The organism is Pantoea sp. nfd-35 (genome assembly GCF_056892255.1).
In genome coordinates this window covers 1-115,343 of sequence record NZ_CP122404.1, presented here as the reverse complement: position 1 = coordinate 115,343, position 115,343 = coordinate 1, and the positions used below count along the sequence as shown (strand labels likewise).

Genomic DNA, 115,343 nt, shown 5'->3' with positions numbered 1-115,343 from the left:
GCATTATCTTGTCTCAATGGCGGGCGGTAACGAGGCGTTAAAGTCAACCTATAAGCCATGTCGGGATCTTTACGGTGAATAGGCATTTTTAAATAAATAACCTTAATGAATAGGTTTCACGACGCCACAAGATTAATCCGGATCGTGCCGCGATGAAGCGTCGTCACCGTAGTATATTAATGTAAATTATTGTGCCTGTTCGCGAACCGATACCTGCATGTTTGGACAATAACTGATAAGCTATCTTCTACAATCACGACGACGTTGGAGCTGCCCTTTGCTGACCACCATTATTTATCGCAGCCACATTTCGGATGACGTTCCTGTTAAGACGCTTCCAGGAATGGTGGATGATGCCAGCATACTTAATGCTTCCCATGAAGTGACAGGCATTTTGTTGTTTAATGGCACACATTTCTTCCAGTTGCTGGAAGGCCCGGAAGAGGGCGTTCTTGCTATTTACCAACGTATCTGTGCCGATCGCCGACATCACAACGTGGTAGAACTGATGCGTGACTACGCGCCATCCCGTCGCTTCGGTAACGCCGGAATGGAGTTGTTCGATTTGCGTGAACACGATCGTTCAACCGTGCTTCAGGCGGTTCTCGATAAAGGCACCTCCAAATATCAGCTGACCTATGCTGACAGAGCGCTGCAGTTCCTGCGTACCTTCGTAGAAGCGCGTGAAAAAGAAAACTACTACGAGGTATTACCGTCAGAATACTGGGAATTCATTCCTGAAGCGCCTGCCTCAAGCGCGGCAAAATCCTCTCCTTCGGGTATCACCTTCCGACCGGTTGTTGATCCCCTTGCCAGGCAGGTGACGGCTATTGAGGCGATTACGGATACGCGCCACAGCGGCAGCGATCCCAATGGGTCGGATAAAAAGTTACATGATGCCGACCTCGATGCCGTGATTAAAGCTTTCGAGATGGCAGGCAGGGCCTGTCCGGATGAAATGACCCTGTATGTCAGCCTGCTTCCTATGACGCTGGTGGTCGTGCCGGACGCCGTTGCCAGAATTGTTGCAACCATCAACGCCTCAGGTCTGGTGCCGGAGCAGGTGGTCATTGGCGTCAGTGAAACCGAAGTTATTTCACGGCTGGAAGCGTTTTCCGTGGCTGTCAGGGAGCTTAAAGCCGCCGGTATCAGCCTGTCCGTTGATAACTTCGGTGCGGGCTCGGCAGGATTGTCATTGCTGACCCACATTCAGCCCGATCGCATTCGTATTGATTCCAGTATCACCACGGATGTTCATCGAAGCGGCCCGAAACAGGCAGTTGTTCAGGCGATCATCAAATGCTGTTCAGCATTAGAAATCACGGTAATTGCCGCAGGCATCGTGAAAGCGGAAGAGTGGATGTGGCTGGAAGCCGCGGGCGTGATCAACTTTCAGGGCAGTCTGTTTGCGTCGCCAGATTCGGGGCAGTCCGATGCGGTTGCCTGGCCAGAATATCGTGACGCAATGTAAGTATGCTCATGCCGTTATAACGTCATAGTCTGAACGTTTATCGGTAATCTATTCCTGGCAGCACGGAACGCTGCTGTTATTCCACTTATGCTCTACGTACCCGCCCTGTATTATCCTTCTTTACTGCTACGCATTTTGAATTCAGCCTGAATATCGCCATTTTTACCGATCCGCTATCTTCTATCGCGAGTCATTGTTAATCGTCAGGCAGCCAGCAAGAGTGCGGGTGTGCTGTTGCGTAAGGGATGAATAACGATTCCTCGTACTCCGCGACAATATTTAATGTCTCCACTTTTCGTCAGAGAAATTAAAACGATTTTACCTGAACAGTCTGAGCAGGGTGGTCAGGAGGCGGGCGCATAAAGCGGTATTACTCACCAGTGAGCTGAGTTAATCACCTTTCCAGAGATTACCTGGACACAAAAAGCACAGTTTGCGATCATGGCAGCATTACGGAAAATAAAAACCTGTTCAGGTACACATAACATGAAAGAAAACAGTCGCTTAGAATCGATCATGAATTATCTTAAAGGCAACAATCTGGTCACGGTTGAACAGCTTGTTACGGTGACCGGTGCGTCACCTGCGACCATAAGACGCGATCTGATTAAACTCGATCACGAAGGTGTCGTCAGTCGCACGCATGGCGGCGTTACCCTGAACCGGTTTATCCCTTCTCAGCCCACGACGCTGGAAAAGTCGTCGCGCAATCTGGCTGAGAAACACGCGATTGCCCGCGTTGCGGCCAGTTTTATCAAAGCCGGTGATGCGGTGATACTGGACGCCGGTACTACCATGTTTGAGCTGGCGCGACAGATTACCCATATGCCTTTGCGTGTGATCACCAACGATCTCCATATCGCGCTGTTTTTGTCTGAGTTCAAACAGATTGAAGTGACAATTATTGGCGGTCGCATTGATGAAAGCAGCCAGTCGTGCATTGGTGACCACGGGCGAAAACTGCTTAATAATATTCATCCGGACATTGCCTTCCTGAGCGGTAACGGATGGGATGGGGTTAAGGGCGTGACGTCGCCTACAGAAGAAAAGGCCGCGCTCAAACGGGACCTGATCAGGAACGCCCAGCGCCGAATTTTACTGGCAGACAGCTCAAAATACGGCGCATGGTCGCTGTTCAACGTGGTGCATTTGAAGGAGCTTACGGATATTGTCACCGATGCCAACCTGGATAATGAGATCCGGCAAAGGTTGCTGTCAAACCCACTCCCTGCGCTGATGATCGCGGAACCCGTGTAACACGCCGTTGCCTATGGCGGTGTTGCAGACCAATCGGGTGCGGATGAGTGCGTGACGGAACAGCGCGTTAACCGCGTGGCACAGATTATTGCCCGGGCATGGCATCAAGATTTGCCCAGAGGAGCGCGCGGCTGAGAAAGGGTTAAGGGTTTGCGACAGGATAAATGCGTCAGGCAGGTACCAGGGTTGGCGCCAGAACACGACATCGCTGAACCGGCTGATAAAATACGCGCCTGGGTCACGCAACCGTTATCCCGCCAGCGAGCGTTACTCGTCTATCAGGGGTTTGAGATACAAGCGTGTATCGCCGTCTTCACCATGTTTTGGGTGCCAGACCATGGCTGCATTTTCATCGCCGATGTAGGTCATCCCCAAAGGTTCTATGACTGCATAGGGCCGCGCGAAAGCGGCCCGGTAGGCCAGTAACTCTTTTGCCATTGCCACAACCTGATGAGAAACGTCGTCGGGGTGGGTGACAATGTGATTCAACTGTTCTTCAGTCAGCATACTTCCATTCCTGAACACCCAGCCCATAAACGAAGCCATCTGGCAGGGGTTTTAAATCTGTTAATTATAGTCAAACGGGTTACCGTCAGCTTTCGTCATTGCTCAACGCTCAATGGACATGACCCATATTGGCTGTAGGGCGTAGCTTACTACGGGAAGGACAGATTTCGAAGGCCTGTTGACAGCGGTGCAGAAGAAAGGAAAGGGCAGCAGGACAGGCGTTACCTTATGCGTCGATAAATCAGACAGAAAAGACGCGACAGGTGGCCTGCGACATCTTGACTATTTATAGCCATATGATCGCGGTTGGTGTTGTTGGCTTCAGCAACAGGGTAGCGCGCGTTTTACGCTTGTGTATGAGCCGCCATTTTCGCTTCCGCCCCGTCAGGCCCAGAGAAGGAGGCGGTAACGCGTTACACAAAACGATCTGGAGAGATCGCTGACAGAGCGGTAAGCGCAACAGCTGAACGCATTTCATGTTATAGCCTGCGGTTATTCAGGCAGGCAGCTGCGCTTTTGATGAGGTGAATGATAAATATGACCGGAATAATCAGGTCGTTTATTCGATTGCTTCACTTTGGCTTGCAGTCATGTGTGCTATCGACATAGCTGAAAACGCCAGGCGCGAGGCTGACGGCGCGGTTTCTCGTTAAAAATCTTAGAAAAAAGTTCCGGTCATGTTATACAGTCTCGCATAGCCCTTGTTTGCGATAAATCGTCCTTTAACAGGGCGCTAAATATTTAAATTTAGGCTAAATTAGTTTCTGCGTTTTTGCACCCGCACAAGGGGAGGCTATTGTGCACAATAATCAAAGTGGCAATGACGAAAATCGTCTCAAAGCGGTTAAAGCACTTTTGTCACCTGATGTCACCAGGGATGAGGTGCTGGAAAAGTTTGTTCATCTTGCCGCGCAGGTACTGGGCATTTCAGGCAGTTTTATTTCTATTATTGATGATAAAAATCAATATATTAAGGTTTCCCGTAATTTCAATCTTAAAGAATCCGCACGAGAAGTTTCCCTTTGTCGTCACGTGATTGACGGTGACGGACAGCTCGTTGTGCAGGACACATTACAGGATAACCGCTTTACCTTTCATCCACTTGTTGAGGGTGAGCCGCACATTCGGTTTTATGCAGGCGTGTCGTTATCTAATCTGGAAGGGCTGGTTTTAGGCACGCTTTGCGTGACCGACACAAAGCCTCATACGTTTAGTGATGAGCAACTGGACACCTTAAAGTCGCTGGCAAAACTGGTTAGTTCTTTTCTGGATGCCTGGAATCTTGCCAGTTTCACGGACCTGATCACGCTTTTACCCAACCGGCCCCGACTTATTCGCGACATGCAGCAGTTGGCCGTCAATAATCCCGATCGTCGTTTTCGCCTGATCCTCATCGACTGTCTTGATATTCCACAGGCGTATGAGTTATCCCGCACTTTTGGCATTGCGCCGGTAGAAAACCTGCTCAGACAAATTGCCGGACTGGTCGGTGTTCGTCTTCAACTGCAGTCAGATGACATGCTGTATTCATTTGCGCCCGGCCGGTTTGCGTTAATACAACCTTATCTTGGTGGTTATAATGCGCAAAGCACCGTTGAGGTATTAACCAGCCTTAAAGCAGATTTAGCGGATAACATTACGATTGATATTGATGTTTATACGGGTGAGACAGAGTTTGTTTCCCGCGACATCGATGCGAATGAAGTGGTGCGCCAGGCGGTCAGTGCATTACACGAATGTATCCATCAAAACATGGGCGCCATGACGTTCGATCATGCTTATGATTCGCGTCGCACTGAAGATTTTTTGATTATGAACGATCTGGCTCAGGCGCTTAAAAAAGATGAAGGCCTGTACCTCGCTTATCAGCCAAAGGTCTGTTTAAAAACGGGAAAAACCGTAGGGCTTGAGGCTTTGATCCGCTGGCACCACCCGGAGAGAGGCGAACTGTTTCCGGCCGACTTTATACCGCTGGCCATTAAAACCAACCTGATTTCTGTCCTCACTGACTGGGTTATCGATCGCGTCATTATTCAGCTTAAGCAATGGAACAACGAGTTTGAACTTATCCCGGTATCCGTGAACGTCAGCGAGCGTGACTTTTCCAGACCAGAGTTTGCTTCTGGCTTAGCCAGTAAAATGCAGGCGGCAGCCTTGCCGACAGCACTACTGGGCATTGAGTGTCTGGAAAACGAGCTCATTACGGAGAGTGATATCGCCATTAACGGGCTGGAGGCGCTTAAAGCTCAGGGATTTGTTATTTCACTGGACGACTTCGGTACGGGCTACAGTAATATCAGTTATCTGCAGGAAATACCGCTAGATGTCATTAAGGTCGATATGTCTTTAATTGGCCGAATGGATGGCGATCATGCGTCAAGAATCATCGTGCGGAGTATTATCATGATGTTGAAAGAGCTGAACTATACGGTACTGGCAGAAGGCGTTGAAACTGAAGCCACGTTGAGTTTGCTGAAGCAATACGGTTGTGACCAGATACAGGGTTACTTCTTTTCGAAGCCGCTCCCGGCCAGCGATATCGAACACTGGTTGCTGCAGAAGTAAATGCCCTGAAGGCGACAGTCAGTGTCGCCTGAAAAGCAGGACAACCTGCTTCAGGGGGGTTTGCCAGCAGCGCTTCAGTCGGTTAAGAGGCTGAAGCGCGCTGTACGATTAATCCAAATCCCTGCCGTTACTTGCTATCACCTTTTTATACCACCAGAAGGACTTTTTCCGCCGCCGGGCCAGCGTGCCTTCTCCACGATCGTCACGATCCACATAAACGAACCCGTAACGTTTGCTCATTTCGCCGGTTGATGCGGCAATCAGATCGATACAGCCCCATGTGGTATAGCCGATAACAGGAATACCGTCTCCGATCGCATCGGCCATCGCCCGGATATGTTCGCGCAGGTAGCTGATACGATAATCGTCAATAATTTCGCCTTTCTCCGTTAACTCATCGCGTGCGCCCAGGCCATTCTCGACCAGGAAAAGCGGCTTCTGATAACGGTCATACATCATATTCATGGTGATGCGCAGGCCAAGCGGATCGATGCCCCAGCCCCATTCACTCCGCTGAATATACGGGTTGGTGAGGGATTTCACCACGTTTGCCGCGCTGCTATTGTTGTCATTCATCTCGGCCGAAGCACATCGGGATGCATAATAGCTGAACGACACGAAATCGACGGTATGCTTGAGTATATCCGCATCACCGTCTGCCATTTCAATCTGAATCCCTTTTTCGCGGAAAAGGCGCGCAGCGTAGGCGGGATAAGCACCTCGCGCCTGAATATCAATGAAAAACAGGTTTTCACGATCTTTTTGTAGCGCCGCCCAGACGTCGTCAGGTTTGCTCGACCAGGGATAAAAATTGCCACCTGCCAGCATGCATCCCACCTGATTATCAGGGTTGATTTCATGCGCGATTTTTGTCACCAGGGCGCTCGCGACCAGTTCGTGGTGAGCTGCCTGATATTTAACCTGCTCACTGTTTTCACCAGGTTCAAACACCAATCCGGCACCCGAAAATGGGCTGTGCAGCATGATGTTAATTTCGTTAAAGGTCAGCCAGTACTTCACTAACCCATCAAATGCGTCAAAACAGGTGCGGGCATAGCGGGCAAAAAACTCAATCATTTTACGATTACGCCACGAACCGTATTGCGTAACCAAATGCATGGGAACGTCAAAATGGCAGAGCGTCACTAAAGGTTCAATGCCATGTTTACGACACTCGGTGAACATATCACGATAAAAAGCCAGGCCCTGTTCATTCGGCGTGCTTTCATCGCCACGCGGAAAGATACGGCTCCACGCAATTGAGGTGCGAAAGACGGTAAAGCCCATTTCTGCCATCAAGGCAATGTCTTCCCGATAACGATGATAAAAATCGATCGCAGTATGGCTGGGATAGAATTCGTCATCGCGCAACTCAACGCGTTTTTCCTGCCCCAGCTTTACTGGCATACGCGTGGGGCCAATGGGGATCATGTCAACGGTAGTGAGTCCTTTCCCGCCTTCAAGAAAAGCGCCTTCTGACTGATTGGCGGATAAGGCACCGCCCCATAAAAAGCCTTCAGGGAATGTTGCTTCAGACATGAAATCCTCTTTAACAGGGTCATTAATGATCAGCTGGCGTTAGCCGCTTTCGTTTGTTCGGGGGATGCGCCAGGTTGTGATGGCGCCGGAGGGGTGGTTTCTGGAATATCTTCAAAACCCAGAATCAGGGTAAGAATGAACGACAGCACCACGGAAAGTACCATTACCGCGACAACCCAGACAATCGACAGGGGATTGGTCGGGTCAAAAAACTGGACGCTGGTAAATAAACCCGGTGAAGCCATTGAATGGCTGGCCAGACCGCCTATGCCGGCCACGGCACCGCAGATGAATCCACTGATCAAACTGGCAATCAAAGGGCGTTTTAATCGCACTGCCACGCCGTATAGAGCGGGTTCGGAAATGCCAGCCACAATAGCGGAGGCCGCCGCCGCCAGCGCGGTTTGACGTAATTCGCGGTTTTTTGTTTTAAAGGCCACCGCCAGCGACGAGCCGCCAAGCGATAAATTGGCGCCAATCTCAGAAGGCATCACCATGCCTTCTTTACCCGTTTCGGCAATGGTCTGGATGATGGTGGGAGTAAAAACCCGATGCATACCTGTCATGACCAGCAACGGCCACAGCCCACCCATAATGGCCACAGAAAGCCAGCCCAGATAACCGTGAATAGTGTAAACCAGAGCGGAAATCCCGCTGCCGATCCAGATACCAATCGGGCCTATCAATACAATGGCGATCGGCGCGGCGATCAACACGATCAACATAGGCTTAAGGAAGTTTTTTGTCACTGCAGGGGTGATACGATCCACCCCGCGTTCGATGTGAGACAAAATCCAGGTCATCACCAGCGCCGGTATTACCGTATAGGTATACTTCACCGCCGTAACCGGGATAAAAGCAAAGTCGACGTGTTGTCCCTGTGCTGCTTTAGCCATGAGGTCAATAAAGTTGGGATGCACCAGCACGCCAGCAATGGCGATAGCCAGTGACATATTGGTTTTGAATTTCAGCGCGGCAGACGCAGCCACCATAATGGGCAAAAAGAAGAAGGCACCATCACCTATCACGTTAAGTATGATTAGGGTTGATGAGCCTTTCTCAAATACGCCAGCCATATCCAGTATCATGGCCAGTAGCTTGACCATTGAACCGCCGATAATAGCCGGAATCAGCGGTGACATAGTGCCAACCAGCGCATCCAGAATGCCGGCGCCTACGCTTTTAAGCGTCATTTTGAGTTTTACGGGCGCGGCGCCGTCTGACTGCGGTTCGCCTAATGCCAGCACGGCCTGATAAGCCTTTGCTACCTCATTGCCAATAATCACCTGTAACTGAGTATCGGTATGAACAACGCCCATGATGCCGTCAATGGCTTTCAGGCCGGCAAGGTCAACCAGACGGTCGTCCTTCACCACAAAACGCAGGCGGGTCATGCAATGGGTTACCGCACTGATATTAGTCAGGCCACCCAGCTTACTGACGATAGCCTGTGAAATCTCTGCATAATTTCCTGGCATGATTTTATCTCGTAGGGAAGAGGAAAGTGCGCTCGGGTTTCCGCTCTGGCCGTCGTGTTGTTGTTTTACTTCGCCAGTCAGCCTGCCTTACTCTGCATCTGACCCACGGTGCGGCTAAATAGGAAACCGGTTTCACAAAATCATGAAGAGATTTCGCCTTTTAAACAAGAGTGTAAAATAGACTGATGTTATTTTTGTGATGATAATCACTTTGAGTGGCGAAGCACGCGGCACGACATTAAGGCTAAATATTTCAAATAATGAAAGGCTTAGGTAAACTCCATTTACTCTGAAGATTCTGGCAGCGATAACATGACAACCATTTCACAAGTAGCAAAACGCGCCGGCGTCTCAAAAGCGACAGTTTCGCGGGTGTTGTCAGGTAAGGGTTATGTAGGGCAGGAGAAGCGGGAACGGGTTTTGCTGGCCATTGCGGAGACAGGCTATCGACCTAATCTGCTGGCACGTAATCTGGCAAATAAAAGTACCCAAACCATCGGGCTGGTTGTAACCAACACACTGTACAGTGGCAACATTTTCAGTGAGTTAATGTCTCACTCTGCCAGAATTATGGAGCAGCAAAATCGGCAGTTGATCCTGGCCGATGGCAAACATACCGCTGAGCAGGAGCGCGCTGCCATCCAGTTTCTGCTCGATTTACGTTGCGATGGCGTTATCATCTATCCGCGTTTTCTCAGCATCGACGAGCTGGATGCGATTATTTCGCAGCACAAGCAGCCTGTGCTGGTCATTAATCGTCGTCTGCGAATTAATGACAGCTTCTGTATTTACAGCGATCAGCAGGCAACCAGCCAGAGGGCCGTCAGTTACCTGATTGAACAGGGCCATCGCAATATTGCATTTATTACGGGATCACTGGATTCGCCGACCAGTCAGGAGCGACTTGCGGGCTATAAAACCGCGCTTCACACTCAGGGAATCGCAGCGAATCAGCAGCTAATTGTGCAGGGCAAATGGACGGCGCAAAGTGGGATGCTGGCGGTGAAAACATTGCTGGCGAGCGGACAGCCCTTTAGTGCTATCGTCGCCAGCAATGATGAAATGGCTATCGGGGCGATCAAACAGCTTACAGAAAATAATATTGCTGTACCTGGAACCGTCTCGGTCATTGGCTTTGATGACATTCCGCTGGCCCCTTATATAACGCCTGCGCTCTCCAGTGTTAAATTTCCCGTTACCGATATGATCAATGACACCATTAATCGACTGGTCTTTATGCTGGATGGCGGTGAATTAACGCCGTTTACTCCCTATCAGGGCAGCCTCGTTGTGCGTGATTCCATTACCGGCATCACCTGATGCCTTTACTGTGCTGAGTCGATCGCGACCTGTATTAACCCGATACCTTGCGCCGTGAGTCCGGCCACCACGTCCTGAGAAAGCCCCTTTTCCGTAATGACGTGACCGGGCTGAAAACCGGAAGACAGGGGATAAGGATGGATCTGCCCGAATTTAGAACTATCGGTCAGAACGTAGCTTTCTGCACCTTTAGCCAGCACGGCATCCACGACATCACATCGCAGCATATCCCGGCCGGTGAAGCCGGTTTCCGGGTGCCAGCCATCTGCACCAATAAAGGCCTTATGGAAGTGCATTTGCTGTACGCAATACCGGGTTAAGGGCCCCGTCATTGATTCGCTGCGCTTTTGCAACATGCCGCCCAGAATAATGACTTCACAGGCCGCGTCTTTAAGCAGATGGCCGATATAATGGCTTACGGTGATTAACGTCAAATTTTTGCGGCTGGCCAGCATATGTGACAGCAGGGCGTTGGTGCTGCCGCCTTCGATCAATACAGATTCGCCATCGTTAATCCGCCCGGCTGCATAACGGGCGAGCGCCAGTTTTATCCCATAGCGGGTATGCATTCGCACGCCAACGTCGTCGCTGTCTAATGCCTGAGCCGCACCGTGAACCCGACGTAAAACCCGCTTTTCTTCCAGCAGGTTGAGGTCCTGGCGAATGGTAACCTCCGACACACCGGCCAGCTCAGCCAGTTCGCTGACGGCGACGTTGCCTCGGGTATTAACCAGTTCAATAATTTTCTGCTGACGCGTATTCATCATGGTTCTCTGCTCTGACGTTGAGTCTCGCTGGTTTCAGGCTAAACCCAGTCCACGTTTACCCACCGAATTGAGATCGGCGAGGGTAAACCGGTTCTTCCAGCCGGCCTCGTAATGTTCAGGCGGAAAATCAGCAGGGGAATGACCCTGCTCAAGTGCACTCGCCACCTGATGCGCATAAGCGCGGTTTTTATCACACATTGGCGCCGCGGGAATATACATAACGTTTCCCCATCCCTGTTGATTTTCAACCGGTGCGACCGCATGAATCAGGTCACAGTGCCACCATACCGAATCGCCTGCGGTGATCGCCGGCACGGAGCATAATCCTTTTACCAAATGCGGGTGCCATTTTTCACTAATCGGGAGTACGCGCCCCGGTTTAACACCACATAATTCATCGTCAGCGACATCCGATAACAATGGGCGCAGCAGCACATATGCAATGGCCTCCGGTACGGGAACCACGTGCAGTAAGCCCTGATCCGGCATCATATCGGACAGCGCCGTCCATCCCTGAAACGTCCGGAAAGCCGAGCATTTTGTGGTATCCGGAACATCAAACTCATCCACTTCGCTGCGATGTGCGGCATGCCACGGGTCGTAATGCTCAAGATTGCCGTCAAAAATCGATCGAAAAACGCGTTGGTAAGCGGGCAACAGCCAGCGTTCCAGCGCGCCGGAGTCAGTGTGTGCGCCCAACCCTTTCGAGGTCGTTCCTGGCGGTCGCCGACGAATGCGATCCGGATAGATAAGATTCACGTCCGGATCGAACCATTGCTGGCCCCCGGATTCAAACGTCCACAGGCGATTTAAACATGACTGCACCTGGGCCATTTCAGGACTCTGGCGCGCCTCCATTTGTGCGTGAGACCAGTAAATGGGATAGATTTCAGGGCGGGATGCTTCCAGGCTGCCGAAAAAATTATCGCCCGGGCCGCGGTACTGTGTATCAAACTGATTTTCGTCCAGGTAACGCAGCATGGAGGCATCCCATGCCAGCGCCTGTTCCCGTGGGAAATGCTGCTTAACCACCACACAGCCACGGCGCTTGATGCTTTCTCGGGTTTCAGGCGTCAGCCCTTGCGTGATCTCCTCGGGTGAAATAACCGGCCAGGCGCTGCCGTTTAGCCGCTCTTCCGCTTTTGCGTCGCTTATCGCCTGCTCGGTTCTCTGGCAAACCTGCCTGAATAAGCCTTCAACATCGCCAATCTGCTGACGGATCTGCTGTTTAAACTGGCGGATGGCGGCTGAAATATCCGTGGGTAACGCTGTGTGCTGAAGCTTTACATTCATGACTGCGCCCTTAACAGTGTTTTCATTTTACATATGAAGGTTTATTTCATTTCATTCGAAAGTCAGCACTATGTTTAACAGATTGCTGTTGGTGAAAACCGGAACTGGCGCACAATGTGAGCGAACAGAAGGATTTTTGATGACTGGAATTCTCATTATCCCCTTCAACGAGTAAGCTTAAAAATGAGTGAGCCTGTTCAGGCCGGGAAAAAGGGGGATGACAATGGCAGTAAGGATGATTGCAGTGGATATGGATGGGACGTTTCTGGACGAAAACAAGCAGTACAACGTCCAGCGCTTTTCACGCCAGTACGCCCTGCTAAAGCAAAAAGGTATTCACTTTGTTGTCGCCAGTGGCAATCAATATTATCAGCTACAGCGCTACTTTCCTGACATCAAAAACGACATCGCGTTTGTTGCCGAAAATGGTGCTTGGGTATCAGAAGGCGATGATGAAATTTTTTGTGGTGAGCTGGCAAAGGAAAGCGTGCACCGCGTGTTGGATATCCTGGCAAAAGAGCCGGATATCAGCACTGTCGTTTGTGGACGCAAGGGCGCTTATGTCCATTCTTCAATGCCAGACAGCGTTATTCAGATGCTTAACAATCATTATTACCGACTTGAAAAGCGCGATAATCTTTATGATATCGATGACACCATTTTTAAGTTTTCGCTTAACCTGGCCAACGAAGGCATAGACAGCCTGATGGATCGTCTGCATAACCAGCTCGGTGAAATCGATCATATTATGCACCCCGTATCGAGCGGCTATGGCTTTATTGACCTGATTATTCCAGGCTGTCACAAGGCACATGGTATTGCTTTGCTGCAACAAAAATGGGGCATTAGCGATTGTGAGGTGGTGGCCATCGGCGACAGTGCAAACGATATCGAAATGTTGCGCCAGGCCTGTTTCAGTTTTGCAATGGCCAATGCTGTTGAGTCGGTTTCAGCCGTTGCGCGGTTTAAAACGGAAAGCAATCAGGATGAAGGGGCGCTAAACGTCATTGCCAGAGTGCTGGCGCGCGAATTCCCTTTTGATTAACGCCGCAATGGCGGCTTTTCAATCATGAGCGCGGAAGGGGAGCCTCTTCAAAAACAAACTTAACGTGACGCTGTCACTTATTTTGCCTGCTTCTGATCTTTTCGGACTGTATAAGGTGCTGGCAGGGGATGTCAGTGCCGCGCAAAGAAACCGCATGCAAAGACAGGTTAATGGTAATAGTTACAACATACTTTAAATGATTTTCTTAACACCGTTCGGTTAGATCGACGTCGTCTTTGTCTGGGCAAGAAAATCACGAAAAGCCCGGTCCAGGCCGGGCGGGCAGGCATTATTTATCCGCTTTCTTCTCATCCTCAGCGCCTGACGGCTCCGCTTCAGCAACGGACAGCCAGGGCTTGAGGAGTTGAATATCCAGAATGACGTAAACCATCGTGCTAATAAATAACGAAATCACGCTACCGAATACGCCGCTGGTGGTGAAGGTCAGATAGTTATAGATAATCAACCAGGTCAGGCAAATGAACAGGGAAAGGGCAAGCATAATCGATGAGAGTGAATAGTTGCTGGTGCCGGCGCCTTGTTGGTGCGTCAGTTTAAACAGGTTCCCGAGGGTGTATTTTTCCAGCATCAAAATCGTTTTTTGCCAGTTACGGCGTTGGCGTGAACCTGCGCGAACAATAAACAGATACAGTACGGAGATAAAAAAGCCTGAAAAGGCAATCAGTACCGGAACAGCCTCCAGAGCATACTCAATGCTTTTGTGGCTTGCGCCAGCCGGGCTCAGGTCCAGCGTTAATGAGGCACCCAGTGCGGCATACAGAAAAACGAATAGCGCCAAAAAGGTTATCGTGCGCTTCCAGTCCGCCTCTGCTTCGCGGTTCTGTTGCTGGAGGGCGACGGTAAAGGCGCGTTCGATATGTTCAGCCTGAGGTGAGTGCATTTCAATCGCCTCTACCGTTTCATCCAGCAGGGCAGTGATAAAAGGTTTGTGGTCGTTGTGCAGGGGAATTTTCATGACGTCGATTCTCGTTGAAATTTCCGCTTATTTTAGTCTGCCTGAAGGGAAATGATACCTGCTTAACGTGATTAACCTTGTCAGACTGAGCCACTTAACTCGCAGGTAATGCGCTTTGCGAGCACGGCATGATGTACACTGCTTATGAACTCACCACGAGGAAAGCGATTATGAATGACAAGAAAATGATTTCCATCGATCAGTTCAGTGATGAAGAGCGACTCGCCGTTAATGAAGTTCTTCAAAACCTGATGCAGAAGCACCGTCAACGCACCGGCAAAGAACCTGATGCAAAAAAAGAGAAAGAGTTAAATAGCGAAGCTCGTCAGCAGGTCATGGCCGATAAACTTCTTAATGAAAAGTTAAAAGCAGAAAAAGAAAGTAAAAAACCGCTCAGGAAAAAGAAACCCTCTTCGCTAACGGCCAGTGAAGTCGGCGATTTCAACTGGTCCGCCTCAGTGGCTAAAGGCCGCAGAAGATAAAATAACGCCCAGTCGCGCTAAGGCCTGACGATATAACATGGATCGTTGGGCCATGTGGACCCGGGCAAGTCATCGGCATGAGTCATCTTAACGGCAATAACAAATAAAGGGTAAAAGTCTTAAAAATTAAAGCGCAGGGCGTTTTTTGTGGATAAACTGCGCTAAATATATTGTCAATTACGCGTGCGAATGACCTATTACTCACCTGATGATCATCATCTTAAAATGCGATCCACGCGATTTGTCCGTCGCATGTTTGCCATGCGCCAGCTTGGCACGCTTTTATGTTTTTTGCCGATTGCATCCGTTCTCCTGGAACTGGGGAAAGAACCAGCGATATTGGTATTACTGATTAGCAACGTTCTTATCTGGCCTTATCTGGCATACCGCCTTGCCGTAAAATCACGGGACTCCACCGCGCGGGAGCGTTCAAATTTAACGCTGGATGCCGCATTTGGCGGTATCTGGATTGCGCTGATGGCCGTGAGTCCTATGCCGTCCTTTGTCATCATCGCGGTTTTGATGGCCGACCGTTACGCCGCAGGAGGCTGGCCTCAGCTGCTCTCTGCAGCGCAGGCATTTCTGTTTGCCTTTATCCTGGTATGGACGATTGAAGGCGCGCCGGTTTTGATGGAGTTTAGTACGCGCACAGCGTGGCTTACCCTTCCACTGGCCACATTCTATATGTTGGCACTCAGCGTTGTATCACACAATTTGACGTTGAGCCTGCGTCAGAAGAACCGTGAGCTGGAGAGAATTGCGCTGATGGATCCCGGTCTGGAAATCCCTAATCGTCGTTTGTTCGAACGCCGGCTTGAAAGCGAGCTTTTGCGCACCTTGCGGGGTGACACCAGAGCGTATCTGATACTGATAGATGTCGACCATTTTAAAAACGTTAACGATACATTCGGTCACGAAGCCGGGGATTTTTTGCTGGCTGAAATTTCCGGCCTGTTACGTGACAGCGTAGGTATGAAAGACATTCCGGCACGGTTTGGCGGAGATGAACTTGGCGTTATCATTCGTGATTCGAATGACGTTGACATCATCAGACTGGCCGAATCGCTTCAAAGAAATATTGGGCAATTACGCCTGCCTGCTTCTGTAACGTTCAGGTGTTCCGTCAGTATTGGCATTGCCAGTGCTGATAAAGCCGACTCAATACATGAGTGGCTGCGGCGCGCTGATAAAGCGTTATATGAAGTGAAACGATCAGGGCGGGATGGCCTGAAATTATGGCGGGCCTGATCCCCAGCGGAACAACGCATCGCGGGGTTCGGTAACGTCCACCCGTAGTGCATCACCAGACCGTCATCAATGCCGCCTCCTCTGAGGCGGCATAAGTATCAGATAGCCGGATAGTCGCCAGTGCCTTCAGGCCAGGGCGTGAGCAGGTCAAAGCCCGTCTCGGTGACGGCGACGGTATGCTCCCACTGGGCAGACAGCGAGCGATCTTTTGTAACCACCGTCCAGCCATCAGAAAGCACACTGGTCCCTGCTTTTCCAGCATTGATCATGGGTTCGATGGTAAAAATCATCCCTGCCTGTAAAGGCATTCCTTCGCCCGGCGTGCCGTAGTGAAGAATTTGAGGTTCGGTATGATAAATCTCGCCGACGCCATGACCGCAATATTCCCTAACCACGGAAAAACCCGCGCTCTCAGCAAGGCGCTGAATAGCGGCGCCAATATCGCCCAGTGTCGCGCCCGGGCGAACCGTTTTAATGCCTGCAACCATGGACTGATAGGTAATATCCACCAGCCGTTTTGCACGCACGGATGGCGTCCCCACAAAATACATTCGGCTGGTATCGCCATACCAGCCATCTTTAATAATGGCGACATCGATATTCACAATATCACCTTCTTTTAATGTTTTGGCCGCCGGGATCCCGTGGCAAACAACATGGTTAACGGAAGTACAGGTGGTACGGGTGTAACCGTGATAACCGATATTGGCAGGCGTAACGTTGAGTTCATTGACAATAAAATCATGACAGATATCGTCCAGTTGCTCTGTCGTGATCCCCGGGCGTACATGAGGGGTGATCATCGCCAGCACCTGGGCGGCAGCGTGCCCGGCAGCACGGGCTTTTTCAATCTCTTCTGCAGAATGGATCTTAACGTTCCCCATTACACTTCTCCTTGTGGGGTTAAATCGGCATGATGTAGTACCTGGCGAATATCGGCACCGCCGTTCATTTCGATGCGGATTAATGTTTGAGCAAGCTCGTGTTGTGTCAGCTGGGGATACAGCTCGGCCAGCATGCCCAGTTTTAACCAGTGCTCAGCCTGCGCATTTATTGAGCGGCTCATCGCCTGGCTGGCGATGCGTAAGTTTTCATGCATCAGATCGGATATTTTTACAATGCCCATGTGAAGCCTATATGTAATGTATACGTTTTATATATAGGTTACGCTTTTTGCGGTGACAGTGAAAGCTGAATTAACCGGTCATAAAATGCTTAAAGCGCCATTCTTCCGGTAGCGCGATGAATTTCTAACTTAATGACACAGTCTGAGTGCGTATTTAATCTGTTCTGATCTCGCGCCTTTTATTGGCGTGCCGGGCAGAGTTAGTCTTTGATGTGACCGATCAGCAAAGTCAAACACCATTCTCTGACCGGGTTAAACTTCATAAACCTATGCGGTATTACCCAGGTTAACTTTTCATGTTACTTAGCAGATCATGAACCATAATCTACTGTTGAAAATCTGCGATATTGACGCATCACGCCTGTTCCGTCTTGGCCATCGCGCTGAGGTCTGCAATTCATGGATTGGGTACAATCAGACAGAGATTTGTTTTTGTCTGATTGTTGCTCCTGCTTCAGTTACAGGCCGGTTGCGGATGTCCGTTGACAAGACGCGGTGTGGATTGCGCAGAGTGGCGGTAATGTGCGGGAGGTTTAACGCAGGCGGTGGTATTTTATCCGGGGCTTTACGCCTTAAAACGGCATCATAAAAGGATTACGCGTGTTCACGTTGCACTTAACCACCGGGATTAACCTTATGAGAGCACTCTTCGTCACAGGTCTGATCTTTGCGCTAGCCGCATGCTCCAGCTCAGTGGGTCGCAATGTTGATACAGCAACCGTTCAGAAAATCAGGCCAGGCCTGACAACCCGAGCGGATCTGATCGCGATGTTTGGCCCGCCTGACACGGAATCCCCGTATCCCAACGGACAACAGTTACTGATGTGGAAATACAGTAAAGCCCGAGCGCTGGCTACCTCGGCAGGTGAAACGCTCACGGTACAGACAAAAAATGGCAAAGTGTTTAACTACACCTTCAGTAAAAGCTGACGTTTTATCCCGATATCTCTGCGCACAATAAAAAACGTGATTGTATTGCCAGGTTAACACAATCGCGGATCTGTGCAGGGAGTTAACGTATTCCTCTTCGTTCAGGAGGGATGAGATGAATAAGCCCATCGTGGCAACCGGCACCGGAAAACGTATTCTGAGAATTGTCGGTATCGCCGGTGAGCTTGCCGATGCCATGGATAATATTTCGCTGTCCTTATCAATACAGGCAGGACATTTTTCAGGTCAGTATTGCCGTTAGCCAGATGGATGCTGCCACGCAAACGCACGCTGTATTTGTCGAAGAATCCTCTCCAGTCTCGCAATCTTAATCTGAGCAGATGTACGCTATGGTGAAAACCTCCGCTTAGCGCGCCCGCCCCGTCATTAACGTGTTTCCCGTTGTCTCGTCAGCGATGACGGGGCAACGCCATGTTGCGCTTGCTGCACAGCGCCGCGTAAAGCCCGCCCACATCCTTCGGCGTGTTAAGTGCCGGGCAGTGAACACCTCATTCCCCTCTGAAAATCCCAACGGCAATGCCGGCGTGAAGAAAAACGTCTCTCCTGGCGAATGTCACGGGGAAGGGCAGTGTCTCTGCGTAGCGTCGAGGCGTTAACACAGTCATTGCCGTTTTGCATATTTGCCTTGATTCCTTTTCAGAATCAGCGTAGCGACGTCTTTGTGACTCCAGACTTAACAGGTCTGGAGTCACAGTCGGCAGAAAGGTAGAATCTGCAATACGGCTTTATTATCTGGGAAGGGCAGTGGCTGAAATCAGCATAAATACAAGGTCGCCCCATGTCGGCCATCACGTTATGGTATGGCTGGAGCAGATCAGAAAGGCTTCGCTGTCTGAAGTCGATAATTTTGGTGACGAGGGCACGGTCGAGCAGGTCATTAAGGTCTGGGTAAAGCTGTCATTACTCGTTACGCGTCGCCGTCCTGAAATCGCGATTTCCTCCCTTCTCCGGCATGTCTTACCGAATATTGGCTCACTCCCGCTGAAGAATCTGACGCGATTACGACTAAACAGACTATATAACATACTGATTTCAGAGGGTAAAAAGGAAGAGGCGAGGCGCGTATTCGCGTTGACAAAACAGTTTTTATCCTGGGCAGAAATGCAGGGTTATCTTGAGCATTCCCCTGTTGCTTCAATAAAAAAACGTGACATTGCAGGCCGTGCGGCCTCACCGCGCAGTCGACAGTTGTCGGATGCTGAGATTTGGGTGTTCTGGCATGGGCTGGACAACTGGGCGCTTTCTGAACAGGCCCGTTGGGCACTGCGGCTTTGCCTGGTGAGCGCGCGACGACCAGACGAGATCGTTCAGGCTCGTAAAGCAGAATTTAATTTACAGTCAGGGCTGTGGAAACAAGGTACGCGAAACAAATCGCAACGTGAACATACGTTGCCGGTCTCTTCCCTGATGCGCCTGTGTATCGAGTCATTGTTAAAGGCCAGCGATCCTGCTTCGCCCTGGCTGGTACCGGCACCACGCGATGTGATGCAACCGCTGTCAAAAGGTGCGCTTAATCAGGCTCTGCGACGCATGTTGCGCGCACCGCGCGGCCTGGGACTGGAACATTTTACACCACGAGACCTGCGGCGAACGGCACGCTCAAAGTTATCTGCACTGGACACGCCAAACGACGTGGCAAGAAAAATCATGAATCATGCATTAGAAGGGATAGATCGTGTTTACGATACGCACGACTATGTCGTGCAGATGCGCGCTGCACTGGAAAAGTATTCGGAATCATTACAGGTAATTATCAACAGTGATAGTTACCATTTTCTACATCATCGTTATGAAGGTGAAAGGCTGAAATTAGACAGTTCCTCTGTCATGGTCATGAGCCTTTAACGGGACAGTCAGGCTGTTTCCAATAAAAAAGCGGTGTCCTCATCAACACCGCTTAATTATGTCAGATCAGGAAGTCATCGAGAGAACCGCCTGCATCCAGGGCCTTTTTAATAGGCGATGGTGTACGGCCCTGACCTGTCCATGATTTCTTTTCACCGTTTTCGTCGGTATATTGATATTTAGCCGGGCGCGGAGCACGTTTAGCTTTTGTTTTAGTTTCTGTAGGTAAATCCATCAGCTCAGAAATATCGATGCCGTCATTCATCAGCATTTCTTTATATTTAGCCAGCTTGTCTGCTTTTTCACGCAGCAGGGCTTGCTCAGCTTCTTCTTCTTCACGGCGTTCAGCGACAACGACAGAAAGCTTTTCGAGCATCTCATTTAACACATCAAGCTCAATTTCCCGGGCTTGTGCACGTAAAATACGAAGGTTATTTAATGCTTTGAGCGCATCCATTGATTAATCCTTAAATTACAGCGAATATTTTAAACAGAGCCATTCTACGAAAAATATTCCCAGAAGGAAATATCTCTTCAGTCCGAAATGTACAAATTTGTTACTGTAAAGATTATTACTGACTTTCAGAACCTGAGAAACGGCATAAAGTTTAGGAATACATTGATGTTTTAAACATATTTAAACCGCCTCATGCCAATGAAAGGCGAGCAGGTTCTACACAACATGAATTATAGAATCTCTTTTTTAAGTTAAAAAATCAATGAAAATCAAAACCTAATACCTGGCTATCTTGATTTGTCGTCACGTTGTAAACCTGGAATGATGTGATTTGTCTCGTCAGAGAGAAATGATAACGTATAGTTAATAATAGCCACCCTTAAATAAAAGCTGGTCTGAGCGGACGAAATGCCTTACTAAAAAAACCGCTATTGAGGATAACGTTTTGTTATATGTAAACCCTGATTTTGATGCCAGACATCCCTCGAACCTTCCATAACCCGACCGTTGCAGCTGTTGGCTGCTTTGCAAAGATGAGAAACGGCTTTACCCGATCTGAGAAAAATAGCATTCCGGATTTCGCAATTACACAAACTCGATAAAGCAACCTGTAACCTGTGCCAGGCTTCATGCCAGGCTGAACGTTTTCTCTGTCAACCCAACGGCCATAAGTCTGTATTATCTGAACATAAGCGAAGCGTCAATAAGGGCAATAACGTTCACATCACCGTTGTCAATAACAGCCTTTACCCATTTTTTCCATATTGTTTAAACCTGCAGTTCACCTGTCTCAGATAATGACCGCATTATATATAAGGAAAAAAGACATAAGCGAGTGTGAGAAATAATTCTGTTCACACAGGGGTAAAACGGATGGCTCAAAAATATCCAGGCCAGCTAATTTCAGCGTTACGTCACGCGCTCGGGTTCAGAAGTACTGTGCCCGACTTGCGCTAAAACATCTGCATTATCAACAGAATACACACATCGGCTTTTCTGACGCTTTTAAAGATAAATGTTAACAATAACTTGCAATGATAATCTAAATGAGTATATTTCTCATTTGTTTTTACATGTTGTTGTTTTTGTCCTTATTCCTGATGGCCAGCCCGCACGGTAGTTAACTGGGACTGATGCAGGGCAGTGGCAGCTAAAAAAAAGAAAACGAGGCGTTAGAATGTTTCTGAATATCCCCCTCCTGAACAGGGATCGCGTGAAGCCCACTTTTCCTCTGGTTCCCTCACGCTTATCACTTTTGGCAACCCTTGTGGCAGGCGTATCTTCACATAATGCGTTTGCAGAGACGCCATCGGATGTGAATACGAGCAACCCGACGCTTATCGTTACTGCGGCTGAACAGCCGGTTTCCGAAAATACTTCCTCGGACTACAGCGTACCTGTTACCCGCGCGGGCAATAAGTTACTTTCGACCGTGCGCGATATTCCTCAGTCTGTAAGCATCATCAGCGCGCAGCGCATGAAAGACCAACAGCTACAGTCGTTAAATGATGTTCTGGACAACACCACGGCTATTCAGACCAGCACAGCGGATATGGATCGTAAGACCTATTATTCTCGCGGGTTTTTAATCGACAATTACCTGATTGACGGTATTCCTACTGTATTCGAAGAACGCTGGAATTTGGGTGATGCACAGACGGATAGCGCATTATATGAACGCATTGAAGTGGTCAGGGGTGCAAACGGGTTATTGACCGGTGCCGGTAATCCTTCCGCTGCCGTTAATATGGTACGTAAACATGCCGACAGTCATCAGCCAGAAGGCGAGATATCCGCCAGCTATGGCAGCTGGAATAAACAGCGTTACGTTATGGATGTGCAGTCCCCGTTGAATGCTGCAGGAAATGTTCGAGGCAGGGTGATTGCGGGTTATCAGGATAATAATAGCTTTATTGAGCGTTATGGTGCTGAAAAGAAATTTGTTTATGGGGTGATTGATGCCGATCTCAATGACGCCACCACATTATCTGCAGGCTATGAATTTCAGCAGCTGAATACTGACAGCCCAATGTGGGGCGGTTTACCGCGTTGGTACACAGACGGTAGTAAAACCCATTTTCGTCGCGGCTTTAATACCGCCCCTGACTGGACTTACAACGATAAAGAGAGCAGAAAACTTTTTGCCCGGCTCAAACACACTTTTGCAAGTGGATGGCAATGGACCCTTAACGGCACCCATGATCGGTCAACGCTTAACAGCAAAATGATGTATATCGCCGGCTATTTTGACAAAAATACGGGTGCAGGCGTTTCTCCCTATGCGGATTATCCTGTCGTTGCGGGCACGGGATATAATGCAGCCAAACGTCAAGTCGATGCTGTGGATACTTTTGCCAGTGGCCCTTATCAACTCTTCGGGCGCACCCATGAATTAATGGTCGGTGTTAGCTACAGCAAACAAAAAAACACTTACTACGGTACTTTTGCGAATATCTCGCCAGAAGAATTGGGGAATTTTAACCTTTTTGACGGCCAGTTCCCGGAAACGGATTGGGCGGCGCGCACCCTGTCCCAGCAGGATATTACCCGACAAAGCTCGGGCTACCTTGCCACCCGTATTTCACTGGCGGATCCGTTAAATCTGATACTGGGCGCACGTTACACCCGTTGGAGCAAAAATACACTGACCAACGATATGGAAAAAAATAACATCACGCCTTATGCGGGTCTGATTTATGACATTGATGAGAACTGGTCAACGTACGCCAGCTATACTTCCGTGTTTCAACCGCAGTCATATCGTGATCTCTCAGGTGCCTATCTGGCGCCGGTTATTGGTAAGAACTACGAAGCCGGCGTTAAATCTGACTGGTTCGACAGCCGCTTGACCACGTCAGTCTCGGTCTTTCGGGCTGAGCTGGATAATGTGGCACAGACCACCGGTCGCATTATTCCGGGTACCACCGAGTCAGCGTATGAAGGCAAAAATGGCACGGTAAGCCGAGGAATTGAATTCGAAATTAACGGCGCAATCACAGATAACTGGCAGATGACCCTGGGAGGCACGCGTTATATTGCCGAACAGCGTGATGGCACGGCGGTAAAACCCGACTTACCGCGAACGCAGTTAAACGTCTTTACGCGCTACCGTTTACCCATGTTCCCTGATCTGACTGTGGGTGGCGGAGTGAAATGGCAAACGCACGTCTGGAGCGATAATTCGGCACCGGAAGGAAACGGAACGTGGCGTGCTGAGCAGGGCAGCTATGCGTTAGTCAATTTATTTAGCCGCTACCAGGTGACGAAAAATTTTGCTGTTCAGGGGAATATTAATAATCTCTTTGATAAAACCTATGACACGAATGTTGCGGGGGACATCGTTTACGGTGAACCCCGCAACGTCTCTGTGACTGCCAGCTACCGTTTCTGAAGACGCGGACTTTCACCAGTGAGCGCCTCACCCGGGGCGCTTGCTTCCCCTGCTTTTTCCCCTTCGGCCCGGCGCAAATCGCTGATCCATCACGTTTTGACGTAATTGCCAGGCCAGAAAGTCAGGGATTTGCGCTACACTGACCAGCGTTAATCCTCCATTCTGCCGCTATGATAGCGCTGTCTGAGGCAAACTAATTCACCTGGAAGAAGTATGAAAATCAGATTCCTTTCGGCTAATGAGCAAAAACTGGCGGAGGTGCGTGAAATCCTGGAGCCAGTGGGCGTCGAAGTCTTGCCGATCGCTCGTCGTATTGAAGAAATTCAAACAGAGAATGAGCTGGATTTGGTGCGGGACAAACTCACAAAAGCCTTCTCAATTATTGGGCGTCCTCTCTTCGTTGAGCATACCGGACTTTATCTCGATGGGCTGAATGGCCTGCCTGCGGGGCTGACGCGCATATTCTGGAACCGGCTGGATGCCGATCGTTTTGCCTCCCTCGTTAATGGCCTCGATAGCCAGGGCGTCACGGCCAAAACCGTACTGGGCTATTGTGACGGGCGCAAAATGTATCAGTTTTACGGCGAATTACGTGGCACTATTGCCTCAAAACCGGCGGGCCCGCGTGGTTTTCAGTGGGACTGCGTGTTTATTCCTGAAGGCTACGATCAAACCTTCGCTGAGATGGGCGACAAGAAAAATGAAATCTCAAACCGTCGCATTGCACTGGACCGCTTCGCGTCCTTCTTAAAAACAGCACGAGGCGTGGCATGAAACCTGAACTCAAGCGGGCTTATGACTCCGGTAAGCTGATACTCTTTGCCGGTGCAGGCCTGTCCCGCAATCTTGGCCTGCCAGAATGGCATGAGCTCATTGCCCATCTGGCCAACGAGCTGGGGTACGATCCCAAAATTTTTAATACCTATGGTACGCACCTTTCCCTGGCCGAATACTATAAGCAAAAAAAAGGATCGCTAGGGCCGTTGAGAAGCTGGATGGATCGCGAATGGCATCGGCCGGATATTGATGTTCGTAGCTCTGAAATTCACACCATGATCACGCAGGGCAACTTTTCGCGTATCTATACCACCAATTATGACCGCTGGCTGGAAGCGGCACATGAGGCGCACGGTGTGCCTTACTCAAAAGTCGCGAATGCGGCCGATCTGGTGTCATTAACTGAAGACAAGCGCCACATCATTAAACTGCACGGCGACTTTGATGATGATACCTCCATCGTTTTAGATGAAAGCAGTTACTTTGAGCGCCTCTATTTTGATTCGCCGCTGGATATCAAACTGACCCATGATGTCATGGGGAATTCGGTGTTGTTCGTGGGCTACAGCATCAGTGACTTTAATATTCGTCTGCTGTTTTATCGCCTGACCAAAATGTGGGGGCGCACGGGCCTGGCCACTGCGCGCCCCAAGTCGTACCTTTTCACTAACCGCAATAACCCGGTGGCAAAAGAAGTGCTGGGTCAGTGGGGCATTGAAATGATCGTCTCTGAAGAAGACGATCCTCGAAAAGCCCTGGCCGATTTTATGCAAGCGCTTCTGGCGTGATGCGCGGGGCGGGGCTGACCACGTCGTTGTAAAATCTGAACCGCATGTCAGGTTTATCGGGCGTGGTGATTCTTCTCTGGAAAATGCGGATTACTGTGGTATGCTGTATAAATACACAGTACCTGAGGGCAAAACTATGGCTGTTGAGACAAAATTTGTAGTGGTCAGAAAAGGTGAAGAGAAGATGACATTTGCCAACAAAAAAGAGGCTGATGCCTACGACAAAATGCTGGATATGGCGGAAGCGTTCACCGACTGGTTGCTGACTCATCAGGCGGAGATGGATGAATCTCAGGCTGAAACACTCGGCCTGTTGCTGGCAGAACAAAAAGACGCCGTGCAGCACATTCTTCGCACCAGTAAACTGCCTCAGTCAACCTCAGGCGGTAGCGCCCCTGAAGCGACGGATGCTGATCATGCGCCGCAAAGTGACAAGAAAGTCCGCGCCGTCAAAGCCGCCTGACCGGGTTATGCTGGAAGCCTGCTTCCAGCATAACCACTCTCGTTTCCTGTCTTTTATCCGTCAATGACCGACTCAGCGTGGGTCTTTTGATCCTTCTCAGCGAATCAAATGCGTTACGGCAAAAGCATAGTGATGAAGGTATCTGGCCATGCACGTCATGCAAAGTACATAACCATGAAACCAGCCTGATTTGTTTAGCATGAATGGGTTCCCGGTTCAGTTATGCCTGGTTAGAAGAGGGCACAGACTGCCATTTAATCCCCGTCTATATATTGTTTCATATCAATACTATTCAGATCAGTAACGGATTCCTGCGTATTATTATGGCCATGTTCAGGTCAGATCGGTCCGATCGCCTCGGGTCGTCGGATGGGAAATAACTAAAAAAGTGACACTGTCATTTCCGTCGTTACGTGCCTGATGTTTCGCACCCGGTGAGATCTCAATGCCTTGCTGCGCCTGCAGGAGATGCACGATGCCCTCAATTTCCATCGTCAGCTCTCCCTCTAAAACAAAAAAGAACTGGCGAGACTGAACGTGAAAGTGTCGGGTTTCAGCAGTCGCAGGCGGCATATGTTCATGAATAATGCTTAAATCCTGGCGTTTCAGCAGATGCCAACCATCACAGTTATTTCCCCAAACATAATGTTCTGCGTTGTCTTTCGAAATCATAAATCCTCTTTTTGCCCGCAACGGATAATGTGAGCCGATTCTGGCTTTGATTCATCTTATTAAAGTTAAATTCTGGCGCGCCGATAGTTATTCCAGGGACATGAAAGATTGTATCTGACAGGGTGGTCAATTTAGCCGGTGTATTCCAGGGGAATCAATATGACCACTCAACCCATTAAAAAAACCATGAGTACCCGCACGCAGATGCTTCTTGCGGGCGGCCTGACGATTACGCTTGGGTTTACCGTGACGATTGGTGTTCTGAGCTGAAATTCGGATAATGAATTAACTTATTGATTTAATTAATTTTAAATTTCTTCTGCAAAATCCCAGCAAAACTCTTCTGCAAAACTGGCCACTAAATAGCCACAACCTTCCAATCCTTACCGCGATCATTATTGTATTCATCTGTCATTTTGCTGCTCTTGTGGCCCAGCAGTGTTTGCGTATCCACTCCCTGTGCACGATATAACCGTTCTGACAAGGAGCGCTGCTCGTGAAATGTGGGCGGGGTGCCGTCATTCCAGCTTAAATCCGTCCGACTGCGTGCCGTTTTGAAACCCATGGTGATGGTATCAGTGGCGAGCGGTCCTCCACGTTCACTACCTGCTATGCTGTGGTGATGATGTAAAAGCCATGGGCTAAGTATCGAATCCCTGCACTCTGCTATCACATCCCTCAGGGACATTCCCAGCGAAGCGCAATTGAGAGAGAGTGGGATCGCAACCTTGGCGCCAGTTTTTATTTGTTCGATATGTAAGGCGTCATCCCATATATCAGCAAATTTCATTTTCGCGATATCACCCAGCCGCTGACCAGTGACAAGAGCCAGAAGCATTGAACGTGAGTTCCAGGGTTGCATTTTGACGGCCTCGGCATAAATCATTTTCCACTCATCAAATGAAAGCCTCTGGCGAGTGACTTTAGCCCGTGGTTTTTTGGTGGCCAGTGCAGGGTTGAAGCCCGGAGGCACTTCGCCAGCGTGTTGGGCCTCTTTGAAAACATCAACTAAAACCGTTCGCGTCATCTGCGCCATTCGCGGAACGCCGCGCGCGGTGAGTGAGTCGATAATTGCTGCCACGTCACGCGTACCCGTTTCCGCAAGGGGCTTTATACCCAAATGCTCAACCAGTAATTTCAGGGCGGACTCGCGGCCTTTGACCGTGCTTTCCTTGATTTCCCCCGAAGCAATTTTTTCGGCCTGGATCGTTTTATAGCGAGTAACCCAGCTTTGGGTTGTTATGCTCTGATTAACCCCGCGTGCAATTTCCTCCCTGGCACGCAGTAAATTTGCCAATTGATTTTCGGTAAGACGCCTGTTGGCCTCGGCGGCAATCTCCTTTGCCGCCTCCTCATCAGTACCCAGACCGTGAAACTTTCCTGTGACCGGGTGCTTATAGCGCCAGTAAACGCGCTTCGTTCTGGCATCCGTGAAACACGACAGCCCAGGAATAGTTACGTTGTATTTACGTGGACGAGCCATCTTCCAGAATCCTTTTCAGCCTTTTGTCATCTGATTTTTTTACCACTGGTTTGGTGGTGAGTCCGATAAAACGGGCGTTACGCTCGACGCGCCAGCAACGGCCGGCCTTCACTGGCTGCGGCGATATCATGCCATTCTTGGCATATCGCAGGAGAGAGGGCAGGCTCGGCACCGGGTCGTCAAATTCTTCCTTAGCCCAGTCCTGGAGTTTTATTGTCCGGCTCATTTTGCCTCCTTACGGGCGAGAGTTGAACGCGTAATGCCCGCCGCGCTGGGATAACCCTCCGCTATGAATTCTGCCAGCGTCAGGCCAAAACCGGCCGCGCAACGTTCACAGGTTTCCAACTTTGGGGAATTGGTTTTCATCGCATCCTGAAGCGTCGATTTTGAAATGGCAGCCTGTTCTGAAAACTGACTCAGATAGAGCCCGCGGCGGCGGCACAGCTTGCGCACCGCAAGACTTAGTGAAAACTTTGCTTTCATTTCGCACCTTCCTTTAAAAATAAAATCCAGTGAGTTTTGTCACCTTTGCCGGTGCGCTGCCAGATGGTTGGCTTTTGCTCCGTGAGCGCTAATACGTGGCTGACAGGTATCTGCGTTTCGTTCCATTTAAATATCAGTGTGCCGTGTGGCCGCAACACGCGAAACGCTTCGCTGAAACCGGCACGAATGTCCTCGCGCCATGTTTCCTTATTAAGCGCTCCATATTTCTTACGCATCCAACCGTTCTCACCAGCGCGCGCAAGGTGAGGTGGATCAAATACAACCTGCGCAAAACAATCATCAGGGAAAGGCAGTGAGCGGAAATCAGCGATGATATCCGGGGCAATGTGTAAAGCCCTGCTGTCGCACAGCACATGCGATTCCTGACGAATGTCGGCGAAGATGGCGCGGCTGTCGTTTTTATCAAACCAGAACATTTTTGATCCACAGCACATATCAAGGATTGGTTGTTCCATTAATCCCTCCCTCGTCCGGCTTTACGCTCGATTTCTTCCAACAGTATTTTTGCCATGCAGTGCACGATATTTTCACGCGGCCAGAATTCCATGAGGCGCTTAAGGTGCCGAGGATCCCGCGCTAACTGATCGTTGTGTGCGATCATTACTTCGGTGGCGGTGACGTGTCTCATTGCTTTATCTCCGCTTTGGCTAAGGCGCTGTTAAGCACCTGCATAAATTCTTTACGGGGTGACGTACGCCACTCCCAGATTTTTTCGTCACGCTGAATCCAGTTGGCGGGCGAGGCCACAAAGCTGGCCGCCTCAGCCAGCACAGCGCTGCGCTGCTGCTCTTTTTCGAATGCTTCCAACAGGAGTGTCAAAAGCTCCGCCTGTGGCGCTGGCAGACTTTCCAGCAGATTTCGCGCGCTTTGCTTTAGGTGACTTACGTTCGTCATTGGCTTTAACCTCAATCACTTTTACTGGTACCGGACGCGGGGCATTTATGCCGTTACGGATGTTGGCGCGGCGGCGCATTCCCCATACGATCAGCGCAGTGTGATCGCATCCATCGTCGGGCTTAAAACGCCTGGCAAATTTAAGGCCGCTGAATTCGTTGCTCATGTCTGTTTCCTTAACCGGCCCCGAAGGGCCGACGAGTTATGCGGCGTATTCGGGTTTCATGTCGGCCAGGGTGACGCTGTACTGTTCTTCCAGTTCGGCGCCCAGATGGCGCTTGCTGGTTGTGTAAAGGCGTTCCAGCGCGGCGAATGCGTCACTGGCACCATCAGCGCCAGGTTTCGGCAATTCGTTTATTGCCTGATTGAGTTTTTCGATAGCGGTTAACTGGTGGTACCGGGCAACGGCGCGATTTTTTAATTCGACAAACAGCGCGGTACCGAGGCTGGATTTTGCTTTATCGATTTCACCGCGCAGGGTCTGAACGACTGCCGGATCATCTGCGTTGATGATGGCCTGACGAAATTTTTCGGCTATGTCCGCCGTGTTGGTCGTGGGCTGGGTGTCGGCCTGCACTGGCTCTGCTGCGGCATTTTCCGATGATGCTGCCGAAGTAAGCCCGGCCAGATTTACGCGTGATTCCGGCGCGTCGAATACTTCACGCTCCTGTCGTTCTTCCGTTTCGTCAGGCGTGTACACCCCTAAAATCACATCAGGGCAGTAGAGACGCGCCCAGCGCTTAGTTGCGAGGTAGGCCAGTTGCTGGCGTGGATCGCTAGCCCACAATGTTGAGTTGCGCACCTGCGCCTGTGACAGCAATATAGTCAGTTCGCGGGGCTCGTTTTCATTTTTGAGCGTCGCCCAGACCTTTACCCCAATGCCAGCCTCATCTTTCAGACTCCAGGCCGGAGCAATATATTTGTTGCCCTTGGAACTGGTCTTTTCTTCAAAGCGGCCAATGACGTTTTCCCACGGGCCAAACCAATCGAAGTGAAGCCGGTCTTTTGTTGGCGACATGGTATTGATCACAGCGTTGACCAGTTGAGCCTCATAGCCCAGGGTGCCGCTGACAATATGGGTTTTCTGAGCGACGGCGAACGGGTCAAGGCCCCAGCGCGCGGCCTGCATGACAACTGCCATGCACGCTTCTGGTTTGCCCCTGAAATGTGACGGCACAAACTCCCCACTGGCCGCCATGACGGTGGCAAGAGACTGCATGCGGTTAAATAAATCACCGTTGGTCAGAATCGAAATGTTATCGATTTTCTGATTCTTATTTTCTGAGGCTACGATTTCGGTAGTCATAATCTGGTTTCCTTAAACGGGGCGCAGCATTTCAAGACGGCGCAAATCAAAATCATTCAGTTCATCGGTGTAATCGTCGGTAATCGGCGCAGGCCAGATACCGGTGTCATACGCGCGGGCGATAGCTGACATGGTGCGGTGATATTCAAGCGAGCCCAGTTCAAGCAAATCCTGTGACGCCTCAATAACCGCTACCCAGTGGTAGCCAGGGTCTTTGTTGACGAATATCCAGAAGAACTGATCGAAGCCAGCAACCTCGGAATACATCGCCGCGCTGAGGTGGTAATCGCGTTCTGTGATTTCGCGGTGCAGGCGGGCGCGTAGGTAGTCCTGCTTGATCCGGCCCATGCTGGTGGTTTTCAGGTCAGCAGCAATGCGCATACCGTCGATTTCCAGTTCAATATCCGGACGTACGCGCACCTCTAAACCGGTTTCGTCATCCATACCGAAGTAACTCACCTCGTTAACACGTGACGGGTGGTTAAGCAGGTTGGATACGGACGGGTGCGCATAAACGGCGTTGTTTAGTGCCTGTAAGAGCGTGAAATCCGTATCACCGACAATCCATTTCCCCTCAGCGCCTTTGCGCCAGTTCTCGCTAAACTCATCAGCGAAAATTGCGTCAGGCTTGATTTCACGAACCACAGCAGCCAGCGCATCTTTGCTGCCGCTGACGTTGTAGGGCTGCTTTTTGGCGCGTTCTTCTGCGACAAAATCAGGCGCAATGATGGCAAGCTGATCTAACAAGCTATCGCGGCTGCCAGTGGTTTTGAGTGGCTGCGGTAACGTGGCGTTAAACTCCTTGATGCAGGCTTTCATAGCCGCCGCCGTATGCTTTTCCGTTTCCGGGATGCGGCGGAATTCGTCAGGCAGGTTCTGATAAAGCGTTGCCGTTTCTTCTGCGTTGGCGCTCAGTGATAAAGGCGCAGGCAGCTTTTCGTTATGTGCCTCAATCATTTTTTTAATTGCATCGGGATCCACCAGTGCCGGTAACGCGGCGTTGTAATCCTCGATGATTTTTTTCATTTCGCTGGTGGTGGAAATGGCCCCTTCTGGCAGCCCAGGGTAAACAACAAAATCCTCAGCGAATTTTTCTGGCTCCAGCGTCAGGGCGTGCAGTTCGGTACCGAAACGCAGCGGCTTTGTTTCTTCGCGCTGTATGGTTTTTTCAACGTGGCGACCGTGGAAATACATCAGGCTGATCCGCGCATCTTTAACCATGCTGCTGCTGATACCGCTGGCGGCGTGGTAAGCCTCGTTAGGGATGTTTTCATAACGGCCAGGCTCAAACACGGCGGGGAAAGCTTCAGCCACATCAGCGACTTCCGGCACCACTTCCGTTTTTTCACCCTGATTTGAGGCGGTTTCTGCTGGCACTTCTGTTACCGGTTCTGTCACTGGCGCAGGCGTTTCCACCTGCGGCGCGGCGGTTTCACCCAGCAGGGCAGTAACATCGAATATGCCGTTACCCATATTTTTAATAGGCTCGTCAGCCACTGGCGCCGCCGTTGTTGCAGGTACAGACTCTGGCTCGGGTGTACTGGCTTTAGTCGTACTGTGAGCAGCAGCAAGCGTTTGCTGTGAAGGGTTGGCATGGTCTGTTTCAGCCAGAGTTGAATTGATGTAGTACTGCAATTCGCCCGGGATATGGTGAATGTTTTCAGGCGCAGAGCGGATAAGCGCAAAGACAGCCGCACGTGAATTATCAAGGATGCCTGGCGTGTTGCTCAGGGCGCGATTCCATGCCGCCCAGGTCTCATGACGTTCGGCGACCATTTCCTTAGCCCTGCGGAAAATCGGCGTAGGGATTTCGTAAATGTCGAAATCAGACGGGAACAGGGCGCAGGCAATTTCGATACCCAGCGTTTGCAGGGTATGTTCATAGTCCGGATTGCGATCAGTTTTGATACCGCCGCCCGCGGTGGCGCCGCTGGCGGTTTTCTCTGTCACAGTGGTGGTTGCCACGGTTTGAGATTTGCCAGCGATACGGGCAGCCCATTTCGCCGTAACGTCACTGCGGCGACTGTGATTACCCTGGGCGCGGGCCGAGGCATCATTGTGCGCGTCCAGCCATTCGCCAGTGAATTTCAGCAGGTCAGAAACCTGCGGAACGGCGGTACCGGGCATCCACACGGATTTAGCCGCTTCAACCCATTCTGCAACCGTTAACCGGTAGGCGTGCTGCAACTGCATCACTTGGGTATTGCGCGCCACCAGTAGCAGGTTTTGCGGGTAAGATTCGTCGGTATCCATCGCGAGCGCAGTTACCGTGGCTAAATCCTCTCTGGTGTATTCGCGTTGGGTACCAAAAATCCATGCGCCGATAACAGCCTGTTCAACGGTCAAATCTTCAAGGGAAATAATGCCGGCCTGCGTGGTTTCAGTCTCAACGACAGGATCAACCGTTGCTGGTGCAGCGGGTTCAACCGCGGTTGAGCCTTCGACGCCGGGAATTTTTTCCCAGTTCATTTTGTCGCTGGCAAGCTGGTAGCGCTCACACCAGGCGGAATCAAGCACACCCTCTGGCGGCAGATCGTCAACCACATGGAAATTGGTCACGGCAGGAGAAAAGAAATCTTCCTCACTGAGTCCGGCATCTTCCATAGCGTTGGCTGCATCACGAATGACGCGGTTTTCACTGGCGCGCGTCTCCCAGAAAACGTGATCTTTCTGGCCTGCTTTTTTCTTGGCGCGCAGGTATACGAAGAAAGGTTTAAGTGCAGTCATGGCCGGTTCCTCAGTGTCTTACAGCGGCAGAGATAATTGCGGACATAACGACAGCAGCCGGATTTTCATCAGAGGCGATTTGAACTGCGTCAACGTCCAGGTTAGTTCTCCAGGCGAACAGGGTGCGAAGGGCGCAGGTAGGGTAATGCTCATTACTTATACGGCCAGCAGAATTGAAAGCTGTTGCGCTGTCATCGATTTTATTAATGCTGATATAACCAATGATTTCACCGGCAGCAGAAATACAGTCAATACGCTGTTCATCTGAATAAAAAACACAGCTAGGTTTTATTCCGACTGCAAAGTTAAGACACATAATTCATTTTCCTTTTCTGATTTCAGAATGTGGATTTCCCTGACGCATGCGCCACGGGATATATTTGTGCTGAGATTTAGTTAACCTGCGGTTGCCCGCGTTTATTTAAAACGACTTCAATTTTTTCACTGGTAATACGGACACTTTCAAAAACAGACCGTGCATAAAGCCCTTTATCGACGTTGGCAGACGCCAGCCATGATTTACCGTTGTGACGGATCAGCGTGCCCGGAAGCACATCACGGCGGGGCAATAAAGCGGTACCGTACATGGTGATCTCCTTACCCTAACTCGCTTGTTGTGGTGCGATTAAAAATTACAAGATAGTTTGTTTCGTGTAAACAATAAAAATTGTAAAAACAGGCGTTGAAAACCTACTTTCTTGTTTTTGAAAGGTATTTATTTTTGTATTTTCTTGTTGGATGGGCGAAAAAAAACCGACCCATTAGAGTCGGTTTGTTTGTAACTATCAGCGTCTGTGGTTTTTTCTGCTTATTCGGTGCTCAACCATTGTACCAATTATGCTCAACTTGCCTGTTTCTGAACGTAAAGTCGGGAAGTCGTCATTTAAGGGAACTAACTCGTAAATATCGTTTCCGTGCGAGTCCACCCCGGTTGGCCTGAATTTTTTAAAAACTGTCTGGTTCTTTATGCCATCAAGAGCAACGACAAAATCACCGGGTACAGGATAAACCTCTGGATCCACGATAATTTTATCCCCAGCATTGAATTTTGGTGCCATCGAATCACCTTCGATTATCAATGCAAATGCGTTGTTTGATACGTCATCATCAACAAGCAGGTAACTCATTCCGCCGTCATAACTCCGGTATTCCTGGCTTTCTGTCCATAACCCCGCTTGAACGTAGCTGAGGATCGGGATGCGCTTACTTCCTAATTCAGCGGGGGCAACGTTCGTGCCTAATTTGGTACCAGTTATTAACCAATCAATTTCGCAACCTAGCGCTCTCGCCAGTTCAGGCAGGTAGCGCGGTCTTTTAGTTTTCCCGTTCTCCAACTGCTCGATAGCTTGCTGGGACGTACCCACTCTTTCAGCAAGCTCAGCTTGAGTTAGCCCTAACTCGCTTCGCTTAGATTGGACGCGTTTCGCGATAGTTGTCATCAGAACACCTCATTCATGGGAACGGGATGTTTACAAGAAAAGCTGTATTTGACAAACAAGGTAACTTGTAATTAATATACAAGAAAATTTGTCAAGGGAGGCTGTATGCAAACAATCTCGGATCGCCTCAAACAAAGACGAATGGAGCTAAACCTTACCCAAACTGAACTAGCAGTTAAGGCAGGGGTTAAACAGCAGTCTATCCAACAGATTGAAGCTGGTTTAACAAAGCGCCCACGTTTTCTGTTTGAAATAGCAAATGCACTTCAATGTGATGCAAGTTGGCTTCAATACGGCACCAATCAAAATAGTGCGGCGTAGTTATATTTCTGGCCTCACTGAATCATTAATCAATGTCGGCATGCATTCGCATGACGCCCAATTCATAAAGGAATTATCAATCATGGAGTCTGCAAATAAACGCAAAAAAGCAAAGCGTATTGAAAGCCAGTTATTAAGCCGTCTTGCAGTTAATGGACAGGGAAAATTTGCCCGGTTTATTGGCATGGATGACGCGGCAGTAACGCGCATGAAGTATGCGATTGGAAATCAGAAGCACAGTTTTTTTGAATTAATGAGTCTGGCGCTAGTTTTCATGGAAATCCATTTTCCAGAATCACAACTGGAGGAGCGCTTAGAAAGGTTAGAGCGGCTTTTTGGACGAAAAAAATCCCCGGCTGCCACCGAGGATTCTTCTCAAATCACAATTGATTTTTAGTATCAACAAGCAGAGGTGAGTATGCCAGGAATTACTGGTTATGTAAACAGTGAAAGGGGGAAGCCGTGACTACTGCCAAACTCTTTGACTTCAACACCGCGCGCCAGCGCAGGAGCAACCGGATGGAGAACCAGAAACACGGATTCATCCCGTTGTACCGTAGCATTCTCAAAAAGCCGTGGGCCAAAGATGTTTATCTCAGAACGCTATGGGATAACCTGCTTTTTGCTGCCCAGAGACAGCCATACACGGCCCGATTTAAAGGGCGCGAATGGCATCTGAGTGCCGGACAATTGGTGACGACCGCAGCGGATTTAGGGCTGGGATTATGTGATCGCAATGGTCAGCCGGTCAGCAGGGATGCAGTCGTGCGAATGCTCAAAGTTTTCGAGCGTGAAGGCATGATTTCCATGGAAGGCGAGAAGCAAAAAGGCACTGTGATAACCATCACGAATTACGCTGAATATGCTCAAAAAACAGACGATTTACCCGCACATGAAGCCGCACATACAGCCGCACATGACAAAGCCAGTAACGGCGCGGGTTCGGAGGGTATGGCCGCACATGAAGCCGCACAAACACCCGCACAACATGAACAACAATATATAAACAACAATATTAAAAGATCTTCGTTTGAGAATTCTGACGAATCCCCAAACTCACCCTATGAAAATGATTTTCCTGTTAAGCCAGATACAGCGATCAGCTCACCCAAAGGCAACAAGTGGGGCTCACATGACGACCTGTATTGCGCCGAGTGGATCGCGGGCCTTGTCGCGTCAATCCGTCCGGCAGTGCGCAAGCCAAATCTCACAACCTGGGCCAATGACGTTCGCCTGATGCGTGAAATTGACGGGCGCACACACCGCGAGATATGCGAACTGTTCAAATGGGCAAGCCGTGACGCGTTCTGGTGCTCAAACATTCTTTCGCCGGCCAAACTGCGCGCTAAGTGGGACACGCTCAGTCTCCAGCGTGACGCCACGCCACGAAGGGCCGCAGCGCCAGCGCTGGACTACAACAACACCGACTGGATCCACGGGGTGATCGAATGAAAAGCATTGCTGAACAGATGGTTAACCTTGACCGTGAAAATATGAAACGTGTTGCTAACGGTCTGGCGGAAATACAGGACGATGCGCCGCAGCAGGCAGAGCAGGTTGCCGAAATTTTTAACACGCTCTTTGGTCAGTTGCGTGCGGCTTTCCCGGCTGCCATGGCAAATCTGCGCACCCAGGAGGAATTAAACGAATTCCGGCGCCAGTGGCTTTTGTCATTCCGCGAGAACGGGATCACCACAATGGCACAGGTCAACGCTGGCATGCGGGCAGCCCGTAAACAGGAAAAACCCTTCCTGCCGTCGCCTGGTCAGTTCGTCGCGTGGTGCCGTGATGGCAAAGGCGCATTAGGGATCACCGCCGCTGAGGTGCTTAAAGAATTCTGGCACTGGCGCAGGACGGTTTTCCGGTACCCAACCAGCGAACAATATCCGTGGACACAGGCGGTTATGTATCACATCTGCCTGGAATTACGGCGCCGCAGCAATGACCGCCAGCTTACCGAACCTGAACTGCTGGCCGAGGCTAAAAAGCTGATTCAGTACTGGGATGACCGCGTTACTGAGGGCAAGCCAGTGCCACCCGTTCGCAAGGCTTTATCAGCGCCAGCACAGGACAGCGGCCCAACGCCTGCCGAAATCCTCAAGGCTGAGTATCTTCGCCGAAAAGGGATGGTGTGATATGGCTCAAATGCATCTGGTTAAAACCTCTGCCACAACCATGATGGTGGCCAACGCCGAAGCCGCCGAAGTGCTGGCGCGCATCAAAACCGGTGCCTGGCTGAGTTGCGACGTGCGTCAGGCGCGTAATTACAATTTCCACAAACGCTTTTTTGCGCTGCTGAATCTGGGCTTCGAATACTGGACACCCACGGCTGGCGCTGTGTCGGAATCCGAAAAATCGTTACTGCGCCAGTACGTCGATTACCTCAGTACGCTGACCGGCCAGCAAAGCGTGTTAAGTGAAACCCTGGACGAATTCCTGTCGCGCACAGGTGCCGATCGCGCTGAGGGTGTGGCGCTGGTTAAGTCGTTCGAAGCATTCCGTAAATGGGCGGTTATGACAGCCGGATTTTACGACGAATATATTTTGCCCGATGGCACTCAGCGCCGCGAAGCCAAATCAATTTCGTTCGCCAACATGAAAGAGCACGAATTTCAGGAGGTTTACAAAGCGGTTCTTAATGTCCTCTGGTATCAGATCCTGTTTCGTAAATTCGACAGCCAGCAGGCAGCAGAGAACGCCGCCGCGCAGCTACAGGAGTTTGCCGCATGACAAATATCCGCAAGGAAGCGCGTGGCCGCAATTGCATGGTGAGAATTCCTGGCATATGTAATCACAATCCTGAAACCACAGTACTGGCGCATTATCGCCTGTCCGATTCATGCGGTACCGGAATCAAACCGCCAGACACACAAGGCGCTTTCGCATGTAACGCCTGTCACGATGCCATAGACGGCAGAATTAAAACTGATTTTACCCGCGATGAACTCCGCCTGTATCACGCAGAAGGCGTTCTTCGCACACAGCAATTGCTTATCGATGAGCAGTTAATATTTTCATAATAATTATCTGGGGTGAGGCTATGCGTGATATTCAACAGGTTCTTGAGCGCTGGGGGGCGTGGGCAGCGGCTGACAGCAGTGGTGTGGACTGGAAACCTATTGCTGCTGGCTTTAAAGGACTCATACCACAAGGAATAAAATCCAAACCTCAATGTGATGATGATGAAGGGATCAAGGTAGACGGATGCGTAGCAAGATTGCGCAAGTTTAAGACGGAAGAATATGAACTGGTTATTGCACATTTTGTGATAGGAATTTCATTGCGCAAGATAGCAAAAAAAAGAAAGTGTTCGGATGGTACAATAAGAAAGGAGTTGCAAACGGCTATGGGGTTCATCAATGGATGCCTTGCTATGTTATGTGAACCGTAAAGAAACGACATTGAACATGTAGATTTTTCTTATGCTACATGTTCTTAGAAAACTGCTTGAACTCACGCCAAGTGAATATGAAGTTTTTGAATGAAATTAACAAGCAATAAATTCCAACAACAAGGAAAAGTTGAGAGAGTGCTATGTTTTTCTTATTTTCAGAAAAAGGAAGGGTTAATTTAAGAGTGTCAGGAAGGAATAAAATAAATACAAAAATCGCACAAACAAGTAACAACCAGCCCATAGTTGAGTGCATCCTATTCAGCATTAGTGGTAAATACCCCGTTAGAGTCGTATTTCGGACTAAAGTATTTGATTTTGATGATGAAATTAATGTAATGGAAGCCATGACAAAACCAAACATAATCCCTGCAAAAGTGGATATAGCAGATGCGATAGGTTGAATTTGACTATAGGTCAGATTTTCAACAAGTTTCCATGAAAAAACACATATCAGTATTGATACGGGATGGATTATCCAATTATTGTATTTCTTCCACCACAGTTTGATTTTACTCATCTTCCTGCTATCACCTGTTGTCCCGGATTACCAAAGTATGCAGCTAACTCATCTTCTTTACTAGTCTTCGCTTCATCGAGAGCATTCCATATGTCCTCACCTAAAGGATAGCGACCTATCATTTGAAGGTCAGCATGAAAGTTTAATTTTTCTGATACTAAATCAATAGGATGCTCAATTCCTGTGACTGTGTTTTTAGTTTCAAGTTGAAGTTTTTCAACCTCGAAAGTTTCAAGAGTTTCTGTTAATGCTCTTTTTATTGTAGAGCCCAGATAGCGCTCATCTGGTGCTTGAGATCTTGCATCTCCTCTCAGCGTAAGATTTACTTTGGCTGAGTTTGTACCATTCAAAGTAGCTACAATAGCATTGTTAAAATCATGCTGAGTTGGCTGGAAAAGCTGAACATTTCTAGGTCTTGCTATAGCTATTTCTAGTGTTTTAATACGGACTTCGTCCCGCATCAACCATTCTAGGCTAGTTGGTTCAATAATTGGATTGATTGATGTGGTTTGGGAACTATTGGAAAGATATTTACCAAGGTGTAGCCAGTTATAACAATACCTATTCCTCTGTATTACAAGAATGTTATTTGAAACGTAAAATTTGAAATAGGCTTTTTCGAGAAGATTTTCGTTTGCATTTAGAGTTATTTCTCGCTCACCCCCTCCAGCAATAGCGGCATGTGGCAAATCGTTTTCCCTATGCTTGCCAATTATGCCTCTAAAACCCTCTGGTGTTTCTTCGATCAAACGCATTTCCGTAATTTTGTTACCAACACGCTTGACTGTGTCTTGAGGCCGGTTTTGGTATTGGTTGAAAAATTGGGTAAAAACATCTTCCGGTGTGAGTGGGCGGTGTTCATTGCCACTTATGGTGGTGCATTGATAAAAATCGAAATTAAATCTTTTCGTAGCCATGTGCTGATATCCCAGAGAGGAAAGAAATAAAATTTTTAAGTCAATATACAAGATTCTCTAATGCGTACGCAAAAAGTATCGTAATCTGCTAAGGGTGGTCACTACGCCACACAGCTTACAAGCCTCGCCTCTGTGCGGGGTTTTTTTATTTCCTTTCCCGCTACTCACAGCTTCCGTCAACCCACGGAGGTATTCACATGGGCAAAACTATGCCAGACAAAATAGCGTCAACCCTGTCTTACGGTACATCTGGCGGGTTAATTGTAGGCGGCTGGGGCGGCTGGTTTGAATGGTTCCACGGTCTTGACTGGAACTTTATCGGCTTATCCAGCGGCGTGCTGCTGGGTATCGCAACATTCGCAGTCAACGTTTATTACAAACGTCGCGATGATGCCCGCAAAGAGGCGTCTCACCAGTTTGATATTGAGCAGGATCGTTTACGCACAGAGGCAATCCAGAATCTGGCGCAGCGGTCATCGAAATTAACTTCCAGCGATGCGCCAGCAGTAATCGCCGCGCTTAACACAACGATCAAAAGCGTGGACGGTAAAAATGGCGATTTCACCCAGGCTTAAAAAGACCCTGAGCGCGGCAATGGTGGCCCTGATAGCTGGTGGCGCATCCGCTCCTGTACTGATGGATCAGTTTCAGCAGGAGAAAGAGGGCGGCCGTTTAATTGCTTACGCTGACAATGGCGGCATCTGGACGATATGCGGCGGCGTGACGCGCGTAAATGGTAAGCCGGTTGTAAAGGGCATGCGCCTGACCGCTGACCAGTGCCGCGCTATCGACAGAGCAGAACAGGCCAAAGCGTTAGCCTGGGTAGATAAAAACGTACACGTTCCACTGACCGAACCGCAGAAGGTTGGCATAGCGTCATTCTGTCCGTGGAACATCGGCCCCGGTAAATGCCTGCCATCGACGTTCTTCCGGAAACTGAACGCAGGCGATCGCCAGGGAGCATGTGCAGAGATAAAGCGCTGGATATTCGACGGCGGGAAAGACTGCCGCATTCGCTCTAATAGCTGTTACGGGCAAGTTATCCGCCGTGACCAGGAATCAGAGCTCACATGTTGGGGGCTGGATAAATGACGTGGCTTAAAGCGAATGTGAGCCTGGTAATGGCAATTCTGTTGGTGGTGCTAATAGCTGGCCTGATACTCGCCACCAGCCATTATCGAAACAGCGCTGTGAAGTTTAAAGAGCAGCGCGACGGCTGGAAAACACAGGCAGAGCAGCAGCAGGAGACAATTAACGATATGCAGCGTCGCCAGCGTTCAGTTGCTGCGCTTGATGCCCAATACACAAAGGAACTTAACGATGCTAAAGCAACTATCAATCAGCTTAAGCTTGATGTTGATTCTGGCAAGCGCAGGTTGCAACTCAATGCCACCTGTAAGCCAGCCGCGACAGACGCCACCAGCGCCACCAGCATGGCTGATGCTTCCATCCCCAGACTTACAGACTCCGCTCAACGGGATTATTTCACCCTCAGAGATAGAATCGAAACAGCAGGGAAGCAGATAGCAGGATTGCAGCAGTACATCAAAGAGCAGTGCTATCCCTAGAAAAGAAATTAAAATCGTTTATCATGTAAGAGCTACTTATCATTTAAAGGGACTTTATGAAAAACTTACCTGTTGGCAAAATTGGCGTAGGCATAACGGTTTTCTATTTTATTGGCTTAGGTTTCGCAATTCATTACTATGCACTTAATCAGTTTAAATCCTACAACGAGTTAGGCGACTTCTTGGCAGGGGCTTTCTCGCCAGTTGCTTTTTTGTGGTTGGTGCTGGGTTTTTTTCAACAACAAAAAGAATTACAACTGAATACTCAAGCACTCCAGATGCAGGCAACAGAGCTGCAAAACTCAGTAGAGCAATATAAGAAAATGGTAGATATAGCCCAAATCCAATTGGATTCTGAATTGACTAAAAATCAAGCTGAGAAATTAATCCTTGAGAATAAAACTAAGCCATCCATTAAACTGAAAGAATTGAGGTGGAGCCAAAATAAATTTTCATTTTTCACCTATCAACCAGAACTAATGAGTGATGGACGTGAGGCTAAAAATGTATCGATAGAATTTGTAGGGGGTTTTGGTAATTATAAAACAATAAATTATGATAGTGTTAATAAGAATCTTTTGCTTGAGAAGAACGATATATATCCGGACTCCTTACCAAAAGAAGTTGTGGTGATTATAACTCGTACAAGTAGCATTGGAAAAACCTATATAGATCAATATAAGTATTTCGACATGTTATCTGGGGTCTATCAAAGTTGTGAACACACAGAATTAACTAAATAAATATTTCTTTTACAAGTTTTTGAATGAGGTTTTTAATGGTTAGTTTATGGACGGCGATATTGGTAGCTCTGGTTCCTGCGGCTTCTGCTTTGTTAGCCGCTTTTATGACAAATAAAGCTACTGAGAGAAGATTAGAAATTCAAGCTTCAATTGATAAAAGCAAAGAGCTTGGGAAGATAAAGTTAGTCAAGGCTGAGGAGGCTTATTCGCAAATCATATTGTATAGACGTAATATGTTTAACACTCATGTTGATTGGGTGCGTTTCTCAAGAGAAGAGATTAATTCTGAGGGGCTTCTAGAAAATGCGAAAAAGGGAGCTGAAAAGGTCGATACGGTTAAGATTAGTACTATTCTTGGCCTTTATTTTCCAAGCCTATATGAAGAGTTTGAAGAAAGTCGTGACTTACTTTCTCCAGCAAATCAATGTTATTTCAATATGACTTCAGGGCGAGATGTTGACCCTCAAGAAAAGAAAAAATACGCAAATATTATACTCGACACTAACGAAATATTTGAAAAAGCTATTGATAATATTTTGCTGAAAATTAGTAAGCAGGTTAACGAGTTACATACACTTTAGTATGCCCTCACTCAAGATCGCTTTCACTGAATTGATTCAGTGATAGAGTTTGACCCCGCAATCCTTCGCGCGCGTCTTTTAGCGCACGTGCGCGCGGTTAAAGAGGGAAATGCGGTTATCGTTTTTTCTGAAAAAATCACGGCACCATAAATTCAGGAAAACCAAAAAAACGGGCGTTTTGATTTTTTTTGAGGCTATAAGTTTTCAGGAAGGTTTACCGAGCTTTGATGCTCTTGGTGTCATGACTCAAGTTTGCTTACAAATGATATGATGCTTAGAAAGACAAGCGAGGATTAGAAAATGCACTCATTTCCTGAGCTGATAGAAAGATGTACCTTTTTTGCTTTGCATGTCATAGGTGAAGCAGAACAGTTAGCTTCTGATGAACTCGATAAAAGCGGAGCAACGCAGCATGTAGTTAAGCTTAAGATGCTACAACTACAGAAGGTGGTTATTGCAGTTGGTATGTTCTCAATCTTCGAGTCTCATTTGCAGCAAAGCTTGGGGTGTACCGATGGTTTCATAAAAGCTAAAAGTATTTTAAAAAGTACCAATAATAAGGAGCTTTTGCTGAGGTTTGATTATTTTTGCTGCGCAATCAATGTGTTAAAGCATGGTCGTGGAAAATCTTACGATAGGTTATTAGCCAGTAAACATTGTTTGCCGTTTCAAGTGAAGGATCAGGGGGAAAGTTTTTTTGATGAGGGTGATGTGTCAGAGGTCATGACGCTCATCAAAGTGGACGATGTTTTTTTAGATGATTGTGCAAAGATAATTCGTAAAGTAAATGAAGCAGTTTCGTCATTTTTATCCAAAGAATTGGTATAAGCACAGTAATTGTACTCCTTACAAAAGGCTTTTACTTTTAGGAATTAAAATGAAAAAATTAATTGGCGTTTTGTTAGCCATGGCGCTGGCCGGTTGCCAGGCGCATTCAGTAAGCGGCCCACCTGCTCCAACTTATGCATCTACGCATCCAGCAACAACACAGTCTTACTTGCATAGCGCCACCAGTGCTATCCAGTCGCGGTTTTATGATGTGGATACTTACAAAGGGCGTGAATGTAATTTGCGGCTACACCAGTTGAACGGTCAGATGCCAGATTCGGTTAAGTCAGAGGGTGGTGATGAGCAGCTTTGTGAAGCAGCGGTTGCAGCTACAAAGCAAGCCATCAATATGGGGCTTTACCCATACAAGCCAACCGACAAAAAACAAATTATGCCTGACGATATATCCTTCAAATTTCGACCCCAGTAATTACTGTCAACACAGACCCGCTTCGGCGGGTTTTTTTATGTCTGAAAAACGAGGTGAACCGATGGAACAAAACAAACCTAACAGCGGCCGCGGTCGCCCACGTAAAGCAAAGATCGAAACTCCTGGTGCTGATGAGAACAACAGCCTGCCGACAATTCAGGAGCAGGTGAGTCAAATCGTCACTAGCACAGCGCCAGCGCCGCACAGTGAAGCAATGGCAGAGCAGGTAGCGGTTGAAGCTGAAAAGGGGAACGTAGTTAACACGCACCACGCAGCGAAACCAAAGATTGGCGATAAGTGGGCAGGCATGGTTCTGACTAAGCACGGCTGGGCGGTCATCGATTCAGAGGAGTAATCATAATGGCAGCAGGTGGTGTAGGTTCTTCTGTTGGCGGTGCCGCTGGTGATAATGGTAGCAGTGGCGGCGGCGGTCAGTATGGTGGCCGTACCGGTGGTCTTTTTGGCGGTACAGTTTCAGGCGTTGGTCTTGGTGGGGCTGGCTATAACTCATCCGATTTAGCTCGCGCTCAGGCATTCGCAAGAGACTCTGGCGTAGTTGGAACAGTCACGCGAAACGGTGTCACTTACGGTACTGATCGTAACGGCAATATCGTTGCAAACGTATCGTCAGCAAGTGGATCGGCACTCGCCGCCGCCTTACAAGCCGCCGTCAATGGTACATCTTTGAGTGGCAACTATGGGAGTGGGGGCAACAACGGTAATAGCAATGGCGGCAATGGCGGTACGTTCGCCAGCGGATTCGCAGGGTTGACGTATCAGGATGTGCAGAACCGCATTAATCAGATTAACCAGCAGTTGCAGAACCCGCGCTTTACCGGGTTTGATAAAGTTGTAGCGCAGGCCAGTCTCTACGCTTTGCAGAACGAAGCCAAACAGCGCGAACAGGCAGGATTCACATCTGGTCTGGTTGGTCAACGAGCAGCAGGCCAGCAACAAGGCGATAACGGGGCGGCCGCCGCAGAGGCAGCACGACAGGCAGAAGCGGCCCGCGTGGCAGAGCAGCAGCGCCAGCAGCGCATTCAGGCAGAAACAGCACAGCGCCAGAGCCTTCAACAGCAGCTTGGCAGCACTGACAGCATCGAGGCTACCCGCGACCTGGTTAACCAGATTAACGGGCTGGGCTCGGAGGCAGACAACGCAGCAGCGCTAAACAAATCCCTGCTGGATTCTGCGAATGCTCGTTTGTCACTCCAGACTGAGGCACAGAAAAATAACGCTATCGGTTCTGCGCAGTCAGCACAGCAGGCACAGAGCGCCAGCGCTGTAACCGGCCCCAATACCGCGCTTTACAGCAGCAAGATTTCGCAGGCTGTTGGCACACCGATAAGCCTTTCTGACCAGCAGGCGAACGCTGATGAAGCGGCCCGCATGGGTGGTTACAACGACACTTCCAGCTTTGGAAAAATTCGGAGTGTGGCGCGTGCTGCCCTCGGTGGTCTGGGAGTAGGTGGGCCTGTAGGTGGCCTGCTGAGTGGTGCCGCAGCGGTTTACAGCAATTTTATTAGCGACCGTCAAAACGCATCATCCCGCGCACTCACAACCGGCTCAGCGGCATCAAAGGCAGGAATTGGTGACGTGCTGGCGGGCATGGTCAAAGGTGGCCTGACTGGTGCCGCGCTTGGCCCGTTCGGCGCGCTGGCTGGTCTGGTTGCTGGTGGTGCTATGGCATCCGGTACCGCGCCAACGGCAGACGATTTGAAAGGCGTTAATCCGCTTAACAACGGTGTGACGCAGGACAAGAGCAGTTACGGCCCCGGCCAGACGCTGGCGAACGGTCAGCGCATAGGGCAGGGGAATGCCAACGACTACAAGCCCGGCAGCCTCGGTTCAGTTTTCGCGGGCGGCGGCTACAACCCTGCACCCGCTAACCCGGCACCCTCAACCGGCAGCGGCGGCACAACATCCCCTGGCAGCAGTACCGGCACTGGTAACAGCGGCATTGATGACCGTAACAAAGCTGGTCAGTCGGCTTTCAGTTCGTTCATTGATGACCTGCGTAAGCGCCAGATGAACAACCTGCTTTACACAAACGCGGGCTGGAACGGTACCAGCGGCACGTCACTGCTTGGCAGGGTTAGCGGCTCACAGGGCGCAATCGGCGGGCTCAGTGGTCAGGTAATTTCACAATATGGCGGCGGGCGCTCATTGCTGGGCGGTGCCTGGTCGTTCTGATACAGGAATATTTAAATGGCACAGAACGCAGCCGAAATTTTAAAAATCTGGAATCAGGCTAAGGAAAGCCGCACGCCGCTTCAGTCGCACTGGCAGGACGCATACGACTACACCTACCCGCAGTTAGGGCAGGGATTCAGCGGCATTAAGGACAGCGGCACAGCGGATTCCAAAAAAGCGGAATTGCTGGACTCAACCGGCACTGATGCAACGCGCACCCTGGCATCTGCGTTAATCAGCGGCATGACGCCCGCTAACAGTCAGTGGCTGAATCTGCGCATTTCCGGTCAGGACGACATGAGCGCAGCGGGGCATTACCTCAGCCAGTGCGCCGAACTGGTCTGGCGCAATATTCACAGCGCCAACTACGACAGCGAGATTTACGGCTCAATGCTCGATTTCTGTATTGCTGGCAGCTTTGTGCTGTACATCGATATTGATCGCGAGCGTGGCGGCTTTGTGTTTGAGCAATGGCCCATTTCCGAATGCTGGTGGTCGAGCACCACGCGCGCCAGGGTGAATATGATTTTCCGCGAGCACGTTCTGACGGCGGCGCAGGCTTATGGTCAGTTCGGTGAAAAAGCTGGCGAGAAGGTTGTTGCGACATACCAGCGTAACCCGATGGAAAAAGTGCGTTATCTGCATGCGATTGGCCCGCGTCAGGTGTATGCCATGGGCGGTAAGCTGGCCCGTAACAAACCGTTTTACTCGGTATATATATCGCTTGCAGATAACCAGATCGTCAGCGAATCCGGTTTTGACGAATTTCCCTGCATGGTACCACGCAGCACAAAACTACCAGGCTGTGAGTACGCTACGGGCCTCGTTTCTGATGCGCTGCCCGACATCAAGGAACTCAATTACCTCAAGCGCTACGAGAAATCAGCCGCTGAACTGGCGGTTTCTGGCATGTGGATTGCGCAGGATGACGGCGTGCTTAACCCACGTACGGTTAAAGTTGGCCCGCGCAAAGTCATAGTAGCCAGCACCGTGGATGCGATGAAACCGCTTCTGACCGGCAGCGATTTTAAAGTTGCCTTTCAGAATGAACAGACGTTGCAGAACAACATCCGGCGCACCCTCATGGCTGACGTGCTCACTATGGCGAACGGCTCCGGCCAGATGACGGCAACCGAAGTTAACGAGCGCATGAATATCATCCGCCAGCAAATGGCGCCGATGTATGGCCGCCTTCAGGCTGAATTCCTGATCCCGATGGTGGAGCGCTGTTTCATGCTGATGCTGCGCAATAACGTATTGCCGCCGCCGCCAGATGATTTAAACGGGATTGATTTTCATGTGGCGTTCGATAACCCACTTGCCCGCGCTCAGAAGCTGGCGCAGGCCACAGCCATTCAGCAGGCAGTTGGATTTGTGGCGAACTACGCGCAGATGATGCCTGGCATCGCTGACAACCTGGACGTTGATGCGGCCACACGCGATCTGTTCTCAACGCTTGGCGTACCCGCTGACATTATCCGCAGCGACGATGATGTTAAGGCGCTCAGGTCACAGCAGGCGCAGGCAGCGCAGGCACAACAGGCACAGGCAATGCAGGATCAGTTGGGAATGCAGAACGCCAGTGAGCAGATTACAGCAGCTAACCAGCCAGCGGCCTGATTATGACAAAACCTACAGATTTAGATTACGCCACGCTATTTGAGAGTTGCCCTGGCGGGCCTGAGATTCTCGAACAGCTTGTTTCTGTTTTCGGTAATAACCCCTACGTGAAAGGCGGACACGATGCTGATCGTCAGACAGCATTCAACGCTGGGCAATTGCACGTGGTGAATTACATCCTTAACCGCATTAATCGCGGCAATAACCCCCAGATGACACAGGAAAGAGACGATGACTGATACAACCGATAACGCAGGCGCAGTAGATACCTCAACTGCACAACCAGCGCCGGGCGCAGAACAGCAGGGCAGCACAAACCAGACAGGGGCTACGCTGCTGGGTAGCCTGTCGCAGACTCAGGAGCAGGCGAACGGCACCGTTTTAGGCAGCGCTGCAACGGCCACGCCGCCAGCCGCTGAACCGGGCAAGCCAGCGCCTTTCAGCTTTCCCGAAAAATTCCAGGTTAAAAACGGCGATGATCTGGATTTCACCGCCTCGGCACAGAAGCTGTCAGAGGCTTATACCAATCTGGAAAAGCGTTTCGGCGCAGGTGAGGCGCGGCCAGCGGAAATCAGCGGATATAAATTTAGCGATCAGTTCGGTGAAGGGTTTGGTGACCGCTTCATGAATGATCCGGCTACTAAACCATTTCTGGAAAAAGCGCATGAACTGGGCCTGAACAATGCGCAGCTTAATTTTATGGTAGGTGAGCTCATCGCCAGTGCTCCGGCTCAGGCTGAAACCGCAACAGGTTTTTCACAGGAACAGGCAATACAAGATCTTCAACAGGCCTGGAAAGAACCGGCAGAATATAACCGCAATATGCTGGCAGCAGACCGCGCGGCAAAATTTGGATTCGGTGACGATTATCAGCGCTGCATCGCGCGCTATGGAAATGACCCTGCGATTATCCGACTGCTGGCTAAGGTGGGTAGCGAACTCAGCGAAGATTCGATCCGGCTGTCAGCTTTGCCGCAGATGGATGCGGAAAGCGTTGACGACCTGATGAAGTCCGATGCATATCGCGATCCTAAACATCCCGATCACCGCCGCGTATCTCAACAGGTACGAAGCTTTTTCCAGAGAACTGCTGGAAATGAAGAAGTGCATTAACTTTTAGGCCCGCTCTGGCGGGCTTAGTTTTATCATGCCCTTAAGATATATCTTGAGAGCGTAAATCATACCGTGTTATACAGCATGCAATGACCACAGCGACCGACCCCGAAAGGACAAGTCACCCGCTGTCACCTCCGCGCCGGGATTCCCCGATAACGCTTATCAGGTCTGCACGCAAACCCTTTTAACGTTTTTCGAGGATTACACCATGCCACAAGATTTCGCCACTAATGGCGGACGCATCACGTCCGCATTCGTCCAGGAATTTCACCGCGGATTTGAAATTGCCTGTTCGCAGAAAGATTCCCGTCTGCAATCAACAGTAACCGATCGCGGTTCAATCACCGGCGCATCGTTCACCATCAATGATATGGGTATTGTTGAAATGAGCGATCGCGGTTTCGCTGATCGCTTTGGTGATACCGTATGGTCAGTACCTGATGCCGGTACACGCATTGCGATGATGACCGATGCTGATTTGTATATTCCGGTTGAGCCAGTGGATGTGCCTAAACTTCTGGCACAGCCGCAGGGTGAATATCAGCAGCGTATGGTTGAGGCGGCAAACCGCAAAAAAGACCGCACCATCTACAACGCTATCCTGAGCGATATTCAGCGCAAAACTGTTGCCAAAGACGGCACAGCCACAACCGCCGCGCAGACCTTTGCAGCCTCACAGATTTTGTGGGCTCAGGGTGCTGTAGGAACTGGCTCAAGCCCCGCGAAGCCTATTACCAAAAAAGATCTGATCCGCCTGCGTGCTCTTTTCCGTAAAAACGAAGCCGATGATGAAACCATCAATATCACTTACAACAGTGACATGATGACTTCCATTCTCAATGACACCCAACTGACCAGCGCTGATTACCTGTCAGTGAACATGCTTCAGGAAGGTAACGTTGCAGGCAAATGGCTGGGCTTCAACTGGATCCCGTATGAAAAGCTGAACGTTGATGCCAACGGCTCAGTGACGTCAATTGCGTGGACTAAATCCGGTGTGCACTTCGGTACTGGCATTAATCTGACGGTCGATGTTGGCCCGCGCCGCGACAAGCGCAATACCATTCAGATCTCTGCGTTGACCTCCTACGGCGCAGGCCGCGCCAACGAACAGAAGTGCGCTGCACTGAATTTCATGGGCTCTTAATAGCTCTGGCGGTGAGACTGGCGGGCATATGCCCGCCTTTTCTTTTTGTGAGGAAACATGGCGCAAAATATTACCGTTGGCGATGTGAGCCTGTGCAATGAGGTATTGATCGGCCTCGGTGCGCGTCCAATCGCCAGTTTTAACGAAAACACTGATGAGGCGTTAGCCTGTTCAAACCTCTATCCAACGTCACGCGATGACCTGTTAAGCCGTCATGACTGGTCTTGTGCAGTCAAGCGCGTAATACTCTCGCCCGATTCTGAGCCACCAGCATTCGGTTACAGCCAGGCCTTTTCGTTACCGGGCGATTATATCCGCGTTCTGGGCGTTTCAGAAACGGGCCACTTTGCGCGCTGGCTGGATGATTACCGGATCGAAAGCGGCAAAATCCTGTGTAACTGCAATCCGGTGGGCCTGCATTACATCTGGCGAAATGACGTAGTGGCGACATGGCCGGCTGGCCTGATTGACCTGTTTAAATTCCGTCTGCGCTGGGCGCTGGCTTATGCCATTACCCGTGATTCGGGCCTTGAGGCCGCAGCGCAGCAGGTTTTTATGCAGCAGTTAATGCTCTACAAAGGGCAGACCAGCCAGGAGCAGCCAGCGATTGAATTTGGTGGCGATGGATTCTTGCAGGCGAGGTACTGAGCATGGGCGTGCAGGTTCATCACATTCAGACAGATTTCACAGGCGGCGAATTGGATCCGATGCTGCTTGGCCGCGTTAACGCTGACCGTTACGGCGTGGCAGCCAAAGAGCTTACCAACATGTGGGTGCGTGTGTCCGGAGGTGCTGAGGGCCGCGCGGGCCTGCGTTTTGTGAATAAAGCCCGCGACAATACCGGCGATATTCGTTTAATCCCTTGGGTGTACAACCGCGATCAGTCTTACGTGCTGGAATTAACGCATAACAAAATGCGCTTTGTGCAGCAGGGCCAGTTCGTGACAAATGCTGACGGCTCGATATACGAGATTGATACCGGGATTCCCAAAGACGCGTTAGCGACTGTCCGGTTTGCGCAGTCTGCTGACACGATGATTTTTGCGCACCCCACGTTTGCCCCGAAAAAACTGGTACGCAATGATCAACTCGACTGGAAAATGACGGCGGTAACGTTTGAGGTTATTCCCTTTGATGAACTGAGCAATTCCCCTACGGGCTGGGCCGTTGTTGCCAACAATGACTATGTGGCACAGAGCACCACCATCACGCTTAAAGATGGCCCCGATAACAACAATTATTCGGGTACCGGATTTACCAGCGACATGGTTAACAGCTATGTACGTGTGTATGACGGGCTCTACAAAATCACAGGCGTCAGCAGCAATTCAGTCGCACAGGTGCAGATCCGCACGCTGATGACCGTTGCGCCGACGAAGAATGACAGCACAGGAAAAACGTGGCCGCCTGCACCCGTCGATAACTGGAAGGTGTTAAAGGCGATGTGGTCTGACACGCTCGGCTGGCCGTCCTGTGTCTGCTTCCATCAGCAGCGCCTTGTTTTTGCCGGTTCCAATAAGTATCCGCAGTGGATATGGGGCAGCGGGATCCGTCAGTTTTATAACTTCGAATTGGGTTCGCTGGGAACGTCTGCCTGGGCGTTTCAGTTGGACAGTAACCAGATAAACCCAATTCTGCACCTGTTCAGCATGAATGCGCTGATAGCGCTTACCTCGATGAATGAGTTTTTGATTACGTCCTCAACGGGCGTGATCACGCCTACATCGGTCAACGTGCGCTGTCCGTCTGAATACGGTTCAAACCCTGTGTTGCCAGTGCGCCTTGCGTCAGATTTGCTTTATCTCCAGCGTGGTTCCCACAAGCTGTTAACGCTCAATTACGACCCTGACAATCAGACCGGTTACACAGTGAATGAATTAAGCCTGCTGGCAGAGCACATGCTGGAGTCGCCAATCGTGGATATGACGGTGCAGGCACAGCCCCGTAACCGCATCCACATGCTACGTCTTGACGGAAAAATGGTGACGCTCACGGTTAATAAACAGGTTGGCATAGCGGCATGGTCACGGGTGGTCACTGACGGCAGTTTTCTTTCATGCGCCACAATCCCGCGTGAGGACGGCACAGACGATACCTATGTTGCCGTTGTCCGCGATATTGGCGGCAGCCCGCAGGTTTATATCGAACATTTCCAGGAAGGGATTTATTCAGATTCCGCGCTGGTGGGTGCCATTGAAAAAGAAACCGATCCGCCTCAGCAGAAGTGGACGAAGTTAGAGCACCTGGAAGGCAAGACGGTTGCTATCGTTGCTGATGGTGCGGTGCAGACATCGCAGACCGTAAAAGACGGGGCGGTGACTTTGGCCCGCGCCGCCCGGCAGGTGGTTATCGGGCTGCCCTACACGCCGCGCTTAATCCTGCTTCCACCAGAGGCGCAGATGCAAAACGGATCCATGCAGGGCAGCAAGGTTTCACTGTCACGCATGCGTATCCGCATCAATGACACCACAGGGATGATGCTGAACGGCCAGCAGGTACCGTTCCGTAAATTCGGCCTTAACGTGCTAAACGAGCCTTCACCTCTCTACAGCGGTGATCTCGACTGGAATGTGACCGGCTGGAAAAACACAGAAACCATTATCGAACAACCTCAGCCGCTGCCAATACATGTACTGGCCGTGGTGCGCACACTGACGGTGAATAACTGATGAGTCTATTTGGAAGCGTTGCCGACGCGATCGGCTCCGTTTTTGGCGATAAAAGCTGGACGGACATTATCGGTACCGGGCTGAAGGTGGGCGGCTCACTGCTTGGCAGCCATGCACAGAGCCAGGCATCACAGGCGCAGTACCAAAGCCAGTTACAGGCGGCTGACAGTCAGCTTATTCAGTCAAGCGCCCAGCTACGCGCGGCAGCAGCGGAACAACAGGAGGGCGTTTATAAGCAGATTGAATATAACCGGCTGTCACAGGAAGCCAGGGAAAACGCTGCAAGGGCAACGGCAAACGCTGCGCAGAAAGCCTACCTGATTCGGAGACAGGGAAAAGAAACCGCAGAAAATGCCTTGGCAGGTTATGCCGCGTCAGGCGTTGTTTCAGGCGCAGGTACGGCGGCTTACGTTCCGGCGTTCATTGTCGGGCGTGCGGGCGAAGATGCATTTAGCGCATTTCAGGAAGGGCAGGATTCAGCGGATCAGTATACCCGCCAGGCTGACGCCTACATTAACGCCGGTAATCAGGCGCGCAGTGCCAGCGACACAGCCGCAGCGGGCATACGTGAACAGGCTGATGCACTGAGCCAGTTAGCGGCAACGACCCGCAATATTGCCGGGCAAAATTATCAGTCAGCAAAAACCAGCAACTGGGCAAGCCTGTTGGGTAGCGCCGGAAATATTGCGTCACAGTGGTTCAGCTAAGGGAAATATATGCAAATCAATATCGGTGATTTTGGCTATCGCGGCACAAATCTGAATCCTGTGCACACGGACAACCCCGAAGCCCTTGCGGCACCACAAGCTGAAAAGCAGGCTGCGCAGTCAACCATGCAGGCGCAGAACACCGTTCAGGAAGGTTTGCGCGAACAGTCTCAGGCGGCGGCCAGTCAGGCGCAGGCCGGAATGCAGTTGGGTAACACGATTGCCGGCATTGGTTCCAATCTGGTTCAGTATGCGCAGAATCTTGCGCGCCAGAAGGCAGAGCTACAGTTACAGGATTATCAGACATTCAAGCAGGGTGTGCTTGAGGGAATTAGCTCAAAGGTGCAAAGCGGTGAACTGGACAGCACAGGGATCCAGAAAGCCTATCAGGACGGCATGAAGGGCTGGCAGGGTGAGCAGATCCCCGACCTGACCAACAGCGATAACATGCGCTTGCAAAAAGGCATAGCGACCGTTAACCGTCAGGGCGATCACACTGTCAGCACGCTCTATGCCCGTCAGTTGCACATTGAAGGCGTTAACGCTCTGGAGCAGACGGCGGCGAACTACACTCAGCAGATGATGCAGCCGGGCGCTGACGTAACCGCTATCAGTGGTCAGATTGATGAACTCTACAATCGCAGCAGCACCAAAGCCCTGTTGGGTGCGTCATGGGCTAATCAGTATCAGGCGGCAAAAAAAAATCTGGCGACCACGTTTTACAGTTCTCAGATTGAAGCAAACAACACCGATAACGGCGCGCTGGCAACGCTCAAAGAGGATATTAATAACAGCGCGTCAAAAGGGATTCTGGACTTACAGACCCGTACAGCGCTGTTTAACACGATTGATACGAAGCTGGCCCGCAACGATGCAAAAGCGATCGCCGCACAGAATCATGCTGATGCGCTGGCAACCCGGCGTGAAGTGGCCGCCGTTCACGCTGATGATCAGATGCAGCAACGTATTGCACGTGGTGAAATTCCTACCGAAAGCGACTGGCAGATTTTTTCACAGAAAACTGACGGTACCAGCGTTGCCGGGCAGGCACCTGCTTTACAGGCAACCATGAAGGATGTGCAGCAGGTTTTACGCATGCCTACCGCGACGGCACAGCAGCAGCTTGACGCGATGAAAATCGAACTGGATCGCAACGGCGGTACCAAAGACCAGTATCGTTATTTTGACACCCTGCAACGCACCGTGGATCAGCGCCGTGCTGATGTGAAAAACAATCCGCAGGCGGTTGCCGCAGTGGACAGCGGCCAGCCTTTGCAGCCAATTAATTTTGCCACTGCGCAGGATAATCCCGGCACCATTGGTGAAGTGCTGCAACAGCGCTTACAGGCCAGTCAGGCACTGGTGCAAAAGGAAGGGCCAACGGCGGGAAAATCCCTGTTAACGCCGCAGGAAAAATCAGACCTTACGGCGGTTTATCCAAAAATGTCAGCTGATCAGCGTGTGCAGTTCTGGCGCAACATGAATGCCAGCGCAGGCAGTGAAGCCACCACGCGGCTGGCAAAAGACATTGGCGGTGATGCAATCACGCTCCAGGTGGTTTCGTCTCAGGCCAATACACCCAATGGCTACAAAGTTGCAGAGGCTATTGAAAAAGGCACAACGCTGCTGAATCCGCCCGATGGCCAGGCAAAAATGAAAACCATCAAAGCCGAAGATGTAGCCCGCTCAATCAAAGACGCTTACCCCAGCCTGAACCAGACGCAGATACAGCGGCTTGTGCCGGTCATGCAGGCTTATCACATCGGTACCGGAAAACGTGATGATGCCAGCAGCCTGGATACTGATGATATGCACGCGGTGATTGGCAGCCCGGTAAAAGTCTTTGGTGCGCAACTGGTATCGCCCCCGGGTATGGACGGGGAAATATTCATGCGAAGCATGCAGACGGGGATTAATAAACTGCCAGGCGGTGATGCGGCCAACGTTCGTAATCACCTCAATGACGGCAGTTACACGTTTATTCCTGATGCGTCAGGCAACATGCGGCTGATTAACAAGGACACACAGCGCGCCGTGACTGTCAGTGGTAAACCGTTTGTTGTGGAGCTTTCGCGATGAATATTCTTTTTGACCAGTCAGAAAATGACGCGGTAGACAGCAACGGTACCGAACCCCTTTCTAAAGCCTCGCCGGGCTGGTTCCAGGGAACCGGTAATGAACTGGGGCGCGGCGTAAAAAACATTGGCGTTCTGGGCGAAAGGCTGGCAGGTCAGGCCGACAGTTCAGCCGCCGATGCGTTGGGTGTGAATCAGTACCTTACCCGCGATGGGAATGTTGCAAAAATCCACGATATCGATCCTACACCGCCAGAAAAATTACCGCAGTTTGAAAAACCTGATGCTGATAACAGCGGGGCGGCGGCAATCATCCTGGGTGATTTGATGCAGAGCGCGCCGGTAGTTGCTGGTGCGATCGTTAACCCACTGGCAGGTTTCGCCGCTGGCGTTGCGTCAGGCGCTGCACACGCTCAGGACGAAGCGGCAAAAATGAATCTCAGCGATGAGGCGGGCAGGGGCTATGCAGCAATCAGCGCGCTGTCAGAGGGTATCGGTGGCGCGATGCCGGGTATTGGCGGGATAGGTGAGCGTGCATTGCTGAAATACGGCTCGCGTTTCGTCACTGGTGGCGCTGCCAACGTTGCGCTTTCCGAAGCAGAACAGTGGTCACGCGCCGCCGTTCTTGATGCCTACGGATATCAGAAACAGGCTGCGCAGTTGCGCCAGTGGGATACGCAACAAGCCATGGCATCTTTTCTGATGGGCGGTTTTTTTAACCTGGCTGGCGGGCGGGCGCGTGACAGGGATGTTACTCCCTCAGATGTTCTGCCTGAAAAGTTGCCACAACAAATGCCCGATTCTGTTGATGTTACCGCTCCACCAGCGACAGAAAACGTTGCAGATTCAGCGCCGCAGTTTACGATACTCGACGGCTATCGACTGACGCGGGGCGATGTTAAAGAGGCTAAATCAGACATCGCCAACGCGCAGCGTCACCTTGACCGGCTCGACGCGGAACGGGCTGAAATTCTTGCTAACGCACCATCCGGAAGCGGTAAAGCCCTCGCAGATGCCCGCGCTGCTCAACAGGCCCGTCTGGCTGATATCGATAAACAGAGACAGTTTTCACAGCAGGTTTATGACAATGCATCGTCAAAGCTTGATTCACATTATGCCTATGGCAGACAGCGTATTGACGCGCTCAATGCTGATGCAGCCATGCACACCGTTTTGCACGATAACTATGTGACTGAATCAGCGCCAGGGCTTGCCGTCGATACGCAGTCAGAAAGCGCCCACGTTCGCGCCATGGATAGCGCAATGGAATCCATCAACGCGGGGAAAGCCGTCGATATTTCAGATCACTTCGGTGGTGATAACGCTTTTCTGGTTCACGGTGATTTGAATGGCGGCATTCTTGAGCGTCAGCAACTGGCCGGGGATCTGCAACAGCGAACTGACCGCGCGGTTATGGCAGCCGAAAATCAGTCACTACCGGAAAAAGCCATAGCCGAACCCGTTGCTGGTGTTATCAGTTCAGAGGTAGCAGAGCCATTCGCTATGTTGCGCGCCCAGACTGAAGCTTTAAGGGAAACGCACCCAGAGCTTGCGGACGCTATGGTGCCGCACATTGATGCCCTTGAAGCAGAACACACCCTATCAACCGCAGAGGCGCAGCAATATGACATTGCGGCCGCCTGCGCCCTGACTTACGGACAGTGACATGAAACCACAATGCATACAGGCTGTTGAGGCGCATCTCTCTGCTGTTCACGGCAAGCCCGTAAAACTCAGTGATGCGGCCATTGCGCGTATTGATTCACGCATGCATGAGGGAGCAAAGATAATTTCCCGCCGCGATCGTGCGGCATGGCAGGCGATGACCCCTGACGAGCGCACGCTTGCAATCGGGAAATGGGTACGCGAACAGGAAATGATCCAGGCTGACAGCGTGGCCCGCAGCAAACTGCGCCAGCTTTCTGCAATCAGTGATGCAGCGAAGCGCCTTAATACACTGGCTGATAATCGTCCTGACAAAGCCGGTAAATGGGGGAAATCCTTAATCGACCTGCTGGAAGGCGTAGATAACACGCTTCGCGGCGCTGAACAGGTGGCTGTCAGGGGCTTTGGTGATTTGCTGAAAAAAGCAGGCGTGGGAGGTTTTTCGCTGGATTTTGGCAATAAACGCAGCAATGCATTTTTTGATGATGTGGTGCGTGAGATCTACGGCCACAACACAGGACACCCAGAAGCACAGCGATTTGCACAGCAGTGGTCTGACACAATGGAAGGGTATCGTCAGGCCAGAAATCGCGCGGGCGGTACCGTTGGCCGGCTGGATAACTACGCGCCACAGTTTCACGATCCCACAGTGATGCAGCGTGCCGGAAAATCTGCGTGGGTGTCTTTCATGATGAAAAACCTTGATCGCAATCAGTACCTCAGCGACGCGGGTTTTCCCCTGGATGATTTAGCCCTGGAAGGCGTGATCAGCCATATGTATGAATCCATCGTTACCGATGGTGTGAATAAAATTAAGCTGGATGCGCAGGGGCTCGCAGAGGATGCGGCAGCCGGATTTGGTTCGGCAAATGTAGCGCGGATGCTCAATGACAGCCATCGTGAAATTCATTTACGGGATGCCGATGCGGTCATTGCTTATAACCGTCAGTTCAGCGATCGCTCGCTCGGCTCGGCTTTTTTCAGTCACCTTACTGGCTCGGCGCGTGATGTTGCCCTGATTAATGAACTCGGCCCCAACCCCGGCATGACGTTTTCAACGCTGCGTGACAGCGCGCTTAAAAAAGACAGTCAGATCCCTGGCGTCACATTTGACCGACACGGCGAAGTTGAGGCGGGCAAGCGCGGGCTGTTCGGGCCAGAGGCGTATTTCCGGCAGTTGGTCAGGGATAATCAGGACTTTACCCGTATTGACCGTATCAGCAGTGCGCTGACGGCTTATCAGGCGGCGACCAAACTTACCAGTACTGCAATGCGCGCGCCGTTCCAGGACACGCCCGGCATACTGCTGAACATGGCTGACGTGGGCCAGCTTAAAAATATTGGCACCATTCTGCACACCGCTTTTACCCGTAAGGAGGCGGCGCGCTTCGGGATTGGTGCAGAGGTGGCGCTCCAGGCAGCACGTGAAGGCAGTGAGCGGATCATGTCTCAGGGCAGGCTGAATACCGGCAATCTCATGTCACGTTATGCACAGGCCACCATGAAATATACGTTGCTTGATGCATGGACGAACGCCGCGCGCCGGGCAGGGCAAACCACGCATGCTTTAGCGCTGGGCGAATGGTCACAAAAACCGTGGGATAAACTGACTGAAAGCGATCGCGGAATACTGAATAACGCGGGTATTACTGATGCTGACTGGCAATTAATCATGACCCTACCGCGTCAGGAATTGCGCGGCCACGCCATTCACAACATTGATGATGTGGCTACGCTTGGCCTTACCGCTGATGAAACCCTGCGCCTACAGTCACGCATGATGGGCTTCATTCGCATGGGCGGCGACATAGTGACCTCTGAACATAACCTGACGGCGCAAACCCTCATGAGCGCTGGCGGCCGTACAAACGCGCTCACTAAACAGGTGATGTTATTTAAAAACGCCGGTGCCATTCAGACGGCGCACATGCTTGATCGTCTTGGCCGCAAATCAGGCGGCACAAAAACCGGTTACATCGCTGCCACAGCGGCTTTATCAGCGGGGTTTGGTTACATGGCGCTGGTGGCTCAGGCTGTCACTAACGGGCAGAATCCGCCGCCGCCTGATGACTGGCGCACAGTCGGGAAGGCCATGGTCGTGGCTGGTGGTTTTGCGATGGTGCAGGACTTGATCACCAGCATGTATGACGCCGCCAGCGGTGACAACAGCGGGCACAGTTCCAGCGCGGTTCCCATTTTTGGCGATATGGCCACACTCGGAAAAATAGCTTTCACCTCTGAAAGCGATCCCGGTAAAGCGGCTTATATGGCAATCCGGTTTGGACGCCAGCAGATTGCGCCGCTGAATTACTGGTACACCAAAGCCGCGGTAGATCATCTGTTTTTCAACGATGCCGCCGAAGCACTCAATCCGGGCTATCAAAAACGATTACGCAAATATGCTGACCAGAAAGGCCAGCAGTATTTTTACGATCCGTCAGGTTCTGGCGGGGCGTCATTTGGTTTCGGGCAATACACAAAACCTCTCGGAGAATAATCATGTCAAAACCACGCAGCCAGAAAGCAGTAACGCAGGATTTATGCGACCTTGCCGACCGCCTGACCGAAGTCGCAATAACGGAATGTGATGTTACGCAGTGGCCCGGCCATGGAAAAAGTATCACTGAAATGGACAAGCAGACGCGCGGCGATCGTTACTGGGCGAAGCAGAACGCCACAGCCACAATTCTTCTCGTTAAAAATCTGCATAACCTGGTGAGCCAGCGGCAGGCAGGGCAAAAAGACCGGCTGGCAGCCAACCCTACGGCGGCCAGTGACGATGATATTTTGCAGCAGCAGGTTTCACAGGCAGAGCGTGATTCAGCAGAGCAGATACGCAAAGCAATGGCGAAAATGGCGAAACACTGATGAGCGGGAAAGTCGGGTTTGGCGCTTTCTATCTGATGTGGGCGCAGCGTATGAACTGGACAGTTCCCGGCATTCACTGGATTGTTATCAACTGGCTTGAGTCCAGAGGGGATCTGGCAGTTCTGCGCTGTTTTCGTGGTTTTGGAAAATCGACAATCATCGATGTGTATTTTGCCTGGCGGATTTATAAAAAATCCAACTGGCGTTTGCTTCTCCAGTCAGAAGCCGATTCCACCGCTTTAAAAAACAGCCGCGACACACAAAACATATTACGCAATCACCCGCTCACACGTGGACTTCTTGAAGATACCGGCACAGTTGAAAGCTGGTGGACGCATGAGGGCAAAGATTCTGATCCGCGAAACCCTCAGTTTTTAGCAAAAGGCGTTTTATCAAACGTCACCGGTTCGCGCGCTGACGAGATTGTGAATGATGACGTTGAGGTGCCGCGCAATATCACCACGCCGGAACTCAGGGAGAAACTACGGTACCGCCTGGAGGAACAGACTCACATTGCGGTACCGGGCGCAAAGAAACTTTTTATCGGTACTCCACACGCCTTTGATTCGCTCTATGACGATGAAGAAAGTAAGGGCGCTGACTGCCTGACAATTCCTCTTTTCAATAAAGATTTCCGAATTGATGAGCCCAAAGGGCGCAACGCTTTCGGGGTGCCGTTTGAGCCGGTATATGTTTTTAGCGGCATCGGTAAGGGCGCATCGTTGCTGCGACCGGACATCGATTATCGATACAGCAAAGGCATTATCACTTTTGTCACAGCGCCAAAATCAGTTATCGACTGTTACGGTGAATCGGCGTGGCCGGAGCGTTTCAACGATGCCGAACTGCTTAAGCGCCGCCAGCAGACGCGCACGCTAAACGGCTGGGATTCGCAGTATCTGTTGCGCTCTCGTCCTGTTCATAATCTGCGTCTGGATCCGGACAGAATAAGGGAATACAACTGCGAGATTGTTTTCAGGCGTGCCAACAATGTGACGACCGCCTACCTTGGCAGCGTCCAGTTAACTGGCGGTTCCTGTTACTGGGACGTCTCAACAGGGAAAAGAAAGAGTGATGCATCTGCCGTCAGCCTTATTTTGCAGGATACCCGGGGGCATTATTACTGGCATGTCTGCGAAGGGCTGGAGGGCGATCTTGCAGAGTTTGACGACAGCGGCCAGATTTGTGGCGGCCAGGTCTGGCAGTTAAGAAGCCTGGTTATTTCCTTCAACATCCCCCGCGTAACCGTCGAAGTTAACGGGCCTGGTTCATTCGCAGGCAAGTTACTGCGTCAGGCTTTAAAGGGGCTCACATGCGCGGTGGTAGAAATCACCGTTACCACGAATAAACAGCAACGCATTCTGGATGGTCTGGAAGGCCCGCTAACGTCCGGCATTCTCTGGGCGCATACGCGCGTGCTCGACGGGCCGTTATACGAGCAGATGCGGGAATTTAACCCAATGCTGACCACGCAGGAGGATGATTATCTCGACAGCGGTAGCGGGGCAATTATCGAGCAGCCAGTAAAAATCGGCCATGTGCAGCATGAAAATCCGGCGCGCGGCCACGGTGAGACCTGGCGACAGACACACGGCACTTACGAAATAGAAACGGAGTATTAAGCATGAGCGTACCGGCACAAGTACCTATTAGCGGGCCATACATCGCGAACGGGGTTACAACGCAGTTTGCCTATAAATTTTATCTGCTGTTTGCCACTGACATGCAGGTGTTTGTAGGTGGTCTGAAAAAGATACTGAACACTGATTACACTGTGACCGGCGTTGGCAACAGTCAGGGCGGAAACGTGGTATTCACTACCGCACCTGCCAACGGGCTTGAAGTGCTGATCAAGCGCGCCACGCCTTATACCCGCCAGACTGACTATGCGGATAATGGCGACCTGCTGGCTGATGTAGTTAACGATGATTTTGATCGCATCTGGCTGGCGCTACAGGAAATTAACGCCAACTTTTCGAGCTCAATCAGTAAGGCAGTTGGCGGTAACTGGGATGCTCAGTCGTTGCGCATTATGGCTGTTGCAGACGGTACACAGCCGCAGGATGCCGCCACAGTCAATCAATTAAATAACGTCAATGAGTCAGCAGGGCAAAGCGCTCAGGCGGCGGCCAATAGTGCAGCGGCTGCTAAAACCAGTGAAAACAATTCCGCCTCAAGCCAGCAGGCGGCAGCCTCAAGCGCCAGCGCCGCATCTGTATCGGCTGGTAATTCCAGCGACAGCGCTAATCTGGCTCAGAAATGGGCTGCTAACCCTGTCGGAACGGAAGTGACAGCGGGTAAATACTCTGCATTTCACTATGCATCGAAAGCGAGTGATAGCGCTACAGCGGCAGCTACCTCAGCAACGAACGCGGCTACATCAGCCACTAATGCATCTAACTCAGCCGCTGCCGCTGCAAACTCAGCAGCAAGTGCAAAATCCGACGCTGACAGGGCACAGACTGCAAACCCGGATAATCAACTTAAGAAAGCTAACAATCTTAGCGATGTAGCTGATAAGGATATAGCCTGGAAGAACCTGGCTAAGTACGGAGCGGCCGCAAATACCGCTGCGCAAGGCAATGATATTCGTCTGGGAACAGTTGACCAGAAAACAGGGGGAACCATATCGAGCGCGGTCAGTGTGCAAATGACAAGCTCAGATGATTTTTCATTCCCAATGACTCTACGCAGAAGCCAGTTCATTGCTGCTCAAAACGTCTGGTTTGGCGGTGGTATCAAGTTCCAGTTTCGTGCTGATTTAGCTAATGAGGGCGTTGATATGTACGCTCAGCGCAATTCAAATGGTGAGCGGCTTTTCTATCAGCGTACTTTTAACGGTGATGGCAGCGTTGCATCGGTTTATTCGTTCAGCAGTAACGGTAATTACAACGCTTACAATGGTGCATTTATCAACGGATCTGATGAGCGTATTAAATACGATATCAACGTAGTTGATAAACCACTTGAAAAAATGAAACTGCTTAAAGGGGTAACTTACCGGCTTAAGTCTAATAATTCATTTGGTATGGGGTATATCGCCCAGGACGTAGAGGCCGTATGGCCTGACGCCGTTAGTCACTCAGGCTTTGACCAGACAATGCCTGATGGTAGTGTCGTGACGGACGTCAAAGGCATCAGTGCAGGGAACATAGCCGCAGCGCTTCACCATGAGGCTATTCTTGCATTAATGGCTAAGATAGAAGCACTTGAGGAAAAGCTGAACAGCGGAACCTCATCGCATTAAATCATTAAGTTATAAAAATTTCCTTTCCTACCAACGCCTTTACAAATCTCATAGCCGCAGCGGCTTGATCATTTTTCTCAACTGATGATACTGGTTATTTATACAGTATCATCAGGAGAAAATTATGTCGTTTCCCTCGCCAGCAGCAGACTATGCAGAAAGCAGGCCAGACCTTAACAGGTTGTTAGTCAGTCGGCCGCACGCAACATTTTTTATCAAGGCTGATGCTCAGTATCCAGAACAGGGCATTCTCAAAGGTGCAATGCTGGTGGTTGATTCTTCCACAAAGCCCGTACACGGCTCACTGGTGGTAGCATCGCCGGAAGATGAAATGAGGCTATGCCGGGTTCAGTTGGCACCATTTCCGGCACTGATTACAGTGAATAATAGCGAAGTGCTCTGGACTTTTTCAGAGCCTGATTTTGATGAGCGGTCGCAGATATTTGGTGTCGTTACATATGTAGTTAATAAAACAATGATTCTGCAAAACTAAAATCATGTTATTGTTTCCAAAGAAATTTTTATAGGTGGTTTTTTGAGTGTTAGGCCCTAAAAAATTGGATTTATAATCAATAAATTCAATATCTTGCATTGCTATTTTTAGCATGCTGAGCTGGCAGTCGGCAAAAGAACAAAAAACGCTGGCCGAACATTATCTGCAGCAGATCGCTCAAAGTCGCGGGCTGCAAATTCAACAAGAGCTGAGTTATGCCCTTAATATGGCGCACAGCTTAGGCCAAAGTCTGATTGCTCTGCCCAAAGCGGGCATTAACGATCGTAAAGTCGCTGACAGAATCATGGAATATTCACTCAGAGCCAATCCTGATTATCTCTCGATGTCTGTGATTTTTGAACCCAACGCGTTTGATGGTCGTGATGCTGAATTTGCAGGTCAGAGCGGACAGCCGCCACAGGGCCGTTATGCCTGGTTTGTTGACCGCGATCAGGCCGGTAATTACGCCATGCATCCGTTACTGTCCTTTTTAACGCCGGGTCAGGGTGATTATTATCTGGTTCCCCAGCAGACAAGAAAAGATACGCTGATTGAGCCCTACAGTTATGCCTACAATGGTATACCAACGTTATTGACCTCTGTAGCCTCACCCATTATCGATCAGGGTAAACTTTACGGCGTGGTGACTTCCGATATCTCCCTTGCCTCACTACAAAAGAAAGTTAACCAGATAAAACCCTGGCAGGACACCGGTTATGCCCTGTTGCTCTCTAACACAGGCAAAGTCGTTTCCTCGCCAGATAAAGATGAGGCGGGCAAAGCGTGGAAGGGGGAAAAAGACAATTTCACCCAGCAAATTGTGGAACATGACGACCCGGTGCTGGGCGAAAAAGCCATGTATACCTGGTATCCGGTCACGGTAGGCAATAGCGATAAGCCCTGGTACGTTGGAATTGTCGCACCGGTCAGCCAGGTGATGGCTGCGGCGAATCGCCAACTCTACTGGGCTATCGGACTGATGCTGGTAAGCATCCTGTTGGTCGGCGCGGTACTGGGGCTCTTGTTCAATCGCAAAGTCATGCGTCCGCTCGGCGGCGAGCCTGCAGAGGCAGCCAGAATAGCGCTGGCGGTTGCGGAAGGTAAGCTCAGTAACCGCTTTCACGTTGCACCGGGCGACAACAGCAGCCTGTTTTATGCGCTGCATACCATGCAAAGCCAGCTGCAATCTATTGTGGGCCAAATCAAAGATGCCAGCGCGTCGGTGCGAGAAGGGGCTAGCGAGATTGCCAGTGGTAACCTCGATCTGGCATCGCGTACCGAACAGCAGGCGGCTGCGCTGGAGGAGACTGCAGCCAGCATGGAGCAAATCAGCGCAACGGTTCGCCTGAATGCCGATAATGCTCAACAGGCCACGAATCTGACCGAAAATGCCACCTCAATCGCCAGCCGGGGCGAAGCGCTGGTTGGGCAGGTGGTGCAGACCATGTCACAGATTGATGACAGCTCGAAGAAAATTGGTGACATTACTACGATGATCAACAGCATCGCCTTCCAGACGAATATTCTGGCCCTTAACGCTGCGGTTGAGGCGGCGCGCGCTGGCGAGCAGGGACGAGGCTTTGCTGTCGTGGCCTCTGAGGTGCGTAATCTTGCGCAGCGAAGTGCGGGCGCGGTGAAAGATATCGCTGCCCTGATTGAAGAATCGAGCGTTCGGGTTCAAAGCGGCGTGAAACTGGTTAACGAAGCAGGCAAAACGATGCATGAGATGACGCAGGCCGTATCGTCAGTGCAGAGCATCATTGATGAAATCGTCTCTGCCTCTGATGAACAGGCGCGCGGTATCGGTCAGGTCACTGTCGCAGTTAACGAGATGGACGGTACGACACAACAAAACGCCGCACTGGTGCAGCAAATGTCGGCGGCCGCCAGCTCGCTGGAAGATCAGGCGCAGCAGTTGGCGCAAACGGTGGAGCAGTTCCGCTAACGCGCGGTAAACCGCTAAAACACAACCCGCACGGTGCGGGTTGTGTTTTCAGTCATTAACCCGGATAGATACCGCGATCTTTACGTGCCATCAGGATACGTTCGCAGGCCACGATATAGGCTGCGGTACGCAACGAGCACGCTTTCTCTTTGGCTTTTTCCCATACGTGAACCATGGCTTCCGTCATGATCTTGTCTGAGCGTTTATTAATTTCGTCTTCGCTCCAGAAGAAGCTGGCCATATCCTGCACCCATTCGAAGTAACTGACTGTCACACCTCCGGCGTTACAAATCACGTCGGGTACAACAATCACACCGCGGTTTGCCAGAACATCATCAGCATCCGGATAGGTCGGACCGTTAGCGCCTTCGAGCACCAGCTTACAGCTCAGGATCTCAGCACGCTCCCGCGTGATTTGTCCTTCCAGCGCGGCAGGGATCAGAATATCCATTTCCGTATGCCAGAAACGCTCTTTCTCGATGTTTTGTGCACCAGGGAAGCCTGCGATCTGCTTGTTTTCAGTCTGCCATTGTGTCAACGCATCCATATCCATGCCGTCAGCGTTGAACAGCGTTGCAGTGTGATCCTGAATCGCCACAACGCGCGCGCCCGCCTGACTAAACAATCGGGCGGCTTCACTGCCTACGTTACCAAATCCCTGTACAGCGACACGTGCGCCTTCAATCTGGATGCCGGCTCGGCCAGCAACCTCACGGCCAGTGACGAACACACCACGGCCGGTCGCTTTTTCACGGCCGAGGGAGCCGCCAAGGTGAATAGGTTTACCTGTCACCACACCAGTCACCGTGGTGCCCAGATTCATGGAGTAGGTATCCATCATCCAGGCCATCACTTTGCCATTGGTGCCGACATCGGGGGCCGGGATATCTTTTTGCGGTCCAATGATGATACCGATCTCGCTGGTATAGCGGCGCGTCAGACGTTCGAGTTCGCCTTCAGACAGTTTAAAAGGATCGACCCGAATCCCACCTTTTGCCCCGCCGTAGGGCAGATTGACAGCGGCACACTTGATGGTCATCCAGGCTGAAAGGGCCATGACCTCATTTAAATCGACATCGGGATGATAGCGAATCCCGCCTTTACCCGGACCGCGTGAAAGGTTGTGCTGAACACGATAACCCTCAAAATGACGAATGGAGCCGTCATCCATTTGCAGAGGAATATCAACAATTAATGCACGCTTAGGATGACGTAAAGTATCAATCCAGCGCGTAAGGTCGCCCAGGTAAGGCGCAACGCGATCGATTTGTTGTAGGTAGGTGGACCAGGCTGAAGTACTACTGTCAGACGCGTAAGATAACTTATCCATACAAAACCTTTCTTATCGAAGTTATTTATTGTGTTGAGCCGTGGAATGACGCGCGCTTAAGCGCGCCGACATAATTTATCATTACCAGAGAAAATATGATGTCGACCAGGCGGTCATTATCCCCATGCTATTTCGATTAACGGTGAATAAGAGTGAATAATATTTCGACTTATCTGCCCCGGATGCGGCTGTTTCGTGCATAAATAAGGCATTGTTAGTGCATAAACCAAAAATTTTATGATTTATCAGTTCTTTGAAGGGGGTCAAAAAGTTAATGAATTGTTTCAAAGGATATTGACTTTGTTGCACCGCCAGGGTGCATAAATATAAGTAATGCGAAGGTTACTTTCACTTATGCGAAGAGGCTAATGGACAATATCTCACGCTTTTTTCACCGACGGCAGAGCAGAAAATAAGACGTGCCAGCAAAATGCGTTTATTAAAACGGGATGGAACTCAACCGCTAAATTTTTACCCTGAATAAGGAAGACGGCCGTGAGCGGATGAAAAATGCTGCGAACAGCATTGCATCAGTTTACGCTTTGACCTTCTGAAATCAGCGACAACAGATGGTTAACCGCTTTAGACGCATTATTCCGCCGCCAGGCAAAAGCCACATCGGTAAAAAGCGTATTGTTGGCGATTTCCCGGAAGCAAATCTGCGGATTCTGCACGCAAACCATCGATTCCGGTATAAGGGCTATACCGCAACCTGCGCCGACCATACCTAGGGAAGAACTGATTTGCGGAGCCTGCTGAAAAGACGATGAGGAGAAACCCGCGCGCAAACAGGCACTGACAATAAGCTCATACAGACTGGGTGAAACGTCTCGCGGAAAAATAATTAAGGTTTCCTGCACCAGTTCGCTCAGCGCGATGCTGGATTTTTGTTGCAGAGGATGCGCAGCAGGTAAAGCCAGCAGCATCCGTTCGGTAGAAATGACGCGCAAATTAAACGATTTACTGCTTTCGCAGGGAAGACGAAGAAATGCCGCGTCCAGCAATCCCTCCTGGAGATCCTGAATAAGCAATGACATGTTCTCTTCCCGCGTCATCAGTTCCAGGGCGGGATAGCGATCTTTAAATCGCCGAATAATCTCAAAGACGTTGGGATCAAATGCCACCGAACTGGCAAAGCCCAGCGACATTTTGCCAGAGATCCCCCGGGCAACACCTTTCGCCTTTTCCAGCGCATGATCGGCGAGTTGAATGATTTCAATCGCATCCGCCAGAAATGTTTTTCCTGCATCCGTCAGTTCCACACCGCGCGTCAGTCGTTTTAACAGCGGCGTACCGATTTCATGCTCCAGTCGCTGAATTTGCTGACTGAGTGGCGGCTGCGAAATGCCAAGCAATTCGGCCGCTCGGGTAAAGTGCTGCGTTTGAGCGACAGCAACGAAATAACGTAGATGGCGCAGTTCCATATTAAAAACGTCTCAAAGTTTACAGGTTTTGCTATTGGATTCTGTCCGCAAACAGGGTCACCATTATGTTAACACGGCTTAACAGTTAACCTACGAGGCATCCGATGAGCAATTTTGTAACTGATTGTTCCTGTGAGGATCAACTAAAAGATACCGTCCAAAAGCTGCGAAAAAACATGCCAGAAAGTGTTATGTATCAAACCTCTTTGATGAGTGCGCTGCTGAGTGGTGTTTATGACGGTGAAACCAGGATTGCTGACTTACTGCGCAAAGGTGACTTTGGTCTGGGAACCTTCAATCAGCTGGATGGTGAACTCATTGCGTTCGACAGCAATGTGTATCAGCTACGCGCCGATGGCAGTGCCCGGCCTGCTGATCCTGACCAGAAAACGCCATTTGCGGTAATGACCTTTTTTCAACCCCAGCATAAACACGTTTTTGAACGCGCGGTTCAGCGCGATGCGCTGCACCAGCTTATCGACAGCGAAATCACCTCCGACAACCAGTTTTGTGCACTGCGTGTAAGCGGACATTTTTCATCCGTCCAGACGCGTACCGTTCCGTGCCAGTGCCGGCCTTACCGATCGATGCCTGAAGTTCTGGGAAACCAGCCCATATTTGAATTCACGCATCGCCATGGCGAGCTTATTGGCTTCCGCACGCCGCAGTACATGCAGGGTATCAACGTCGCGGGATATCACGAACATTTCATCACAGACGACAGAACCGGCGGTGGGCATATCCTGGATTATGTGCTGGAGCAGGGCACGCTGACTTTTGGTGCCATCAGCAAGCTGGTGATCGATTTACCTGAAAACGCCGACTTTCTTAATGCCAACCTGACGCCGGAAAATCTGGATGATGCCATCCGTTCTGTCGAAAGCTAATCACGAGGCCTGAAATATGAAAACTCTCTCTGATACGACACTCTGGCACTGCGGTGCAGACCTGGTTGTCGCGCAACTTGAAGCGCAAGGCGTCAGCCATGTGTTTGGCATCCCTGGCGCAAAAATTGATAAGGTATTTGATTCCCTACTGGATTCATCCATTCAGACGATTCCCGTGCGGCATGAGGCGAATGCCGCCTTTATGGCCGCGGCAGTAGGCCGTCTGACGGGTAACGCTGGCGTGGCGCTGGTCACATCCGGCCCGGGCTGCTCAAACCTGGTGACCGGTATGGCTACCGCAACCAGTGAGGGCGACCCGGTGGTGGCTATTGGGGGCGCGGTCAAACGCTCCGACAGCGCCAAGCAGGTTCACCAGAGTCTTGATACCGTATCTATGTTCCGCCCGGTGACAAAATATGCGGTTGAAGTCACCGACTCGTCGGCACTGGCGGAATGTGTATCAAACGCGTTTCGTCACGCTGAACACGGTCGCGGCGGCGGTGCGTTTGTCAGCCTGCCACAGGATATCGTTGATCAGCCGGTCACGGGTAAGGTGCTGAGCCATCACGGCCGCATCACGCTGGGTGCGGCACCGGATGTGATGATTGATGCGGTCAGCCGTGAGATCGCCCACGCAAAAAATCCCGTGATCTTGCTGGGCCTGATGGCAAGCCAGCCTGAGAATAGCGAAGCCATTCACGATCTGTTAAACCGCAGCCATATCCCGGTAACCAGCACGTATCAGGCTGCGGGTGCCGTTCGCCAGGAGCACTTTTCCCGTTTTGCCGGTCGCGTTGGACTTTTCAACAATCAGGCAGGCGACAAGCTGCTGCAACAGGCCGACCTGATTATTACCATCGGCTACAGCCCGGTTGAGTATGAACCTGCCATGTGGAACAGCGGGAATGCCACCTTAATCCACATTGACGTTGTGCCAGCGGAAACGGACAACCGCTATTTGCCAGATGCGGAGCTGGTCGGCAACATCGCCGCCACGCTGCGTAAACTGGCACAAAAGGTCAGCCAGCCGTTACAGCTCAGCAAGGAGGCTGCCAGTATCCTTGAGGACCGTCAGCAGCAGCGGCAGTTACTTGCATTACAGGGCGCGAGCCTGAATCAGTTTGCTCTTCATCCGCTGCGCATCGTGCGTGCGATGCAGGACATTATCAACAGCGACGTCAGCCTCACCGTTGATATGGGCAGCTTCCATATCTGGATTGCCCGCTATCTCTACAGCTTCCGCGCGCGCCAAATCATGATTTCTAACGGGCAGCAAACCATGGGCGTGGCCTTGCCCTGGGCGATTGGTGCCTGGCTGGTCGATCCACAGCGTAAAGTCGTCTCGGTTTCAGGAGATGGCGGCTTCCTGCAGTCAAGCATGGAGCTGGAAACCGCCGTCAGGCTCAACGCCAACATTTTACACATTGTCTGGGTCGATAATGCTTACAACATGGTGGCGATGCAGGAAGAGAAAAAATATCAGCGTGTTTCAGGCGTGAACTTTGGGCCCATTGATTTTAAAGCCTATGCGGAAGCATTCGGCGCGGCGGGATTCGCGGTGAACAGTGCCTCCGAACTGGAACCCACGCTGCGTAAAGCGATGGATGTTCAGGGGCCTGCTGTTGTGGCAGTGCCAGTGGATTACGCCGACAACCACTTGCTGATGGGGCAGCTTCACCTCAGCCAGTTACTTTAATTTCAACGGAATAAGGAAACGATGATGAAAATGCGGGTTGCGCTTGTGACAGGTGCGGGTCAGGGCATTGGTGAGGCGATAGCCTTACGTCTGGCAAAAGACGGATTTGCCGTGGCCGTGGCTGATTATAATATTGAAACCGCGTCGCAGGTTGCGGAAAAGATCAAGAAAGATGGCGGCCGTGCGCTGGCCATCAAGGTGGATGTAACAAAACGGGATCAGGTATTTCATGCCGTAGAAGAAGCGCGCAGCGTATTGGGTGATTTTAACGTCATTGTGAATAACGCAGGTGTCGCGCCCTCAACGCCCATTGATGAAATCACCGAAGAGGTCATCAACAAGGTTTATGACGTTAATGTCAAAGGCGTGATCTGGGGCATGCAGGCCGCAATAAAAGCGTTCGCGTCTGAAGGTCATGGCGGAAAAATTATTAACGCCTGTTCTCAGGCCGGGCATGTCGGCAATCCCGAGCTGGCAGTTTACAGCTCAAGCAAGTTTGCTGTTCGGGGCCTGACACAAACTGCCGCACGGGATCTGGCACCGGCGGGGATCACCGTGAATGGCTTTTGTCCTGGTATTGTTAAAACACCGATGTGGGCGGAGATCGACAGGCAGATTTCCGAAGCGGCAGGCAAACCCGTGGGTTATGGTACTCAGGAGTTTGCGAAAAGAATCACGCTTGGTCGGTTATCAGAACCCGAAGATGTCGCAGCCTGTGTCGCCTTTCTTGCCGGCCCGGATTCTGATTACATCACCGGACAGTCGTTACTGGTAGACGGTGGCATGGTGTTTAGCTAACCGGAAAAATGTCTGGCGCTACGGCGCCAGACTGCCCGGTATTCTGTCACCTCGCATGAGGTAGGCTGAGATCCTGCATGACGTTCTGTGAAAAAATAACGCCGCTTACTTTTTCCCTCATTTCCTGACAATTTTAAGAGCATACCGAGCGTTTCCGGGCTTCCATCGTTCAGTGAAACGGCTAAAATAATGCGTTCATTTGCCAGGGAGTAAGACAGCTATAATGCGTTATCGTAATCTTTTTACCGCACTTGCGGTCGCCACGACATTAGCCGGGTGCGCCCGGCATCCCGCCGCCAATCCCCCCGCTGCGGCAGCGGATGATTTTACGACCGGACAGACCCAGATCGATGTTTCACACGTGATTACGCGTGCGGATGACGGTTCACATATTTATCTGACGGTAGATGGTAAAGATGCAGGCGAACTGCCCAATGGTGAAAGCAAAATCCTTCGTGTTCCCGCGGGTAAACATGAAGTCGGCGGTTACGTGCGCACGTTGTTTGGCCTGGGGCGGGTAACTATTGATCCCCTTGAAGTGACAACGTCACCTGAAGACGTTAAAAAAGTGGCTTATACCGTGACTCGTAATAAGGCGACCTTTGTTGAACAACCTAAACAGAGCGAACCCCAGCCGGCACAGACGCAGGAACAGGGCTAATCTGTCCTGCTAACGCCAGGTCGTGAATTTCACTGCCTGGCGATCGTTCAGATAGCGTTACGACGGCAGCAGGTTATCTCTCTGCTGACGTCGACCTGCCGTGTAGTGCCCGTGACCTCAGTGCTTTATGGCGTTAATCTCGCCCTTGACGACAGCCGTTGTGCTTTTGATGACACATGAGGCACGATGGCAATTTGGATCACCCATAGCGCCTGTTAATGAATGCCTATAGCCCCAGTTCACTGAGAGAGGGATGATCGTCCGGTCGGCGGCCCTGAGGCCAGTGAAACAGTCGCTGACTGTCGGTAATGGCCACGTCGTTAATGCTGGCATGGCGTTTCACCATGTAGCCATTCTCATCAAATTCCCAGTTCTCATTGCCGTAGGAACGGAACCAGTTTGCCTGGCTGTCATGCCACTCATAGGCAAAGCGCACGGCGATACGATTTGAATGAAAACTCCACAACTCTTTGATCAACCGGTACTCTGCTTCCCTTTGCCATTTGTCTCGTAAAAACGCCACAATTTCGGCCCGGCCCGTAATAAACCTATCGCGATTTCGCCATGCGCTGTCGGGAGAATAGGCCAGAGAAACACGTTCGGGATCCCGGCTGTTCCAGGCATCCTCTGCCAGGCGCACTTTCTTTATCGCATCCTGTACATCGTTAAACGGGGGTAAAGGCTGACGTGGTGATTCCATAAGGTCTCCTGAAACGCTGGCAGACTCAGCGACACTTCAGCATTGGAGTGCCGGCTGATGACATTCATAAACGGGCAGGTTTTAGAGCGAAATGGCGTGAACCTGACAAACGGCGCGTGCCGCTTCTTTACCTTTTTTCACAAAATGCTCGGTATAAAAACGCACGAATTCGTCGGCAGGCTGAAAATTATGCGGCGTCAGTGAAACAGAAAACACGGGAACATTGGTAGCCAGCTGAGCCTGCATGAGTCCACTGACCACAGCCTGCGCCACGAAGTCGTGGCGGTAAATGCCACCATCAACGACCAGGGCCGCACAAACAATGGCGTCAAACTGACCTGTTTGCGCCAGGCGCTGCGCCAGTAAAGGCATTTCAAAGGCACCAGGCACGTCCCAGGTTTTAATTTCGTAAGGCGTGCCGCTGTTTTCCATTTCCTGATTAAAGCCAGCCAGGGTTTGAGAAACAATGTCGCTGTGCCAGTTTGCCTTGATAAAGGCGACTCTTAACGGTTGCATAACTTACTCCAGTAAACGTGACATCCGGTGCACGTGAAATCGCAAAACGATCGCATTCTTCCGAATCAAAAAAATAAAGCTGTCTAATGAGCAGCACAGTAAATTCGCTCAGCACTTCTTGAATCACCTGGCTACCTGAGCGCCGGAGCCGGATGACGTCTCTTGCTTATGGCCGACATTATAAACTGATGTCAATAATCCGTGCTTATCTTTAATCCGCTTTTACCGCCATCCACCGTTACGGACGGCACCGATCTTGCGCGGATCATCCGCCAGAGCGCTGTCGTGTTTTATCCGTCTGGCCAATGCTCGCTTTTTGCGTAACGCTTTCCATTAATATATCAGCCTAAAAATAGTACTGGATATTTAAACAGGTAGTTGTATAATTATTCCACTGCCCGTTGGGTGTTGTCTGGAATGATTAGGGGGTAAAGCCCATGATGATATCGACAGAAATCTTCAAAGCAACGGATCATGCCATTACGATGACAAGCCGTGAAATTGCCCAAATGACCGGCAATACGCACGGCGAAGTTAAACGCTTAATTAAAAGTCTTGAAACGGCGCAGCGCCTTTCTCAGCCGCTTTCAGTCAATCTCTATGAGCGCGAAGGCCAGACGCGTGAGGAGTTCTGCCTGAATAAACGCGACTCTCTGCTTGCTGTCGCCCGACTTTCGCCGGGTTTTACGGCCGATGCGCTCGATCGCTGGCAGGCCCTTGAAGAGCGTGTTCATCTGCCTGATTTTACGAATCCTGCTGAAGCCGCTCGTGCCTGGGCTGAACAGTTTGAACAGCGACGCGCAGCAGAGAAACAACTGGCCGAATCGGCACCAAAAGCCGCTTTTTTTGACCACTTTGTCAACGTTGAAACGTCTCTGGGTTTCCGCCAGTTGTGCAAAATGCTGAAAGCCAAAGAGCCAGATTTTCGCCAGTTCCTGCTGGAGCGCAATATTATGTTCCGTGACAAGGGAGCCTTGAGGCCCCAGCATTACCACCTGCAGGCAGGTTACTTTACGCTGCATTCAGGTACGGCGGACAATCAGCATGCTTTCTCGCAGGCTCGCTTTACCGCCAATGGTGTCAGATGGATTGCCAGCCTGTGGGCCGGACATCTCTCTGCTCAACTCAAAGGTGCGGCGGCTTAGCCTCACTTCTAGCGTGGAACAGGCCGCTGACGATGCGGCCTGTTTCAGCCAGCCTTTTACCAGCCTTTGATCGCATCACCTTTGTAAACTTCTTCTGCTTTGGCCGCGACTTCCGGAGACTGTAACGCAGACTTCAGCTTTTGGATTTTATCGCTGTCTTTGTTGTCCTGACGTGATACCAAGGCATTGACGTAAGGCGATGAGGCGCTTTCCATAAACAACCCATCGCGACGCGCCGACAGGCCAGCCTGGGCAGAGAAGTTGGTATTTATGATTGAAAGCGTGACATTTGGATCGTCAAGAGTACGGGTTAACTGCGGCGTATCCACCTCAACAAGCTTCAGATGCTTAGGGTTTTCGATGATATCTAGCGAGGTCGGCAAATAGCCCACGCCGTCTTTGAGCTTAATTAAACCCTGAGCCTGCAACAGCAACAGACTGCGGCCCAGCGTTGTGGCCTCATTAGAAAGGGTAATCGTATCGCCATCTTTGAGTTCGCTGATGTTTTTAATCTTGTGAGAATAGGCAGCGATAGGGAAAACAAAGGTTTTACCGACAACGGCAAATTTGTAGCCACGCTCTTTAGACTGTTCTTCCAAATAGGGGAGGCTCTGAAAGGCGTTGGCATCAACTTCTTTGTTGTTCAGCGCTTCGTTTGGCAGTACGTAATCGTTGAAGTTAAGCACTTCAACATCCAGCTGATACTTGTCTTTGGCAATTTTCTGAACTTCCTGCCAGATAGCTTCGTCGGGACCGGTGTTGATCGCCACTTTAACTTTATGATCGTTATCAGGTGAGCAGGCGGACAACAGTAATACGGAACTGGCGATTAGCGCCGTAAATAAACCTTTCATTAGTAGCGATTCCCATCAGTAAAAGATGTCAAAAGCCTAATACAATTTATCCGCCTTGCGTACTGACGCGGCGATATAAGATATAACCATTACTGCATGATTTGTCTAAAAATTCACCGCATGGTCATCAGGCGCTATCCTGGCGTTTTTAACCGCTGGCAGGGTAATTGACGTCGTCGAACACGATCATAGGCTACGTTTAAACACGTTATTCATTTCAGTATTGCCGACGCGAGTCAGGAGAAACCATGTCAGGGAATCATTCAGATAAATCATCAGAGAAAAAAATCGTTGCCGTACAGGTGTTAAAAAGTAGTGAAGCATGGAACGGTCAACACATTGACGCTTATCCGCAGGGTGAACCCGAACTGACCGTGATGCGCCTGACCATTCCGGCTAATTCTTCGTTACCCTGGCATACGCATCCCATGCCGAATGCGTGTTTTATCCTGTCAGGTACGCTTGTAGTTGAGGATAAAGAAACGGGTGAGCAGCAAACCTTTCAGGCTGGCGAAGCGTTAAATGAAACGGTGAACAGCGCACATCGCGGCTTTACGCTGAACACGCCTGCCGAGTTGGTGATTACCTATGCGGGGGTGAAAGGGATGGAGCTGACCGACCCGCTTCCCGGCGAACCTGAGGAGTTCTAGCGTGAGAATGCCTACCGGTACAGTTTCGGGTTAAACACTCGCTGGAGCCAGTCCTTTGCAGATCGCGTGAACGGGGCAGAAAACCTGATTCAGGGTGCGCATTTGGCATCTGGAATACTGTGTAGGGTCATGGCGCAAAAAAAACCAGCCGGTGAAGGCTGGTTTACGTTTGTATGCAACTCTCATTACGCTTTCAGCGAGGCGCCGCCGCAGATAACCAGTTCCTGGCCCGTAATGGCTGCGGCGGGTTCGCTGAGTAGATAACCCACTAGCGAGGCGACTTCTTCTGGTTGAATGAGCCGGCCAATCGGCGGAACCATAGGGGCCGACGACGTACGTTCAGGTCGGGTGAGCATGGGGGTTTCGGTCGCACCAGGCGCAACAACGTTAACAGTGATGTTACGCGGTGCCAGCTCCATTCCCCACGAGCGAACCATGCCAACCAGCGCCGCTTTGGTTGCAGCGTACTGCGAGCGGTTGGCGGCACCTCGCGACGTGCGGCTACCTATAATGACAATCCTGCTGCCAGGCTGCATCATCGGCACAAAGTGGTTCACCAGGACTTCCGCCGCCTGAACGTGCAACGACCACAGGCGCGCGCCGGCAGCGCTATCAAGTTCGCCTAACGGGGCGGCCACCATCATCCCTGCTGCATGTATCAACGCATCCGGGGTACCGAGTGTGCTGATAACCGACTTAAGCTGTTCCGCATCCGTTAAATCCACGGCAACCCAGTTAAGGTTCGGTGAGGCCATCTCTCCCTGGGTTCTGCTAAGTCCCGTCACTTTCCAGCCGTTATTCAGCAGATGATGGGTGATGGCCTGGCCGATACCGGAACTGTATCCCGTGACGATAGCGTGACGCATCTCAGTCTCCTAACATAGATTTTGGTACTTTAAACACCGCTTTGCGGACCGTCATCGGTTCGTTGACCGCGCACAGCGCCTGATGAGGCTCACCGGGCAGAAATACCGCAAAGTCCCCTTTGCGTAGCGTTATGCTCACGGGCCATTCGCGGGGGCGGGTAATGAACAGATCGGGTTTCTTCTCTTCATCATCCGTCTTCGCGACGGACTGCGTACCGGCGTTGATAATCTCTTCGCCTTCCAGCATCACCTGAATATCCGCCCAAAGATGGTGATATTCGGTGTGCCGTAACGCGGCATCTTCGGTAGTGGCCTGCTGAATATTACAAAACCACGCAACATTTTCTGGCTGCCATTTACCGATATCTTTTGCTGCCAGTGCCTCAAACGTGCATGAGGGTAAACGGAGCAGGGCCAGTAAGGGTTCAGGTAATCCTGCCAGGGCCAGGTTGTTCAGGTTTCCAACAATCATCAGATTACTCCTTCACCCACTCAGGCGTGACGCGCGCGTATTTAATTGCCTGACGAAAATAGGTATAAGCGATATGCAAAGTCCCCCCAGCATCCTGCTTGATGCTGGGATAGGAAAATTCACGGTTGCGTTTTTCCTGAGAGTTATTGGTCATACAGTATCCATCGCCTTCATCGAGGTTTTTCTGCCATGGCCAGGTCTTGCCCCCATCCGCTGAAATAGCCACGGTCATGGGCGCGCGCGGTGCCCCCCAGAATGCGGTACGGCCTGTCGTTTCCGGCTCTTTTCTGCCATCACCGTCATCGATCTCATCATATAGAGAGGCACGACGTTCTGTGGCCCCGGCCGCACTCATATTGTTAAATACCAGCGCCAGCTCGCCGCTGTGCAGCGTCGTCACCTGAATAGAAGAGTTGTTGTTAGGTAAAACAGTGGCCTCGGGCGATGACCAGGTTTCTCCGCCATCGGTGGAGCGGCTCAGATAGATATGATCCGCCCAGCGGCTGCGGTAAAGGGCAACCAGCGAACCATCCTGCAAGGCGGTGATATTCATGTGTACACACCCCAGGCTGTCTGGCACGACCACATCTCGCCAGCTTTTGCCCTGATCAGACGAAATTTTCACCGCGCTGATATCATCATTACCTACCCATTTTTCACCTGGCTGGGTACGGCAGTAGAACACGGGCAGTAACCAGTTACCGTTATCCAGAACGGTAATGGGCTGACGGATAAAGGTGCCTGGCTTATCTAACAGCGTATCGATCGGGCCCCAGGTTTGGCCAAGATCGCTGGACTGGCGGTATCGGACAATCGCCGTATCCTGATTGCCGGAGATCTGCGCCGTCCACAATAGCCAGAGAACATTATTGGGCGCGAGAAACAGCACAGGGTTTTGCTCAGACCGCGTGGGATCGTCAGACAGTTTGACGGCTTCGCTCCAGGTGTCAGCGCCTGCCGGCAAGCGAGAGCACCAGACGGAGATATCGGCAATCCCTTCCTGTGTTCCGCCAAACCAGACGCAGAGCAGGGAACCGTCCTGCAGTGGCAAAATATTGGCGGCGTGGTTTTGCGGGCATGACGAAGGCAACATTGCCGTCATTACTCGGCCATCTTTTTCCCATGGCTTCAGATGGCCATCACGAATTACGGTTACGGTCATTTTATTCTCCTTTGCTTGCTGCATTTTTTGCCTCTTCAGCGGCCTGGGTCCGGGCTTTACTTGGGATCATATGGTCAATAGCCATAATCAATGCTGGTGTCAGTAGCGCGATATACATGTTGTTGATACCAAAAGGATCGCCTAACAGATACCAGATGGAGGTCACCACACAGGCGCCCACCAGGCCCGCATTTGCCCCACGCGTACTTCTGTAGAACGGCGCGTAGAAGGCAATCACCGCAACAACGGTAATAGACAGACGAATAGCACGTGTAAAGAAAGAGAGTTTTAAGACTTCAGGCACGAACAGAACAAAAATCAACGGCAGGAAACCAATCAACAGTGATAACCAGCGCGTTGTTTTAAATTCCTGATCGGGCGTCGGTTTGAAATAAGGCACATAGAAATCTTTCACCACCAGTGAGGCGATCGCCAGAGCGACGGTACTGACGCTGACAAAGATGGAGGCCACCAGCGAGGTCGTTACCAGACCCGCCAGCCAGGGGTTCATGTCCTGCAAAAACACCGGCATGGCGTACAGGCTGTTAATCTCTGGATGCAGGTACTTTGCGGCCACACCGATCACCGCAATCGCCAGTGCAATCGGCATACAGAACAGGAAAGCAATCCACGTGGAGCGCTGTGCAGATTTCACGTCTTTAGTTGAGGAGATAGCCTGAATAACAAACTGTGTGCAGAAAATCGAACCAATAGTACCGATGAGCCAGGCAACGATGGTTGATACGCCGATATTACCATCCCAGGTCCAGTAATAGGCGGGCATTTCGTCGATCATAGGTTTGAAGCCGCCCGTTTGCGACAGTGCAAACCACAAAATAGCCAGAATACCAAAATACTTCAGCGCGCTGTGCAGCATGGTGACCCAGGCGATTCCCTTTAAACCACCAAACGCAAAGTAGAAGGTACTGACGATAGCGGTGATAAACGCAGCAATGGGCAGGGTAACGTGTAAGACCGTCGCGATAGCGGCGGCACCACTCACATAATTACCCACGTTTACCAGCAGCAGGGCATAAATCATAATCAGTGAAATGATATTCTTGGTACTGCTACCGTATTTTTCAGCGATGGCGCCCGAAATGGTAATTTTGCCGGTGTTATAAATACGTTTAACCAGAATCATACCAAATAACGGAAAACCGATTGCCGCACCAATAACAGACCATGACGCGGCAATACCGCCTTCAAAAGCGGCCTGCGCGGTGCCGATGGTCGACTTTGCCCCTATATATTCTGACATCAGCAGAATACCAACAATAAAGGCGGGCATGGCGCGGGAGCCTTCCATAAAATCGCCAGAGTTTTTACTGCGTAAGCGAAACGTTAGCCAGGTGGTAAATAAAATATAAGCCACCACGATGCCAATAATTATCAGGGTGTCCTGAGCGTTGAAAGTTTTCATTATAGCCTCAGATATAACAAGATAAATTCGGGGAGCACAGCGACTCCCTGTCTTTACGTTTTATTACTTCTTATTATCATTTCAGGTACAGGTTGATGATTCTGCGGATTTCATCTTCCTGTGCGGTATCAAAGTGAACGGCATAACGGCTTTCGCCCACGTTATAACCTAAAATCTGCAACGCTTTTTTAACTGCTGCGGGTGAAAATGCCACTTTATAAAGGTCTGTGCGTAAGCCCGTGACCTGCTCTTGCGCCAGCCGCGATCCTTCACGATCTCCGGCATGGAAGCGAGACCAGATAGCATTGATTTGACGCGGCGCGACGTTAGCCAGGCCTGAAATACAGGCTGAGCATCCCTCGACATAGCCCTGGTGAATCAGTGAGTCCGGACCGTTCAGAACATCGAAGTCTTTACTGTCCTTAACGGCATCCAGATAACCTTTCAGGCTTTCATAGCTTCCGGCGCTGTCTTTCACGCCAATAATATTCGGGTGTTCAGCAAGTGTGCGGGCCGTTTGTGGCTCGATCGTATTACCCGTCCTGGCCGGAATGTTATACAAAAACACCGGAACGGAAAGGGCATCCGCAATGGCCGTGTAATGATGAATGAGTTCGCGCTGATTAAGCGGCACAAAATAAGGCGTAATCACCGAAACTGCGTCCACGCCCAGTTTTTCGATTTGTTTGCCCAGCCGAATGGTTTCGCGGGTGGAAATCTCACCAATATGCGCCACAACGTTTCCGCGCCCCGATACTTCATTAACACAGGTTTCAGTAACAGTGAGTTTCTCTTTCTCATTAAGGACAAAAAACTCACCGTTAGTGCCGCCACAGAAAATACCGTTGCCCGCATTAAGTTGGCGAATAACCTGACGCTTAAGTTCATCAAGGTTAAGTCCGCCTTCTTTATCAAAAGGGGTAACAATAGCTGTTAACACACCTTCAATTTTCTTACGCATTACCCACTCCTTTTTTAAATTAAATCCTGGGGAAAAGTGTCCGGTAAATTGCAGCCACATCCTGATGGCTGACTACGCAAGGCGAATTGTTCATCAATCGCTTCACGTTCAGAGCCGCTTCACTGAGGGAATCGATATCATCGGATGGCACACCCAGGGCTTCCAGGTTATCAGGCAGGTTGAGGCGTTTGACTAATTTGGCCAGATAGTCAACCAGCGCATGTGATTTCTCTTCCTGACTCAGCGTGGTATCGGCTTCCGGGATCAGATCCCAGACGTTGGCAAATTTCTCCACCGCAAAGGGCCGCACTACTTTCATGCAGGGCGCCAGCAGAATGGCGTTAGCGACACCGTGAGGCAGATGCCAGGTACCGCCTAAGGGATAGGACAGGGCATGAACAAGATGGGTACCGGCATGGGCAATGGCTGCACCGCCATAATAAGAGGCCCACAGCATTTCCAGCTTGGCTGTCAGGTTATGCGGTTCATTAACGGAGGTTTCCAGATGACGGAATAATTTATACAACCCCATGAGTGCAACATTGTCACCGACAGGATTCGAAATCGTCGCGGTGTAGCACTCAAGTAAATGGCACAGCGCATCAATTCCCGTTGAGGAGGCGATATGCGCGGGCATGCTGGTTGTCAGCTCAGGTATCAGGGCAACATAATCTGGCAGCATGACAGGCGAAATAATACCGACTTTGGTATTTTGCTCGGGAATGGCCAGAATGGCATTTGGGGTCGATTCCGATCCTGTGCCCGCAGTAGAAGGAATGAGCAGCGATGGCAAGCGTGCTTCAATTTTCTGACCGTCCAGCAGAGCCTTGAGCGAAGGACGGGACGCATGGCATAAAACCGAGAGGAGCTTCGCCACATCCAACACGCTTCCGCCACCAACACCCACGACCAAATCATAGGCCTTACCTGCCGTGCGCGTCAGCACTGTTTCAACGTCAGTATGCGTCGGCTCTGCCGGAACATCGTCAATGAGCTCTACCTGACGAGCATCCTGCCCCAGTAGCGTGAGGATCTGCGCTGTTGCCGGCAAATTCACAATGTTTTTATCTGTTAAAACCAGCAGTCGTTTTCTGCCCGCCACGACGGGCGCCAGTGCGTTTATCGCATGAGAACCGCTTAATATCGTGCTGTTAATTATGGCCACATTCTTCTCCCCGTTTATGACTGAAATTCATCATGCTGCTGTAGCGCAATCACTCAGCGACTAAATTTATAAATAAAATGGCGCTTTATTAAATTGATCTTGCTCACATATAATCGATTGTGATTGAATATAATCAAATGATCGAGCGGGTGCTTTGCACACCTGGTCGCTGTATGTAAATGCGCCTTTAGCTGAAGCCGTCAGTGAGCAGCACGCGATTTGCTGCCTGGTGCGTGTTCCGTTGGTGATGCGCAGCGCACCGTCAAATGCGGTATTACTCAGGTGTGGAGATTGCGACGGCATCGTGCGCGACGGGATTCAGAATTGAGGGCCGGGCGGGTGATTGTGCGCCATACAGATACTTTCCCGGTCGCGGCCGGAGTCTGACTGTATTGATTAAAGTCGGTGTTTTCGGAGATGAAACCACCCTTTCAGAAATATTGAGCTTCGTTGAGGAGAAAACAGGTGACGAATACTGTTGCTATAACAATGGGAGATCCTGCCGGGATCGGTCCTGAAATCATTATTAAAGCGTTAGCCGAAGGTGCATTGAATGGTTCACCCGCGGTTGTTATCGGCTGCGCTGAGACTTTCCGCCGCATACTGGCCATGAACATCACACCTCAGGTTGAACTCCGGGTGATCGACCAGGTTTCTGAGGCACGGTTCACGCCCGGCATCCTTCATATTATTGATGAGAAGGTGGCGCATCCCGAAGCGTTGCAATGTGGTGTGGTTCAGCCAGAAGCCGGTGACGTGGCCTACCGTTGCATCAAGCGCGCGACCGAAATGGCGCTGCGTGGTGAGGTAAAGGCGATTGCGACTGCGCCGCTGAATAAAGAAGCGCTGCATCTGGCAGGGCATCATTATCCGGGCCATACCGAATTACTCGCGAAGCTAACGGACACCAAAGATTATTCGATGGTGCTCTATACCGATAAACTGAAAGTCATTCATGTCACCACACATATTTCCCTGCGCAAGTTTCTGGATACGCTGAGTCAGGCGCGGGTGGAAACGGTGGTCAGGATTGCCGATACCTTTTTACGCCGGGTCGGTTTCACCCAACCGCGTATTGCGGTGGCAGGAGTAAACCCACATGCGGGTGAAAATGGTCTGTTTGGCGATGAAGAGATCCGTATTCTGACGCCCGCTGTCGAAGCGATGAAAGCGCAGGGCATGGATGTGTACGGCCCCTGTCCACCGGACACCGTTTTCATGCAGTGTAACGAAGGCATGTACGACATTGTTGTCGCCATGTATCACGATCAGGGGCATATTCCGCTTAAGCTGCTTGGCTTTTACGACGGGGTGAACATCACGGCAGGATTGCCTTTCCTGCGTACTTCAGCCGATCACGGTACGGCATTTAACATCGCCTGGACAGGTAAGGCTAATCCGGAGAGTATGGCGATATCAATTGATATGGCCATGAAGATTACCCGGGAGTAATAATTTATCGAAAGCTAATGCTTTCTGGTCACTCAGGCGATGGCAAGACATCGCCTTTTCTTCACCGGGCTGAAGCGTCATCGCTGTCCACAACCCATCCACCTCAACACGTTACCTCCACTTCGCTTGCAAATGACTACGAGCAGATAGTCATGCTCTATTACATAAGTTCTCTTTATTTAAGTTTTGATCGGCAGCGACCTGCCTCAGTGGGATAATATGAATGGATTGTCTCAGTGCTGTAGCGACTTTCTTATTTCAACGTAATTAACATTCGCTGCTCAGTTAATAACTCGGCGATGTACATTGAAGTTTACGGATTTTAAGCAACCGCTGTGATTATTCATTTTTTAGGTGATCGCTGCCTCATATTATCTGGTTAAAAATGTCACATTTATTACCAATAAAGAAAATGGAAAGATAAGTTTTCATTGTTATCAACCTTAACCGACTTTTCTGTTTCTGTATGACCGACGGCCGTTACGCTAACGCTATGAATATTCAGCATACATGGCCGATCTTTTTTTGATGTTTAATCATTTTTACGTTTTATACATTGTCAGAAAGGCGCGCATAGTGACGCGGCTATTTTCATCGCATGATAAATCCCGCATGATGGTGTCGTATTATTTCCACCTCAATTCTGAGGTTATTGTTATATCTTCCTGTGCATTTCATCTATGCACCAGACTTATTCGACGCGCATTTTTCTGCGTATGAAAATGGATAACTGGAGAAATAAACATGAATTATCCTGCCGAGCCTTTCCGCATTAAAAGTGTTGAAACCGTATCAATGATCTCACGCGATGAGCGTGTTAAAAAAATGCAACAAGCGGGCTATAACACGTTTTTACTGAATTCAAAGGATATCTACATCGATCTGCTCACAGACAGCGGTACAAATGCCATGAGTGACAAGCAGTGGGCAGGGATGATGATTGGTGATGAAGCCTACGCAGGCAGTGAAAACTTCTACCATCTCGAAAAAACGGTGAAAGAGTTGTTTGGTTTCAAACACATCGTTCCAACCCACCAGGGACGCGGGGCGGAAAACCTGCTCTCGCAGCTGGCCATTAAGCCCGGTCAATATGTCGCAGGAAATATGTACTTTACAACAACCCGCTTCCATCAGGAAAAAAATGGCGCAACCTTTGTGGATATTGTCCGCGATGAAGCACATGACGCCAGCCTGAATCTCCCCTTTAAAGGTGATATTGACCTGAATAAATTAGCGACGCTCATTAAAGAAAAAGGCGCCGAGAACATCGCCTATATCTGCCTTGCGGTCACCGTGAATCTGGCGGGTGGGCAGCCTGTTTCAATGGCAAATATGCGCGCCGTACATGAAATGGCCAGCACGTATGGCATTAAGATCTTTTACGATGCCACCCGTTGCGTTGAAAATGCCTATTTTATCAAAGAGCAGGAAGCGGGCTACGAGAACGTCAGTATCAAAGATATCGTGCATGAAATGTTCAGCTATGCCGACGGGTGCACCATGAGCGGTAAAAAAGATTGTCTGGTGAATATCGGCGGCTTCTTGTGTATGAACGATGAGGAGATGTTCTCAGCGGCAAAAGAGTTGGTTGTCGTTTATGAAGGTATGCCGTCATACGGCGGGCTGGCCGGTCGGGATATGGAAGCGATGGCTATTGGGCTACGTGAAGCCATGCAGTATGAATATATTGAACATCGGGTCAAACAGGTGCGCTATCTGGGCGATAAACTCCGTGAAGCCGGCGTACCCATTGTTGAACCGACGGGCGGACATGCGGTATTTCTTGATGCTCGTCGTTTCTGTCCACACCTGACGCAGGATCAGTTCCCTGCGCAGAGCCTGGCAGCCAGCATCTATATGGAAACCGGCGTGCGAAGTATGGAACGTGGAATTGTTTCTGCCGGTCGTAGCAAGGAAACGGGGGAGAACCATCGCCCCAAACTGGAGACGGTACGTCTCACTATTCCACGCCGTGTTTACACTTACGCGCACATGGATGTTGTTGCCGATGGCATCATTAAACTGTACCAGCATAAAGAAGATATTCGTGGTCTGACGTTTGTTTATGAACCTAAACAACTTCGCTTTTTTACTGCGCGTTTTGACTTTATTTAATACAACCCTGGCCCCGCAGGGGCCCTGTTTCTCTCCTATCACCCTTCCTTTATTTCAGACCTGCCGCCATGGCAGGTCTGCAGTAGAACCGTTATTATCCAGCGGATTCAGAATGACGCCAAAATGATAATAAAGAGTCAACAGGAGAATTTCTCATGGTTATTAAGAAAACAACACCCGGTTTAATGAGTGGAACGATGCTTATCATTGCCACCGTCATAGGTGGCGGAATGTTCTCACTGCCGATTGCTATGGCTGGCATATGGTTTCCTGGCGCATCAATTATTTTAACGCTCATTGCCATAATGATGCTGTTAACCGGACTGATGCTGGTTGAAGTCAATCTCCATTATGGCGGTGGTGCGAGTTTTAACACCTTCACACAGGATTTATTAGGTCATAAATGGAATGTTGTGGTGGGTATCGCATTTGGCTTTGTCTTGTATATTTTAACTTATGCTTATATTTCTGGCTCTTCTGCTGTCATCTCTCAGACGGTAGAAAAATACAGCGGATTTTATCTTCCAGCCCGCTTATCTGTGATCATCGTAAGCGTGTTGGTCGGTGGCATCGCATGGTACAGCTCGCTTTTGGTTGGCCGTATTACAACGGTGTTAATTATAGGGAAGTTTGTTGCCTTTTTTGCTACCTTCTCTGGCCTGATATGGCATGTCGAAGGCGCTAAACTTATTGACAGTGACGCCTGGGCGCTGCCTGATACGCAATATCTGCCTTATATTTTAATGACGCTACCTTTCTGCATCATCTCTTACGGTTTCCACGGCAACGTGCCCAGTCTGGTGAAGCTGTATGGCACTCAGGGGGTTAAGAATATCACCCGGTCGATTTTTATTGGCACGGCTTTCGCTCTGCTGCTTTACATATTCTGGTTGGTCGTCACCATGGGCAATATCAGCCGCGCCGATTTTTCGCCCATTATCGCCAAAGGGGGGAATATTGATGTATTTGTCGAGGCAATAGGGGGCTTATTTACCAGCACGTCTATGGATCTGATCCTCACTTTCTTTGGTAATTTTGCGGTAGCCAGTTCATTGCTAGCCGCGACGCTGGGGCTTTTCGATTATATTGCCGATCTGTTTCATTTTTCAGACGACCGTTCTGGCCGGTTTAAGACGGCCCTGGTAACGTATTTGCCACCCGCTGTCGTTTGTTTCATCCTGCCCGGTGGCTTTGTCTATGCAATTGGCTATGCCGGTCTGGCCTTTACGATCTGGAGCGTTATTCTGCCGCCTTTTCTTGTGAAAGCGGCCCGCAAGCGTTTTCCCACTGCAGTCTATACCGCACCCTGTAATAACATGATCCTTAATCTGGTTATCGTGGTGGGGGGATTCGTTTACCTGACGGTGGTACTTGATGTATTCCGGCTGCTGCCTTCGTTTAGCTAAAGTGAAGCGAGCGCGATGTGTGCACCTTATCACCATCACCATCCTGTGCTCTCATGCTGCCTGATTAGACCAGTGTCCCTTGCCGGGGGCTGAGCGACTCACGTCTTCAACACTTCTCAGGCTTCAGCCGCGATGCTCCCACGGACAAGCTGGCTGAAGCTCAGTGTCAGGGCTCAGTGAGCCCCGATCGACAAAGCGTATAACGACCTGTTATTCAAGGTGTGATGACAGGCAGCAGGCTAAAGGGTAATACCCTGCTGCTGCAGTCGCGTTGCGCGGAATCTTACCTGAAGGCAAACCTGCATCTCTTCATGGCAACATCCTGAGATGAGGTCTGAGCAATGTGAATTGGGGTTTTAACAAGAGCGGCCCTCATTAAAACCAGTCAGAGGGCCAGGAGAGATCGGGACAGTGGTATTTATTTTGCTGATTTATTATTGATTTTTACTCGTTCAGTTAACAGACTGGTTTCAAGATCAGAAAAATTCAGGGTTCTCAAGAAGGCAGGATTAATATTCTTACAGGGTAACAGTCGGGTATCACCAAGGTTATTGACAAGAATGAGGTAAGGATTTGTTCCTTGCATATCAATCACAGAGTTCAATTTCCACATAATTTCCTCCTTGGTTCATGGATGTCATGAACACAGCTGGAATTATGCGTGGTAATCCGCCGGAAAAATGAGGAATCAGTGCTACCTAATGCTCTGTTTCCCTCATGGTAAGCATTAAATTATAAATACTTGATGTACATCTATGTCATTAAATTGTCACAATGAAAGCCATCGCGAATCGCGTAAGAAATAACTAACTCAAACTTGATCGGACCGACGATGAAACAGTGTTGTCATAATGGAGCTAGTTATGAAGGGTTCATTTTCCTGCATCACACGTTTTGAATAAATTTGAATTTATTTTACATGACGCCCTGTCAGGCATTACGCCTTTTTCCGGATATAAGCATTTTTCGCCAGAGACGGTGCTGTCTCTGATTACTTATGTCTTAAAATATTAATAACATAAAAACCACCAATTTAACCTCATGGAAACAGGCTTGTGAGGTGTATTCCTTAAATGCGTGTTATTTATTTCGCTATCTCATCCCAGCACATGTCACAATTCAGGTGTTGCTTCTGGTATGGTAGTGGACTTGCATATTTTCATAGCGATAATCTTGGTTTTGACGAAAAAATTGTTCAACGCACAATCTGCAATCCACTAATTGATCATTTTGTCGCGGCGGTCATTTAATTTTAATTACCCCTTTTTTTCATCAATGCTGTTATGTCACGCAAGGACACAGCGAATCATGCCGGAAATAACCAAATAATAACTTTAATTAACAGTGAGATTACAATGCCAAATAAATTACTCAGTGCTAACGCCACCGTTCCACAGTGGGATCGCCATAATCTGGTTCCGAAAATCGTTCATCTCGGATTTGGTGCGTTTCACCGTGCCCATCAGGCTGTCTATGCAGACGTTCTTGCTGCTGAACACAGCAGCAACTGGGGTTATATTGAAGTCAATCTTATCGGCGGTGAGCAACAGATTGCCGATCTCAAGCGTCAGGATTTTCTCTATACCGTGGCAGAAATGTCCGCCAGTGCGTGGTCAGGCAGGGTGGTTGGCGTCGTCAGGCAGGCGCTTCATGCGCAGGTTGATGGCACTGAAGCCGTGCTGGAGGCGCTATGCCAGCCGCAGGTTGCCATTGTGTCGTTAACGATTACCGAAAAGGGCTACTGCCACGCGCCCGCGACAGGCGAACTGATGCGTGACCATCCCCTCATCGTAGCTGACTTAGCACAGCCCCATCAGCCCCATTCCGCCCCAGGCATCATCGTTGAAGCGCTGGCCCGCCGCAGAGCGGCGGGGTTAGCCGCCTTCAGCGTCATGTCCTGCGATAACATTCCTGAAAATGGCCGGGTGATTGCCGGGGTCGTTTGCGCCTATGCGCGGCAATGCGATCGCGAACTGGCAAGCTGGATCGAACAGCACGTCACTTTTCCTTCTACCATGGTGGATCGTATCGTACCCGCCGTTACCCAGGAAAGCCTGAATAAAATTGCACAGGTGACAGGAGTGCAGGATGCTCTGGCGGTGGCCTGTGAACCCTTCAGGCAATGGGTGATAGAGGATAACTTCGTAGCCGGACGTCCTGAGTGGGAAAAGGCCGGCGCAGAACTCGTTAACGATGTTGTCCCGTACGAAGAAATGAAGTTGCGCATGTTAAACGGCAGCCACTCATTTCTGGCCTATCTTGGTTATCTGGCGGGCTATGAACATATTTGTGACTGCATGGAGGATCCCGATTTCAGACGGGCAGCACGAACGTTGATGCTGCAGGAGCAGGCACCGACATTGCAAGTTAAGGGCGTGGATCTGACGCGTTATGCTGACCTGCTGATCGCGCGCTTTGAAAACCATGCGTTAAAGCACCGTGCCTGGCAGATAGCCATGGATGGCAGCCAGAAACTTCCTCAGCGCTGGCTGGACTCGGTTCGTTGGCATCTCAGAAACGAAAGTGATTTTGACCTGCTCGCCCTGGGCATTGCCGGTTGGATGCGCTATGTCTCAGGCGTAGACGAGCAGGGAAATCCGATTGAAGTGATCGACCCGTTATTACCCACTTTGAACGCTGCTGTGGGATCCAGTGCTGATGGCGAGGCGAGGGTGAAAGCATTATTAGGTGTCGATGCCATTTTTGGTGAGGCGCTGGCAAATAATGCGTACTTTGTGGAGCAGGTAACCCGTGCCTATCAGCTTCTGCTTGATAAAGGGGCGAAAGGCGCGGTAGCCGCTGCCGTTGCGCATTAATCTTCAGTGAGGCAAGCCACGGGCAGTGGCTTGCCTGGCGATTACAGGTTATCGTTTGGACGGCCAGATTGGTCGGCAACGACGCCCGTATCTGGTTTGAGTTCGCGCGTAAACCAGCTTACGACTTCCTGGATCACTTCCGGCTGGTACCAGGTGAGGTCGGCATGCTCTGCCCCTTTCACCACAACGTAGTCCACTTTCTCACCGGCTTTCCTGAGTGCATCAAACAGCTGCGCACTTTGATGGGGCGATACCAGAGAATCTTTATCACCGTGCATAATCAGGAAAGGCGGCTTGCTGTTTCGTAAATGTCCCATAGGGCTGGCATGCCGTGCTTTTGCCGTGTCGTCCATGATGCTTGCGCCAGCAAACTCACGAAAGGCTGGACCGTGCACCAGCAATGCCTCGGTTACCGCAGGTGACTGATGAACTTTTTGAATTTCATCGGCATAACCTTCGCCAATGTTAAGGAGGTCGGATATGCCATATAGCGTTGCCACTGCCTGTACATCAGAGGATTTATCGGTGAAATCACCGCGATCAAACGCCGTTTCCCCCTGTGAGGTGCCGAGCATTTGCACAAGCCATCCCCCAGCCGAATCGCCGAGTACACCAATGCGCGCGGGATCAATGCCGTATGTCTCGGCATGTTGTCGCAAATAGCGCACTGCCGCTTTACCATCATTTACCGGAGCCGGGAAGGTATCCGGTACAACGCGATATTCCGCAGCGGCCACAACAAAGCCAGCCTCTGCCAGCGCCATACGCATCTGGATGTACTTATCGTGATTGGCACTGGTAAAACCGCCACCGGGAAAATAAATGATGGCGGGTTTAGGCGCGTCGGTGCGGGGCACTAACAGCGACATATGGAGCGGCCTGGTCTCTCGTGCCGTCGTGATTTGTGAATAAACGATGCCACTAATGGCATCTATCTGATTGCGTGTTGGTTTGACCTGAATAACCTTTGCACCCTCACGATAACCCGTCAGATCGTTATGCTCTGTCGCCATCGCGCTCCCCATTGTCATCATTGCTGCTAACCCACCAATTAAAAAATTGTGGCATAGATTCATAATTTTTCCCCAGACGTTGAGAGAAATGCTCTCAATTGAACAAAAAAAAACTGCATTAAGGCTGTCATTTTCAGCAATCAGACGGTAATGCATAAACGGCAAAGAGAAGTTGAGCGAGATTATGAAAGCCGGATTTTGGGGGAAAGATTGCGGAGTGATGAGGCGCGGGCCAAACCTTGTGGCGGTCTGGCCCGATGAGATTAGCGAATGACGATGGTAAGCAGGATAAAAACGACTGCGATAGCTACCACCTGAATAAAAATCCGATCAAGCGTGAATTTACGCATAGCGTCACCTCACGGCGTCAGTATTTGCCAGATACCCAATCCTGTCAGGATCAGGCCGGTTAAAAGAAAAATGAACGAAATCGCGCTTTCAGATGAAAACTTCATGATGTGCTTCCTTGTCATTATGATGACGGTTAATCGCATCCGATGATGTGAACATTAACGTCACCCGGTGAGACAGCGTCCGGCTTCTGCCTGTCAGAAACCCATGCCGTTATCCCGGCCCGAGTGCGCTGATGTTTCGGCGGCAGAGGCACCTCTTTATTACGCCGCTCGATATCAATGTTGCATCAGGTGATAAGTCTGACGGTTTAACGATAGGCGGTAAGCCTCTTTATCGGCTGATGTTGGCGTCATGTTCCTGTGCGGCTATCCGCATGCATGGCGACAAAAAAGGGATGATCCAGCCTGCTGTTACGCTGCTCGTGTAGGAATAACTGTGGCGACAGCAAGACATCGCGTCGATAAGGCTTACAGCGATTGCACTCGCTTTGCGGGAGGAGGGAATAGCGCGTTTTTAAACAGTAACATGACCACAGTCCTCATTCGTTAACTGCTGGCTGACCAGAATGGCGATTGTCATGCGGGTAATCATGGTCGGCTTTACGAAACAGCCATCCCAACCTTCAATCACGCCGATGCCATGAAGCCTGAATGAATGCGTGCCTAGTATAATCAGGATGCAACGTGAGTAAAGCCAATACCTGTGGGTGAGTGAGGATAGGTTTAAGTTACGCAGACATGAAATTATCGTTGCTGAATTCCGGCCACGGTTATCAGCCCTTACCAGTGCCTCTGATTCAGGGCGCTTTCACGCCATTCGCCATTCGCAGTTGCGAAGGGGTCAAGCCTGTCACCTGTTTGAAGCGGTGGCTGAAATGACTTAGCGAACTAAAGCCAGTATCCAGTGCGATTTGCGTCAACGGCAGCGAGGTTGACTGCACCATCTGCTGTGCTTTTTCCATGCGGCGCTGCATGACGTACTGATGCGGCGCAATACCGAGCGACTGGCGAAACATCCTGGCAAAATGGTACTCACTCAGGTTTGCCTGAGTGGCCAGTGCATCAAGCGTGAGGGGCAATGCCAGGTGCGCATCAATAAAAGCCAGCGTATTGCGTAATACAAAGGGGGCCAGTCCACCCGTTACCGCCGGAGGCCGCCACTGAACGCTGGAATAGTGCTGGATCAGATGAGTTAATAACAGGGTGCTGGCAGTGCTCAACATGAGGTGATTTGCGGGCTGCTGCCAGTCACAGCTGAGTAAGAACTGGCGATACAACGTGGTGATACTGGCATCACTGCAAAATATTTTCTCATCCAGTGCAATCGACAGCGGGCTGCGATCCCATATTTTCTCGCCCACATCGCGTAAATGCTCATCTGTGCAATAGAGATGCACAAAAGAGAGGTTATTACGTACGTCCCATGTGGATTCGCTCTGCTGCGGCATCAGGCAGAATTTATCTGGTCCACCGCCGTTTCGCCAGCCGGAAGCGGTTTTGTGGTAACTCTCATAGCCATCGGCAACATACAGGCTTAGCGTGTGATGGTTACTGTTTACGGTAATCCTGTCTTGCTTGTTGTGCCATGCTGCCAGCCGGATGCCGGAGTTAAGCATGACCGATTCGCGCAACACAGCTTTATTTTGACGCAGTATTTCAAACGTGTCGTAAACGCGAGACATAACTCTTTTCCGCCCGTTCATCAGAGGCTCAGTCTAGGGCGAGAGCCAGCAGGTAGCCAGATCTGTATCGTTAAAATGCGCAAGATTTTGCAAATCAGACGCAGGTTCATAGAAGCGTGCGTCCTCATCAGTTGGGACACTGTGTTCTGCTTCGTTTAAAGGAAAAAGCATGAACGCATTACTCTATGCTGTGGTCGTGGTTATCTGGGGTACAACCTGGATTGCCATCTTTTTGCAACAAGGGCCCGTTGATGTCACGGTGTCCGTTTTCTGGCGCTTCGCCATAGCCAGTATTTTATTGCTGACGCTCCTGCAGATAATGGGGCGCCTGCGCAGATTATCGCCGCGCGATCATCTGTTTTGCGCTTTGCAGGGCTGCTGTGTATTTTGCTTTAATTTTTGGTGCTTTTACACCGCCGCCGGCTATATCAATACCGGTTTAGAGTCCGTGATTTTTTCAATGGCGGTGCTGTATAACGCAGTAAACAGTTATCTGTTTTTTGGGCAGCGCCCCCAGCCGCGTTTCTGGTTTGCGGTCACGCTGGGATTAACGGGCATGATCCTGTTGTTTTGGGACGATCTGCACATCAGCGGCGCAAGCGGTGGACTGTGGCGAGGCATCGGCCTGTCGGCGTTGGGCACGTTTGGCTTTTCTCTGGGCAACATGATCAGCCTGCGGCATCAGCGCAGACAGCTGGAAACCATGACCACTAACGCCTGGGCTATGTTATACGGCGCAATGGTCATGGGCATTATCGCTCTACTTCGTGGCGTGAGTTTCTCACCGCTCTGGACACTGAGCTACCTCAGTGCCTTGCTTTATTTGTCCATATTCGGTTCGGTCATTGCGTTTTGGGCGTATTTCACCCTGGTCAGACGTACGGGCGCCGCTAAAGCCGCATACACAACACTGATGTTTCCGTTGGTTGCCCTCACCTTATCGACGGTTTATGAAGGCTATCACTGGCAAAGCCACAGCGTGGTGGGATTGCTGATGATCCTGGGCGGTAACCTGGTGATGTTCGGACGTCCCTTGCGCTGGCCAAAACCGAAACCCATGCCGGGCACGCTATAAAGCAGTGATCAGATAAGGCGTTATTCACTGGCTTGCGGAATGCTCTGCGGCTGAAGTTGATATATCCATGCGGTGACACTGTCACCGTTTTCCAGGGCCACCTTAACGCTGATCCGGTCATAACCCTCCTCAAATTCATCCAGCATCGGCCAGTGTAGGTACAGATTGTCCGAGGAAAAAAGAAAGCCCTGCACTTGTGGCCCGCGATCGTCCACAACAATACCGGGGAAGCCTGCAGCCGCGCCGCGCCCTTCAGTAAAAAAAACGCCCCGGACAACTCCGGCCTGCCAGGCGCCACCGATGTTCTCCAGAAGAGAGGCGTTACTGCGGCCCGGACACAGGGTGCCATAAACAAACAACCTTTCCATATTCGTCTCTGTCACAAAAAATGCCACCTTACCTGTCTGGAATGTCGTTGTCATCAGGCAGGGGCGATCAGGTCACGAGTCTGTATATCAGGCTGATAAACAACAACCTTATGCAAGGCAACGCGCAAATAGAACAGGGTTTAATCGCTAAAGGCTGAGGCAAGTTATTATTTTTTATTCCCGTCAGCGGTTGAGTGACTTAGTCTTTATTTTCTATTTATCAAGTTTTAGAAATTAAATATATCTCTGATTAACAGGTAAAGCTGGTTTGTACTGTGCCGATAAGAATGCATTGCGATAACCTTTTTTCAATTTCACACTCAGGGGCTTTTATGACTATTACCCAGCGTTTGGTGCTGGCATTTTCATTGCTGGCGTTATCACTTTGTGCGCTCGTTGCTGTTTCATTATCCGTGATATCCGGTTTCCAGTCGCGCTTTGAATATGTTCAGGTGAATGCGATACCCAGCATTAAAGATCTGAACAAATCAATCAGTGCAACTAACCAGCTCGGGCTGGCACTGTATCGTCATCAGTCGATGGCCGACAGCGCGAAACAGTCCGCAGCTGAAGATAAAATCAATGGCATTCTTGATAATATTAAATCGCTGAATGACTACTATATGGCGAATGATATTTCCAGTGATGAAGATAAAGCGATGACGGTACAGGCGCAACGTAACCTTGACGCGGTTCGTAGCACGCTTCCGGCATTTCTTGCAGCTTCGCGCAGTCACGATAATGCCCTGTCGCTAGAACAGCTTCAGGGCGAAAACGGCATTGGCGCCGCTGCCCGCAAAATGGAGTCTGACTTCACCAAACAAATCGATTTGAATATTAAAATTGGTGATGGATTAAGAGCAGAGAATAACCGTATTTATTCACAGACGTTTTGGATGATGACAAGTGCATCCGTGCTGGTTATTGTGTTACTCGGCCTGTTCTCTGTCAGTATTATTCTGGGAATTAAAAGAAGCCTGACCAGCATTAAAGATACGATGTCGACCGTCAGTAATAACCTTGATTTGACCTGTTCAGCGCCTGTCCTCAGAAACGATGAAATAGGCCAGACCGCATCAGCGTTTAATGATTTGTTGAAACGTGTATCCACCACTCTGATGTCTGTGAACCATTCAGCGCAATCTGTCAGTACGGGCGCGACGCAAATCGCAGCGGGCAATGAAGACCTGTCATCGCGTACGGAACAACAGGCGGCTTCACTGGAAGAAACGTCAGTCAGTATGGCGACGCTGAGCGATACCGTGCGTCAGAATGCGGAAGGTGCGGTCCAGGCCAGCAATCTGGCAAGTAATGCCAATACGCTGTCCAAACAAAACGGCTCCGCAGTCAGTCAAATGTTGACGACGATGGGCGACATTCGCGGCAGTTCTGCCAAAATTTCTGAAATCACCGGGCTTATTGAGGGGATTGCTTTCCAGACCAATATCCTGGCGCTTAATGCCGCGGTAGAAGCGGCACGTGCCGGTGAACACGGCAGGGGGTTCGCGGTCGTCGCCTCTGAGGTCCGTAATCTGGCACAGCGCTCTTCGTCCGCAGCCCGGGAGATTAAAGATCTTATCAACGTGTCAGTTTCACAAGTTGAGCAGGGCCTTGAGCAGGCAACAAGCGTGGGCAGCAATTCAGACAACGTCAGCAATGCTATTCAACAGGTCGCTGATTTAGTCAATGAAATTGCGGCCGCTACGGCCGAGCAGAGTAAAGGCATTGAGCAGGTTCATCTGGCCATCGGGCAAATGGATGAAGTGACGCAGCAAAACGCCTCACTGGTTGAAGAAGCGTCTTCGGCGTCTAAATCTCTGCAGGAGCAGGCAGAAACGCTGTCGAGACTGGTTTCAACCTTTAAGGTTAATGACAGTGTCACCCAGGTTGCTTCACCAGCCAGTGTGCCGGTGAGCCCGTCAGTACCCGCATTGAAAAGGCCGGATTTGAAAGCAGTCAACGTCGATAAGGTTAACTGGGAAAGTTTCTGATGCCTTCTTTAGGGATCTAAGCCCGCCGGTGCCTGCTGGCGACAAAAAGCGCTGTGTACGACAGCGCTTTTTTATTGCCCGATGCACGTCTTTTCTGCCAGTAAAGCGGGTGAGCGTGTCGCTTGTTGTCCTGGGTAACAGGCAGGCCTGATCAGGCCCCCTGTTACTGCCGGTTATCACTCACTGATCTTGCACCTGATTCTGACGGCGTCCTTCTCTTTGCATGACCAGGCTGAGCGAGGCCGGTAACAGCGTTAACGTGACCAGCGTTCCGGTGACCAGACCGCCGATAATGGCGTACGCCATTGGCCCCCAGAACACCTGCCGGGAGATGGGCAACATGCCGAATATCGCCGCACAAGCCGTCAGTAATATTGGTCGGGCGCGATGAATAGCCGCGTGATAAATCGCCTCGTTGTGCATCATGCCTGCCTGAGTATTACTGTCCACCTCACTGATCATGATCACCGCGTTACGGATGATCATGCCTGCCAGCGCGATAATCCCTAACAGCGCAACAAATCCCATTGGCGTTCCACTCGGCAACATGGCGATAACGATGCCGGGTAAGCCGAAAGGGGCCATCAGCAGCGCCAGCAACATTCTTGAGAAGCGTTTCAACTGCAGCATCAACAGGATAAGCATCACACTCAGCGTGACCGGCAACACCGCAAACACCGATCGGTTACCTTTATCCGATTCGGCGACGGTACCGCCTTCTTCAATATGATAGCCGGCAGGCAAGGACGCGCGGAATGTATCCAGTTCGGGCTTCAGCTGATCTGAAACGTTTTCAGCACGCGCCGTAGAGGCAATATCGGTTTGCACCGTAATGTAAGGCTGGCGCTGACGTCGCCAGATAACCGGATCCTCAAGCTGCCATTTCAATGTCGCAACCTGACCCAGTGGGATTTTCTGTCCAGAGGCGGTATCCAGCATCAGACCGTTGAGGATATCGGTATTTTGCCGTTCCTCATCGTTTCCCCTGAGCACCACATCAATCAGTCGGTTACGATCACGGATCGTGGTTACCTTACTGCCTGACGTCACAGTATTCAGCATGGAGGCAATGCTTTCAGAAGAGACACCAACCGCACGCGCTGCCGTCTGATTGACATCAAGTCTGATAACCCGCTCGGGTTCACCTGCTGTCATATTCACCTCACGCGTATTTGGCGATCGTGACAGCTGTAAGGCCAGTTTTTCCGCAATTTCACGAACCTGCCTGTAGTCGGGGCCTGTAACGCGGTACTTTAGCGGCCAGCCAATCGGTGGCCCCAGTTCAAGGGGCGAAACGCGCGAGGTGATATCACTAAAGTCACGTGCCAGGATGTGATCCAGCTTGTTGCGTACTCTGTCACGAGCGTCAAGGCTCTTCGCAACCACCACCAGCTGGGCAGTATTTTCATTGTCCAGCAAGACCTCCATCGGCAAATAGAAACGTACCGCGCCAGAGCCGACATAACTGGAGAAATGATCGATGTCGTTATCGCTGCGTATCAGGTTTTCCAGTTGTCCGGTTCGCCGGGTGGTTTCGGTTTGAGAGGCATTCGCGGGCAATGTCAGGTTCACTAACAGCTCAGGGCGGTCTGATGCGGGGAAAAATTCCCCCTGCATCAGCGTTGTGCCGAAGATCCCCATGCCCAGCAGCAGGAGGGCGAGAGTGACCGTCGTCCAGCGATACCTAAGCGTTTGATCGAGCAGACGGCGATAAAATCGGCCCATCAGCCCCGGCTGTTTGTGCGTTGCGTGGGCGCTATCGGTCAGCAGCCAGGTGCCTGTCACGGGTGAAAACAGAATAGCCACCACCCAGGAGCAGAGCAGAGAAATCAAGACAACCGCAAAAAGCGAGTAACAATATTCGCCCGCGCTGGAGGCGGCAAAGCCCACTGGGATAAAACCGGCTATTATCACCAGCGTGCCCGTCAGCATAGGGAAGGCCGTGGTTTTAAACGCAAATGTTGCCGCCTGCCATTTGCTGTCGCCTGCTTCAATGCGTGACACCATGGTTTCCACCGTGATCATCGCATCATCAACCAGCAGCCCGAGTGCAATAATTAAGGCGCCCAGTGAAATACGTTGCAAACCTATCCCTGCAAACGTCATTCCGACAAACGTCATGGCCAGCACCAACGGGATCGCCGCCGCGACCACCAGCCCCGCCCGAAAACCCAGCGAAAAAAAGGATATCGCCAGGACAATGATGACGGCTTCCGCCAGCACCTGAACAAATCCGCTAACCGCCGTTTTGACGACGGTGGATTGATCGGCGACTTTTATCATATTGATACCATGCGGTAACTGGCTGGCGATAATTGCCATCCGCTGATTGAGTGCCTGGCCAAATCTGAGCATGTTGCCAGAAGGGGCCATGGAAACCGCCAGCCCAATGGCGGGCTCACCATTGACACGAAAGGTGGAAGAGGGTGGCTGTGAGGGCTGAAGCGAGATCGTCGCAATATCCGACAGCGGGATAAAGCGCTGACCAATGCGCAGTGTAACCGCCTCCAGGTTTGCCACCGTCGTCAGCGCACCGCTGACACGAAGCGCAATATTCTCTTTATCGGTGCGTATTTCCCCCGCGGGCGCCACGGCATTCTGCGCCGTTAATGCATCGCTGACTTGCTGAAGCGTAAGGCCCATACCATCCAGCTTCCTGGGTGAGAAGGCGATAACAATCTGCTCCTCCTGTTCACCCAACAGGGTAATTTTGCCCGTGTCAGGCACATCCATCAGGTCACGACGAATATTATCGACCTTATCGCGCAGTTCACGTGGGCTGAAGCCATCGGCGGTAAAACCATAAATGGTGCCAAACGTATCACCAAACTCATCATTGACGCCTGGGCCCTGAACGCCTTGCGGCAGGCTTGGGGCGATATCCTGCATTTTTTTCCGGATCTGGTACCAGATGGTTGGAACCTGTGCCGGGGGCGTATCATCGCGCAGATTAACAAATATCACCGTCTTGCCAGCCCGCGTTTCACTTTCAATAAAATCCAGCGAAGGCGTTTCCTGAAGCTTTTTTTCCAACGTATCGGTGACCAACTGCATGGTGTCTTCGACCGTGGCGCCAGGCCACTGTGCCGACACCACCGCCGTTTTAATCGTAAAGGCGGGATCTTCATTACGCGGCAGATCGATGTAGCTGAGAACACCCGTCGTCATCACTAACAGCATAAAGAAGATCACCAGCTGCTGGTGCGCTAGCGCCCAGGCGGACAGGTTAACGCCGTGCAGAGTGCTGTCCGGTTTCATTTGTCGTTCTCCTCAAGCCTGACGCGCTCGCCTGGCAGCAATGTTTTTACGCCTGCGGTGACCACGCGCTCGCCCGGCTGCACGCCAGCGCTGAGATAGATCTGCTGTGCATCAAACCGCGTCAGTTGGATGGGCCTGACCTGAATCTGCTGGGTTTTGCTGTTAACGACGAAGACGGCAGGCCGCTCCCCGGCTCGCGTGAGTGCACTGGCTGGCAGCGCAATGACCTGGTCCACTTTTCCGGGAAAAGTGCCCAGTACCGTTGAACCCAGTGCCATATCGGCTGGCGGATTGGTCAGCGTCACGCGAAGCCGCCAGGTGCGGGTTTGTGAATCGGCCTGCGGGCTGATATCACGAAACTGCCCGTCCGCCTTCAGCGCAGCATTGGATAACAGCGCGATCCGGATCGGCGTGGTTGTCGCCTTTTCTGTGAGTGTAGGTTCGGCGAGGTCAAACACGGCATCGCGCTTGCCGTCGGCTGCCAGCGTCATGACCGTCTGCGCCGCACTCACCACCTGCCCGGGCTGAACGTTTATCGAGGTGATCACGCCGTCACGCGGTGCGGTGAGCTGTGTCCAGGCCATATTATCGCGCGCATTTTTAAGCGCAGCCTCACTGCTTTGACGGCGGGAAACGGCGACCTGCCAGTCACCTTGCGCGCTATCTAACTGCGCGCGGGAGATGGCACCGCCCGGCATGAGCAGCTTCATACGGTGAAGCGTGAGAGCGGCAACGCGCTCCGATGCCCGTGCACTGTTGAGATCGGCCGTCGCGCTGCTGAGCTGATTTTGGGCAGCGTTACTCTCTAATGTCGCAAGCACCTGACCTGCGGTAACGTGCTGACCCATATCAGTCGTTCGGGCGGTTACCCGACCCTCCAGTCTGAACGCTAATGCTATTTCTTCGTGCGCCCGGAGCTCACCCGTTTGCGTCATAAGACCGCCACTGGAAAAGGGCGGTACCGTCAGGGTACGGACGGGACGTAGCGTGTCCCGCTGGGCAGGCTTTTCATCTCTACACCCTGCAAGTATCAAGATGCCCACCACGAACAGTGGCGGTACAGCAGCGTTGAAGAGGGTGAGGTGGCGCAGCGCCTGGCGAGCAAAACAAGGAATAAAATCTGTCATAGCCGGATTCCTTAAATGAGACAGCCTCATTTAACGTGGCTTATGTCCAGAATCCTTTTATGAATCATCAAGAAATGGTCAAGGTCAGCAAAAATGCCTGGCGCAGGGCGCGCAGGCTTCACTTTTGCCGGTCCTACTCTGCTGGCAGGCTTTCTATTATGGGCAGCGTAATCATGATGTGTAATCCTCCTTCAGGCGGCAGGCTGGCACGGATAGCACCGCCGTGAGCCTCAACGATGGCTTTCGCAATAGACAATCCCAAACCGCTCCCGCCAGAATGACGGGCCCGGGAGGAGTCTGCCCGGGTGAAACGGTCAAAGATAACGCTTAAGAACTGAGGATCGACACCCGGACCATAATCACGAAACTGCAGAGTGATGGCGGAGTCTGAGGCGTGCGCATCAATGGAAATTCGCTTGCCTTCGGCCGCATAGCGCAATGCATTCTCCATTAAAATCGTGATCACCTGACCGAAGCGGAAAGCATCGCCCGTATAAGGCAGCGATGTTGGTGACTGAACATCTATTTCCACCTGCTCAGCCTCCGCCTGTAGCGCCAGCCAGGAAGCCCTTTCCCGCACCAGGTCAGCAAGATTAAACCGGGACAGATTCAGGCTCAGCTGACCGGCATCGGCTAGCGACAGCAGATGGAGCTCGTCTGTCAGCCGGCTCAGTTGCGTCAGCTGCTTCATAATCATGGAAAACTGCCGAGGTTCGGGTTCAAACACGCCGTCCACAATGCCCTGTAGTCGCCCCATGGCCGCGGTTAAGGGCGAGCGGAGTTCATGGGCAATCGCAACATGTGAGGCTTTAAGTTCACGCTCATAGCGCGCCAGCTGCTGGGTCATCAGGTTAAAGTCATCGGTGAACCGCACTAACTCCTGCGGCGCGCCTTTTACCTGACCGACCGAGGTGCTGAATTTTCCCCGTGCGACATCACGCGCCGCGTGCGCCAACTGGCTGAATTGTTTTGCCAGCGGCAAGGCAAAGCGCAATCCCATCACCACAAAAAAGGGAATAATGAAAGCGACCAGCACGGCTACGGTAATCCAGTCCGAAGACGCAATAGAAGGGTCGGAAAAGCCAACGCCCCACCATTGATCGACGATCTGATGAAAGCGAGCCGGATCCTGCTCCGGATGCAGGCGCAGTTGGGAAAACTCTGCCCAGAGTGCGGCGGGCATACGGTAGTAAACCCAGAGTATTTGCAGGGCAAATCTCAGCCACATGCAAAAGGCGATAAGAATCACGCCGCCTAAGCCGAGAATCAGTATGCGGATACAGATCCAGCGCCACATTGAATCGTTGCTGTCTGGCTTCATGGTTGTCTGAACCTGTAACCCACGCTGCGCACTGCGGGTAAAATCTCTGTCATCCCTGCGGCCTCAAGCTTGCGGCGGAGATTGTAGACGTGCGTATCAACGACGCGTTCAAGCGCATCACTCTCTGGCAGACAGTTCTCGAGCAAAAACAGACGGCTGAACGGGCGAGTGGGTGCGCGCATTAAGGTCACCAGAATGGAAAATTCCGTTGGCGTCAGATCGAGTCGGTGAGTGCCTTGTGCATTGTTAACCACCGCGGTCAGGGAGTCAGGATCGACCTCCAGCCCTGCCCAGCAGAGCTTATCATCCGCCACTTTCGCTTGCCGCGCGCGGCGCAGTACGGCCTGAACACGCGCGACCACCTCGCCGGGATGGTAGGGTTTAACGACATAGTCATCTGCGCCATAGCGCAACGCGCCGATTCTGTCTGGCGCGTCTCCCATCGCGGTTACCATAATAACGGGCGTGTCACCGCTGCGTCTGATCGCGGCCAGCACTTCGGTGCCATTCATCACCGGCAGCATGACGTCCAGCAATATCAGGTCAGGTTGCCAACGCCCGACCTGTTCCAGCCCCGTCATGCCGTTACTGGCGACCATCACGTCATAGCCATCACGTTTCAGATAGGCTTCCAGTACGCTGGCGGCATCAGCGTCATCTTCAATAATCAATACGCGTTTTGTTTTCATTTGGGCCACCTTGACCGTTTCTCCATCGTTTCCTGGGCTTTTGTTGACACGCTGTTTTTATACTCCAGCCTGGTCGCGACAATGTCGCCTTCATGACACCACCTGATGAGATCAAGCAAAGTGATAATAACCGGAAAACATGCGCTTCACATGGTCAGTTTAATGCTGACGCTAAGTGTTCTGAATGCCAGGGCAGATGACAGTTCTGCGCCAGAAAACAGCCTGACAGTGGGTTTGGCGGCAAACAATGCACCACGTTACAGCGGGGCGAAACAGCATCACTGGCAAGCCGTTCCGGTTATTCAGTGGCGCGAGGGGCCGATATTTTTTGATTCTCAGAAAGGGATAGGTTACGACTTACAGGCTGAAAACGGCCTTTACCTGGAGCATACACTGGGATTGAGTCTGGGTCGCTCAGACCGTGATTCGTCGTGGCGAGCAGGGGACGACAGCCTGAAAGGCATGGGGAATATCGATCCGGTTGTCAATACCGCCCTGGCTCTCGGCTGGTCGGTAACGCCCTGGTTTATCGTGGAAGGAAAAGCGACGCTTCCGCTAAGCGACAGCCAGGGTGTTCAGTATCAGACATCGGTCACCCTCATTCCATGGCAGACGAAAAGTGACACTGTAGCATTGCAGATAGCAGGACTGTTTGGGGATGCGCGCTATATCAACACGTTTTACGGGGTAAGCAGGGAGCAGCATGTCCGAAGCGGGTACGCCGATTACACCACCCATGGCGGCTTCTATGGGACGGATGCCAGTGTGACATGGAGCCATCAGTTTGCTTCAGGATGGGGAATCAGTTTAATCGGCGATTACAGCTGGCTGGATAAAAACGCGGCGGACAGTCCAATTGTCTTCCGCCGCGGGGGGGCCTCCGTGACGGCGGCAATCACCTACTCATTCTGACAGGCCAGACCAACAGGATTGTCTGGCGGCTACGGGCGCTGAGTTCCTGTGAGGGTTAAGCCAACCCCCAAAACAGGTCTGTCAGCGCTTAGCCTTTATGGCATGCAATCCGGTCATAGCCTGTTGGCGATTTCTTTGCGGCTGCTTTGCGCTTTTTGCTGTTGATCTTAGGCAGCCAAATCCTGAACTGCTCAGCCAGCAGTCTCGCCTGTTGTTCATCAACCGTCCGGCAAATAAACAGCTTACTCTTGGTCTGATGCGTCACATCAGTGGCATAAATTTCGTAGCTGCTGCCGCGCTGATCGTATTCGATGTCGGTGAAATGCATGTGTGGCCACAGGCCAGTTCTGACCTCAAATTTGCTCAATTCCATGTTTGTTACCGTTAAGTTATTGCTGTGATTAATGTCGTTATCCCTGGTCGGGCCAGTAAATGTAGAACAAATTAGGATTTGTGCCAGTGCGAGGCAAAATTTTTCCGTATTTTTCAAGAGTGATGTGTAAAATCAAGGTATTACCCTCTAATGCAGACTGGTCTTAAGGAGAAAAAATGATTGTCAGGACATGGCACGGATGCGTTCCGCGAGAACATGCCGAAGGGTTTGCCCGCCATCTACAAAAGACGGGTGTTGAGCACGCCCTGGCGACGCCAGGGAATAAAGCCGCTTTCGTGCATCAGGAAACGCAGGGAGAGTGGCAGCATTTTTTTCTGGCGACGTACTGGGAGGATTTAACTGCAGTGAAAAAGTTTGCGGGTGAAAATTACCACGTCGCCGTGACCTGGCCGGATGATAAGGCCTTTGCCTTAGTCTCTGACCCCTATGTTTTCCAGCATCAGGTGAGCGAAATCGTGCCGCTGTAAATGCTCAATATCGGTGCGCCTGCCGGTTGATGAAATCAGCCGACAGGCTGACAAAAGCGGAGAAGATAGCCGTCGGGGTCCTGAACCAGGAACTCTTTTTGACATTCGACGCGTTCCCCCGTGTCGTAACAATTTTCGCGTAGCGGCCGAAAGAGGGGCGTACTCAATCTGAGCAGACGACTGTAGAGCGTCTCGATGTCCGGAACGTCAATCTGTAAGTTTATTCCTCGTCCCAGAGGATAGGCCATTTCAGCGGTGAGCCAACCGCCTTCGTGTACCTGTTCAATCATTAGCTGTACTTGACCATAACAGAGATAGGCAAAGTCAGGATTCTCGCGCCTGATTCTCACCTTAAAACCGATCGCCTCCACGTAAAAAGCCCAGGATGCCGCAAAATCCGTCACGGCAAGTTCAGGCACCATCGGGTTCCAGTATTGAGTGGCTGAGGTTTCATTGGGACGCATGGTTACGGGTAACACCCTGAATTTCAATAAAATTGTGGTTAAGCGAAATTTTCTGTCGAATAAAGCGGGCCAGACGACTAATAAATAACGCGATTCACCTCTGTGACTTTCCCCGATCGTAGCGATTCTGTCAATTTTGTCCTCAGCCTTTTTTGAACGCCAAACTGTCTTTTTAGTACCTTTACGCAACTGTCAAACATATCTGTTTATTTAATGTGATTAGTCTGGTAAAAGTGAGAAATATCATGTCAATTTGTTAATTTCTCAAGGTGTTTAATGTTTGGTTAAGGTTCCGGGCGTATGATTTGAGACCGGTGTGAAATAAATATTTTTCTAATGTTTTATTTCTCTTGCCAGATTTTTGTGATTTTGCCTGTTTTTTGCCGATTTTGACGACGTTTGATGAACGTTCAATTGCATTTTTCTCACTTTTGCATTTCAAAATTCATCTCAGTTTTTAGAAAAACGGCAAAACAGTTTAAGGATATTACTTGATGGCGTTTCTTCCGTTTTCCCGCCCATCTCTGGGTGAAACTGAACTGTCTGCAGTACGTGATGTGTTTGCATCGGGATGGATTACTACCGGGCCAAAATGTGCAGAACTTGAGCGTGCATTCTGCCAGCTGACCGGAAATCAACACGCTATCGCCGTGACTTCCGCCACCGCCGGTATGCACGTCATGTTGATGGCGCTGGGCATTAAGGCAGGGGATGAGGTTATTACCCCTTCACTGACCTGGGTTTCCACACTCAACATCATCACTTTACTGGGTGCCACACCGGTCATGATCGATATTGACGTCGATAACCTGATGGTCACGCCTGAAGCCATTGAGGCGGCAATCACCCCAAATACCAAAGCGATCATCCCTGTCCACTACGCTGGCGCACCCGCCGATATCGATGCCATTTATGCTATTGGCAAACGCCATGGCATTCCGGTCATCGAAGATGCGGCACATGCGGCCGGCACGTATTACAAGGGCAAGCATGTTGGCGGGCATGGAAATGCTATTTTTTCATTCCACGCTATCAAAAATATGACCTGCGCCGAGGGTGGTCTGGTCGTGACCGACGATGCTGCCCTTGCCGATCGCATCCGTAGCCTCAAATTTCATGGCCTTGGCGTCGATGCCTTTGACAGACAAACCCATGGCCGTCAGCCGCAGGCGGAAGTCATCATGCCCGGCTTTAAATACAACCTGCCTGATATCAGCGCGGCCATTGCGCTGGTCCAACTTGAAAAGTTGCCTGAAATCAACCAGCGCCGCGCGGCCATTGCGCAACGCTATCTGGAGGCGCTGAAAGATACGCCCTTCAAGCCGCTGGTTCCGCCCGCCTGGTCGCACCAGCATGCGTGGCATCTCTTCATCATCCGTGTGGATGAGCAGGCATGTGGTTTCTCTCGCGATGCGCTGATGCAGAAGCTTAAAGAGCAGGATATCGGAACCGGCCTGCATTTCCGCGCGGCCCACACACACAAATATTACCGCGAGCACTATCCGCAATTATCGTTGCCCGCGACTGAGTGGAACAGCGAACGCATTTGTTCGATTCCGCTGTTTCCCGACATGACAGATGATGACGTTGAACGCGTTATCAGCGCACTACGTGAACTGACTGGGGTTTAAATGTTCGACGATAAAGAGATTGAAAAAGTATCGGTAGTGATCCCGGTCTATAACGAGCAGGAAAGTTTACCGGCATTAATTCAGCGCACGAATGATGCCTGTAAAAGTCTTAATCTGGACTATGAGATCCTGTTGGTTGACGACGGGAGCCAGGATGCATCAGCCGTAATGATTGCTGACGCCGCCTCGCTGCCGGACAGCCATATTGTGGCTGTGCTACTTAACCGTAATTATGGCCAGCACTCCGCGATCATGGCGGGCTTCAGTCACGTCAGCGGAGATTTGATTATCACGCTGGATGCAGACTTGCAAAATCCACCTGAAGAGATCCCGCGTCTGGTGGCTGCCGCCCAGGAAGGCTATGACGTTGTGGGCACCGTTCGCCAGAATCGCCAGGACAGCTGGTTCCGCCGTCAGGCATCACGCACCATCAACCAGATGATTCAGCGCGTGACCGGAAAATCGATGGGTGATTATGGTTGCATGCTGCGGGCTTACCGTCGCCACATCATTGATGCCATGCTGAACTGCCACGAGCGCAGCACGTTTATTCCTATTCTGGCGAATACCTTTGCACGACGCACGATCGAATTGCCCGTCACTCATGCTGAACGTGAGCACGGCAGTTCAAAATACAGCTTCATGCGCTTAATCAACCTGATGTATGACCTGGTGACCTGCCTTACCACGACCCCGTTACGCATGCTGAGCGTGCTCGGCAGCCTTATTGCGCTGACTGGTTTTGCCTTCTCCGTGGTGTTGATTCTTCTGCGACTGTGTTTCGGAGCAGCCTGGGCCGGTGATGGCGTCTTCGTGTTATTTGCCGTGCTGTTTATTTTCATCGGCGCGCAGTTTATTGGTATGGGGCTGCTTGGCGAGTATATCGGCCGTATTTACAACGATGTTCGTGCCAGACCTCGCTATTTTATTCAACGTGTTATCAATCCTCAGAAAGACCGTTCTGTACAGGAAACCGAGTAATGAAAACTATCGTCTTCGCTTATCACGACATGGGTTGTGCGGGCATCAATGCGCTGTTAAAAGCGGGCTTTACCATCAGCGCGATCTATACCCATGCCGACACGGCGTCAGAAAATCACTTTTTTGGCTCAGTGGCGCGAATCGCGGCTGAAAATTCTATCCCGGTTTATGCTCCGGATGAAGTTAACCATCCTCTGTGGATCGATCGCATCAAATCGGCTGAACCCGATGTGATTTTCTCTTTCTATTACCGTAACCTGCTGTGCGATCAGATTCTGAACAGTGCGAAGCAGGGAGCCTTTAACCTTCACGGCTCACTGCTGCCAAAATATCGCGGACGCGCACCATTAAACTGGGCGCTGGTCAACGGAGAAACCGAAACCGGTGTCACTTTACACCGCATGGTTAAAAAAGCGGACGCGGGCGATATCATTGCTCAGCAGCGTGTCGCCATCGCCGATGAAGATAACGCACTGACGCTGCACCGCAAGCTGGTTGACTGCGCCAGCGCGCTTCTTGAAAGTGCTTTACCTGCCATGAAACAGGGCAACATCGTTGGCACCCCGCAAAATGAAGCGGACGCCACGGTAGTGGGTCGTCGTACGCCAGAAGATGGCCGGATTAACTGGGCGCTGCCTGCCAGCCAAATTAATAATCTGGTGCGTGCGGTAACCGATCCGTGGCCGGGCGCGTTTGCCTTTGCCGGCACCACCAAATTCGTGGTCTGGAAAGCAAAAGTACTCTCCACCCCGCATAACGTCAGGCCCGGCACCGTGCTGTCTGCAGAGCCATTTGTCGTGGCCTGTGGAGAAGGTGCCCTGGAGATTCAGACCGGCCAGACCGCAAACAGCGTGTACATGAACGGTGTTCAGCTGGCTCAGCATCTGGGCATGGTGAATGGCGCACTGCTTTATTCACAGGCCGTTGCAGCCGTAAAACGCCGTACCCGTGTCTTAATCCTGGGTGTGAACGGATTTATCGGTAACCATCTGACCGAACGTTTGCTGCAGGATGACAATTTCGAAGTCTTTGGTCTGGATATTGGTTCTGATGCGATTAGCCGGTTTGTCGGACATCCACGCTTCCAGTTTGTTGAAGGCGACATCAGTATTCACTCTGAGTGGATTGAGTATCACATCAAAAAATGTGATGTGATCCTGCCCCTGGTGGCCATCGCAACACCGATTGAATATACCCGTAATCCGCTGCGCGTTTTCGAACTGGATTTTGAAGAAAACCTCAAAATTGTTCGCGACTGCGTTAAATACGGCAAACGCATTATTTTCCCCTCGACGTCTGAAGTGTACGGCATGTGTACCGATGCGAATTTCGATGAGGATCACTCAAATCTGGTCGTGGGTCCAATTAACAAACAGCGCTGGATTTATTCCGTTTCCAAGCAACTGCTGGATCGCGTTATCTGGGCTTACGGGGAAAAAGAAGGGCTGCGCTTTACCCTGTTCCGTCCTTTCAACTGGATGGGCCCGCGCTTAGACAACCTGAACGCGGCGCGTATTGGGAGTTCACGTGCGATCACTCAGCTGATCTTAAACCTGGTGGAAGGATCGCCCATCAAGCTGTTTGATGGTGGTCGCCAGAAGCGTTGTTTTACCGATATCAGCGACGGTGTCGAAGCGCTGTTTAAAATTATTGAAAACAAAAACAATAATTGCGACGGACAAATCATCAACATCGGTAACCCGGATAACGAAGCCAGTATCAAAGAGCTGGCTGAGCGTCTGCTGGAAAGCTTTGAACGTCATCCGCTGCGTGCCAGCTTCCCACCGTTTGCCGGCTTCCGCGAAGTGGAGAGCAGCAGCTACTACGGCAAGGGCTATCAGGATGTTGAACACCGTAAGCCATCAATCCGTAATGCTAAACGTCTGCTCGGCTGGACGCCTACCGTGGAAATGAACACCACGATTGATAATACGCTCGACTTCTTCCTGCGTACCGTTGAGCTTCAGGACGACAAGGAATGAGAAAGGTTGGTCTGCGTGTTGATGTAGATACCTGGCGCGGGACAAAACTTGGTGTCCCCGCGCTTCTGGATCTGTTCAATAAACATGATCTCCAGGCGTCGTTTTTCTTTAGTGTCGGACCCGACAACATGGGACGCCATTTATGGCGTCTGATGAAACCACGCTTTCTGTGGAAAATGCTGCGCTCACGCGCAGCATCCCTTTATGGCTGGGACATTCTGTTAGCCGGAACGGCCTGGCCAGGAAAGCGGATCGGGGCAGGGATGAGCGATATCATTCGCTCAACCGCCGATCGCCATGAGGTCGGTCTGCATGCCTGGGATCATTTTGCCTGGCAAACCTGGGCGGGCGTCTGGAAAGCGCCGCAGCTCATTCAACAGATAGCGTTAGGGCGCGACGCGCTGGAAGCCATAACCGGACAACCGGTGACCTGCTCAGCGGTGGCCGGATGGCGCGCTGATGGTCGCGTAATCCAGGCAAAAGAAACGTTTGGCTTTCAGTACAACAGCGACTGCCGCGGTACCAGGCCGTTTCGCCCACAGTTAAGAAATGGCGAGCTGGGTACGGTTCAGATCCCTGTCACCTTACCGACATGGGACGAGGTCGTCGGACCCACGCTCAGCGCCGAACGTTTCAACGACTACATTCTGGAAAAAATTCAGGCTGACCAGGGCACGCCGGTTTATACCATCCATGCCGAAGTGGAAGGTATCAGCCAGCTTAGTGCGTTTGATACGTTGTTGCAGCGCGCCCGTGAGCAGGGAATACAGTTTTGCCCGCTGAGCGAACTCTTACCTGCAGACCTCGAAACCTTACCGGTGGGTAAAGTGGTTCGTGGTCATATCGCTGGCCGGGAAGGCTGGTTGGGTTGTGAGAATTTAACAAGGTAAGCACCATGACTGCCACCAAAAAGACCCTATTACTGGTTTCACTTTTTATCCTCTATTATTTAGTCCCTCTGGAGTTCCGTAATCTCTGGCAACCTGACGAAACACGTTATGCCGAAATCAGCCGGGAAATGCTGCAAAACGGTAACTGGATTACGCCGCATTTCTTCGGTCTGCGTTATTTTGAAAAACCGATAGCCGGATACTGGTTCAACACCGTAGGTCAGGCCATTTTTGGCCACAATAACTTTGCGGTCAGGATTGGTTCGGTCTTTTCAACGTTGATGAGCGCAGTGCTGATTTTCTGGCTGGGCTGCCGTATTTTTGCGCAGCGCAGCGTGGCGCTAACGGCCAGCGTGATCTTTTTAACCTCGCTGCTGGTTTACGGCGTTGGAAGTTACGCGGTGCTGGACCCGATGCTGACATTGTGGATGGTGGCCGCCATGTGCAGCTACTGGTATGCCAGTGAGGCACAAACTAACCCGCAAAGGGTCGTGCGTTATCTGCTGTTAGGGCTGGCCTGCGGTATGGGCTTTATGACCAAAGGTTTTCTGGCTCTTGCCGTACCGGTGATAGCGATCCTGCCCTGGGCCATCTGGCACCAGCGTTTCCGCGAACTGGTTATTTTTGGCCCGCTTGCCATCGTCAGCGCGGCATTAATCAGTGCGCCCTGGGCGATCGCGATTCAGCAGCAGCAACCTGACTTCTGGCATTACTTTTTCTGGGTCGAGCATATTCAGCGTTTTGCAGAAGAGAATGCCCAACACAAAGCGCCTTTCTGGTATTACGTGCCCGTACTGATCGCCGGTGCGCTTCCCTGGCTGGCGCTGCTGCCTGGCGCATTGCGGTCGGGCTGGCGCGAACGCAAACAGTCTCCCGGTGCGCTTTATCTCCTGAGCTGGGTGGTCATTCCGCTGCTGTTTTTCAGTATCGCAAAGGGCAAACTGCCAACGTATATCCTGCCCTGCTTTGCGCCGTTGGCCTTGCTGATGGCCAGCTATGCCTGGCAAAAAGCCCGCCAGAACACGCGAGTCTTTACCATCAATGCGTGGATAAATATCGTATTCGGTACGGCCTGTATTATTGCGTTATTAGCCGTATTTGCGCCCTGGGGTTTGAGTCATCGACCGCTCTATGGACCGCATCAGTTGCTGGCGCTGTCTATGGCCGTGTTGTCCTTTGCTGGCTGGGCAATTGCGGGGCTTTTCAGCCTGAAATCGCCACAAAGTCGTTGGCTGGCAGCGGCACTATGCCCGCTGGCTCTGGCACTCTGTGTGGGGTCGGCCATTCCTGAAGGCGTTGAAAACACGAAGCAACCTCAGGTGTTTATTCGCAGCATTGAAAGCAGCCTTGCCAATAGCCGCTACATATTAAGCGATAATTCAGGCGTCTCTTCTGCGATTGCCTGGACGTTGCAGCGTAGCGATATCATTGCATACAGTCAAAAAGGCGAACTGCAATATGGCCTCAGCTTCCCTGATGCGCATTCCTCCTATGTCAGCAGCGAAGATTTCCCGCAGTGGCTTAAGGCACATCGTAAAGCGGGCAATGTCTCATTGATTTTAATGCTGGATCGTGGAGAAGCGACGCCAACAGACTTACCGCCTGCGGATGCTGTCTACCGTAACGGTCGGATGCTTTTGCTGCAATATAACCAGGCTGATGAGTGATGAGTTTGTTGTTGGTCCTGCTGACCAGTCTGCTTACCTGTGCCGGTCAGCTCTGCCAAAAGCAGGCGGCGCGTCAGACCAACCGGGCACGACTTACAGGCTGGCTGGTTGCCAGCCTGGCGCTGCTGGCGCTGGGGATGGTCGTCTGGCTGTTAGTGCTGCAGCGGTTGCCCGTCAGCCTGGCTTACCCAATGCTGAGTATTAATTTCATCCTGGTCGCGCTGGCCGCGCGCTTTGTCTGGCAGGAAAGAATGACCCGCTGGCAGTGGATGGGCACCGCACTGATAGTGGTGGGCGTGGCCATCATAGGGAGTTACGCATGAGAGGCTACCTGCTGGCACTGTGCAGCGTCTTACTGGTGACGCTGGCCCAGCTGATGCTGCGCTGGGCAATGCACCAGTTGCCCGCGCTGCCGATGTTGATAACGCAATACGCGCTTTACTGGCTACCGCTGCTGGTGCTGTGTGGCGGATTAACGGCGTATGCCTGCTCGATGGTGAGTTGGTTTTTAGCACTGCGCCACCTGCCGCTGAGCCGGGCTTATCCGCTACTGAGCATCAGCTACGTGCTGGTGTGGTTGCTGGCGATCAGCCTGCCGCTGTTTGCAGAGCCTTTCCATGCGGGCGCGATGGCGGGGGTATTTCTGATCCTGGTGGGTTTACTTTGTCTGTGCGTCAAGCCAGGAAAAACGAGCTGAAAGCACGGTTTCCCTCTGAGCCATGTCAGGCAGTTAACGTCTGGCTATGCCGAAAGAGCAGGGGCAGGGTTGGTGAACCGCGTTGATGCGTATCAAACACAAACGCCGGCATTATGCCGGCGTTTTTTATCATCACAGTCAGAACGTTTCCCAGTTACCCTCGGCTGGACTGGGCTGACGTAGAGAGACAGGCGCTTTGGTCACAGATTTTGCTGTGCTGTGGCTAACGGCCATTCCACTCTTGTTCGCGGGCAAACGGAACACGGCGACCGTTTTTTCCAGCTCTTCTGCCTGAGACTCCAGCGAGCTGGCGGCGGCTGAAGACTCTTCAACCAGTGCGGCGTTTTGTTGTGTTGTGGTATCCATTTCTGTCATTGCCTGAGCAATTTGTGATATGCCGCGGTTTTGCTCATCGGAAGCCGCCGCGATTTCGCTCATGATGTCCTTCACCTGCGTGACGGACAAGACTATTTCATCCATCGTCGATCCCGCCTGATCGACCAGCGTGGACCCTTCGTTAACACGATGCAGTGAATCACGGATCAGCGTCTCGATTTCCTTCGCCGCCACAGAACTGCGCTGCGCAAGATTTCTGACTTCGCCGGCGACAACTGCAAAACCCCGACCTTGCTCGCCCGCCCGTGCCGCTTCAACAGCTGCGTTCAGCGCCAGAATATTTGTCTGGAAAGATATTCCATTGATTACGCTGATGATTTCGCCAATTTTACCTGAGCTGGTTGTAATGCCTTGCATGGTGGTGACTACGTTACGAATGATGTCACCGCCCCGTCCGGCATTCGCCGATGCTTCCGTTGCAAGCTGGCTGGCATGGTGCGCGTTTTCAGCATTTTGCTTAACGGTGGAAGTTAACTCTTCCATACTGGCAGCGGTTTGCACCACGGCGGCAGACTGCTGCTCAGTGCGCGATGACAAGTCCATATTACCGGCGGCGATCTCAGAAGAGGCACGCGCCACACTGTTCACTCCGTCGCGCACGTTGGTGATGATGTTTTGCAGACTTTCGTTCATCACGCTGACCGCCTGCATCAACTGGCCCAGTTCGTCGCGCCGCGTGGTTGAAAGCGTGGCGGTAAGGTCGCCTTCAGAGATGCGCTGAGCCACGCTCAACGTTTCTTTCAGCGGTACCGTAATGGCGCGCGTAATACGCCAGGCAACCAACAGGCTGAGCAGGATACACAATGCGGCAACGACGGCGATCTGACGTTCAGCGTTAAGTAGAGCGCTGGTAGATTCAGATGCCTGGTAGTCAAAGAGCTCAGCCACAGATGTATTTAACTTTTCGGCCACTGCACTGAGTTGTGAAGAGGCAGCGGCCTCTGCACCCACGGCAGTCATATAGTCCGTGAAAGCCTGCTTTAATTGCGTCAGATCCGTTTTTTGCGTATTAAGGACCGTCTGGATCTCAGGAATGGCGAGCGCCGAAAGCTGAGTTCGGATCTGCTCAATGGACGTAATATTACCGTAAATTTCGACTTTACTGGCTTCAGTGGGCTTGTCAATAAAGCGCTCGACGTCACCGGCGACCTCCTTCAGTAATGAGGCTAAGCGTAATACCTGCAGCATTGCCTCTGGCTGAGCGGGAATATTCACCCCATCAAGACTTTGCCCAAGCGTGAGCAGATCGTTACCCTGAATAACCGCAGAAGCCGCAAAGGTCTTTTTGGAGGCGAGATAGAATGCCTGGCGCAGGGTTTGATAGCTTTGTAACGCGCTCCCCAGAACGTCAAGCTGTTGTTCACCCTGAGCGTTCCAGTCAAATTTCTTTAACGTGTCAAAATGGGCGCTTAATTCGTTGAGTGCGCGGGCGTTGACCTGAGCATACTGCTCGTCTTTCGTGTACTGATACAGTAAACGGTTCATGCGCGCTTTACTGAGTGTATTGACCATGTTGACGGTAACGTCTTGTTTTGCTGAATTCTCTTTAATGCTCTGGAAACCTTTGAAGGCCAGAAGCGCTATCGCGAGGGTCGCAACGATAAGCACGCCAAAACTCAACCCCAGCTTTTTTCCTATTTTCATATCGGAAAACGTACGTGTAATAAACAT

110 protein-coding genes and 3 pseudogenes are annotated in these 115,343 nt (G+C 51.0%); 68 read left to right on the top strand and 45 right to left on the bottom strand.

Annotated features, from left to right (window positions below; genetic code table 11):
• The first annotated feature begins 277 nt into the window (after positions 1-277).
• Together P9J57_RS20950 and P9J57_RS20945 are read left to right on the top strand one after the other, a co-directional pair.
• Positions 278-1,471: a diguanylate phosphodiesterase gene (locus P9J57_RS20950; RefSeq protein WP_013028050.1), complete on the top strand. Its 1,194-nt coding sequence runs from the start codon at positions 278-280 to the stop codon at positions 1,469-1,471.
• A gap of 486 nt (positions 1,472-1,957) precedes the next feature.
• Complete coding sequence (locus P9J57_RS20945; RefSeq protein WP_112900524.1) at positions 1,958-2,728, top strand: DeoR/GlpR family DNA-binding transcription regulator; 771 nt, start codon at positions 1,958-1,960, stop codon at positions 2,726-2,728.
• 267 nt (positions 2,729-2,995) lie between these two features.
• On the opposite strand, the gene P9J57_RS20940 is transcribed toward P9J57_RS20945, so the two are convergent.
• Complete coding sequence (locus P9J57_RS20940; protein WP_014598192.1) at positions 2,996-3,235, bottom strand: hypothetical protein; 240 nt, start codon at positions 3,233-3,235, stop codon at positions 2,996-2,998.
• A gap of 798 nt (positions 3,236-4,033) precedes the next feature.
• Here P9J57_RS20940 and P9J57_RS20935 point away from each other — a divergent pair.
• Positions 4,034-5,800 (top strand): sensor domain-containing phosphodiesterase, encoded by a 1,767-nt coding sequence (locus P9J57_RS20935; protein WP_013028054.1) that lies wholly within the window; start codon positions 4,034-4,036, stop codon positions 5,798-5,800.
• A gap of 108 nt (positions 5,801-5,908) precedes the next feature.
• Here the strand turns inward: P9J57_RS20935 and P9J57_RS20930 are convergent, their stop codons facing one another.
• Positions 5,909-7,339, bottom strand: a complete 1,431-nt coding sequence (locus tag P9J57_RS20930) for a 6-phospho-beta-glucosidase (RefSeq protein WP_483279549.1) — start codon at positions 7,337-7,339, stop codon at positions 5,909-5,911.
• 29 nt (positions 7,340-7,368) lie between these two features.
• Positions 7,369-8,817: a PTS cellobiose/arbutin/salicin transporter subunit IIBC gene (ascF, locus tag P9J57_RS20925; RefSeq protein ID WP_483279548.1), complete on the bottom strand. Its 1,449-nt coding sequence runs from the start codon at positions 8,815-8,817 to the stop codon at positions 7,369-7,371.
• Between the two features lie 312 nt (positions 8,818-9,129).
• Here ascF and P9J57_RS20920 point away from each other — a divergent pair, with 312 nt between their 5' ends.
• Positions 9,130-10,137 (top strand): LacI family DNA-binding transcriptional regulator, encoded by a 1,008-nt coding sequence (locus tag P9J57_RS20920; RefSeq protein ID WP_013028057.1) that lies wholly within the window; start codon positions 9,130-9,132, stop codon positions 10,135-10,137.
• A gap of 5 nt (positions 10,138-10,142) precedes the next feature.
• Here the strand turns inward: P9J57_RS20920 and P9J57_RS20915 are convergent, their stop codons facing one another.
• Both P9J57_RS20915 and P9J57_RS20910 read right to left on the bottom strand, forming a co-directional pair.
• The gene (locus P9J57_RS20915; protein WP_483279555.1) at positions 10,143-10,901 is read right to left on the bottom strand and encodes a DeoR family transcriptional regulator; all 759 of its coding nucleotides are present in this window, start codon (positions 10,899-10,901) and stop codon (positions 10,143-10,145) included.
• A gap of 36 nt (positions 10,902-10,937) precedes the next feature.
• A complete protein-coding gene (locus tag P9J57_RS20910) occupies positions 10,938-12,197 on the bottom strand; it encodes a DUF1479 domain-containing protein (RefSeq protein ID WP_483279547.1) in 1,260 nt (419 codons plus the stop codon).
• 223 nt (positions 12,198-12,420) lie between these two features.
• On the opposite strand from P9J57_RS20910, the gene P9J57_RS20905 reads away from it, so the two are divergent.
• Complete coding sequence (locus tag P9J57_RS20905) at positions 12,421-13,242, top strand: Cof-type HAD-IIB family hydrolase (RefSeq protein ID WP_014604586.1); 822 nt, start codon at positions 12,421-12,423, stop codon at positions 13,240-13,242.
• Between the two features lie 289 nt (positions 13,243-13,531).
• Here the strand turns inward: P9J57_RS20905 and P9J57_RS20900 are convergent, their stop codons facing one another.
• Positions 13,532-14,218: a RipA family octameric membrane protein gene (locus P9J57_RS20900; RefSeq protein ID WP_014598185.1), complete on the bottom strand. Its 687-nt coding sequence runs from the start codon at positions 14,216-14,218 to the stop codon at positions 13,532-13,534.
• A 170-nt stretch (positions 14,219-14,388) separates the two neighbouring features.
• Here P9J57_RS20900 and P9J57_RS20895 point away from each other — a divergent pair, with 170 nt between their 5' ends.
• Positions 14,389-14,700, top strand: a complete 312-nt coding sequence (locus tag P9J57_RS20895; protein WP_014333049.1) for a hypothetical protein — start codon at positions 14,389-14,391, stop codon at positions 14,698-14,700.
• 189 nt (positions 14,701-14,889) lie between these two features.
• Entirely contained in the window at positions 14,890-15,948 is a 1,059-nt protein-coding gene (locus tag P9J57_RS20890) for a diguanylate cyclase (RefSeq protein ID WP_029569632.1), read from the top strand.
• 98 nt (positions 15,949-16,046) lie between these two features.
• On the opposite strand, the gene map is transcribed toward P9J57_RS20890, so the two are convergent.
• Positions 16,047-16,832, bottom strand: coding sequence for a type I methionyl aminopeptidase (map, locus tag P9J57_RS20885; protein ID WP_013028064.1), 786 nt, complete (start codon positions 16,830-16,832; stop codon positions 16,047-16,049).
• Complete coding sequence (locus tag P9J57_RS20880) at positions 16,832-17,074, bottom strand: ParD-like family protein (protein WP_013028065.1); 243 nt, start codon at positions 17,072-17,074, stop codon at positions 16,832-16,834. Before P9J57_RS20880 ends, map begins: the two co-directional genes overlap by 1 nt.
• Positions 17,075-17,710: 636 nt before the next feature.
• Here P9J57_RS20880 and P9J57_RS20875 point away from each other — a divergent pair.
• The 3 genes and pseudogenes from P9J57_RS20875 to P9J57_RS20865 all read left to right on the top strand — a co-directional run bounded on the left by P9J57_RS20875 (position 17,711) and on the right by P9J57_RS20865 (position 19,870).
• A complete protein-coding gene (locus P9J57_RS20875; protein WP_033766331.1) occupies positions 17,711-18,004 on the top strand; it encodes a hypothetical protein in 294 nt (97 codons plus the stop codon).
• Between the two features lie 130 nt (positions 18,005-18,134).
• Positions 18,135-18,336: pseudogene (locus P9J57_RS20870) on the top strand (methyl-accepting chemotaxis protein); the annotation flags it as partial.
• A 433-nt stretch (positions 18,337-18,769) separates the two neighbouring features.
• Positions 18,770-19,870, top strand: a complete 1,101-nt coding sequence (locus P9J57_RS20865; protein ID WP_028716049.1) for a tyrosine-type recombinase/integrase — start codon at positions 18,770-18,772, stop codon at positions 19,868-19,870.
• A gap of 61 nt (positions 19,871-19,931) precedes the next feature.
• On the opposite strand, the gene P9J57_RS20860 is transcribed toward P9J57_RS20865, so the two are convergent.
• Positions 19,932-20,327, bottom strand: a complete 396-nt coding sequence (locus tag P9J57_RS20860; protein ID WP_013028069.1) for an H-NS family histone-like protein — start codon at positions 20,325-20,327, stop codon at positions 19,932-19,934.
• A gap of 1,177 nt (positions 20,328-21,504) precedes the next feature.
• Between P9J57_RS20860 and fhuE the strand changes: the two genes are divergently transcribed.
• The 4 genes from fhuE (at position 21,505) to P9J57_RS20840 (ending at position 25,746) form a co-directional block, all read left to right on the top strand.
• Positions 21,505-23,718 carry a ferric-rhodotorulic acid/ferric-coprogen receptor FhuE gene (gene fhuE / locus P9J57_RS20855; protein ID WP_028716048.1) on the top strand — a complete coding sequence of 738 codons (2,214 nt, stop codon included), beginning with the start codon at positions 21,505-21,507 and terminating at the stop codon, positions 23,716-23,718.
• A 213-nt stretch (positions 23,719-23,931) separates the two neighbouring features.
• Positions 23,932-24,492, top strand: coding sequence for a non-canonical purine NTP pyrophosphatase (locus tag P9J57_RS20850; RefSeq protein WP_013027794.1), 561 nt, complete (start codon positions 23,932-23,934; stop codon positions 24,490-24,492).
• Positions 24,489-25,283, top strand: coding sequence for an SIR2 family protein (locus P9J57_RS20845; protein WP_013027795.1), 795 nt, complete (start codon positions 24,489-24,491; stop codon positions 25,281-25,283). Before P9J57_RS20850 ends, P9J57_RS20845 begins: the two co-directional genes overlap by 4 nt.
• Positions 25,284-25,419: 136 nt before the next feature.
• Positions 25,420-25,746, top strand: coding sequence for a YebG family protein (locus P9J57_RS20840; protein ID WP_014333057.1), 327 nt, complete (start codon positions 25,420-25,422; stop codon positions 25,744-25,746).
• Positions 25,747-26,079: 333 nt separating this feature from the next.
• On the opposite strand, the gene P9J57_RS20835 is transcribed toward P9J57_RS20840, so the two are convergent.
• Positions 26,080-26,418: a cupin domain-containing protein gene (locus P9J57_RS20835; protein ID WP_019105854.1), complete on the bottom strand. Its 339-nt coding sequence runs from the start codon at positions 26,416-26,418 to the stop codon at positions 26,080-26,082.
• Between the two features lie 159 nt (positions 26,419-26,577).
• On the opposite strand from P9J57_RS20835, the pseudogene P9J57_RS20830 reads away from it, so the two are divergent.
• Positions 26,578-26,685 (top strand): annotated as a pseudogene (locus P9J57_RS20830) (chemotaxis protein); the annotation flags it as partial.
• A gap of 91 nt (positions 26,686-26,776) precedes the next feature.
• Here P9J57_RS20830 and P9J57_RS20825 read toward each other — a convergent pair.
• The 11 genes from P9J57_RS20825 to P9J57_RS20775 form a co-directional block, all read right to left on the bottom strand.
• Positions 26,777-27,901, bottom strand: a complete 1,125-nt coding sequence (locus P9J57_RS20825; protein WP_455944296.1) for a phage integrase Arm DNA-binding domain-containing protein — start codon at positions 27,899-27,901, stop codon at positions 26,777-26,779.
• Positions 27,885-28,127, bottom strand: a complete 243-nt coding sequence (locus tag P9J57_RS20820; RefSeq protein ID WP_455944298.1) for an excisionase — start codon at positions 28,125-28,127, stop codon at positions 27,885-27,887. The genes P9J57_RS20825 and P9J57_RS20820 overlap by 17 nt, the downstream gene beginning before the upstream one ends.
• Positions 28,124-28,384, bottom strand: coding sequence for a hypothetical protein (locus P9J57_RS20815; protein ID WP_483279546.1), 261 nt, complete (start codon positions 28,382-28,384; stop codon positions 28,124-28,126). The genes P9J57_RS20820 and P9J57_RS20815 overlap by 4 nt, the downstream gene beginning before the upstream one ends.
• Positions 28,381-28,860, bottom strand: coding sequence for a class I SAM-dependent methyltransferase (locus P9J57_RS20810; RefSeq protein ID WP_483279545.1), 480 nt, complete (start codon positions 28,858-28,860; stop codon positions 28,381-28,383). Before P9J57_RS20810 ends, P9J57_RS20815 begins: the two co-directional genes overlap by 4 nt.
• A gap of 169 nt (positions 28,861-29,029) precedes the next feature.
• On the bottom strand, positions 29,030-29,176 hold the full coding sequence (locus tag P9J57_RS20805; protein WP_483279544.1) for a hypothetical protein: 147 nt from the start codon (positions 29,174-29,176) through the stop codon (positions 29,030-29,032).
• Positions 29,166-29,465 carry a hypothetical protein gene (locus P9J57_RS20800; protein ID WP_483279543.1) on the bottom strand — a complete coding sequence of 100 codons (300 nt, stop codon included), beginning with the start codon at positions 29,463-29,465 and terminating at the stop codon, positions 29,166-29,168. The genes P9J57_RS20805 and P9J57_RS20800 overlap by 11 nt, the downstream gene beginning before the upstream one ends.
• A gap of 36 nt (positions 29,466-29,501) precedes the next feature.
• Positions 29,502-30,605: a RecT family recombinase gene (locus P9J57_RS20795; protein WP_028722570.1), complete on the bottom strand. Its 1,104-nt coding sequence runs from the start codon at positions 30,603-30,605 to the stop codon at positions 29,502-29,504.
• A 12-nt stretch (positions 30,606-30,617) separates the two neighbouring features.
• Entirely contained in the window at positions 30,618-33,332 is a 2,715-nt protein-coding gene (locus P9J57_RS20790; protein ID WP_028722569.1) for a RecE family exodeoxyribonuclease, read from the bottom strand.
• 10 nt (positions 33,333-33,342) lie between these two features.
• Complete coding sequence (locus tag P9J57_RS20785; RefSeq protein ID WP_483279542.1) at positions 33,343-33,648, bottom strand: hypothetical protein; 306 nt, start codon at positions 33,646-33,648, stop codon at positions 33,343-33,345.
• 76 nt (positions 33,649-33,724) lie between these two features.
• On the bottom strand, positions 33,725-33,919 hold the full coding sequence (locus P9J57_RS20780; protein ID WP_028722567.1) for a hypothetical protein: 195 nt from the start codon (positions 33,917-33,919) through the stop codon (positions 33,725-33,727).
• A 198-nt stretch (positions 33,920-34,117) separates the two neighbouring features.
• Positions 34,118-34,771 (bottom strand): LexA family protein, encoded by a 654-nt coding sequence (locus tag P9J57_RS20775; protein WP_033777952.1) that lies wholly within the window; start codon positions 34,769-34,771, stop codon positions 34,118-34,120.
• A gap of 105 nt (positions 34,772-34,876) precedes the next feature.
• Between P9J57_RS20775 and P9J57_RS20770 the strand changes: the two genes are divergently transcribed.
• The 7 genes from P9J57_RS20770 to P9J57_RS20740 all read left to right on the top strand — a co-directional run bounded on the left by P9J57_RS20770 (position 34,877) and on the right by P9J57_RS20740 (position 38,483).
• Positions 34,877-35,092: a helix-turn-helix domain-containing protein gene (locus tag P9J57_RS20770; protein WP_028722565.1), complete on the top strand. Its 216-nt coding sequence runs from the start codon at positions 34,877-34,879 to the stop codon at positions 35,090-35,092.
• A gap of 82 nt (positions 35,093-35,174) precedes the next feature.
• The gene (locus P9J57_RS20765) at positions 35,175-35,489 is read left to right on the top strand and encodes a CII family transcriptional regulator (protein WP_022623021.1); all 315 of its coding nucleotides are present in this window, start codon (positions 35,175-35,177) and stop codon (positions 35,487-35,489) included.
• A 122-nt stretch (positions 35,490-35,611) separates the two neighbouring features.
• Positions 35,612-36,544, top strand: coding sequence for a replication protein (locus P9J57_RS20760; protein WP_264271999.1), 933 nt, complete (start codon positions 35,612-35,614; stop codon positions 36,542-36,544).
• Complete coding sequence (locus P9J57_RS20755) at positions 36,541-37,227, top strand: replication protein P (protein ID WP_105088774.1); 687 nt, start codon at positions 36,541-36,543, stop codon at positions 37,225-37,227. The genes P9J57_RS20760 and P9J57_RS20755 overlap by 4 nt, the downstream gene beginning before the upstream one ends.
• Before the next feature lies 1 nt (position 37,228).
• Entirely contained in the window at positions 37,229-37,822 is a 594-nt protein-coding gene (locus tag P9J57_RS20750; RefSeq protein WP_264271954.1) for a DUF1367 family protein, read from the top strand.
• Entirely contained in the window at positions 37,819-38,112 is a 294-nt protein-coding gene (locus P9J57_RS20745; RefSeq protein ID WP_264271955.1) for a DUF1364 domain-containing protein, read from the top strand. The genes P9J57_RS20750 and P9J57_RS20745 overlap by 4 nt, the downstream gene beginning before the upstream one ends.
• A gap of 20 nt (positions 38,113-38,132) precedes the next feature.
• The gene (locus P9J57_RS20740) at positions 38,133-38,483 is read left to right on the top strand and encodes an antiterminator Q family protein (protein WP_264271956.1); all 351 of its coding nucleotides are present in this window, start codon (positions 38,133-38,135) and stop codon (positions 38,481-38,483) included.
• 34 nt (positions 38,484-38,517) lie between these two features.
• Here the strand turns inward: P9J57_RS20740 and P9J57_RS20735 are convergent, their stop codons facing one another.
• Both P9J57_RS20735 and P9J57_RS20730 read right to left on the bottom strand, forming a co-directional pair.
• On the bottom strand, positions 38,518-39,003 hold the full coding sequence (locus P9J57_RS20735; RefSeq protein ID WP_264271957.1) for a hypothetical protein: 486 nt from the start codon (positions 39,001-39,003) through the stop codon (positions 38,518-38,520).
• Positions 39,000-39,920 carry a DUF6731 family protein gene (locus P9J57_RS20730; protein WP_264271958.1) on the bottom strand — a complete coding sequence of 307 codons (921 nt, stop codon included), beginning with the start codon at positions 39,918-39,920 and terminating at the stop codon, positions 39,000-39,002. Before P9J57_RS20730 ends, P9J57_RS20735 begins: the two co-directional genes overlap by 4 nt.
• A 197-nt stretch (positions 39,921-40,117) precedes the next feature.
• Between P9J57_RS20730 and P9J57_RS20725 the strand changes: the two genes are divergently transcribed.
• The 24 genes and pseudogenes from P9J57_RS20725 to P9J57_RS20610 all read left to right on the top strand — a co-directional run.
• Entirely contained in the window at positions 40,118-40,495 is a 378-nt protein-coding gene (locus P9J57_RS20725) for a phage holin (protein ID WP_181901422.1), read from the top strand.
• On the top strand, positions 40,473-41,012 hold the full coding sequence (locus P9J57_RS20720) for a lysozyme (RefSeq protein WP_483279541.1): 540 nt from the start codon (positions 40,473-40,475) through the stop codon (positions 41,010-41,012). The genes P9J57_RS20725 and P9J57_RS20720 overlap by 23 nt, the downstream gene beginning before the upstream one ends.
• Before the next feature lie 29 nt (positions 41,013-41,041).
• The gene (locus P9J57_RS20715) at positions 41,042-41,488 is read left to right on the top strand and encodes a lysis protein (RefSeq protein WP_483279540.1); all 447 of its coding nucleotides are present in this window, start codon (positions 41,042-41,044) and stop codon (positions 41,486-41,488) included.
• Positions 41,489-41,544: 56 nt separating this feature from the next.
• On the top strand, positions 41,545-42,231 hold the full coding sequence (locus P9J57_RS20710) for a hypothetical protein (RefSeq protein ID WP_483279539.1): 687 nt from the start codon (positions 41,545-41,547) through the stop codon (positions 42,229-42,231).
• Positions 42,232-42,266: 35 nt separating this feature from the next.
• A complete protein-coding gene (locus P9J57_RS20705) occupies positions 42,267-42,812 on the top strand; it encodes a hypothetical protein (protein ID WP_483279538.1) in 546 nt (181 codons plus the stop codon).
• Between the two features lie 300 nt (positions 42,813-43,112).
• Positions 43,113-43,640: a hypothetical protein gene (locus P9J57_RS20700; RefSeq protein WP_483279537.1), complete on the top strand. Its 528-nt coding sequence runs from the start codon at positions 43,113-43,115 to the stop codon at positions 43,638-43,640.
• Positions 43,641-43,689: 49 nt separating this feature from the next.
• Positions 43,690-44,070 carry a cell envelope integrity TolA C-terminal domain-containing protein gene (locus tag P9J57_RS20695; protein ID WP_483279536.1) on the top strand — a complete coding sequence of 127 codons (381 nt, stop codon included), beginning with the start codon at positions 43,690-43,692 and terminating at the stop codon, positions 44,068-44,070.
• A 37-nt stretch (positions 44,071-44,107) separates the two neighbouring features.
• Positions 44,108-44,425: a hypothetical protein gene (locus tag P9J57_RS20690; protein ID WP_264271963.1), complete on the top strand. Its 318-nt coding sequence runs from the start codon at positions 44,108-44,110 to the stop codon at positions 44,423-44,425.
• 5 nt (positions 44,426-44,430) lie between these two features.
• On the top strand, positions 44,431-46,263 hold the full coding sequence (locus P9J57_RS20685) for a hypothetical protein (protein WP_483279535.1): 1,833 nt from the start codon (positions 44,431-44,433) through the stop codon (positions 46,261-46,263).
• Between the two features lie 15 nt (positions 46,264-46,278).
• A complete protein-coding gene (locus tag P9J57_RS20680; RefSeq protein ID WP_058701290.1) occupies positions 46,279-47,883 on the top strand; it encodes a portal protein in 1,605 nt (534 codons plus the stop codon).
• 2 nt (positions 47,884-47,885) lie between these two features.
• Positions 47,886-48,122, top strand: a complete 237-nt coding sequence (locus tag P9J57_RS20675; RefSeq protein WP_483279534.1) for a Bbp19 family protein — start codon at positions 47,886-47,888, stop codon at positions 48,120-48,122.
• The gene (locus tag P9J57_RS20670) at positions 48,115-48,996 is read left to right on the top strand and encodes a hypothetical protein (protein WP_483279533.1); all 882 of its coding nucleotides are present in this window, start codon (positions 48,115-48,117) and stop codon (positions 48,994-48,996) included. The genes P9J57_RS20675 and P9J57_RS20670 overlap by 8 nt, the downstream gene beginning before the upstream one ends.
• A gap of 211 nt (positions 48,997-49,207) precedes the next feature.
• A complete protein-coding gene (locus tag P9J57_RS20665) occupies positions 49,208-50,146 on the top strand; it encodes a phage capsid protein (protein ID WP_022623004.1) in 939 nt (312 codons plus the stop codon).
• A 57-nt stretch (positions 50,147-50,203) separates the two neighbouring features.
• Positions 50,204-50,794 (top strand): phage connector family protein, encoded by a 591-nt coding sequence (locus P9J57_RS20660; protein ID WP_483279532.1) that lies wholly within the window; start codon positions 50,204-50,206, stop codon positions 50,792-50,794.
• A 2-nt stretch (positions 50,795-50,796) separates the two neighbouring features.
• Positions 50,797-52,815 carry a phage tail protein gene (locus P9J57_RS20655; protein ID WP_116219865.1) on the top strand — a complete coding sequence of 673 codons (2,019 nt, stop codon included), beginning with the start codon at positions 50,797-50,799 and terminating at the stop codon, positions 52,813-52,815.
• On the top strand, positions 52,815-53,522 hold the full coding sequence (locus P9J57_RS20650; protein WP_022623001.1) for a hypothetical protein: 708 nt from the start codon (positions 52,815-52,817) through the stop codon (positions 53,520-53,522). Before P9J57_RS20655 ends, P9J57_RS20650 begins: the two co-directional genes overlap by 1 nt.
• Positions 53,523-53,531: 9 nt before the next feature.
• On the top strand, positions 53,532-55,601 hold the full coding sequence (locus tag P9J57_RS20645) for a hypothetical protein (protein ID WP_483279531.1): 2,070 nt from the start codon (positions 53,532-53,534) through the stop codon (positions 55,599-55,601).
• Positions 55,598-57,262 carry a hypothetical protein gene (locus tag P9J57_RS20640; protein WP_483279530.1) on the top strand — a complete coding sequence of 555 codons (1,665 nt, stop codon included), beginning with the start codon at positions 55,598-55,600 and terminating at the stop codon, positions 57,260-57,262. Before P9J57_RS20645 ends, P9J57_RS20640 begins: the two co-directional genes overlap by 4 nt.
• 1 nt (position 57,263) lies before the next feature.
• Entirely contained in the window at positions 57,264-59,759 is a 2,496-nt protein-coding gene (locus P9J57_RS20635; protein WP_483279529.1) for a hypothetical protein, read from the top strand.
• A gap of 2 nt (positions 59,760-59,761) precedes the next feature.
• On the top strand, positions 59,762-60,130 hold the full coding sequence (locus tag P9J57_RS20630) for a hypothetical protein (protein WP_022622997.1): 369 nt from the start codon (positions 59,762-59,764) through the stop codon (positions 60,128-60,130).
• The gene (gene terL / locus P9J57_RS20625) at positions 60,130-61,752 is read left to right on the top strand and encodes a phage terminase large subunit (RefSeq protein ID WP_264238129.1); all 1,623 of its coding nucleotides are present in this window, start codon (positions 60,130-60,132) and stop codon (positions 61,750-61,752) included. The genes P9J57_RS20630 and terL overlap by 1 nt, the downstream gene beginning before the upstream one ends.
• 2 nt (positions 61,753-61,754) lie before the next feature.
• Entirely contained in the window at positions 61,755-63,377 is a 1,623-nt protein-coding gene (locus P9J57_RS20620) for a tail fiber domain-containing protein (protein WP_264238131.1), read from the top strand.
• Positions 63,378-63,501: 124 nt separating this feature from the next.
• A complete protein-coding gene (locus tag P9J57_RS20615) occupies positions 63,502-63,870 on the top strand; it encodes a S24 family peptidase (protein WP_028722543.1) in 369 nt (122 codons plus the stop codon).
• A 112-nt stretch (positions 63,871-63,982) separates the two neighbouring features.
• Positions 63,983-65,815: pseudogene (locus P9J57_RS20610) on the top strand (methyl-accepting chemotaxis protein); the annotation flags it as partial.
• 55 nt (positions 65,816-65,870) lie between these two features.
• Here P9J57_RS20610 and P9J57_RS20605 read toward each other — a convergent pair.
• Positions 65,871-67,145, bottom strand: a complete 1,275-nt coding sequence (locus P9J57_RS20605) for a Glu/Leu/Phe/Val family dehydrogenase (RefSeq protein WP_013027799.1) — start codon at positions 67,143-67,145, stop codon at positions 65,871-65,873.
• 530 nt (positions 67,146-67,675) lie between these two features.
• Positions 67,676-68,569, bottom strand: a complete 894-nt coding sequence (locus P9J57_RS20600; protein WP_013027800.1) for a LysR family transcriptional regulator — start codon at positions 68,567-68,569, stop codon at positions 67,676-67,678.
• A gap of 104 nt (positions 68,570-68,673) precedes the next feature.
• Here P9J57_RS20600 and budA point away from each other — a divergent pair, with 104 nt between their 5' ends.
• From budA to P9J57_RS20580, 4 genes are all read left to right on the top strand, one after another.
• Positions 68,674-69,456 carry an acetolactate decarboxylase gene (gene budA / locus P9J57_RS20595; protein ID WP_013027801.1) on the top strand — a complete coding sequence of 261 codons (783 nt, stop codon included), beginning with the start codon at positions 68,674-68,676 and terminating at the stop codon, positions 69,454-69,456.
• A gap of 16 nt (positions 69,457-69,472) precedes the next feature.
• Positions 69,473-71,152 carry an acetolactate synthase AlsS gene (alsS, locus tag P9J57_RS20590; RefSeq protein WP_014604595.1) on the top strand — a complete coding sequence of 560 codons (1,680 nt, stop codon included), beginning with the start codon at positions 69,473-69,475 and terminating at the stop codon, positions 71,150-71,152.
• A gap of 24 nt (positions 71,153-71,176) precedes the next feature.
• Positions 71,177-71,950, top strand: coding sequence for a (S)-acetoin forming diacetyl reductase (locus P9J57_RS20585; RefSeq protein WP_014604596.1), 774 nt, complete (start codon positions 71,177-71,179; stop codon positions 71,948-71,950).
• 223 nt (positions 71,951-72,173) lie between these two features.
• Positions 72,174-72,611, top strand: coding sequence for a hypothetical protein (locus P9J57_RS20580; RefSeq protein WP_019105848.1), 438 nt, complete (start codon positions 72,174-72,176; stop codon positions 72,609-72,611).
• Between the two features lie 226 nt (positions 72,612-72,837).
• On the opposite strand, the gene P9J57_RS20575 is transcribed toward P9J57_RS20580, so the two are convergent.
• Together P9J57_RS20575 and P9J57_RS20570 are read right to left on the bottom strand one after the other, a co-directional pair.
• Positions 72,838-73,311, bottom strand: a complete 474-nt coding sequence (locus tag P9J57_RS20575; RefSeq protein WP_014333065.1) for a nuclear transport factor 2 family protein — start codon at positions 73,309-73,311, stop codon at positions 72,838-72,840.
• A gap of 81 nt (positions 73,312-73,392) precedes the next feature.
• The gene (locus P9J57_RS20570; RefSeq protein WP_013027806.1) at positions 73,393-73,827 is read right to left on the bottom strand and encodes a 6,7-dimethyl-8-ribityllumazine synthase; all 435 of its coding nucleotides are present in this window, start codon (positions 73,825-73,827) and stop codon (positions 73,393-73,395) included.
• Positions 73,828-74,264: 437 nt separating this feature from the next.
• On the opposite strand from P9J57_RS20570, the gene P9J57_RS20565 reads away from it, so the two are divergent.
• Entirely contained in the window at positions 74,265-74,972 is a 708-nt protein-coding gene (locus tag P9J57_RS20565) for a phage antirepressor KilAC domain-containing protein (protein ID WP_014333068.1), read from the top strand.
• A 56-nt stretch (positions 74,973-75,028) separates the two neighbouring features.
• On the opposite strand, the gene P9J57_RS20560 is transcribed toward P9J57_RS20565, so the two are convergent.
• The gene (locus P9J57_RS20560; protein WP_013027808.1) at positions 75,029-75,826 is read right to left on the bottom strand and encodes a MetQ/NlpA family ABC transporter substrate-binding protein; all 798 of its coding nucleotides are present in this window, start codon (positions 75,824-75,826) and stop codon (positions 75,029-75,031) included.
• A 248-nt stretch (positions 75,827-76,074) separates the two neighbouring features.
• Between P9J57_RS20560 and P9J57_RS20555 the strand changes: the two genes are divergently transcribed.
• Positions 76,075-76,476 (top strand): cupin domain-containing protein, encoded by a 402-nt coding sequence (locus P9J57_RS20555; RefSeq protein ID WP_014598172.1) that lies wholly within the window; start codon positions 76,075-76,077, stop codon positions 76,474-76,476.
• A 185-nt stretch (positions 76,477-76,661) separates the two neighbouring features.
• Here P9J57_RS20555 and P9J57_RS20550 read toward each other — a convergent pair whose 3' ends face one another.
• From P9J57_RS20550 to P9J57_RS20525, 6 genes are all read right to left on the bottom strand, one after another.
• Positions 76,662-77,342 (bottom strand): SDR family NAD(P)-dependent oxidoreductase, encoded by a 681-nt coding sequence (locus P9J57_RS20550; RefSeq protein WP_072139138.1) that lies wholly within the window; start codon positions 77,340-77,342, stop codon positions 76,662-76,664.
• 1 nt (position 77,343) lies between these two features.
• Positions 77,344-77,814, bottom strand: coding sequence for a NanQ anomerase/TabA/YiaL family protein (locus P9J57_RS20545; protein WP_013027811.1), 471 nt, complete (start codon positions 77,812-77,814; stop codon positions 77,344-77,346).
• Positions 77,815-77,818: 4 nt separating this feature from the next.
• A complete protein-coding gene (locus tag P9J57_RS20540) occupies positions 77,819-78,976 on the bottom strand; it encodes a sialidase family protein (RefSeq protein WP_014598171.1) in 1,158 nt (385 codons plus the stop codon).
• A 1-nt stretch (position 78,977) separates the two neighbouring features.
• Positions 78,978-80,399 carry a sodium:solute symporter family protein gene (locus P9J57_RS20535; RefSeq protein WP_013027813.1) on the bottom strand — a complete coding sequence of 474 codons (1,422 nt, stop codon included), beginning with the start codon at positions 80,397-80,399 and terminating at the stop codon, positions 78,978-78,980.
• A 76-nt stretch (positions 80,400-80,475) separates the two neighbouring features.
• The gene (locus tag P9J57_RS20530; protein ID WP_013027814.1) at positions 80,476-81,360 is read right to left on the bottom strand and encodes a dihydrodipicolinate synthase family protein; all 885 of its coding nucleotides are present in this window, start codon (positions 81,358-81,360) and stop codon (positions 80,476-80,478) included.
• A gap of 19 nt (positions 81,361-81,379) precedes the next feature.
• The gene (locus P9J57_RS20525; RefSeq protein ID WP_013027815.1) at positions 81,380-82,525 is read right to left on the bottom strand and encodes an iron-containing alcohol dehydrogenase; all 1,146 of its coding nucleotides are present in this window, start codon (positions 82,523-82,525) and stop codon (positions 81,380-81,382) included.
• Between the two features lie 465 nt (positions 82,526-82,990).
• Here P9J57_RS20525 and P9J57_RS20520 point away from each other — a divergent pair, with 465 nt between their 5' ends.
• From P9J57_RS20520 to P9J57_RS20510, 3 genes are all read left to right on the top strand, one after another.
• Positions 82,991-83,977 (top strand): D-threonate 4-phosphate dehydrogenase, encoded by a 987-nt coding sequence (locus tag P9J57_RS20520; protein WP_014333076.1) that lies wholly within the window; start codon positions 82,991-82,993, stop codon positions 83,975-83,977.
• Positions 83,978-84,721: 744 nt separating this feature from the next.
• Complete coding sequence (locus tag P9J57_RS20515) at positions 84,722-86,092, top strand: tyrosine phenol-lyase (protein ID WP_104933810.1); 1,371 nt, start codon at positions 84,722-84,724, stop codon at positions 86,090-86,092.
• Between the two features lie 155 nt (positions 86,093-86,247).
• Complete coding sequence (locus P9J57_RS20510; RefSeq protein ID WP_483279528.1) at positions 86,248-87,498, top strand: aromatic amino acid transporter; 1,251 nt, start codon at positions 86,248-86,250, stop codon at positions 87,496-87,498.
• Between the two features lie 418 nt (positions 87,499-87,916).
• Here P9J57_RS20510 and P9J57_RS20505 read toward each other — a convergent pair whose 3' ends face one another.
• On the bottom strand, positions 87,917-88,111 hold the full coding sequence (locus P9J57_RS20505) for a hypothetical protein (RefSeq protein WP_013027819.1): 195 nt from the start codon (positions 88,109-88,111) through the stop codon (positions 87,917-87,919).
• Between the two features lie 742 nt (positions 88,112-88,853).
• Between P9J57_RS20505 and P9J57_RS20500 the strand changes: the two genes are divergently transcribed.
• Positions 88,854-90,314 (top strand): mannitol dehydrogenase family protein, encoded by a 1,461-nt coding sequence (locus P9J57_RS20500; RefSeq protein ID WP_483279527.1) that lies wholly within the window; start codon positions 88,854-88,856, stop codon positions 90,312-90,314.
• A 41-nt stretch (positions 90,315-90,355) separates the two neighbouring features.
• Here the strand turns inward: P9J57_RS20500 and P9J57_RS20495 are convergent, their stop codons facing one another.
• A complete protein-coding gene (locus tag P9J57_RS20495; RefSeq protein WP_104933850.1) occupies positions 90,356-91,390 on the bottom strand; it encodes an alpha/beta hydrolase in 1,035 nt (344 codons plus the stop codon).
• Between the two features lie 194 nt (positions 91,391-91,584).
• Between P9J57_RS20495 and P9J57_RS20490 the strand changes: the two genes are divergently transcribed.
• Positions 91,585-91,740 carry a hypothetical protein gene (locus tag P9J57_RS20490; RefSeq protein ID WP_155644247.1) on the top strand — a complete coding sequence of 52 codons (156 nt, stop codon included), beginning with the start codon at positions 91,585-91,587 and terminating at the stop codon, positions 91,738-91,740.
• Between the two features lie 737 nt (positions 91,741-92,477).
• Here the strand turns inward: P9J57_RS20490 and P9J57_RS20485 are convergent.
• A complete protein-coding gene (locus P9J57_RS20485; RefSeq protein WP_014598165.1) occupies positions 92,478-93,362 on the bottom strand; it encodes a helix-turn-helix domain-containing protein in 885 nt (294 codons plus the stop codon).
• Between the two features lie 169 nt (positions 93,363-93,531).
• Between P9J57_RS20485 and P9J57_RS20480 the strand changes: the two genes are divergently transcribed.
• The gene (locus P9J57_RS20480; protein ID WP_013027824.1) at positions 93,532-94,437 is read left to right on the top strand and encodes a DMT family transporter; all 906 of its coding nucleotides are present in this window, start codon (positions 93,532-93,534) and stop codon (positions 94,435-94,437) included.
• A gap of 20 nt (positions 94,438-94,457) precedes the next feature.
• Here P9J57_RS20480 and P9J57_RS20475 read toward each other — a convergent pair whose 3' ends face one another.
• Positions 94,458-94,805, bottom strand: a complete 348-nt coding sequence (locus P9J57_RS20475) for a gamma-glutamylcyclotransferase family protein (protein WP_014333089.1) — start codon at positions 94,803-94,805, stop codon at positions 94,458-94,460.
• Between the two features lie 332 nt (positions 94,806-95,137).
• Here P9J57_RS20475 and P9J57_RS20470 point away from each other — a divergent pair, with 332 nt between their 5' ends.
• Positions 95,138-96,796, top strand: a complete 1,659-nt coding sequence (locus P9J57_RS20470) for a methyl-accepting chemotaxis protein (RefSeq protein WP_483279526.1) — start codon at positions 95,138-95,140, stop codon at positions 96,794-96,796.
• Between the two features lie 180 nt (positions 96,797-96,976).
• Here the strand turns inward: P9J57_RS20470 and P9J57_RS20465 are convergent, their stop codons facing one another.
• The 4 genes from P9J57_RS20465 to P9J57_RS20450 form a co-directional block, all read right to left on the bottom strand.
• Positions 96,977-100,054: an efflux RND transporter permease subunit gene (locus P9J57_RS20465; protein ID WP_078829090.1), complete on the bottom strand. Its 3,078-nt coding sequence runs from the start codon at positions 100,052-100,054 to the stop codon at positions 96,977-96,979.
• Positions 100,051-101,181 carry an efflux RND transporter periplasmic adaptor subunit gene (locus tag P9J57_RS20460; protein WP_483279525.1) on the bottom strand — a complete coding sequence of 377 codons (1,131 nt, stop codon included), beginning with the start codon at positions 101,179-101,181 and terminating at the stop codon, positions 100,051-100,053. The genes P9J57_RS20465 and P9J57_RS20460 overlap by 4 nt, the downstream gene beginning before the upstream one ends.
• A gap of 133 nt (positions 101,182-101,314) precedes the next feature.
• Positions 101,315-102,502, bottom strand: a complete 1,188-nt coding sequence (locus P9J57_RS20455) for a sensor histidine kinase (RefSeq protein WP_029569546.1) — start codon at positions 102,500-102,502, stop codon at positions 101,315-101,317.
• Entirely contained in the window at positions 102,499-103,191 is a 693-nt protein-coding gene (locus tag P9J57_RS20450; RefSeq protein ID WP_014604612.1) for a response regulator, read from the bottom strand. Before P9J57_RS20450 ends, P9J57_RS20455 begins: the two co-directional genes overlap by 4 nt.
• Before the next feature lie 105 nt (positions 103,192-103,296).
• On the opposite strand from P9J57_RS20450, the gene P9J57_RS20445 reads away from it, so the two are divergent.
• Positions 103,297-104,103: a MipA/OmpV family protein gene (locus P9J57_RS20445; protein WP_483279524.1), complete on the top strand. Its 807-nt coding sequence runs from the start codon at positions 103,297-103,299 to the stop codon at positions 104,101-104,103.
• A gap of 88 nt (positions 104,104-104,191) precedes the next feature.
• Here the strand turns inward: P9J57_RS20445 and P9J57_RS20440 are convergent, their stop codons facing one another.
• Positions 104,192-104,593, bottom strand: coding sequence for a hypothetical protein (locus tag P9J57_RS20440; RefSeq protein ID WP_227008748.1), 402 nt, complete (start codon positions 104,591-104,593; stop codon positions 104,192-104,194).
• Positions 104,594-104,652: 59 nt separating this feature from the next.
• Between P9J57_RS20440 and P9J57_RS20435 the strand changes: the two genes are divergently transcribed.
• Positions 104,653-104,964, top strand: coding sequence for a hypothetical protein (locus tag P9J57_RS20435; protein WP_014333098.1), 312 nt, complete (start codon positions 104,653-104,655; stop codon positions 104,962-104,964).
• 35 nt (positions 104,965-104,999) lie between these two features.
• Here P9J57_RS20435 and P9J57_RS20430 read toward each other — a convergent pair whose 3' ends face one another.
• Positions 105,000-105,386: a bleomycin resistance protein gene (locus tag P9J57_RS20430; RefSeq protein WP_014604616.1), complete on the bottom strand. Its 387-nt coding sequence runs from the start codon at positions 105,384-105,386 to the stop codon at positions 105,000-105,002.
• A 536-nt stretch (positions 105,387-105,922) separates the two neighbouring features.
• On the opposite strand from P9J57_RS20430, the gene arnB reads away from it, so the two are divergent.
• Genes arnB through arnF form a run of 7 tightly spaced genes read left to right on the top strand, consistent with a single transcriptional unit; the run spans position 105,923 to position 113,276 of the window.
• On the top strand, positions 105,923-107,059 hold the full coding sequence (gene arnB, locus P9J57_RS20425) for a UDP-4-amino-4-deoxy-L-arabinose aminotransferase (RefSeq protein WP_014333101.1): 1,137 nt from the start codon (positions 105,923-105,925) through the stop codon (positions 107,057-107,059).
• Entirely contained in the window at positions 107,060-108,040 is a 981-nt protein-coding gene (arnC, locus tag P9J57_RS20420; RefSeq protein ID WP_013027836.1) for an undecaprenyl-phosphate 4-deoxy-4-formamido-L-arabinose transferase, read from the top strand.
• A complete protein-coding gene (gene arnA, locus P9J57_RS20415) occupies positions 108,040-110,022 on the top strand; it encodes a bifunctional UDP-4-amino-4-deoxy-L-arabinose formyltransferase/UDP-glucuronic acid oxidase ArnA (protein WP_019105840.1) in 1,983 nt (660 codons plus the stop codon). The genes arnC and arnA overlap by 1 nt, the downstream gene beginning before the upstream one ends.
• Positions 110,019-110,912: a 4-deoxy-4-formamido-L-arabinose-phosphoundecaprenol deformylase gene (gene arnD, locus P9J57_RS20410; protein WP_013027838.1), complete on the top strand. Its 894-nt coding sequence runs from the start codon at positions 110,019-110,021 to the stop codon at positions 110,910-110,912. Before arnA ends, arnD begins: the two co-directional genes overlap by 4 nt.
• 5 nt (positions 110,913-110,917) lie before the next feature.
• Entirely contained in the window at positions 110,918-112,579 is a 1,662-nt protein-coding gene (arnT, locus tag P9J57_RS20405) for a lipid IV(A) 4-amino-4-deoxy-L-arabinosyltransferase (RefSeq protein WP_104933802.1), read from the top strand.
• Positions 112,579-112,902 carry a 4-amino-4-deoxy-L-arabinose-phosphoundecaprenol flippase subunit ArnE gene (gene arnE, locus P9J57_RS20400; RefSeq protein WP_024471468.1) on the top strand — a complete coding sequence of 108 codons (324 nt, stop codon included), beginning with the start codon at positions 112,579-112,581 and terminating at the stop codon, positions 112,900-112,902. Before arnT ends, arnE begins: the two co-directional genes overlap by 1 nt.
• Entirely contained in the window at positions 112,899-113,276 is a 378-nt protein-coding gene (gene arnF, locus P9J57_RS20395) for a 4-amino-4-deoxy-L-arabinose-phosphoundecaprenol flippase subunit ArnF (RefSeq protein WP_013027841.1), read from the top strand. The genes arnE and arnF overlap by 4 nt, the downstream gene beginning before the upstream one ends.
• Before the next feature lie 138 nt (positions 113,277-113,414).
• On the opposite strand, the gene P9J57_RS20390 is transcribed toward arnF, so the two are convergent.
• Positions 113,415-115,343, bottom strand: coding sequence for a methyl-accepting chemotaxis protein (locus tag P9J57_RS20390; RefSeq protein ID WP_019105837.1), 1,929 nt, complete (start codon positions 115,341-115,343; stop codon positions 113,415-113,417).

Bases quoted from the DNA above. Each gene is read 5' to 3' on its own strand.
- P9J57_RS20820 (WP_455944298.1), bottom strand. From the start codon at position 28,127: ATGAGCCGGACAATAAAACTCCAGGACTGGGCTAAGGAAGAATTTGAC.
- P9J57_RS20940 (WP_014598192.1), bottom strand. From the start codon at position 3,235: ATGCTGACTGAAGAACAGTTGAATCACATTGTCACCCACCCCGACGAC.
- P9J57_RS20790 (WP_028722569.1), bottom strand. From the start codon at position 33,332: ATGACTGCACTTAAACCTTTCTTCGTATACCTGCGCGCCAAGAAAAAA.
- P9J57_RS20785 (WP_483279542.1), bottom strand. From the start codon at position 33,648: ATGTGTCTTAACTTTGCAGTCGGAATAAAACCTAGCTGTGTTTTTTAT.
- P9J57_RS20705 (WP_483279538.1), top strand. From the start codon at position 42,267: ATGGTTAGTTTATGGACGGCGATATTGGTAGCTCTGGTTCCTGCGGCT.
- P9J57_RS20505 (WP_013027819.1), bottom strand. From the start codon at position 88,111: ATGTGGAAATTGAACTCTGTGATTGATATGCAAGGAACAAATCCTTAC.
- P9J57_RS20715 (WP_483279540.1), top strand. From the start codon at position 41,042: ATGGCAATTCTGTTGGTGGTGCTAATAGCTGGCCTGATACTCGCCACC.
- P9J57_RS20815 (WP_483279546.1), bottom strand. From the start codon at position 28,384: ATGAAAGCAAAGTTTTCACTAAGTCTTGCGGTGCGCAAGCTGTGCCGC.
- P9J57_RS20445 (WP_483279524.1), top strand. From the start codon at position 103,297: ATGAGATCAAGCAAAGTGATAATAACCGGAAAACATGCGCTTCACATG.
- P9J57_RS20880 (WP_013028065.1), bottom strand. From the start codon at position 17,074: ATGGGCATTGTAAAAATATCCGATCTGATGCATGAAAACTTACGCATC.
- arnT (WP_104933802.1), top strand. From the start codon at position 110,918: ATGACTGCCACCAAAAAGACCCTATTACTGGTTTCACTTTTTATCCTC.
- P9J57_RS20555 (WP_014598172.1), top strand. From the start codon at position 76,075: ATGTCAGGGAATCATTCAGATAAATCATCAGAGAAAAAAATCGTTGCC.
- P9J57_RS20910 (WP_483279547.1), bottom strand. From the start codon at position 12,197: ATGAATGTAAAGCTTCAGCACACAGCGTTACCCACGGATATTTCAGCC.
- P9J57_RS20775 (WP_033777952.1), bottom strand. From the start codon at position 34,771: ATGACAACTATCGCGAAACGCGTCCAATCTAAGCGAAGCGAGTTAGGG.
- P9J57_RS20470 (WP_483279526.1), top strand. From the start codon at position 95,138: ATGACTATTACCCAGCGTTTGGTGCTGGCATTTTCATTGCTGGCGTTA.
- P9J57_RS20760 (WP_264271999.1), top strand. From the start codon at position 35,612: ATGGAGAACCAGAAACACGGATTCATCCCGTTGTACCGTAGCATTCTC.
- P9J57_RS20430 (WP_014604616.1), bottom strand. From the start codon at position 105,386: ATGGTGCCTGAACTTGCCGTGACGGATTTTGCGGCATCCTGGGCTTTT.
- P9J57_RS20845 (WP_013027795.1), top strand. From the start codon at position 24,489: ATGAAACCTGAACTCAAGCGGGCTTATGACTCCGGTAAGCTGATACTC.
- P9J57_RS20665 (WP_022623004.1), top strand. From the start codon at position 49,208: ATGCCACAAGATTTCGCCACTAATGGCGGACGCATCACGTCCGCATTC.
- P9J57_RS20630 (WP_022622997.1), top strand. From the start codon at position 59,762: ATGTCAAAACCACGCAGCCAGAAAGCAGTAACGCAGGATTTATGCGAC.
- P9J57_RS20615 (WP_028722543.1), top strand. From the start codon at position 63,502: ATGTCGTTTCCCTCGCCAGCAGCAGACTATGCAGAAAGCAGGCCAGAC.
- P9J57_RS20725 (WP_181901422.1), top strand. From the start codon at position 40,118: ATGGGCAAAACTATGCCAGACAAAATAGCGTCAACCCTGTCTTACGGT.
- P9J57_RS20535 (WP_013027813.1), bottom strand. From the start codon at position 80,399: ATGAAAACTTTCAACGCTCAGGACACCCTGATAATTATTGGCATCGTG.
- P9J57_RS20570 (WP_013027806.1), bottom strand. From the start codon at position 73,827: ATGCAACCGTTAAGAGTCGCCTTTATCAAGGCAAACTGGCACAGCGAC.
- P9J57_RS20730 (WP_264271958.1), bottom strand. From the start codon at position 39,920: ATGGCTACGAAAAGATTTAATTTCGATTTTTATCAATGCACCACCATA.
- arnD (WP_013027838.1), top strand. From the start codon at position 110,019: ATGAGAAAGGTTGGTCTGCGTGTTGATGTAGATACCTGGCGCGGGACA.
- P9J57_RS20580 (WP_019105848.1), top strand. From the start codon at position 72,174: ATGCGTTATCGTAATCTTTTTACCGCACTTGCGGTCGCCACGACATTA.
- P9J57_RS20475 (WP_014333089.1), bottom strand. From the start codon at position 94,805: ATGGAAAGGTTGTTTGTTTATGGCACCCTGTGTCCGGGCCGCAGTAAC.
- P9J57_RS20800 (WP_483279543.1), bottom strand. From the start codon at position 29,465: ATGAGCAACGAATTCAGCGGCCTTAAATTTGCCAGGCGTTTTAAGCCC.
- P9J57_RS20745 (WP_264271955.1), top strand. From the start codon at position 37,819: ATGACAAATATCCGCAAGGAAGCGCGTGGCCGCAATTGCATGGTGAGA.
- P9J57_RS20750 (WP_264271954.1), top strand. From the start codon at position 37,229: ATGGCTCAAATGCATCTGGTTAAAACCTCTGCCACAACCATGATGGTG.
- P9J57_RS20600 (WP_013027800.1), bottom strand. From the start codon at position 68,569: ATGGAACTGCGCCATCTACGTTATTTCGTTGCTGTCGCTCAAACGCAG.
- P9J57_RS20930 (WP_483279549.1), bottom strand. From the start codon at position 7,339: ATGTCTGAAGCAACATTCCCTGAAGGCTTTTTATGGGGCGGTGCCTTA.
- P9J57_RS20500 (WP_483279527.1), top strand. From the start codon at position 88,854: ATGCCAAATAAATTACTCAGTGCTAACGCCACCGTTCCACAGTGGGAT.
- P9J57_RS20840 (WP_014333057.1), top strand. From the start codon at position 25,420: ATGGCTGTTGAGACAAAATTTGTAGTGGTCAGAAAAGGTGAAGAGAAG.
- P9J57_RS20740 (WP_264271956.1), top strand. From the start codon at position 38,133: ATGCGTGATATTCAACAGGTTCTTGAGCGCTGGGGGGCGTGGGCAGCG.
- arnA (WP_019105840.1), top strand. From the start codon at position 108,040: ATGAAAACTATCGTCTTCGCTTATCACGACATGGGTTGTGCGGGCATC.
- P9J57_RS20735 (WP_264271957.1), bottom strand. From the start codon at position 39,003: ATGAGTAAAATCAAACTGTGGTGGAAGAAATACAATAATTGGATAATC.
- P9J57_RS20825 (WP_455944296.1), bottom strand. From the start codon at position 27,901: ATGGCTCGTCCACGTAAATACAACGTAACTATTCCTGGGCTGTCGTGT.
- P9J57_RS20850 (WP_013027794.1), top strand. From the start codon at position 23,932: ATGAAAATCAGATTCCTTTCGGCTAATGAGCAAAAACTGGCGGAGGTG.
- P9J57_RS20390 (WP_019105837.1), bottom strand. From the start codon at position 115,343: ATGTTTATTACACGTACGTTTTCCGATATGAAAATAGGAAAAAAGCTG.
- ascF (WP_483279548.1), bottom strand. From the start codon at position 8,817: ATGCCAGGAAATTATGCAGAGATTTCACAGGCTATCGTCAGTAAGCTG.
- arnB (WP_014333101.1), top strand. From the start codon at position 105,923: ATGGCGTTTCTTCCGTTTTCCCGCCCATCTCTGGGTGAAACTGAACTG.
- P9J57_RS20490 (WP_155644247.1), top strand. From the start codon at position 91,585: ATGAGATTAGCGAATGACGATGGTAAGCAGGATAAAAACGACTGCGAT.
- P9J57_RS20450 (WP_014604612.1), bottom strand. From the start codon at position 103,191: ATGAAAACAAAACGCGTATTGATTATTGAAGATGACGCTGATGCCGCC.
- P9J57_RS20915 (WP_483279555.1), bottom strand. From the start codon at position 10,901: ATGAATACGCGTCAGCAGAAAATTATTGAACTGGTTAATACCCGAGGC.
- P9J57_RS20680 (WP_058701290.1), top strand. From the start codon at position 46,279: ATGGCACAGAACGCAGCCGAAATTTTAAAAATCTGGAATCAGGCTAAG.
- P9J57_RS20645 (WP_483279531.1), top strand. From the start codon at position 53,532: ATGCAAATCAATATCGGTGATTTTGGCTATCGCGGCACAAATCTGAAT.
- P9J57_RS20560 (WP_013027808.1), bottom strand. From the start codon at position 75,826: ATGAAAGGTTTATTTACGGCGCTAATCGCCAGTTCCGTATTACTGTTG.
- P9J57_RS20720 (WP_483279541.1), top strand. From the start codon at position 40,473: ATGGCGATTTCACCCAGGCTTAAAAAGACCCTGAGCGCGGCAATGGTG.
- alsS (WP_014604595.1), top strand. From the start codon at position 69,473: ATGAAAACTCTCTCTGATACGACACTCTGGCACTGCGGTGCAGACCTG.
- P9J57_RS20690 (WP_264271963.1), top strand. From the start codon at position 44,108: ATGTCTGAAAAACGAGGTGAACCGATGGAACAAAACAAACCTAACAGC.
- P9J57_RS20810 (WP_483279545.1), bottom strand. From the start codon at position 28,860: ATGGAACAACCAATCCTTGATATGTGCTGTGGATCAAAAATGTTCTGG.
- P9J57_RS20620 (WP_264238131.1), top strand. From the start codon at position 61,755: ATGAGCGTACCGGCACAAGTACCTATTAGCGGGCCATACATCGCGAAC.
- P9J57_RS20670 (WP_483279533.1), top strand. From the start codon at position 48,115: ATGACTGATACAACCGATAACGCAGGCGCAGTAGATACCTCAACTGCA.
- P9J57_RS20860 (WP_013028069.1), bottom strand. From the start codon at position 20,327: ATGGATGCGCTCAAAGCATTAAATAACCTTCGTATTTTACGTGCACAA.
- P9J57_RS20640 (WP_483279530.1), top strand. From the start codon at position 55,598: ATGAATATTCTTTTTGACCAGTCAGAAAATGACGCGGTAGACAGCAAC.
- P9J57_RS20655 (WP_116219865.1), top strand. From the start codon at position 50,797: ATGGGCGTGCAGGTTCATCACATTCAGACAGATTTCACAGGCGGCGAA.
- P9J57_RS20510 (WP_483279528.1), top strand. From the start codon at position 86,248: ATGGTTATTAAGAAAACAACACCCGGTTTAATGAGTGGAACGATGCTT.
- terL (WP_264238129.1), top strand. From the start codon at position 60,130: ATGAGCGGGAAAGTCGGGTTTGGCGCTTTCTATCTGATGTGGGCGCAG.
- arnC (WP_013027836.1), top strand. From the start codon at position 107,060: ATGTTCGACGATAAAGAGATTGAAAAAGTATCGGTAGTGATCCCGGTC.
- P9J57_RS20895 (WP_014333049.1), top strand. From the start codon at position 14,389: ATGAATGACAAGAAAATGATTTCCATCGATCAGTTCAGTGATGAAGAG.
- P9J57_RS20545 (WP_013027811.1), bottom strand. From the start codon at position 77,814: ATGATTGTTGGAAACCTGAACAACCTGGCCCTGGCAGGATTACCTGAA.
- P9J57_RS20875 (WP_033766331.1), top strand. From the start codon at position 17,711: ATGAGAGCACTCTTCGTCACAGGTCTGATCTTTGCGCTAGCCGCATGC.
- P9J57_RS20755 (WP_105088774.1), top strand. From the start codon at position 36,541: ATGAAAAGCATTGCTGAACAGATGGTTAACCTTGACCGTGAAAATATG.
- fhuE (WP_028716048.1), top strand. From the start codon at position 21,505: ATGTTTCTGAATATCCCCCTCCTGAACAGGGATCGCGTGAAGCCCACT.
- P9J57_RS20460 (WP_483279525.1), bottom strand. From the start codon at position 101,181: ATGACAGATTTTATTCCTTGTTTTGCTCGCCAGGCGCTGCGCCACCTC.
- P9J57_RS20660 (WP_483279532.1), top strand. From the start codon at position 50,204: ATGGCGCAAAATATTACCGTTGGCGATGTGAGCCTGTGCAATGAGGTA.
- P9J57_RS20920 (WP_013028057.1), top strand. From the start codon at position 9,130: ATGACAACCATTTCACAAGTAGCAAAACGCGCCGGCGTCTCAAAAGCG.
- P9J57_RS20530 (WP_013027814.1), bottom strand. From the start codon at position 81,360: ATGCGTAAGAAAATTGAAGGTGTGTTAACAGCTATTGTTACCCCTTTT.
- arnF (WP_013027841.1), top strand. From the start codon at position 112,899: ATGAGAGGCTACCTGCTGGCACTGTGCAGCGTCTTACTGGTGACGCTG.
- P9J57_RS20465 (WP_078829090.1), bottom strand. From the start codon at position 100,054: ATGAAACCGGACAGCACTCTGCACGGCGTTAACCTGTCCGCCTGGGCG.
- P9J57_RS20780 (WP_028722567.1), bottom strand. From the start codon at position 33,919: ATGTACGGTACCGCTTTATTGCCCCGCCGTGATGTGCTTCCGGGCACG.
- P9J57_RS20695 (WP_483279536.1), top strand. From the start codon at position 43,690: ATGAAAAAATTAATTGGCGTTTTGTTAGCCATGGCGCTGGCCGGTTGC.
- P9J57_RS20565 (WP_014333068.1), top strand. From the start codon at position 74,265: ATGATGATATCGACAGAAATCTTCAAAGCAACGGATCATGCCATTACG.
- P9J57_RS20575 (WP_014333065.1), bottom strand. From the start codon at position 73,311: ATGGAATCACCACGTCAGCCTTTACCCCCGTTTAACGATGTACAGGAT.
- P9J57_RS20605 (WP_013027799.1), bottom strand. From the start codon at position 67,145: ATGGATAAGTTATCTTACGCGTCTGACAGTAGTACTTCAGCCTGGTCC.
- P9J57_RS20435 (WP_014333098.1), top strand. From the start codon at position 104,653: ATGATTGTCAGGACATGGCACGGATGCGTTCCGCGAGAACATGCCGAA.
- P9J57_RS20945 (WP_112900524.1), top strand. From the start codon at position 1,958: ATGAAAGAAAACAGTCGCTTAGAATCGATCATGAATTATCTTAAAGGC.
- P9J57_RS20540 (WP_014598171.1), bottom strand. From the start codon at position 78,976: ATGACCGTAACCGTAATTCGTGATGGCCATCTGAAGCCATGGGAAAAA.
- arnE (WP_024471468.1), top strand. From the start codon at position 112,579: ATGAGTTTGTTGTTGGTCCTGCTGACCAGTCTGCTTACCTGTGCCGGT.
- P9J57_RS20905 (WP_014604586.1), top strand. From the start codon at position 12,421: ATGGCAGTAAGGATGATTGCAGTGGATATGGATGGGACGTTTCTGGAC.
- P9J57_RS20890 (WP_029569632.1), top strand. From the start codon at position 14,890: ATGACCTATTACTCACCTGATGATCATCATCTTAAAATGCGATCCACG.
- P9J57_RS20480 (WP_013027824.1), top strand. From the start codon at position 93,532: ATGAACGCATTACTCTATGCTGTGGTCGTGGTTATCTGGGGTACAACC.
- P9J57_RS20495 (WP_104933850.1), bottom strand. From the start codon at position 91,390: ATGAATCTATGCCACAATTTTTTAATTGGTGGGTTAGCAGCAATGATG.
- map (WP_013028064.1), bottom strand. From the start codon at position 16,832: ATGGGGAACGTTAAGATCCATTCTGCAGAAGAGATTGAAAAAGCCCGT.
- P9J57_RS20765 (WP_022623021.1), top strand. From the start codon at position 35,175: ATGGAGTCTGCAAATAAACGCAAAAAAGCAAAGCGTATTGAAAGCCAG.
- P9J57_RS20635 (WP_483279529.1), top strand. From the start codon at position 57,264: ATGAAACCACAATGCATACAGGCTGTTGAGGCGCATCTCTCTGCTGTT.
- P9J57_RS20710 (WP_483279539.1), top strand. From the start codon at position 41,545: ATGAAAAACTTACCTGTTGGCAAAATTGGCGTAGGCATAACGGTTTTC.
- P9J57_RS20700 (WP_483279537.1), top strand. From the start codon at position 43,113: ATGCACTCATTTCCTGAGCTGATAGAAAGATGTACCTTTTTTGCTTTG.
- P9J57_RS20515 (WP_104933810.1), top strand. From the start codon at position 84,722: ATGAATTATCCTGCCGAGCCTTTCCGCATTAAAAGTGTTGAAACCGTA.
- budA (WP_013027801.1), top strand. From the start codon at position 68,674: ATGAGCAATTTTGTAACTGATTGTTCCTGTGAGGATCAACTAAAAGAT.
- P9J57_RS20550 (WP_072139138.1), bottom strand. From the start codon at position 77,342: ATGCGTCACGCTATCGTCACGGGATACAGTTCCGGTATCGGCCAGGCC.
- P9J57_RS20485 (WP_014598165.1), bottom strand. From the start codon at position 93,362: ATGTCTCGCGTTTACGACACGTTTGAAATACTGCGTCAAAATAAAGCT.
- P9J57_RS20770 (WP_028722565.1), top strand. From the start codon at position 34,877: ATGCAAACAATCTCGGATCGCCTCAAACAAAGACGAATGGAGCTAAAC.
- P9J57_RS20685 (WP_483279535.1), top strand. From the start codon at position 44,431: ATGGCAGCAGGTGGTGTAGGTTCTTCTGTTGGCGGTGCCGCTGGTGAT.
- P9J57_RS20795 (WP_028722570.1), bottom strand. From the start codon at position 30,605: ATGACTACCGAAATCGTAGCCTCAGAAAATAAGAATCAGAAAATCGAT.
- P9J57_RS20585 (WP_014604596.1), top strand. From the start codon at position 71,177: ATGAAAATGCGGGTTGCGCTTGTGACAGGTGCGGGTCAGGGCATTGGT.
- P9J57_RS20900 (WP_014598185.1), bottom strand. From the start codon at position 14,218: ATGAAAATTCCCCTGCACAACGACCACAAACCTTTTATCACTGCCCTG.
- P9J57_RS20675 (WP_483279534.1), top strand. From the start codon at position 47,886: ATGACAAAACCTACAGATTTAGATTACGCCACGCTATTTGAGAGTTGC.
- P9J57_RS20650 (WP_022623001.1), top strand. From the start codon at position 52,815: ATGAGTCTATTTGGAAGCGTTGCCGACGCGATCGGCTCCGTTTTTGGC.
- P9J57_RS20835 (WP_019105854.1), bottom strand. From the start codon at position 26,418: ATGATTTCGAAAGACAACGCAGAACATTATGTTTGGGGAAATAACTGT.
- P9J57_RS20455 (WP_029569546.1), bottom strand. From the start codon at position 102,502: ATGAAGCCAGACAGCAACGATTCAATGTGGCGCTGGATCTGTATCCGC.